Annotated in this window: 101 protein-coding genes, 1 tRNA gene and 7 pseudogenes (2 of these 109 only partly in view); 60 read left to right on the top strand and 49 right to left on the bottom strand. The window is 61.9% G+C overall.

From position 1 onward, the window contains the following. Positions 1-204, top strand: partial view of a nucleotidyltransferase domain-containing protein gene (locus ACZ5TH_RS07310; protein ID WP_464793443.1) — the 3' portion only. 828 nt of this gene lie to the left of the window's left edge; the window shows 204 of its 1032 coding nt (coding positions 829-1032); its start codon lies off the left edge, out of view; its stop codon occupies positions 202-204. Here the strand turns inward: ACZ5TH_RS07310 and ACZ5TH_RS07305 are convergent. The 5 genes and pseudogenes from ACZ5TH_RS07305 to ACZ5TH_RS07285 form a co-directional block, all read right to left on the bottom strand. Further along, the gene (locus tag ACZ5TH_RS07305; RefSeq protein WP_464793442.1) at positions 201-788 is read right to left on the bottom strand and encodes an arsinothricin resistance N-acetyltransferase ArsN1 family B; all 588 of its coding nucleotides are present in this window, start codon (positions 786-788) and stop codon (positions 201-203) included. The genes ACZ5TH_RS07310 and ACZ5TH_RS07305 overlap by 4 nt on opposite strands. Before the next feature lie 46 nt (positions 789-834). Further along, positions 835-2184, bottom strand: coding sequence for an amidohydrolase (locus ACZ5TH_RS07300; RefSeq protein WP_464793441.1), 1350 nt, complete (start codon positions 2182-2184; stop codon positions 835-837). Between the two features lie 132 nt (positions 2185-2316). Further along, positions 2317-2463: pseudogene (locus ACZ5TH_RS07295) on the bottom strand (opacity protein); the annotation flags it as partial. Positions 2464-2484: 21 nt separating this feature from the next. After that, positions 2485-3276 (bottom strand): 3-hydroxybutyrate dehydrogenase, encoded by a 792-nt coding sequence (locus ACZ5TH_RS07290; protein WP_464793440.1) that lies wholly within the window; start codon positions 3274-3276, stop codon positions 2485-2487. Continuing rightward, complete coding sequence (locus ACZ5TH_RS07285) at positions 3273-4451, bottom strand: DUF3734 domain-containing protein (RefSeq protein WP_464793439.1); 1179 nt, start codon at positions 4449-4451, stop codon at positions 3273-3275. The genes ACZ5TH_RS07290 and ACZ5TH_RS07285 overlap by 4 nt, the downstream gene beginning before the upstream one ends. Positions 4452-4596: 145 nt before the next feature. Between ACZ5TH_RS07285 and ypfJ the strand changes: the two genes are divergently transcribed. Continuing rightward, positions 4597-5472: a KPN_02809 family neutral zinc metallopeptidase gene (gene ypfJ, locus ACZ5TH_RS07280; protein WP_464793438.1), complete on the top strand. Its 876-nt coding sequence runs from the start codon at positions 4597-4599 to the stop codon at positions 5470-5472. Positions 5473-5488: 16 nt separating this feature from the next. On the opposite strand, the gene ACZ5TH_RS07275 is transcribed toward ypfJ, so the two are convergent. Continuing rightward, positions 5489-5833: a hypothetical protein gene (locus ACZ5TH_RS07275; RefSeq protein ID WP_464793437.1), complete on the bottom strand. Its 345-nt coding sequence runs from the start codon at positions 5831-5833 to the stop codon at positions 5489-5491. Positions 5834-5904: 71 nt separating this feature from the next. Next, entirely contained in the window at positions 5905-6135 is a 231-nt protein-coding gene (locus tag ACZ5TH_RS07270) for a hypothetical protein (RefSeq protein WP_464793436.1), read from the bottom strand. 29 nt (positions 6136-6164) lie between these two features. Between ACZ5TH_RS07270 and ACZ5TH_RS07265 the strand changes: the two genes are divergently transcribed. From ACZ5TH_RS07265 to xth, 6 genes are all read left to right on the top strand, one after another. Beyond that, positions 6165-8885, top strand: a complete 2721-nt coding sequence (locus ACZ5TH_RS07265) for a bifunctional [glutamine synthetase] adenylyltransferase/[glutamine synthetase]-adenylyl-L-tyrosine phosphorylase (RefSeq protein ID WP_464793435.1) — start codon at positions 6165-6167, stop codon at positions 8883-8885. Further along, entirely contained in the window at positions 8869-9330 is a 462-nt protein-coding gene (gene bcp, locus ACZ5TH_RS07260; protein ID WP_464793434.1) for a thioredoxin-dependent thiol peroxidase, read from the top strand. Before ACZ5TH_RS07265 ends, bcp begins: the two co-directional genes overlap by 17 nt. Positions 9331-9380: 50 nt before the next feature. Then, on the top strand, positions 9381-10136 hold the full coding sequence (locus tag ACZ5TH_RS07255) for a ferritin-like domain-containing protein (protein ID WP_464793433.1): 756 nt from the start codon (positions 9381-9383) through the stop codon (positions 10134-10136). Between the two features lie 109 nt (positions 10137-10245). Beyond that, entirely contained in the window at positions 10246-10971 is a 726-nt protein-coding gene (locus ACZ5TH_RS07250; RefSeq protein ID WP_464793432.1) for a M23 family metallopeptidase, read from the top strand. A gap of 81 nt (positions 10972-11052) precedes the next feature. After that, on the top strand, positions 11053-11379 hold the full coding sequence (erpA, locus tag ACZ5TH_RS07245) for an iron-sulfur cluster insertion protein ErpA (RefSeq protein ID WP_196224126.1): 327 nt from the start codon (positions 11053-11055) through the stop codon (positions 11377-11379). A 66-nt stretch (positions 11380-11445) separates the two neighbouring features. Further along, a complete protein-coding gene (xth, locus tag ACZ5TH_RS07240) occupies positions 11446-12219 on the top strand; it encodes an exodeoxyribonuclease III (RefSeq protein WP_464793431.1) in 774 nt (257 codons plus the stop codon). Here the strand turns inward: xth and ACZ5TH_RS07235 are convergent, their stop codons facing one another. Continuing rightward, a complete protein-coding gene (locus ACZ5TH_RS07235) occupies positions 12220-13101 on the bottom strand; it encodes a metallophosphoesterase family protein (protein ID WP_464793430.1) in 882 nt (293 codons plus the stop codon). A 72-nt stretch (positions 13102-13173) separates the two neighbouring features. On the opposite strand from ACZ5TH_RS07235, the gene ACZ5TH_RS07230 reads away from it, so the two are divergent. After that, on the top strand, positions 13174-14064 hold the full coding sequence (locus tag ACZ5TH_RS07230) for a diacylglycerol/lipid kinase family protein (protein WP_464793429.1): 891 nt from the start codon (positions 13174-13176) through the stop codon (positions 14062-14064). Between the two features lie 4 nt (positions 14065-14068). On the opposite strand, the gene ACZ5TH_RS07225 is transcribed toward ACZ5TH_RS07230, so the two are convergent. Beyond that, complete coding sequence (locus ACZ5TH_RS07225; RefSeq protein WP_464793428.1) at positions 14069-15229, bottom strand: GNAT family N-acetyltransferase; 1161 nt, start codon at positions 15227-15229, stop codon at positions 14069-14071. A 142-nt stretch (positions 15230-15371) separates the two neighbouring features. Here ACZ5TH_RS07225 and ACZ5TH_RS07220 point away from each other — a divergent pair, with 142 nt between their 5' ends. Further along, complete coding sequence (locus ACZ5TH_RS07220; protein WP_464793427.1) at positions 15372-16439, top strand: fatty acid desaturase family protein; 1068 nt, start codon at positions 15372-15374, stop codon at positions 16437-16439. A gap of 82 nt (positions 16440-16521) precedes the next feature. On the opposite strand, the gene lptG is transcribed toward ACZ5TH_RS07220, so the two are convergent. Further along, on the bottom strand, positions 16522-17622 hold the full coding sequence (gene lptG, locus ACZ5TH_RS07215; RefSeq protein ID WP_464793426.1) for an LPS export ABC transporter permease LptG: 1101 nt from the start codon (positions 17620-17622) through the stop codon (positions 16522-16524). Between the two features lie 3 nt (positions 17623-17625). Continuing rightward, positions 17626-18837 carry an LPS export ABC transporter permease LptF gene (gene lptF, locus ACZ5TH_RS07210; RefSeq protein ID WP_464793425.1) on the bottom strand — a complete coding sequence of 404 codons (1212 nt, stop codon included), beginning with the start codon at positions 18835-18837 and terminating at the stop codon, positions 17626-17628. Positions 18838-18973: 136 nt separating this feature from the next. On the opposite strand from lptF, the gene ACZ5TH_RS07205 reads away from it, so the two are divergent. Both ACZ5TH_RS07205 and ACZ5TH_RS07200 read left to right on the top strand, forming a co-directional pair. Continuing rightward, positions 18974-19468, top strand: coding sequence for a DUF2141 domain-containing protein (locus ACZ5TH_RS07205; protein ID WP_460986163.1), 495 nt, complete (start codon positions 18974-18976; stop codon positions 19466-19468). Between the two features lie 6 nt (positions 19469-19474). Continuing rightward, positions 19475-20443: an acylglycerol kinase family protein gene (locus ACZ5TH_RS07200; protein ID WP_449473449.1), complete on the top strand. Its 969-nt coding sequence runs from the start codon at positions 19475-19477 to the stop codon at positions 20441-20443. 39 nt (positions 20444-20482) lie between these two features. Here ACZ5TH_RS07200 and ACZ5TH_RS07195 read toward each other — a convergent pair whose 3' ends face one another. Next, positions 20483-21331 (bottom strand): class I SAM-dependent methyltransferase, encoded by an 849-nt coding sequence (locus ACZ5TH_RS07195; RefSeq protein WP_464793424.1) that lies wholly within the window; start codon positions 21329-21331, stop codon positions 20483-20485. 44 nt (positions 21332-21375) lie between these two features. Here ACZ5TH_RS07195 and ACZ5TH_RS07190 point away from each other — a divergent pair, with 44 nt between their 5' ends. The 5 genes from ACZ5TH_RS07190 to ACZ5TH_RS07170 all read left to right on the top strand — a co-directional run bounded on the left by ACZ5TH_RS07190 (position 21376) and on the right by ACZ5TH_RS07170 (position 23844). Beyond that, positions 21376-22125, top strand: a complete 750-nt coding sequence (locus tag ACZ5TH_RS07190) for a double zinc ribbon domain-containing protein (protein ID WP_464793423.1) — start codon at positions 21376-21378, stop codon at positions 22123-22125. Between the two features lie 44 nt (positions 22126-22169). After that, complete coding sequence (gene grxC / locus ACZ5TH_RS07185) at positions 22170-22427, top strand: glutaredoxin 3 (protein ID WP_449473447.1); 258 nt, start codon at positions 22170-22172, stop codon at positions 22425-22427. Between the two features lie 5 nt (positions 22428-22432). After that, positions 22433-23263, top strand: coding sequence for a carbon-nitrogen hydrolase family protein (locus ACZ5TH_RS07180; RefSeq protein WP_464793422.1), 831 nt, complete (start codon positions 22433-22435; stop codon positions 23261-23263). Continuing rightward, on the top strand, positions 23260-23733 hold the full coding sequence (locus tag ACZ5TH_RS07175) for a DUF1178 family protein (RefSeq protein ID WP_464793421.1): 474 nt from the start codon (positions 23260-23262) through the stop codon (positions 23731-23733). Before ACZ5TH_RS07180 ends, ACZ5TH_RS07175 begins: the two co-directional genes overlap by 4 nt. A 34-nt stretch (positions 23734-23767) precedes the next feature. Next, positions 23768-23844, top strand: a tRNA-Arg gene (locus ACZ5TH_RS07170). 191 nt (positions 23845-24035) lie between these two features. Here ACZ5TH_RS07170 and ACZ5TH_RS07165 read toward each other — a convergent pair. Both ACZ5TH_RS07165 and ACZ5TH_RS07160 read right to left on the bottom strand, forming a co-directional pair. After that, on the bottom strand, positions 24036-24830 hold the full coding sequence (locus tag ACZ5TH_RS07165) for a hypothetical protein (RefSeq protein ID WP_464793420.1): 795 nt from the start codon (positions 24828-24830) through the stop codon (positions 24036-24038). An 8-nt stretch (positions 24831-24838) separates the two neighbouring features. After that, positions 24839-25973 (bottom strand): annotated as a pseudogene (locus ACZ5TH_RS07160) (IS3 family transposase). Between the two features lie 882 nt (positions 25974-26855). Between ACZ5TH_RS07160 and ACZ5TH_RS07155 the strand changes: the two are divergent. The 3 genes from ACZ5TH_RS07155 to ACZ5TH_RS07145 are packed head-to-tail and all read left to right on the top strand — an operon-like array spanning position 26856 to position 30153. After that, positions 26856-28853 (top strand): TadE/TadG family type IV pilus assembly protein, encoded by a 1998-nt coding sequence (locus tag ACZ5TH_RS07155; RefSeq protein WP_464793419.1) that lies wholly within the window; start codon positions 26856-26858, stop codon positions 28851-28853. Continuing rightward, a complete protein-coding gene (locus ACZ5TH_RS07150; RefSeq protein WP_464793418.1) occupies positions 28853-29464 on the top strand; it encodes a TadE/TadG family type IV pilus assembly protein in 612 nt (203 codons plus the stop codon). Before ACZ5TH_RS07155 ends, ACZ5TH_RS07150 begins: the two co-directional genes overlap by 1 nt. Before the next feature lie 11 nt (positions 29465-29475). Continuing rightward, the gene (locus ACZ5TH_RS07145) at positions 29476-30153 is read left to right on the top strand and encodes a TadE/TadG family type IV pilus assembly protein (protein ID WP_464793417.1); all 678 of its coding nucleotides are present in this window, start codon (positions 29476-29478) and stop codon (positions 30151-30153) included. A 75-nt stretch (positions 30154-30228) separates the two neighbouring features. Here ACZ5TH_RS07145 and katE read toward each other — a convergent pair whose 3' ends face one another. The 5 genes from katE to ACZ5TH_RS07120 all read right to left on the bottom strand — a co-directional run bounded on the left by katE (position 30229) and on the right by ACZ5TH_RS07120 (position 40172). Beyond that, the gene (gene katE, locus ACZ5TH_RS07140; RefSeq protein ID WP_464793416.1) at positions 30229-32463 is read right to left on the bottom strand and encodes a catalase; all 2235 of its coding nucleotides are present in this window, start codon (positions 32461-32463) and stop codon (positions 30229-30231) included. Positions 32464-33115: 652 nt separating this feature from the next. Next, positions 33116-34045, bottom strand: coding sequence for a formylglycine-generating enzyme family protein (locus ACZ5TH_RS07135; protein WP_464795075.1), 930 nt, complete (start codon positions 34043-34045; stop codon positions 33116-33118). Between the two features lie 79 nt (positions 34046-34124). Then, positions 34125-35411: a TetR/AcrR family transcriptional regulator gene (locus tag ACZ5TH_RS07130; RefSeq protein ID WP_464793415.1), complete on the bottom strand. Its 1287-nt coding sequence runs from the start codon at positions 35409-35411 to the stop codon at positions 34125-34127. A 109-nt stretch (positions 35412-35520) separates the two neighbouring features. Beyond that, a complete protein-coding gene (locus ACZ5TH_RS07125; RefSeq protein ID WP_464793414.1) occupies positions 35521-37788 on the bottom strand; it encodes an arylsulfatase in 2268 nt (755 codons plus the stop codon). A gap of 59 nt (positions 37789-37847) precedes the next feature. Then, positions 37848-40172 (bottom strand): arylsulfatase, encoded by a 2325-nt coding sequence (locus tag ACZ5TH_RS07120; protein WP_464793413.1) that lies wholly within the window; start codon positions 40170-40172, stop codon positions 37848-37850. A gap of 189 nt (positions 40173-40361) precedes the next feature. Between ACZ5TH_RS07120 and ACZ5TH_RS07115 the strand changes: the two genes are divergently transcribed. Further along, a complete protein-coding gene (locus ACZ5TH_RS07115; RefSeq protein WP_464793412.1) occupies positions 40362-42128 on the top strand; it encodes an alkyl sulfatase dimerization domain-containing protein in 1767 nt (588 codons plus the stop codon). 39 nt (positions 42129-42167) lie between these two features. Then, entirely contained in the window at positions 42168-44312 is a 2145-nt protein-coding gene (locus ACZ5TH_RS07110) for a TonB-dependent receptor (RefSeq protein ID WP_464793411.1), read from the top strand. Between the two features lie 589 nt (positions 44313-44901). Here ACZ5TH_RS07110 and ACZ5TH_RS07105 read toward each other — a convergent pair. Continuing rightward, complete coding sequence (locus ACZ5TH_RS07105; protein WP_464793410.1) at positions 44902-45804, bottom strand: TauD/TfdA dioxygenase family protein; 903 nt, start codon at positions 45802-45804, stop codon at positions 44902-44904. Positions 45805-46081: 277 nt separating this feature from the next. On the opposite strand from ACZ5TH_RS07105, the gene ACZ5TH_RS07100 reads away from it, so the two are divergent. Further along, a complete protein-coding gene (locus ACZ5TH_RS07100; RefSeq protein WP_464793409.1) occupies positions 46082-47806 on the top strand; it encodes an N-acyl-D-amino-acid deacylase family protein in 1725 nt (574 codons plus the stop codon). Here the strand turns inward: ACZ5TH_RS07100 and ACZ5TH_RS07095 are convergent. From ACZ5TH_RS07095 to ACZ5TH_RS07075, 5 genes are all read right to left on the bottom strand, one after another. Further along, positions 47798-48835, bottom strand: a complete 1038-nt coding sequence (locus tag ACZ5TH_RS07095) for a helix-turn-helix transcriptional regulator (protein WP_464793408.1) — start codon at positions 48833-48835, stop codon at positions 47798-47800. The genes ACZ5TH_RS07100 and ACZ5TH_RS07095 overlap by 9 nt on opposite strands. 359 nt (positions 48836-49194) lie before the next feature. Next, a complete protein-coding gene (locus tag ACZ5TH_RS07090; RefSeq protein ID WP_464793407.1) occupies positions 49195-49689 on the bottom strand; it encodes a hypothetical protein in 495 nt (164 codons plus the stop codon). A 9-nt stretch (positions 49690-49698) separates the two neighbouring features. Further along, positions 49699-49833: an ATP-binding protein gene (locus ACZ5TH_RS07085; RefSeq protein ID WP_460986145.1), complete on the bottom strand. Its 135-nt coding sequence runs from the start codon at positions 49831-49833 to the stop codon at positions 49699-49701. Next, a complete protein-coding gene (locus tag ACZ5TH_RS07080) occupies positions 49814-50920 on the bottom strand; it encodes a PepSY-associated TM helix domain-containing protein (protein ID WP_464793406.1) in 1107 nt (368 codons plus the stop codon). Before ACZ5TH_RS07080 ends, ACZ5TH_RS07085 begins: the two co-directional genes overlap by 20 nt. Next, positions 50917-53118, bottom strand: a complete 2202-nt coding sequence (locus ACZ5TH_RS07075; protein ID WP_464793405.1) for a TonB-dependent receptor — start codon at positions 53116-53118, stop codon at positions 50917-50919. The genes ACZ5TH_RS07080 and ACZ5TH_RS07075 overlap by 4 nt, the downstream gene beginning before the upstream one ends. A gap of 236 nt (positions 53119-53354) precedes the next feature. Here ACZ5TH_RS07075 and ACZ5TH_RS07070 point away from each other — a divergent pair, with 236 nt between their 5' ends. Genes ACZ5TH_RS07070 through ACZ5TH_RS07060 form a run of 3 tightly spaced genes read left to right on the top strand, consistent with a single transcriptional unit; the run spans position 53355 to position 54713 of the window. Beyond that, a complete protein-coding gene (locus tag ACZ5TH_RS07070; protein WP_464793404.1) occupies positions 53355-53603 on the top strand; it encodes a glutathione S-transferase N-terminal domain-containing protein in 249 nt (82 codons plus the stop codon). 49 nt (positions 53604-53652) lie between these two features. Then, positions 53653-54054 carry a glutathione S-transferase C-terminal domain-containing protein gene (locus tag ACZ5TH_RS07065; protein WP_464793403.1) on the top strand — a complete coding sequence of 134 codons (402 nt, stop codon included), beginning with the start codon at positions 53653-53655 and terminating at the stop codon, positions 54052-54054. Further along, positions 54051-54713, top strand: a complete 663-nt coding sequence (locus ACZ5TH_RS07060; protein WP_464793402.1) for a glutathione S-transferase family protein — start codon at positions 54051-54053, stop codon at positions 54711-54713. The genes ACZ5TH_RS07065 and ACZ5TH_RS07060 overlap by 4 nt, the downstream gene beginning before the upstream one ends. 247 nt (positions 54714-54960) lie before the next feature. On the opposite strand, the pseudogene ACZ5TH_RS07055 reads toward ACZ5TH_RS07060, so the two are convergent. Next, positions 54961-55473, bottom strand: a pseudogene (locus tag ACZ5TH_RS07055) (SIMPL domain-containing protein). An 84-nt stretch (positions 55474-55557) separates the two neighbouring features. Beyond that, complete coding sequence (locus ACZ5TH_RS07050; protein WP_464793401.1) at positions 55558-56340, bottom strand: SIMPL domain-containing protein; 783 nt, start codon at positions 56338-56340, stop codon at positions 55558-55560. 193 nt (positions 56341-56533) lie between these two features. On the opposite strand from ACZ5TH_RS07050, the gene ACZ5TH_RS07045 reads away from it, so the two are divergent. The 7 genes and pseudogenes from ACZ5TH_RS07045 to ACZ5TH_RS07015 all read left to right on the top strand — a co-directional run. Then, entirely contained in the window at positions 56534-57352 is an 819-nt protein-coding gene (locus tag ACZ5TH_RS07045; protein WP_464793400.1) for a DUF1206 domain-containing protein, read from the top strand. A gap of 85 nt (positions 57353-57437) precedes the next feature. Further along, positions 57438-57734 carry a hypothetical protein gene (locus ACZ5TH_RS07040; protein WP_460986138.1) on the top strand — a complete coding sequence of 99 codons (297 nt, stop codon included), beginning with the start codon at positions 57438-57440 and terminating at the stop codon, positions 57732-57734. A 216-nt stretch (positions 57735-57950) separates the two neighbouring features. Continuing rightward, entirely contained in the window at positions 57951-58634 is a 684-nt protein-coding gene (locus tag ACZ5TH_RS07035; RefSeq protein WP_460986137.1) for a CDP-alcohol phosphatidyltransferase family protein, read from the top strand. 29 nt (positions 58635-58663) lie between these two features. Further along, on the top strand, positions 58664-59140 hold the full coding sequence (locus ACZ5TH_RS07030) for a YaiI/YqxD family protein (protein WP_464770965.1): 477 nt from the start codon (positions 58664-58666) through the stop codon (positions 59138-59140). A gap of 105 nt (positions 59141-59245) precedes the next feature. After that, a complete protein-coding gene (locus tag ACZ5TH_RS07025; protein ID WP_464770964.1) occupies positions 59246-60553 on the top strand; it encodes an Hsp70 family protein in 1308 nt (435 codons plus the stop codon). A gap of 3 nt (positions 60554-60556) precedes the next feature. Continuing rightward, a complete protein-coding gene (locus ACZ5TH_RS07020) occupies positions 60557-60694 on the top strand; it encodes a hypothetical protein (protein ID WP_464770963.1) in 138 nt (45 codons plus the stop codon). A 129-nt stretch (positions 60695-60823) separates the two neighbouring features. Beyond that, positions 60824-61243: pseudogene (locus ACZ5TH_RS07015) on the top strand (site-specific integrase); the annotation flags it as partial. Positions 61244-61355: 112 nt separating this feature from the next. Here ACZ5TH_RS07015 and ACZ5TH_RS07010 read toward each other — a convergent pair. Then, positions 61356-61487, bottom strand: a pseudogene (locus ACZ5TH_RS07010) (2-pyrone-4,6-dicarboxylate hydrolase); the annotation flags it as partial. Here ACZ5TH_RS07010 and ACZ5TH_RS07005 point away from each other — a divergent pair. Beyond that, positions 61473-61604 (top strand): annotated as a pseudogene (locus tag ACZ5TH_RS07005) (FAD-dependent monooxygenase); the annotation flags it as partial. The pseudogenes ACZ5TH_RS07010 and ACZ5TH_RS07005 overlap by 15 nt on opposite strands. Positions 61605-61685: 81 nt before the next feature. On the opposite strand, the gene ACZ5TH_RS07000 reads toward ACZ5TH_RS07005, so the two are convergent. The 16 genes and pseudogenes from ACZ5TH_RS07000 to ACZ5TH_RS06925 all read right to left on the bottom strand — a co-directional run bounded on the left by ACZ5TH_RS07000 (position 61686) and on the right by ACZ5TH_RS06925 (position 82355). Continuing rightward, positions 61686-62711, bottom strand: a complete 1026-nt coding sequence (locus tag ACZ5TH_RS07000; protein ID WP_464793399.1) for a nucleoside hydrolase — start codon at positions 62709-62711, stop codon at positions 61686-61688. Positions 62712-62728: 17 nt separating this feature from the next. Further along, positions 62729-66058 carry a glycosyl hydrolase gene (locus ACZ5TH_RS06995; RefSeq protein ID WP_464793398.1) on the bottom strand — a complete coding sequence of 1110 codons (3330 nt, stop codon included), beginning with the start codon at positions 66056-66058 and terminating at the stop codon, positions 62729-62731. Positions 66059-66074: 16 nt separating this feature from the next. Beyond that, positions 66075-67016 carry an alpha/beta hydrolase gene (locus ACZ5TH_RS06990; RefSeq protein ID WP_464793397.1) on the bottom strand — a complete coding sequence of 314 codons (942 nt, stop codon included), beginning with the start codon at positions 67014-67016 and terminating at the stop codon, positions 66075-66077. Between the two features lie 32 nt (positions 67017-67048). Continuing rightward, the gene (locus tag ACZ5TH_RS06985) at positions 67049-68359 is read right to left on the bottom strand and encodes a family 1 glycosylhydrolase (RefSeq protein ID WP_464793396.1); all 1311 of its coding nucleotides are present in this window, start codon (positions 68357-68359) and stop codon (positions 67049-67051) included. A 20-nt stretch (positions 68360-68379) separates the two neighbouring features. Next, positions 68380-69219 (bottom strand): alpha/beta hydrolase, encoded by an 840-nt coding sequence (locus ACZ5TH_RS06980; protein ID WP_464793395.1) that lies wholly within the window; start codon positions 69217-69219, stop codon positions 68380-68382. Positions 69220-69283: 64 nt separating this feature from the next. Continuing rightward, the gene (locus ACZ5TH_RS06975) at positions 69284-71629 is read right to left on the bottom strand and encodes a TonB-dependent receptor (protein ID WP_464793394.1); all 2346 of its coding nucleotides are present in this window, start codon (positions 71627-71629) and stop codon (positions 69284-69286) included. 25 nt (positions 71630-71654) lie between these two features. Beyond that, positions 71655-72479 carry a fumarylacetoacetate hydrolase family protein gene (locus tag ACZ5TH_RS06970; protein WP_464793393.1) on the bottom strand — a complete coding sequence of 275 codons (825 nt, stop codon included), beginning with the start codon at positions 72477-72479 and terminating at the stop codon, positions 71655-71657. Next, entirely contained in the window at positions 72479-73378 is a 900-nt protein-coding gene (locus tag ACZ5TH_RS06965; RefSeq protein WP_464793392.1) for a VOC family protein, read from the bottom strand. Before ACZ5TH_RS06965 ends, ACZ5TH_RS06970 begins: the two co-directional genes overlap by 1 nt. Next, positions 73375-73806 (bottom strand): GlcG/HbpS family heme-binding protein, encoded by a 432-nt coding sequence (locus ACZ5TH_RS06960; protein WP_460986125.1) that lies wholly within the window; start codon positions 73804-73806, stop codon positions 73375-73377. The genes ACZ5TH_RS06965 and ACZ5TH_RS06960 overlap by 4 nt, the downstream gene beginning before the upstream one ends. Beyond that, positions 73803-75266, bottom strand: a complete 1464-nt coding sequence (locus ACZ5TH_RS06955; RefSeq protein ID WP_464793391.1) for a bifunctional 3-(3-hydroxy-phenyl)propionate/3-hydroxycinnamic acid hydroxylase — start codon at positions 75264-75266, stop codon at positions 73803-73805. Before ACZ5TH_RS06955 ends, ACZ5TH_RS06960 begins: the two co-directional genes overlap by 4 nt. A gap of 18 nt (positions 75267-75284) precedes the next feature. Next, complete coding sequence (locus tag ACZ5TH_RS06950; RefSeq protein ID WP_464793390.1) at positions 75285-76514, bottom strand: amidohydrolase family protein; 1230 nt, start codon at positions 76512-76514, stop codon at positions 75285-75287. 90 nt (positions 76515-76604) lie between these two features. Next, a complete protein-coding gene (locus tag ACZ5TH_RS06945) occupies positions 76605-77495 on the bottom strand; it encodes a LysR family transcriptional regulator (protein WP_449473382.1) in 891 nt (296 codons plus the stop codon). 601 nt (positions 77496-78096) lie between these two features. Next, positions 78097-78513 (bottom strand): annotated as a pseudogene (locus ACZ5TH_RS06940) (IS630 family transposase); the annotation flags it as partial. Further along, positions 78467-78607: a ParB N-terminal domain-containing protein gene (locus ACZ5TH_RS06935; protein ID WP_464772610.1), complete on the bottom strand. Its 141-nt coding sequence runs from the start codon at positions 78605-78607 to the stop codon at positions 78467-78469. The gene ACZ5TH_RS06935 and the pseudogene ACZ5TH_RS06940, both read right to left, overlap by 47 nt. Before the next feature lie 417 nt (positions 78608-79024). Further along, positions 79025-81244: an amylo-alpha-1,6-glucosidase gene (locus ACZ5TH_RS06930; RefSeq protein ID WP_464795074.1), complete on the bottom strand. Its 2220-nt coding sequence runs from the start codon at positions 81242-81244 to the stop codon at positions 79025-79027. Positions 81245-81254: 10 nt separating this feature from the next. After that, positions 81255-82355, bottom strand: coding sequence for a glycosyltransferase family 4 protein (locus ACZ5TH_RS06925; protein ID WP_464793389.1), 1101 nt, complete (start codon positions 82353-82355; stop codon positions 81255-81257). Between the two features lie 251 nt (positions 82356-82606). Between ACZ5TH_RS06925 and ACZ5TH_RS06920 the strand changes: the two genes are divergently transcribed. The 8 genes from ACZ5TH_RS06920 to epsC all read left to right on the top strand — a co-directional run bounded on the left by ACZ5TH_RS06920 (position 82607) and on the right by epsC (position 90582). After that, complete coding sequence (locus ACZ5TH_RS06920) at positions 82607-83044, top strand: hypothetical protein (RefSeq protein ID WP_464793388.1); 438 nt, start codon at positions 82607-82609, stop codon at positions 83042-83044. Further along, complete coding sequence (locus ACZ5TH_RS06915) at positions 83041-83751, top strand: response regulator transcription factor (protein ID WP_460986117.1); 711 nt, start codon at positions 83041-83043, stop codon at positions 83749-83751. Before ACZ5TH_RS06920 ends, ACZ5TH_RS06915 begins: the two co-directional genes overlap by 4 nt. A gap of 130 nt (positions 83752-83881) precedes the next feature. Next, the gene (locus ACZ5TH_RS06910; RefSeq protein WP_460986116.1) at positions 83882-84580 is read left to right on the top strand and encodes a carbonic anhydrase; all 699 of its coding nucleotides are present in this window, start codon (positions 83882-83884) and stop codon (positions 84578-84580) included. 5 nt (positions 84581-84585) lie between these two features. Beyond that, complete coding sequence (locus ACZ5TH_RS06905; protein ID WP_464793387.1) at positions 84586-86082, top strand: SulP family inorganic anion transporter; 1497 nt, start codon at positions 84586-84588, stop codon at positions 86080-86082. A gap of 289 nt (positions 86083-86371) precedes the next feature. Then, positions 86372-87223 (top strand): TorF family putative porin, encoded by an 852-nt coding sequence (locus tag ACZ5TH_RS06900; RefSeq protein WP_464793386.1) that lies wholly within the window; start codon positions 86372-86374, stop codon positions 87221-87223. 195 nt (positions 87224-87418) lie between these two features. Beyond that, the gene (locus ACZ5TH_RS06895; protein ID WP_464793385.1) at positions 87419-88129 is read left to right on the top strand and encodes a response regulator; all 711 of its coding nucleotides are present in this window, start codon (positions 87419-87421) and stop codon (positions 88127-88129) included. 8 nt (positions 88130-88137) lie between these two features. Continuing rightward, positions 88138-89460 carry an ATP-binding protein gene (locus tag ACZ5TH_RS06890; RefSeq protein WP_464793384.1) on the top strand — a complete coding sequence of 441 codons (1323 nt, stop codon included), beginning with the start codon at positions 88138-88140 and terminating at the stop codon, positions 89458-89460. Between the two features lie 111 nt (positions 89461-89571). Further along, positions 89572-90582, top strand: a complete 1011-nt coding sequence (gene epsC / locus ACZ5TH_RS06885; protein ID WP_464793383.1) for a serine O-acetyltransferase EpsC — start codon at positions 89572-89574, stop codon at positions 90580-90582. Positions 90583-90585: 3 nt separating this feature from the next. On the opposite strand, the gene ACZ5TH_RS06880 is transcribed toward epsC, so the two are convergent. Beyond that, complete coding sequence (locus ACZ5TH_RS06880; protein ID WP_464795073.1) at positions 90586-92232, bottom strand: alkaline phosphatase family protein; 1647 nt, start codon at positions 92230-92232, stop codon at positions 90586-90588. A gap of 78 nt (positions 92233-92310) precedes the next feature. Here ACZ5TH_RS06880 and ACZ5TH_RS06875 point away from each other — a divergent pair, with 78 nt between their 5' ends. The 8 genes from ACZ5TH_RS06875 to ACZ5TH_RS06840 all read left to right on the top strand — a co-directional run bounded on the left by ACZ5TH_RS06875 (position 92311) and on the right by ACZ5TH_RS06840 (position 98791). Then, the gene (locus ACZ5TH_RS06875; RefSeq protein ID WP_464793382.1) at positions 92311-94332 is read left to right on the top strand and encodes a protein-disulfide reductase DsbD family protein; all 2022 of its coding nucleotides are present in this window, start codon (positions 92311-92313) and stop codon (positions 94330-94332) included. Beyond that, positions 94332-95069 carry a TlyA family RNA methyltransferase gene (locus ACZ5TH_RS06870; protein ID WP_464793381.1) on the top strand — a complete coding sequence of 246 codons (738 nt, stop codon included), beginning with the start codon at positions 94332-94334 and terminating at the stop codon, positions 95067-95069. Before ACZ5TH_RS06875 ends, ACZ5TH_RS06870 begins: the two co-directional genes overlap by 1 nt. A 178-nt stretch (positions 95070-95247) precedes the next feature. Then, positions 95248-95796: a TspO/MBR family protein gene (locus ACZ5TH_RS06865; RefSeq protein WP_464793380.1), complete on the top strand. Its 549-nt coding sequence runs from the start codon at positions 95248-95250 to the stop codon at positions 95794-95796. Between the two features lie 49 nt (positions 95797-95845). Then, positions 95846-96145: an accessory factor UbiK family protein gene (locus ACZ5TH_RS06860; protein WP_464793379.1), complete on the top strand. Its 300-nt coding sequence runs from the start codon at positions 95846-95848 to the stop codon at positions 96143-96145. 108 nt (positions 96146-96253) lie between these two features. After that, positions 96254-96760 (top strand): type III secretion system chaperone family protein, encoded by a 507-nt coding sequence (locus ACZ5TH_RS06855; protein WP_196224098.1) that lies wholly within the window; start codon positions 96254-96256, stop codon positions 96758-96760. 9 nt (positions 96761-96769) lie between these two features. After that, complete coding sequence (gene proC, locus ACZ5TH_RS06850; protein WP_464793378.1) at positions 96770-97582, top strand: pyrroline-5-carboxylate reductase; 813 nt, start codon at positions 96770-96772, stop codon at positions 97580-97582. Positions 97583-97648: 66 nt separating this feature from the next. Next, entirely contained in the window at positions 97649-98146 is a 498-nt protein-coding gene (locus ACZ5TH_RS06845; RefSeq protein ID WP_464793377.1) for an asparaginase domain-containing protein, read from the top strand. A gap of 405 nt (positions 98147-98551) precedes the next feature. Then, on the top strand, positions 98552-98791 hold the full coding sequence (locus ACZ5TH_RS06840; protein WP_460986105.1) for a hypothetical protein: 240 nt from the start codon (positions 98552-98554) through the stop codon (positions 98789-98791). A gap of 121 nt (positions 98792-98912) precedes the next feature. Here ACZ5TH_RS06840 and ACZ5TH_RS06835 read toward each other — a convergent pair whose 3' ends face one another. From ACZ5TH_RS06835 to ACZ5TH_RS06820, 4 genes are all read right to left on the bottom strand, one after another. Further along, positions 98913-99440 carry a CarD family transcriptional regulator gene (locus tag ACZ5TH_RS06835; RefSeq protein ID WP_097091261.1) on the bottom strand — a complete coding sequence of 176 codons (528 nt, stop codon included), beginning with the start codon at positions 99438-99440 and terminating at the stop codon, positions 98913-98915. 322 nt (positions 99441-99762) lie between these two features. Further along, positions 99763-100101, bottom strand: a complete 339-nt coding sequence (gene fdxA, locus ACZ5TH_RS06830) for a ferredoxin FdxA (RefSeq protein ID WP_375196194.1) — start codon at positions 100099-100101, stop codon at positions 99763-99765. A gap of 84 nt (positions 100102-100185) precedes the next feature. Further along, entirely contained in the window at positions 100186-100482 is a 297-nt protein-coding gene (locus ACZ5TH_RS06825; protein WP_449473352.1) for an RNA-binding S4 domain-containing protein, read from the bottom strand. Continuing rightward, on the bottom strand, positions 100475-103078 hold the full coding sequence (locus ACZ5TH_RS06820; RefSeq protein WP_464793376.1) for a helicase-related protein: 2604 nt from the start codon (positions 103076-103078) through the stop codon (positions 100475-100477). Before ACZ5TH_RS06820 ends, ACZ5TH_RS06825 begins: the two co-directional genes overlap by 8 nt. Positions 103079-103251: 173 nt before the next feature. On the opposite strand from ACZ5TH_RS06820, the gene ACZ5TH_RS06815 reads away from it, so the two are divergent. The 10 genes from ACZ5TH_RS06815 to lpdA form a co-directional block, all read left to right on the top strand. Next, positions 103252-104838 (top strand): peptidoglycan DD-metalloendopeptidase family protein, encoded by a 1587-nt coding sequence (locus tag ACZ5TH_RS06815; protein ID WP_464793375.1) that lies wholly within the window; start codon positions 103252-103254, stop codon positions 104836-104838. 48 nt (positions 104839-104886) lie between these two features. Further along, positions 104887-105669, top strand: coding sequence for a nucleotidyltransferase family protein (locus ACZ5TH_RS06810; RefSeq protein ID WP_464793374.1), 783 nt, complete (start codon positions 104887-104889; stop codon positions 105667-105669). Positions 105670-105939: 270 nt separating this feature from the next. After that, a complete protein-coding gene (locus ACZ5TH_RS06805; protein ID WP_460986101.1) occupies positions 105940-106728 on the top strand; it encodes a succinate dehydrogenase iron-sulfur subunit in 789 nt (262 codons plus the stop codon). A gap of 34 nt (positions 106729-106762) precedes the next feature. After that, positions 106763-107194 (top strand): PaaI family thioesterase, encoded by a 432-nt coding sequence (locus ACZ5TH_RS06800; protein WP_464793373.1) that lies wholly within the window; start codon positions 106763-106765, stop codon positions 107192-107194. Then, positions 107191-108303 (top strand): cell division protein ZapE, encoded by a 1113-nt coding sequence (gene zapE, locus ACZ5TH_RS06795; protein ID WP_464793372.1) that lies wholly within the window; start codon positions 107191-107193, stop codon positions 108301-108303. The genes ACZ5TH_RS06800 and zapE overlap by 4 nt, the downstream gene beginning before the upstream one ends. Before the next feature lie 271 nt (positions 108304-108574). Further along, complete coding sequence (gene mdh / locus ACZ5TH_RS06790; protein ID WP_449473341.1) at positions 108575-109537, top strand: malate dehydrogenase; 963 nt, start codon at positions 108575-108577, stop codon at positions 109535-109537. A gap of 98 nt (positions 109538-109635) precedes the next feature. Next, complete coding sequence (sucD, locus tag ACZ5TH_RS06785) at positions 109636-110520, top strand: succinate--CoA ligase subunit alpha (protein WP_464772547.1); 885 nt, start codon at positions 109636-109638, stop codon at positions 110518-110520. 89 nt (positions 110521-110609) lie between these two features. Further along, positions 110610-113405 carry a 2-oxoglutarate dehydrogenase E1 component gene (locus ACZ5TH_RS06780; protein WP_464793371.1) on the top strand — a complete coding sequence of 932 codons (2796 nt, stop codon included), beginning with the start codon at positions 110610-110612 and terminating at the stop codon, positions 113403-113405. 8 nt (positions 113406-113413) lie between these two features. Next, positions 113414-114661 (top strand): 2-oxoglutarate dehydrogenase complex dihydrolipoyllysine-residue succinyltransferase, encoded by a 1248-nt coding sequence (gene odhB, locus ACZ5TH_RS06775; RefSeq protein ID WP_464793370.1) that lies wholly within the window; start codon positions 113414-113416, stop codon positions 114659-114661. A gap of 133 nt (positions 114662-114794) precedes the next feature. Further along, positions 114795-115343: the 5' end (the start) of a dihydrolipoyl dehydrogenase gene (gene lpdA / locus ACZ5TH_RS06770; protein WP_464793369.1), read on the top strand. The gene runs 852 nt beyond the window's last position; only the first 549 of its 1401 coding nucleotides appear in the window; its start codon is at positions 114795-114797; the stop codon falls past the right edge of the window.

Here is a 115343-nt window from a genome sequence, read left to right as displayed (position 1 = left end):
TCGCCCATTACAGTGGACTATCGCCCGAGCTGGAGCGACCGCCTTTTCATCGCGCGTCTGTTGGCTAGGGACGGCTGGGGGCGTGAAAGGCGCAAGCTGCTGCGCTTTGCATTTTACGTTCGGTCACACTGGCTGCGCATGCCCCCGATGATGCTGGCCCGGCATTTGCTGACGAAGTGGCGCAAAGGGCACCGACCCGCCTAGCGTCTGTTTGTGACCTGTAAGTCGGGAACAATGTTCTGAAGATTGTCGAGTAAGGGAAAAGGCGTCGGCTTTCCGGAAGGTTTGGTAGAGGCGGAAATCGCCATCCCCATCCACATCACGTCATGCCATTGACCGAATTTGAAGCCGACTTCCCTGTAGATGCCTACTTCTTTCATACCCAACGCCGTGTGAATGGCCACGCTGGCGCTGTTCGGAAGGGTGATGCCCGCGAAGAGGCTGTGATAGCCCTGATGCCGCAATATCTGGATCAATATGTCGTAGAGACGCCTCCCGATCCCGCGACGATGATGATCAGCCCTCAGATAGACGGAGATATTCGCCGACCAATCATAAGCCGCCCGGCCGCTATGGGGTCCGGCATAGGCATATCCCACTATCCGACCATTCACCTCGGCGATCAGCCATGGGTAATATTTTAAGCAATCGGCCATCCGAAAGCTGAATTCCTCAGCGTCTGGAGGCACGCTTTCGAACGAAATTACGGTGTTCAAAACATAAGGGGCATAGATCGCCGCGAGGTGAGGCGCATCGTCCTCAAGAGCCGTCCTGATGATTGCCGTCATGCCATGAATCCTGTTGGGACAGGGGGAACAGTGGGATTGCTGCGGCTCACCGCTTCAATATGTTCAACGCGAGCACCGTTATGGCCTCGCTTGCCGTGGCGATGACCTTGTCGGCCTCTGGCGCCCAGAAGGGGCTGTGAAGAGAGGGAAGGGTGAGCTGACCAGCGGCGGCTTTTGCCATTTGATCGGCGGGAACCCCTCCGACCCAGAAGATGAAGCTTTTGATGCTTTTGTCAGCCCGGTAATAGCGGCCGAAATCCTCGCCGCCCATCGATGGCTTCGTCTCGATGACGCGTCCTTCGGGGAAATGCGCTTTGAGCAGTCCGGCCATTTCGTTGGCGAAGGCGGGCGGATTGTAGGCTGCGGGCGTGAATTCATCCTTTAGCGAGACAATCGGCATCCGATCGTCGGGAATGCCCGCCGCGATCGCCTCGCCGCGCGCGATGCGCTCGATGCCGTGGATCAGCCGTTCGCGGGTCTCGTCGGAATAGCTGCGGACGGTGAGAAGCAGCTTTGCCTCGTCAGGGATGATATTATGCTTCGCCCCCCCGATGAAGCTGCCGACCGTGAGAACTGCGGGGTCCAGAGGGTCCTGTTCACGGCTGATGAGGGTCTGAAGAGTTCCGACGATGCGGGCGCCCAGCACTATGGGGTCTTTTGTCGTTTGAGGATAGGCGCCATGACCGCCGGTGCCTCGAACGACTATGTCCACGCTGTCTACATTGGCGAGCGCATAGCCGGGGGTATAACCGATCGTGCCCGCCGGAAGATTAGCGGCGTCATGGAACGCGATGGCATGCGTGGGACGGGGAAAGCGGGTGTAGAGACCATCGTCCAGCATCATGCGCGCGCCGCGACCGACTTCCTCGGCGGGCTGAAGGATCATTATCAGCGTACCGCGCCAGCTGTCCTTGCTTGATGACAGCAAGTGGGCTGTTTCGATAAAGGCGGTCATGTGCGTGTCGTGGCCGCAGGCGTGCATGACGCCCGTTTCGATACCGTCCGGCGTCTTGGTGCGAACTTTCGAGGCGAAGGGGAGGCCGGTCTGCTCCGTGACCGGCAGGCCATCCATGTCCGCGCGGATGAGGAGGACCGGTCCCTCGCCATTTTTCATGACTGCGACGACGCCGGTGCCGCCCACCTTTTCGTTCACGTCGAACTTCATCGCCTTGAGGCGGCGGGCGAGCTTTGCAGCGGTCGCTGTTTCCTGCTCCGACAGTTCGGGATGGGCATGGAGATCGCGGTAAAGCGTCATGAGGTCGCTCATGTCGCGATCGATCTGGGCGGCTATCCCCTGTGCCTGTGGAACTGGAGATGCAGGAGCGGCACCAGTCTGTGCCGTGGCGGCGGACGAAAGAGTGGCGGCGGCCATGATGAGCTTGAACGCGTGACGCATCGGCTATTCTCCCTGTTGGATGGGAGCATAGGAAGATTTGGCGGCGCAAGGAAAGTGGCAGATATGAAAGGGCGCCCGTCCATTGAAGGACGAGCGCCTGTCATGGTCTGTCGCAACGAGATCAGAAGTGGAGATCACACCCGCGGTCGGACGGAAGCTGTCGAAATCATAGGTTTCAGTCTGGAAGCGCAGGCGGATGCCGCTGTTCCCGGTGATGCCGCCAAGGCCAATGTCCTTCGGGCCGACTTCGACGCCGACGCCGTACATCCAGTCCTTGCGTGGTAAAATTGCAACGCGCTCTTATTGGGCAGTCCAGCCGCCGTCGATACTCATATTGGCGCCCGTGATATTGGCCGCCGCATCACTGCACAGGAAGAGCGCCATGGCGGCAACCTGATCCACGGTCACGAATTGCTTGGTTGGCTGTCCGGCGAGCAGCACATCATTCATCACCTGCTCGCGCGTCATGTTCCGCGCTTTCATAGTGTCGGGAATCTGGTTCTCGACCAGCGGCGTCCAGACATAGCCCGGTGAGATGCAGTTGGCGGTGATTCCGAACGTGGCGAGTTCGAGGCCCAGCGTCTTGGTGAACCCGGCAAGGCCGTGCTTTGCGGTCACATAAGCGCTCTTGAACGGAGAGGCTGTAAGCGAATGGGCGCTGGCCGTCTGGATGATGCGCCCCCACTTTTTCGACTTCATGTAGGGAATGGCGAGGCGGGACGTGTGGAAGGCGCTGGTCAGATTGAGCGCGATGATGAGGTCCCATTTGTCGACCGGGAAATCCTCGACCGGGGCGACATGCTGCATACCGGCATTGTTGATGAGGATATCGACGCCGCCAAAGCTGCTGGCCGCTTCCTGCATCATCGCGTCGATCTCGGCAGCCTTGGTGAGATCGTGCCCGCTGTAGAGGGCCTTGGCGCCGCTCGCCTGCTCCAACGCCTGCCGTTCCTGTTCGATCGCGGCACTGTCGCCGAAACCGTTGATGACGATGTTCGCGCCCTCGGCCGCGAGGGTCTTCGCATAAGCAAGGCCGATGCCGGAGGTGGAGCCCGTGATCAGCGCTGTCTTTCCGGCGAGGGACTTGGTCATGCGTTTTTCTCCTTGAGAGTATCGGGGGCCTGGAGGTCGAAAGTGGCGCTTTTGCCGTTCGTGATGTTGCGGGCGATCAGGTCGCCCTTGTGCATCACTTCCTCGACGGCGTCGCGGCCCTGGCTCCAATGATCCAGCATGGTGGAACGGGAAAATTCAAAGTCGCGGGCGCCACTTTCCCAGGCGCGACTGCGGTAGATGAGGTGGACGATGTTGACCGAGCCACGGTCGAGATATTGCTTGAGGCGCAGGGCGTCGGCGTCGTCTTTGAGGTCCGGCGGCAATTTGTCGAGCAGCGCCTTGATCGCCTTATGCTCGCGGCGCAGGCGTAGATATTGATCAGTGACCTGACGCGTCCGGCTGGAATATTGAATGTCCTTGGCGCGGGAATAGACGTCCGTCATCTGGCGCGGCATCGGACCTTCGGCGGGGAAAAGGTCGACCTGAAAGACGAGCATGTCGTCATTTTGATGTTCCAGCACGTGAGCTAGGGGCGTGTTGGAGACGAGACCGCCGTCCCAATAATGCCGCCCATCGATTTCCACCGGGGGCAAGCCGGGGGGAAGCGCACCCGAAGCCATGATGTGGCGCGCGTCGATGCGGGTCCGCCCGTCAGGGCCTCGCGTGTCCCAATAAGCGAAGTTGCCGCTTTCCACATCCACCGCTCCGACAGAGAGGCGGACGGGGCCGTCGTTCAGAAGGTCCCAGTCCACACAGGCGTCGAGCGTTTCCTTGAGGGGCGCGCTGTCATAGAAGCTGATTGCCCCCGGCGTGCCTTCGGGCATCATCACGGATGGCCAGAGGCGAGGGCGGAACATGCCGGGCACGCCGAATGTCGCAACGGCTCCCGCTGCCATCAGATGAGCGGCTTCACGAATATGATCGATTTCGGGGAGGACGATATTGGGAAGGCCACCGGAAACTGTCAGCCAAAATTTCTTCATCCTGCTGATGCGGCGGTGCGGGGGATTGCCCGCTATGATCGCGGCATTGACAGCGCCGATCGAAATGCCCGCGACCCAGCTGACGTCGATGCCAAGTTCATCGAGGCGCTGATAAACCCCAGCCTGGAAAGACCCAAGGGCGCCACCACCCTGAAGCAGCAGCGCAACATCGTGGGGCAAGGGGAGCGGCGTGCTCGCCCGGCGCGGAATGGAAGGATCGATATCGGCCATGTCGCAGTGCAATATAACGACTAGCGCGCGGGTGCCAACTTAATGTGCTGCAACAATCCGATAAGCTGAAAGCAACCAACTCCATATCGCAGCCGTTCCAACCTTCACGCTGATCGGATAGGCATGGGATGAAAGAGAGGGCGTCATGCGGTTGGACGACGAACGGGAAAGCTCCAATTTCGAGGTGCAAAGCGGCCGTGGCGGCTTTGGTGGCGGGCTAGGCGGTGGCCTTGGCATGCTGTTGCCATTCATCGGCAGCCGTTTTGGTTGCGGGGGGATCGTCGTCGCGCTCATCATCCTGATGGTGATGGGCGTCAATCCGCTGAGCTTGGTTGGAGGCGGCGGCGGCGTGCAGCAGGATGCGTCCGTCAGTCGCGATCCGCAGAAATTGTCGGAAATTCAGCATTGGTCGTTGAAGGTCCTGGGATCGACGGAGAAGGTTTGGGGCCAGATTTTCCAGCAATCGGGGCAGCAATATCAGCCGACAGTCCTGTCCTTTTACTCGCAGGCTGGCGCGTCGGGCTGCGGCGCCGCGCAAAGTGCAATGGGTCCATTCTACTGCCCCAATGACAAAAAGGTGTATCTGGACACCGATTTTTTCAATGAACTACGCCAGCGCTTCGGCGCGCCGGGTGACTTTGCCCAGGCCTATGTGATTGCCCATGAGGTCGGGCATCATGTGCAGGATCTGGAAGGCACTTTGGGGCAGGTGCAACAGCGTCAGCGCAGCGTGGGCGAAGAGCAAGGCAATGATCTGCAAGTGCGCGTAGAGTTGCAGGCGGATTGCTATGCAGGCGTGTGGGCGAAACGCACGGGGCTGATGGAAGCGGGCGATCTGGAGGAAGGCATGACCGCCGCGCAATCCATTGGCGATGATACATTGCAAAAGGCGGCGGGACGGCGTCCCGTGCCGGAAAGCTTCACCCATGGTTCAAGCGAGCAGCGGGTGACCTGGCTGCGCAAGGGGCTGGACAGCGGTGACCCGGCGCAATGCGATACTTTTGCCGGGGCGGCGCGTTAAAAAGCGCTCTAAACTATCAGAGGGGGTGGGCTTCCGAACTTGTTGCCGTGTCGCTGTTACCGGCTTCGCCCGCGCCGGTCGGCGGTTCACCGGGCAGGCCGTTGCCTGGCGCGAGGAATGGCTTGCCCGCTTCCGGCATCGGCTGGCCAAAGGGTACGGCAGGAGGTGCCTGCTCCATCGGCACTGGCGCTACGACAGATTGTTGGGTGGGCAATGGCTGTTGAACCGGGGGCTGCGGAACCATGGGTTGAACCACCGGAGCTGAGGGTGTCGCCGAAGGGTGCGGCGTGATGCCCTGAACCAGCAGAACGATTATTGGGGCGCTGACCAATGTGATGGCGGCGAAAGCCTTGTAGAGCATGCAGGCACATCCTGAACCAAAGACGCGCTGTTTCTAGTGGCTTTCGGTAAATAAAATCCTGCGCAGCCGGTCTAATTTCGGTCCAGTTTTTTCAGCAGGTCCATCATGTCCGATGGCAAGCTATCACGCTTGGCGCGGAAGGTAGACTGCAACGCGTTGCCGATGCCTTCATAGGGCTGAGGAACGCCAACCGTCAGGAATTTGCGATCAGTGGTCTTCCGCCCGTTGCCAGATCGGCTCACCGATTTACGCTGCATTTCCATGTTTCTACAACGGGCGGCACCGGGAAAAGTTTCTGGCATTCATTTAAGGCTCGGGCGATAGCAACGGTATGACAGGAGAGATTGCGGTGGCGGACTGGACGGCGGCAATGGCGCGGATGCGTGCGCATTCGCCTTTCCTCGCCAGACAGATGGACAGGTTTCCCGAAGTGGTTGACCTGTTGGCGGCCGGAGATGTTGAGGCTGCGCTCAAGGCAGCACATGACGTGTCGGGAGCGGAAGAGGGGATCGCCAGATCGCTGCGGCGGCGGAAGGGCGCATTGTCGCTGGTCACGGCGGCGGCGGATTTGTCGGGCGCCTGGGATCTGGACCGGGTGACGCGCACCTTGTCTGATTTTGCTGATCAGGCTTTGGAAGAAGCACTGCGTGCCACCTTTGCCGAGCGGTATCCGGGCGTGGAGCCGAAGGGATTTGTCGTGCTGGCATTGGGCAAGCATGGCAGCCGCGAGCTGAATTACTCATCCGACATCGACCCCATCCTGCTTTATGACCCGGCGACCCTGCCGCATGGGGAGCGGGAAGACCCGGCTGATGCGGCAGTGCGGATCGGCAGGCGGGTGAGCGAGCTTTTGAATGCGCGGGACGGTGATGGCTACGTCTTTCGTGTGGATTTACGGCTGCGTCCCTCTCCCGAAGCCACGCCCATTGCGCTGCCGGTCGAGGCGGCGATCGGCTATTATGAATCGACGGCGATGGGATGGGAGCAGGCCGCTTTTGTCCGCGCGCGCCCTGCGGCAGGCGACCTTGGTCTGGGCGATTATTTCATGCAGCAGATTCGTCCTTTCGTCTGGCGGCGGAGCCTGGATTTCGGTGCGATCGACGCGATCACCGACATATCGCGACGAATCCGCGACCATTATGCGCAGGGTCAGGCTTTCGGGCCGGGCTATGATCTGAAACGGGGACGCGGCGGCATTCGGGAAGTCGAGTTTTTCGCGCAGACCCATCAATTGATACATGGTGGGCGCGATCCGGCGCTAAGATCGGGCAATACGCGCGAAGCGCTTCGAGCGCTGGCGGCGGCAGGGGTCTTCGATCCGGAAGTCTCGCGCAAGCTGGACGAAGCCTATGTGCTGTTCCGCACGATCGAGCATCGGTTGCAGATGGTCGAGGATCGGCAAACGCATGAGCTGCCCAAGACCGCAGACGCCATGGACAATGTCGCGCGGCTGCATGGACTGGAGAATGGCGCGGAACTGATCGAGCTGCTGCGCCCGAAGGTGGAATGGGTGGGGGCCAATTACGACCAGTTGACGCCTGCCGAAAAATCAGAGTCGCTTTCGCATGACGAGGACCGGTTGGCGGCGCAGCTGGCGGAAATGGGCTTTGTTGATCCGCAGGCTCCGGTTGCGCGGATCGCTCGCTGGCGCACGGGCAGCATCAGGGCGTTGCGCAGCACGGCTTCGCGGGAGGCGCTGGAAGATTTGCTGCCGGGGTTGATGCGCACATTGGCGGCGGCGCCCGATCCGGTACGGGCGCTGAACCGCCTTGATGATCTGATTGGCAGGCTGCCGAGCGCCATCAACTTCTTCAAGCTGCTTGCAGCGCGGCCAGGGCTTGCAGAGCTGATGGCGGAGTTGCTCAGTCATGCGCCGACGCTGGCGGATGCGCTGGGACGGCGGGCCGAGCTGCTCGATGGGCTTATCGATACGTCCGCTTTTGATCCGCCGCCTGCCGTGGAGCAACTTGCGGAACAGTTCGCGCAATTGGAAGCGGGGGAGGATTATCAGGCGCTGCTGGACCGGGTGCGGCAGCGGGTTAATGATCGGCGCTTTGCGCTGGGTGCGCAGATCATTCGCGGTGGCGATCCGCTGGAAGCAGGGCGTGGTTATTCGCGGGTGGCTGAGGCGGCGATCGAGGCGTTGGCGAGTGCGACCGTTCGGGAATTCGAAACGGTGCATGGACGGGTGCAGGGTGGCGAGATGCTTATTCTTGCGCTTGGCCGACTGGGCGGCGGCGTTTTGACGCATGCTTCGGATCTGGATCTGGTTTTTCTTTTTTCCGGCGATTTCATGAAGGAATCCGATGGAAGAAAGCCTTTGGGGGCTACGCAATATTTCAACCGGCTGGGGCAACGCATAACCAATGCGTTATCGGTGCAGACGGCGGCGGGGCCGCTTTATGAAGTGGATACGCGGTTGCGGCCGTCGGGCGCGCAGGGGTTGCTGGCGGTCAGTCTGGACAGCTTTGCCAAATATCAGCGCGAGGAGGCGTGGACCTGGGAACATCTGGCGCTGACGCGCGCGCGGCCGGTTTTCGGGTCGGATAGCGGCCGGGCGGCGTTGAGCGCGATATTGGCCGAGACTTTGGAACGGCCGCGCGATTTCCCGGAGCTGGCGCGTCAGGCGGTGAAGATGCGCCGGGATATCGCCGCGCACAAGCCACCTGCCAGCGAGCTGGACGTCAAGCTGGTGCCGGGGGGCTTGGTCGATCTGGAGTTCCTGATCCATGTGAGCCAGTTCAAGCATAATATGGCGTTCAGTCCTGATTTGCGCGCCGCTTTGGATGAGCTGGTCGAGGCGGGTCATCTTCCAGCCGACCTGATTGATGCGCATGACCTGATCACGCGTTTCCTGATCGTGTCGCGGCTGGTTTCGCCCAAATCGACCGAGCCGCCGGAGGCCACCCGGCCGGTCGTTGCACGGGCATGTGGTGTCGAAAGCTGGGACGCGCTGCTTGAAAGCTATGCGCAGGCCCGGCAAAGGGTGAGCGATGCCTGGGCAGAGCTGTCCGCGCCCTATTCGGAGGAAGAAGATGCTGGAAGCCGGTGATGCCCTGCCGAGCGTGACGTTGAAGGATGCCGATGGCGTCGACTTCGCATTGGATCGGTTCAAGGGGAAGCCGGTCGTCGTCTATTTCTACCCCAAGGCGGATACGCCGGGCTGCACCAATGAGGCCAAGGACTTCACCGAACTGGCGGGTGAGTATGCGGCATTGGGTGTGCCGGTGGTCGGCATTTCCAAGGACAAGCCTGCGAAGCTCAAGAAGTTCGCGGACAAATACGGCCTGAACGTGACGCTCGCATCCGACGAACCGGGGGAGGCGTGCGAGGCGTTCGGCACCTGGGTCGAAAAGTCGCTCTATGGCCGGAAATATATGGGGATCGAGCGGGCGACCTTTCTTGTCGATGGAACGGGCAAGATTGTGCGCGTCTGGCCCAAGGTGAAGGTGAAGGGCCATGCTGCCGAAGTTCTGGAGGCCGTGAAGGCGCTTTGAATTTGCCGGTCGAGATTGAGAGCGTGGGGCAGGCCTGCGCTCATGTGTTGATGATGCCGGAGCCACGGGACAAGCTGATGGCGGCGCGCGCGGTGGCCCGTGCCTGGAGGCAGGGCCGGTTGGCGCATCGGTTCGATACCGCGATGCCCGACACGCCCGCGCGGCCCGACGCTCCCGCCCTGCTTCCCGCCAATCAGATGCCCAAGCGCGGCAAGATCGGTTCTGACCGGGCGCGGATCGCCATGCTGCATGCCTTGGCGCATATCGAGTTCGTCGCGATCGACCTTGCCTTCGACCTGATCGGCCGGTTCGGGAACGAGTTTCCGCAAGCCTTCGTCGATGACTGGATGCAGGTCGGCGCCGAAGAGGCGATGCATTTCGCGCTGCTGGACCGGCGTCTGCGGCAAATGGGAAGCTTTTATGGCCAACTGCCTGCCCATGACGGGCTGTGGCAGGCCGCTACCGAAACCGCAGGGGATGCCATGGCGCGGCTAGCCATCGTTCCGATGGTGCTTGAAGCGCGGGCGCTGGACATCACGCCTGCCACGATCGCGCGTTTCGAAGGCGTGGGGGACAAGGCATCCGCGCGCATGTTGCGCCGCATTATGACAGATGAGATTCGCCACGTTAGAGCCGGGACAAGTTGGTTTGGTCATGCGGCGAACCGAGAGGGGCTGACCCCCGCAAATCATTACCAAATCCTTGTCAAACGCCATTTTCGCGGGTCGCTGAAACCGCCGTTCAACGACTCGGCGCGTCGACAAGCCGGTTTAACGCTGGATTTTTACGGCGCGCTTGCACAATGAAGCGGGAAATGTCCTTTTGATGACGCGGGTGGCGATTTAGGTCGCATTTGGTCAACACGGGGAGCGCCGAGAGGCTCAAAAAGCCTCCGGAGGATAAGTCGGGGTCGGCATGTTGTTTCTTCGTTCGAATAATGCGCGTAGCGCGCGATGGTTCCTGTCTGCGTGTAAATCCATTGGGGCTATAGGCGTAGTGAGCGCATTGTGCGCCGCGATGCCTGCGCAGGCCAAGGCTATCGCCGACGATCCTTATGGCGATGCAACGGAAATCAATACCAGCGCGCTTGGCCCGGCAGATATCGGCTTTTCCAATCTTTTCTCCAGCCTTCAGCGGCTGGACGGCGGCGTAAAGGCGGCCAGCAACAATATTCCGACCGGTCGGCCTGTCGAAAGACTGTCGCTGACCTCCAACTTTGGCGTTCGTTCCGACCCGTTCAACGGCGGCGCGCGGATGCACAAGGGTATCGATATTCCCGGACCCGTCGGCACCCCGGTTTACGCCACGGCAGACGGCATCGTCAGCCGCGCCGGTTGGGCAAGCGGTTACGGCAATCTGGTGCAGATTTCCCATGGCGGCGGTCTTGAGACCCGTTACGGCCATATGTCGAAGCTGATCGCGGCCCCCAACAGCTATGTGCATCGTGGCCAGTTGATCGGCCTGATGGGATCGACCGGGCGTTCGACCGGCAGCCACCTTCATTATGAAGTCCGCGTGGACGGCCAGGCGATCAACCCCATGCCGTTCGTCGTCGGTCCCGATGTCCTCGTGGCGATGAACACGAAACCGCCGATCGCCATGGGCGGCCCGACGAAAGCGCAGGAGCATGACGCGGAATAATCCGCGCTACGCCGCTTATCCTTTGCAAAGGCTCGGCACCAATGGGTTGCCGGGCCTTTTGCTTGATCTTATCTAGGCGCCATGGCTGACATTGACCTTACCCCTTCCGCCGCTGCCCGCGTGGCTGCGATTGCCGCCAAGCAAGGCAAGCCCGCGATCCTGCGACTGGCCGTGGAGGGTGGCGGATGTTCGGGCTTTCAGTACCGCTTTGGCCTCGCCGATGCGGTGGAGGCGGAGGATGTGGCCGTCGAACGGGACGGCGTGACGCTGGTCGTCGATGATGTGAGCCTGGATCTGGTGCGGGGCGCGGCGGTGGATTTTGTGTCCGATCTTGGCGGATCGGCGTTCAAGGTGACGAACCCCAATGCCACTGCTGGCTGCGGTTGCGGGTCGAGCTTTTCGATTTAAGCACGGGCCGTCCCTTGTCTAAGGGCCGTCATCTTCTTTAGGGATGCGCGGGAGGAGAAAAGCCCCATGCGCATCGCGACCTTCAACATCAACGGCATCAAGGCGCGATTGCCGCGCCTGCTGGAATGGCTGAGCGAGACGCAGCCAGATGTCGCCTGCCTTCAGGAAATCAAGACTTCGGACGAGACATTCCCGCTGAAGGACATCGAGGATGTCGGCTATGGGGCGATCTGGCACGGGCAGAAGGGCTTTAACGGCGTTGCCATCCTGGCGCGCGGCGAGACGCCGGTCGAGGTTCGTCGGGGGCTGGAGGGCGAGCCCGAGGATGAACATAGCCGCTATATCGAAGCCGATGTGAAGGGCGTTCGGGTCGCCAGCATCTACTTGCCCAATGGCAATCCGCAGCCGGGGCCGAAATTCGACTACAAGCTGCGCTGGATGAAGCGTCTGCGCGACCGGGCGGCGGAGATTTGGGCAGAGGAAGTGCCCGCCATTCTTGCTGGCGATTATAATGTCATCCCGCGCGACCGGGACGTCTATTCGGTCAAGGCCATGGCGGACGACGCGCTGATGCAGCCGGAAAGCCGGGCCGCTTACCGCCGCCTGCTGGGCGACGGGTGGACCGATGCGATTGCGAGCCGACACCCGGCTGGTGGGGTGTGGACCTATTGGGACTATCAGATGAACGCCTGGCCGCGTGACGCCGGTTTCCGGATCGATCATCTGCTGCTGAGCCCGGCGGCGGCCGATCGCCTGATCGACGCACAGGTGGACAAGGATTTTCGCGGACGGGAGAAGGCGAGCGACCATGCGCCGACATGGGTTGAACTGAGCGAATAATCAGGCGCGGGCGGCTTGCGCCACGCGGATGCCTGGGCGAGCCGATGGGTCGTCCAGTTCATGCGCCTGCCATCCGGCGGCGTCCCGGCTATATTCGACATGGTGGCCGCGCTGGAAGCTCGCGCCGTCCCAGACAATGACTTGCAACTCGATCCGGTCATTGCGGTGGACGTGGAGCCAGTTGAAGCTTTGCGGTTCGGCGTTGCGCAGGCGGGTCGATGTCGCGGTGCCTGCCTGAATTACTAGCGCGCCGCCTGCGTCGGCGACCATCTTCTGCGCTGCTTCGGCATAGGTGCGGTGGAAATGGCCTGCGAGGGCGATGTGGATTCCGGCTGCGGCTGCGGCTTCGACCGCGTCATCATGGCGGCCGACCGCTTCGCTCAGCTCTCCGCCCTTGCCGATGGGCATGGCGAACAGGGGGTGGTGAGTGACGAGGATGCGCGTCTTTTCCGGTGCGACCGGGGCGAAGCGCTCTTCGATCATCTTCATCTGGTCATGGTTGATGCGCCCGTCCTTGATCGTCAGCGAACGGGCGGTGTTGATGCCGAGGATCGCGACCTTTTCATCCTCATACCAAGGGCAAAGCTCATTGCTGATATAGCGTTTGTAGCGGTCCAGGGGTGCGGCGAAACGGCGGACCACGTCATAGAGCGGCATGTCATGGTTGCCCGGAATGACGAGCAGGCGCATGCCCGCCGCGCGTAGCCGATTGAGCCAGGCGGAGGCGGCGCGGAACTGATCGACGCGGGCGCGCTGGGTGAAATCGCCGCTGATGATGACCAAGTCGGGCTGGCTGCGTTCCAGCCAAGCTTCGGTCGCGGATACTATTTTGGGATCGTTGGCGCCGAAATGGATGTCGGACAGGTGAGCGATGCGAGCCATGGCTTTCCAACGACTGTTCACGCGGATTTGTTGCGGTGAGGAGCCGATGGGGTTCTGGCGAGTTGTTGGGGCATGGAAACGAACTCCCTGCCGCGCGATGCGGCGCTGATCGTCAATGTTCACAGCCGGAAGGGAGAGGCGCTTTTCCAACAGGCGCGGGAGAAGCTGGAGGCGGCGGGGGTGCGCCTGATTGCGGCCCATGCGGTGCGCGATCCCGAACGATTGCAGGAGACGGTGCGAGAGGCGGTGGGCAGTGGTGCGCCGATGGTCATCGTGGGCGGCGGTGATGGGTCATTGTCCGGGACGGTGGATGAGCTGGTGGGGAAGGATTGCGTGTTTGGCGTGTTGCCGCTTGGCACGGCCAACAGCTTTGCGCGGACGCTTGGTATACCGCTGGACCTCGACGGGGCCGTGCAGGTGATTGCGCAGGGCAGGCGGCGGCGCATTGACCTGGGGATGATTGATCACGATTATTTCGTCAACGCGGCGTCGCTGGGGCTGTCGCCGATGATCGGGAAAACGGTGCCGCACAAGCTGAAGCGATATCTGGGGCGGATCGGTTATCTGATCTGGGCGGTGAAATGTTCGGTCGGGTTTCGGGCGTTCCGGTTGATGATCGATGACGGCCAGGCCGAGCGGCGCATGTGGTCGACGGAAGTGCGGATATTGAACGGGCCCTATCATGGCGGGGTCGAACTGTCCGATCGTGCTGACGTCGATAGCGGCGAGATCGTGGTTCAGGCGGTAGTGGGGCGTAGCCATGCGCGGCTGGCGTGGGACTGGTACGCCAAATTCTTCAAGCTACGCGACAGGGATGCGCAGACGGAGGAGTTTCGGGGCCAGTCTTTTCGGATCGAGACGCAGCCTAGGCAGCGCATTTCGATCGATGGCGAGGTGGTCGCGAGGACGCCCGCAACGGTCAAGGTTGCCGCGGGCGCTATTGATGTGGCGGTGCCGGGTTAGGCTTTCAGGCGAGGTTCTTTTCGTAGATCTGGTAGATCTTGTTCACCTTGCCATCGATGGCATCTGCGATGGCGTTCATCCCCTGATTGTCGTCGAGCACCCAGCCGAGCTCACCCCGCGTCGCGCCATAGCGGCTGACGGCATTGCGGCGGATATATTCGATCATCATGAAGGCGAGCTGGCTGGCGAGGCGGGACGATTGCAGCCGCTGGACCACGCCCATCAGGGGCACGCGCATGGTGCGGACCTGGGGCTTGCGCAGCCACCAGAGGAGCTTGGCCCAGCCGAAGGGGAGCAGGGAGCCGTTCAAGGGCGCGGTCGCTTCGTTGAGGTCGGGCAGGGTCATCATGAAGGCGACCGGCTCGCCGTCGAGTTCGGCGATCATGATCAGGTCTTCGAACACAATGGGCTTCAGCTTCTTGCCGGTATGCGCGACTTCGGCGTCGGTGATCGGGACGAAACCCCAATTCCTGCCCCAGGCGTCGTTGAGGATGCCGAGCAGGATGGCCGCCTCGGCATCGAATTTTGACTTGTCGACCTGGCGGATGCGGATGCGGTCGCTCTTTTCGCCGGAGGAGACGATCCGCTGGATGAGCGGCGGGAAGGGGTTGGTGATGTCGAGTTCGTATGTCTTGAGCTGCTTGACGGGCTGGTAGCCGGCGCCCTCGATCATCGCCTGATAAGCGGGGCTGTTGTGGCCCATCATCACTGTGGGGGGATGGTCATGGCCTTCGATCAGGAGGCCCGGTTCTTCCCAGATCGAGAGCGAAATGGGGCCTAGCACGCGGGTCATGCCCTTTGCGCGGAGCCAGCTTTCCGCCGCTTCGATCAGCGCCTTGCCGGTTTCGGCGTCCTCCGCTTCGAAAAAGCCGAAATTGCCGGTGCCCGGACCCATGCCCTGTTCGACCGGCTGGGCAAGCGCGAGATGATCGATATGGGCGGAGATGCGGCCGACGACCTGACCATCGCGGCGGGCCAGGAAATATTGCGCCTCGGCATGGCCGAAATAGGGGTTCTTGCTGGGCTCTATGACCCCGTAGACTTCGCTCTTGAGAGGCGGCACCCAGTTGGGGTCATTGGCGTACAGGCGCCATGGCAAGTCCACGAACGCCTTTTTGTCAGCCTTGGAAGTGACGGGGGTTATTACCAGATTCGGAGTAGCCACGGCAGAGCTTTCGCTAAAGGACCGCAGCAGTTCGGCGCTTGTTACGGGATTGTCAATCCGGTGCGCGCCTGATGACGTACCAAGGCGAAGCTGTCATGCCGCTGCCACGATTTCAGCGCATTTACCATTTAGGAGCGCCTGCATGACTGTGCATGATCCCATCATAGCGGGCGCGGCCGTCAAGCGCGCCTCGATTCCGGATGACGCCGCGATGCTGCGCGCCGCGGCGGAACTGTCGCGCGAATTTGCGGTGGCGAACCCGAGGATTTACTGGCCGGACCTGCTGGCATCGGTGCTGATCGGCTATGCGGCGCTTGCTGGAGCGATCGTGGCGAACAATGTCGCATTGGCGCTGTTGTGCGGATTGGTGGCGATGCTGGCGCTTTATCGCGCGGCGAGCTTCATCCATGAGCTGACCCATATTCGCAAGGACGCGCTTCCCGGTTTCCGGTTGGGGTGGAACCTGCTGGTTGGCATTCCGCTGATGATCCCGTCCTTCATGTATGAGGATGTGCATACGCAGCATCATGCGCGCACCCGCTACGGGACGGCGAACGATCCGGAATATCTGCCGCTGGCCCTGATGAAGCCGTGGTCGCTGCCTTTGTTCATCCTGATCGCGTCGCTGGCGCCCGTGGGTCTGATCCTGCGCTATGGCGTGTTGGCGCCGCTCAGCCTCTTAGTGCCCCCGCTGCGGCGCAAGGTCGTCGCCGAATTTTCGGCGCTGTCGATCAACCCGGCCTATCGCCGTCGCGCGCCGGAAGGGGAGTTTCGCCGCCGCTGGCTTTGGCAGGAGGCGGGCGCTTCGCTGTTTGCGCTTGCCCTGGTCGGCAGCGTGTTCGCCTTCGGATGGAAGCCTTTGCTCGTCTATATGGCCGTGCATTCGGGCATGACCGTCATCAACCAGCTTCGCACGCTGGTCGCGCATCTTTGGGAGAATGAGGGCGATGCGATGACTGTGACGGCGCAATATCTGGATTCGGTGAATGTGCCGCCGCCTTCGCCGCTGGCCGCGATCTGGGCGCCGGTGGGGCTGCGCTATCATGCGCTGCATCACCTGCTGCCTAGCGTGCCTTATCACGCGCTGGGCAAGGCGCATGCGCGGTTGATCGCGGCCTTGGGTGAGGATTCGCCTTATCATCGCGGCAATTATGCGGGCATGTGGCCGCTGGTGGGGAAGATTGCGCGGAGTACTATGGTTCGGCGTTAAGCCGTCTCGTTGGGCCTGAGATCCCAGTTGAAATGAATCACGCGCCTCATTTCAACGCTGGGATGACGGACTGAAAAGAGGCTTATTCCTCCGTTCTGAACAGGACCGTTTCGCCCACGAGCAGGAAGAGGAAGAAAGGCGCCCAAGCCGCGAGGATGGGCGGGTAGGCGCCGAGATTGCCCATGGCGAGCGAGAAATTGTCAGCGACGAAATAGGCAAAGCCGAGGGCCATCCCCAGCACGGCGCGCACGAACAACTGGCCCGAGCGTGCCAGGCCGAAGGCGGCGACGGACCCAAGGATCGGCATCAGCAAGGCCGAAAGCGGGCCGGACAGCTTGTGCCACAGGCTGCCTTCCAGTTCGGCGGTCGGACGTCCGGCATCGCGCAGATCACCAATGGCTGCGCGCAGTTCCGAGAAAGTCAGAGCGTCAGGATCGACCTTTGCCAGGGTAAACTGGTCGGGCCGGATCGCATGGCCGAAGCGGACGGTGCCAACCTGCCGTTCCGTGCCGCGCGCAACGTCGAACTGGCGCGCATCCTCCAGCAACCAACTCTTGCTCGCCGCGTCATAATGGCCGCGCGGAGCTTGGACGATGGTCGTCAGGCTGTTGTTCAGGCGGTTGAAAATCTCGACCTTGCGCAGCTGCACATTATTGCCCCGACCCGCGACGATCGCGGCGGTGACGAGGTTGTTGCCGTCACGGACCCAAGGGTTCGACTTTACGCCGCTGTCGGTGGGAATGGGGCCATAATCGACGGCCTGCCAAGCGCTGAGCGAAGCGGTTGCGCGGGCTACCACGCGTTCGTTGAAAGCATAGCTTATGATGGCGACGCCGAGTGCGGAGGCGATCAGCGGCGCCAATATCTGATGCGCGGACAGGCCCGCCGCCTTCATCGACACGATCTCGCTATTCTGGTTCATGCCCGCGAGCATGATGAGCGTGCCCAGAAGCACCGAGAAAGGGAGGAAGCGCGCTATGATCTGCGGTATGCGAAGGCCGACATAATGCCACAGCTGCGCATCGCCGTTACCGGCATAGGCCAGGATGTCCCCTGACTCGCCCAGCAGGTCGAGCGTTTGCAGCACGACGACCAGCAGCGCCAGCACGGCGAAGGTCCGCGTCAGGAACAGGCGCGCCATGTACCAGCTGATCTGGGGCGAGGGGAAGAAGTCGAACTGCATGGGTCAGGCTGCTCCCTGCGCGGTGGTCACCCGCTTTCGCCCGAAGCGAAGCAGTTTCGCGATCTGCTTGCCGAGCTTTGCAAAGGCATATTCGAGGGCGCCGATCGGCTGGCCGCCGGGGCGGTGCGCCACGACATGATACATCCACATGATCAGTACGGCCGTCAGCAGGAATGGCGTCCAGAGCGCTATGATCGGATCAACTTTGCCCAGTGAGCCGACGCCTTGGCCATATTCGTTGATCTTGTGATAGGTCACGATGAAGATGATCGAGAGGAAGACGCCGAGTGCGGATGTCGATCGCTTCGGCGGGATGGCGAAGGCGAGGGCCGCGAGCGGCAGAAGCATCATCATCGCCACCTCCACCAGGCGGAAGTGGAAGTTGGCGCGAATTTCATAGCGCAGCTTTTCGGGTGTCGTGGGGTCATGACCCATCACCGCAAGTTCAGGGATGGTCTTTTCCCGGTCCACGCTGCGGCCACGGAAACGCTCTATCTGCGGCAGGTCGATCGGCAGATCGTGGCTGGAGAAGGAAAGGATGCGCGGGGACTTATATTTGGGCGCGTCGTTGACCAGCACCCCATCGCGCAAGCGGAAGATGATGGTATCGGGATCGTCCGTCGCCAGGAAGCTGCCCTGTGCGGCTGTGACGGCGACGGTCTGGCCGTCCTTTCCAATGGCGCGCACGAAGATGCCTTGAAGGTTGCGGCCCTCATCCAGGCTGCGTTCGATGCGCAGGGTCATGCGCTTGCCGAGGCTGGTGAACTCGCCGACCTTGATCGACGCGCCTAGAGCACCCGAGCGCAGTTCGAAGCGCAGCGCTTCATAGGCGTGGCGGGAGAGTGGCTGAACGAAGCCGACGATGCCGAAATTGAGGAGGGCGAGCGCGATCGCGTACATATAGGGGACACGCAGCAGGCGGCCGTAGGACAGGCCGACGCCGCGCATGACGTCCAGTTCCGATGACAGGGCAAGTTTGCGGAACGCCAGCAATATGCCCAGCATCAGGCCGATCGGAATGCCAAGCGACAGATATTCCGGCATCATGTTGGCGAGCATGCGCCACACGACGCTGACGGGGCCGCCCTCCGCCGCCACGAAGTCGAACAGGCTGAGCATCTTGTCGAGCACTAGCAGCATCGCGGAAATGACCAGCGTGCCGAGCATCGGCAGCGCAATCAGACGGGCGAGATATCGGTCGGTGGCGGTCAGCATTCTCTATGTGGTCGTCCCATCACCATGATTTGGCCGCAAACCCCGCCCATAGCAGAGTCAAGGAAATGAAGTTCGCGGGGGCGAACAGGGGCTCGCCGTCCGGTTTCATCGGGCGGCTATAGCTTCACGGAGTTGGATGGTCATGTTCAAAGTTGCGATGGGCCTTTTGTCGGCTGGGGCAGTGTTTGCCTCTATCCCGGCCTTGGCTCACGGGCAGGAAATCGGAAACGAGCTGGATCGTTGTGGTCCGTCCGCGAAGGGTCCGGCGCTGCTGATCGACGTTCGGGGTTTTGCCGCCGCGACGGGCAAGGTCCGCGTGCAATCCTATCCCGCGACCAAAAGTGCCTGGCTGGCGAAGGGTGCGTGGTTGAACCGGATCGACACGGCGGTTCGCTCCGGCAGCGACGGGATGCGATTCTGCATGCCGGTGCCCGAACCGGGTAGATACGCGATTGCGGTCCGGCACGACCGGGACGGCAATGGCAAGACGAGCATTTCGCGCGACGGCGGTGGTTTTTCCAACAATCCGTCGATCAGCATCTTCAACCTGGGCAAGCCGTCGGTCGAAAAGGCTGCGGTGAAGGTTGGTCCGGGTGTGACGCGGATCACCATTAAACTTCAATATATGTGAGTTCTGATGGTCCGGGTCGCGCTTCTGTCCAATCCCAAGTCGACGGGCAACCGGCAGACGCTGCCGCGCGTGCGCAGTTACTGCGCGAGCAATCCCGACATCTTCCATTATGAGGTGGAGCATGTCGATCAGATCGGCCGCGCGTTGCAAACCATCGCGCGCGTCGATCCGGTGGTCATCGTCATCAATGGTGGCGACGGGACGGTGCAGGCGGCGCTGACGGAACTGTATCAGGGCGAACATTTCAAGGGCCGCGTGCCGCCGATCGCGGTGCTGCCCAATGGCAAGACCAATTTGATCGCGCTCGACCTTGGCATCCATGGCGATCCGATCAAGGCGCTGGAGCGCATCGTTCAGATCGCCAAGGCGGGCGTGGACGATCATGTCGTGGCGCGTGAGCTGATCGCCCTTTCCGACGGAGGGGCGGAATCGCGGCCGGTGCTGGGCATGTTCCTGGGCGGCGCGGGGCTTGCCGATTACATGCTTTACTGCCGTAACCAGATTTATCCGCTTGGCCTGTCCAATGGGCTTAGCCATTTCCTGACCGTGATAGCGGTGCTGGTGTCGTTGGTTTTCGGCATTCGCGCGCGGTTCCTGCCGCAATCCAGCCATCCCGTGCGCATCTCGCTGATCCGGGAAGGGCAGCTTGCGGGGCGCTTTGCCGTGCTGATCGTGACAACGCTCGACCGGCTGCTGCTGGGTGTGCAGGCAGGGGACAGCCGTCGCGGGAACATGAAGCTGATGGCGGTGGACCAGAGTCTGGCCGCGCTTTTGCGGCTGGCCTGGGCGAGCATCACCCGGCGGGTCGGCAAGTCGCAGGTGCAGGGCGTGCATCTGGAACAGGGCGATATCATCCGGATCGAGGGCGACCGTAGCAGTGTCATCTTGGACGGTGAGCTGTTTGAGGCTTCGGAGGGCAAGCCGATTGTGTTGCGATCGACGGAGCCGGTGCCTTTCCTGCGGCTGGCGGCTTAGAGCGAACGGAGTTGAGTGACCCTGTAAAGGGACGAGCGGCTATTCCTTCCGCTTGAGCGCTTCTGCCAGCGACATGGTCGCGCTGCCTCGCCGGGCTGGCTTGGCTTGGCTGGAATCGGGCTTCCACCCGCTCAGATACAGGATCGCCATATCCTCCGCAGTGCGCCCATCAGCATCTGCGGCGGCCGAGAAGTGCTGGCTCGCGCCGATCAATGTCTCGCGGCGCAGCGCCGGGGGATGGGACGCCAACACATTGCCTGCGCCCATACCGCGCAGGTCATGCATCAGGCGCAATATGTCGCCATAGCGTACAGTCAGCGTCTCGCTGTCCGCCACAGGCATGGCGAAACCGGCTCGGCTCAGCAGGTCGCCCGCCGCGCGCACGTCGATTTGCGGATGGATGTGCTGGGCGGGGCGATCGCCTTCTCCGGCCATCAGAGCAGTTCGTAAGCGGGGCAGGGTGCCCGCGCCGGTAAAGGCCGCGAGCAGCAGGCCGTCGGGCCGCAGGATGCGCCGCATGAGGATGAGCGCGCCGGGGAGGTCATTGACGCTGTCGAGCGTGCCGCAGGCGATGATCAGGTCGAAACTGTCGTCGGCGAAGGGGAGCGCGTCTTCTTCCGCCTGCACGCCGCCCTGCGCGCTCGCGGCTGCGAAGCCGGGGTCGGTGCATATTACCGTCTTCCCCATGGTTTCAAGCGCGGCGCGAGCGCTGCCGTCGGGGCAGCCGATGACGAGAACTTCGGACAAGTCACGCTGAACATCCGCCAACCGGTCGAGCAATTCGTCCAGCATCGCGCGATAGAGAAAGTCATGCTCGGCGAAGTGCGGCATCATCCGGTCCCGCCGCCTGGCGCGCAATGTGCGGTCGAAGATGTCGGGCTGGCTCATGGCGGGCCTTGTGCATCGGTGCCGGAGCGGGAACAAGGGCGATCATGCATCTCGCCTCTCTTCTCAAGAGCGCTGTTCGCCCGGCGCTCGACTATGCGCTGCCGCCGCGTTGCCCCGGATGCGGCGTAATCGTTGATGCCGATGATGCCTTTTGCCTCACATGCTGGAGCGGGATGCGCTTTCTGGGCGAACCATGCTGCGCGCGATGTGGCGTGCCGTTCGAACATGACAGGGGCGGGGACGCGGCGTGCGGCGCCTGCCTTGCCGATCCGCCGCCATTCGACAGCGCGCGGGCGGTGCTGGCCTATGGCGATGTCGCGCGGACGGTGGCGTTGCGGCTGAAATATGGGCGACGCATCGGTCTGGCGCGCCTGATCGCTCGGCATATGGCGCGGCGGTTGCCTGCCTTTGACGCGTCGCCGTTGATCGTGCCGGTGCCGTTGCATCGCTGGCGGCTGTGGTGGCGAGGCTTCAATCAGGCGGCGCTGATCGCGGATCATCTTGGCAGGGCTTCGGGGCTGGCGGTGGACAAGCATGCGCTGCTTCGAGTCCGTGTCACGCAGCCGCTGCGGAGTATGCATGCGCGACAGCGGGCAAAGGCTGTCGCGGGCGCTTTTGCACTGGATAAGGATCATGGCGTCAAAGGCAGGGCGGTGCTGCTGATCGACGATGTTCATACCAGCGGCGCGACTGCGGCTGCTTGCGCGCGGGTGCTGAAACGGGGCGGGGCGTCCAGCGTTCATCTGTTGTGCTGGGCGCGGGCTTTGCCGGAAGGCGCGGAAGGCACTGATTGACAAAGCTCCGTTCAGCCACAATTTCAGCGCGCAAGGAGTATCGAATGGCGAAGGTGGAAATCTACACAAAGGCATGGTGCGGATATTGCGCGCGGGCAAAGGCGCTGCTGGAAGGCAAGGGCGTGGCCTTTGACGAATATGACATCACGATGGGCGGCCCGAAGCGCGGCGAAATGTTGGATCGCGCCAATGGCGGGACCACGGTGCCGCAGATATTCATCGACGGCAGGCATATTGGCGGCAGCGACGACATGGCGGCGCTGGATCGTCAGGGCAAGCTGAACCCGTTGCTGGGACTATAAGCGTCATGCGGGCCGCGATCTTCCAGATGACGAGCGGGATTGATCCCTCCGCGAATGCGGCCGCCATCGTCGAGATGGCGGGACGCGCGGCCGAACAGGGCGCGGACATGCTGTTCACGCCGGAAATGGCGGGATATCTGGATCGGAACCGTGCGCGGGCTGCGGATACCCTGCGCAGTGAGGCTGACGATCCGGTGCTAAACGCCGTTCGCGAGGCGGCCGCTCGGCATGGCCTGTGGGTGCATCTTGGTTCCTTGCCGCTCAAGGAAGAAGGTGGCGATGGCCGCTGGGTCAACCGCAGCTTCATGATCGATGACAAGGGTGGCATTCGGGCGCGTTACGACAAAATCCATCTGTTCGATGTCGATCTGGCAACTGGGGAAAGCTGGCGGGAATCGTCGGTCTATCGGCCGGGGGAAGAGGTGGTGGCGGTCGATACGCCTTGGGCAAGGATGGGATTGTCGGTGTGTTACGACATGCGCTTTCCCGACCTTTATCGCGCCTTGACCAATGCGGGGGCCACGATGTTGCTGATGCCTGCCGCCTTTACTGTGCCGACCGGGCAGGCGCACTGGCATGTCCTGCTGCGCGCCCGTGCGATCGAGGCGGGATGTTTCGTGATAGCGGCCGCGCAGACCGGCCGCCACGAGGACGGACGGGAAACTTACGGACATAGTCTGGTCATCGATCCTTGGGGTGAGGTCTTGCTCGACATGGGAGAGGCGGCGGGACTATCCCTTGCCGAGATCGACCTGTCGCGCGTAGAGGAGGTGCGCGGGCGCGTGCCTGCGATTGCCAACCGGCGTAACCTTCCAGCGGACGTGACCATTTCGTGATTGTTTTCGACCTCAAATGCGGCGCCCACGGCCATGTGTTCGAAGCCTGGTTCGGATCGAGCGCGGACTATGAGGATCAGGTGGCGCGCGGCCTGCTGGCCTGCCCCATGTGCGGCGATGCGGAGGTGTCGAAGGCATTGATGGCGCCCGCTGTCGCCGCCAAAGGAAACAGCCGCCGGGCGGAAGCGCCGGTTGCTACCTCGACCGCGCCGGTGGCCATGGCGGGCGACGAAGGTCGGATGCGTGAGATGATGCAGGCGCTGGCGCAGGCGCAGTCAAAGGTTCTGGAAGATTCGACCTGGGTCGGCAGGGGCTTTGCCGAACATGCCCGCGCCATGCATTATGGTGAGAAGGACCGGGCAAGCATCCACGGCGAAGTGGCGCCCGAGGAAGCCCGCGCCCTGATATCGGAAGGCGTGGAGGTTGCTCCGTTGCTGTTTCCGGTCGTGCCGCCCGAAGCGAAGAATTGACCGCGCCTGCGACGCAGCATAGAGCCGTCACCGGGCACCCGTAGCTCAGCAGGATAGAGCATCAGATTCCTAATCTGAGGGCCATGGGTTCGAATCCCGTCGGGTGCACCACGCATTCTCGCCTTGCGCGGCGTTTAAAGGCCTGGTCCTGTCGTGGCCTTAGAATGGCGCAGTTCCGCGCCATTTTGCCGACGCGCTAGCGAATCGGGTGCCACAGAGACTCAATTTTAGACCTCAGGACCGCAAAAAAGGCCCCGTGTCTCACGGGGCCTTCCGAGTGGCACACGGTTTAGATTATAGGCCTATCCACCAAACCCAAGTGCCTTGCGCTGACCGTTCCAGTCGAGCGGGATGGCAGCATGCTTCATAAGGCGCCGCGGCGTCAGCGATGGCGGTTGTCGACCTTCCAGGATGACGCTGATGATGTTGGGAGCGAGAAATGCCAGGCGCGCGACCCGTTCGGCCGTCCGATCGTTCGTGACGGAAGCTTGCCCGAAAAGCTGCTGTCGAGCAGCTTCGGCTTTGCGGATGAGAGCGATCAGTTCGGGATCGACGTTTGGTTTTTGTTCCCCGCCTGTCCGCAGCACGAGCTTGAGATTGCGCCCGCGCTGATCAGGCGCTGTGTTGATGATGAGCGGCATGCGGACGCCATCATCTTCCGCAACGGGTGCTGTGCCATCCAGCAGTGCGACAAGCCGGCGTCGGCTGATCGATGCGTTAATACCGTCAGAGTGAACCACCATCGCAAAATCGAGGGACTGGAGCTTCCGGCGAACCTCGCTCTTCCGTTCGATACGCATTGCTGACCCCAGCGCCTGAGCGGTGTCGATGCGTCGGCGTGTGCTTTGCGCATCGACTTGCGATAGTGCCATGACGGTCCGGTTATCGGCAAGAAGGGTGGTCGCTGCTTCGATCACTGCCTGCTCCAGTTCCACCGCGGGCAGCCGCAGGGCCGCGGCCTTAAGTGTCGTGTCATCAACCGCCGCCACCATGCTGGAGCCATAATAGCGATAGCGCCGCTTCTGCTTCACCGCATGGCTCGGCGACATGGGTCGATCGACATGATCGTGGACATGTAACGGTTTTGTGCCTGTCACTTATCTCATTATGCCACCTTGGCTTCGAAGGCGAGCGGGCTAATGCCGCCCAGATATGAATGGCGACGACGGGCGTTGTAGAAGCCGTTGATGTATTGGAAGATGGCAGCTTCTGCCTGCCGTCGCGTTGGCCAGCGCTGCCGCCAGATGAGTTCCGCCTTCAGGGATTTGAAGAACGTCTCGACGGAGGCATTGTCGTAACAATTACCCTTGCCGCTCATTGATGGACGCAGGCCATAGGCCTGCAGCTTTTTCTGATAATCGTAAGAACAATATTGGCTGCCGCGATCCGAATGGAAAAGGCAGCCCTCTGGTGGCTGGCGCAGGCGTACCGCCATATCCAGTGCCCTGATCGCCAAATCCTTCTTCATCCTGTCGCTGACAGCCCAGCCCACGACGCGGCGGCTATGCAGATCGAGGATGACAGCGAGGTAGAGCCATCCCTCCGACGTCCAGATATAGGTGATGTCGCCGGCCCATTTACGGTTGGGCGCATCGGCGGCGAAATCGCCGTCCAGCCAGTTTGCCGCGACACCCAGGCGATGGTGGCTGTCTGTCGTAACCTTGTGTTTGCGCGTGCGGACCGGCCTGATCCCGTTGATGTTGGCTACGCCGCCCTTCGGGTCATAAGGCGCTCACCCACATCGAGCCCCACCTCTTTTAACTCCATCGTCATGCGAGGACGGCCGTAGCTGCCAAGGCTCAGCCTGTATTGTTCGCGGATATGAGCCAACACCTTCATGTCCGTCCGGCCCCGGCAACTGATCGGGCGCGAGCGCCAGGAACGATAGCCGCGTTCACTGACAAGCATGACACGGCAGAGCAGTGCAACGGGCCAGCGATGCCGCCAGCTATGCACGAAAGCGAACTTCACGGCCTTTGGCTCGCGAAGAACTGCGTGGCCTTTTTTAGGATTTGCCTCTCCTCCCGCAGCACGCGGTTCTCAAGGCGAAGCCGTTCATTCTCGCGCGCCAGATCTGCTTGCGGCGCTGAAACCAGATCACTGGGCCGATACTGCGACACCCACTTGTTCAGCGTCGATTTGCCAACCCCCAAATCCAACGCGACCCGCTCCCGCGGCAACCCACTGGTCAGCGCAATCCGTACCGCCTCCTGCTTGAACTCCTCGCTATGTTTGATCATCTCGTCGGTCTCCTTGAACGAGCTTTAAACTCTCAAGTGACCGGCACAAAACCGTTACATGTCCAGTACAACCTAAATGACCAAACTGGCGCTTTGCCGATCGTCCACTTCGACAGCATGATCGATCACTTTGGCGGGATCGGACGTTTACCAACGCGGACAGGAACGATTGGATCTGGTCGTTAGCCGACGTAAGCCGACGGCATCTATCCCAACATCCAGCGCGGCGCCGGCCAGTCGCCTGTCGGCCAGCGTTGAGGTGCGTAGATTGGATAGCTGCCCTTCCGGACCTGGAGATCGAAAATGGATCCCTGTACGGCAAAGAAGGGTCGGAACGCGGCTTCGGCCAGATGCTCATGCTGCTCTAGCGTCGGACGTCGCGACGCGGCGGTTTGCAAACTCACAAACACCCCGTCCCCGCTTCAGCAAGAACGTGGGGTTACCATTCTTTGTTGTCATCTTCGTGGATGCCCCATTCGTTCGGAACGGGGACATAGACTTCAGCGGCGTCTTATATCTGTCTGTGGCATAGCGACTGGCGAGCCCTCTGTTGTCATCTTAGCCAGCGCGTCGATCCTGAACCCACAGGCGATGCATTGGAGATGGATCGGCAGGTACTCTTGCTTCTCTGCGATCACGTCGTCCTCAAACCTGCGTGTCGTATCGACGGGCCCGGATATGAACGCAACTGATTGCAGAGGAGGGCCGGGCACCGTCTATGCTCCTATATCTTACGATCCATTGCGGCGCGACGATGCTGCTTAAGCAACATCTTTTTTGAAGAAAGTAAATCTAGATCAATCAGAACGTAAAATTCCAGAAATTTGTTCTTAACGATCTCCTCCTAATTGAAAGAAAGTATAAAAATCGGGGAGGAAAATTTTGTTCGAAGAACAACATTCCTTTTTAAGACGCTTTCGACGGAATGAGGCGGGCAACACACTGGCAATCACTGCCGCGGCGTTTTTCCCCTTAGCGGGCCTAATTGGAGGCGGAGTAGACATCAGCCGTCTCTACTTGACGAAGACTCGGCTTCAGCAAGCTTGCGATGCTGGCGCTCTTGCCGGACGGCGGGCGATGACGGGTCTGACTTGGACGACTGGCGCGGGCAGTACAGAAGACACTGCAGTCAAGTTCTTCAATGTCAACTTTCCAGCGCACAAATATGGGACCAGCTTGGCGACGGGGGTCTATTCTGCAAGCGCCACAGGCGCTGTCACGGGCACAGCTTCCGTAGTGGTGCCGATGACCTTGATGTCGCTATTTAATATTCCAGACAAAACCATAACGGCGAACTGTACGGCGGATCTTCAATTGCCGAATACGGACGTCATGTTCGTCCTCGACACAACTCGGTCGATGCTAGATACAAACAGCGGCGATAGTTCAAGCAAGATCGTCGGACTGCGCAGCGCGGTGACGAACTTCTACAACTTGCTGGAGCAGGTGAAGCCCGTCGGCAGCGCCATCCGCTATGGGTTCGTGCCATATTCGTCGACAGTGAATGTCGGCATGTTGCTGAAGCGCGAGTGGGTCCAGGACAATCCGTGGTATGACTCCAGGCAACCGGCGCCTCAGACAACCAATACTGTGACCACCACCACGACGCAACCGGCGACGAATTCGTCTTCCAGCACGGTATTTAACAGCGGAAGCATCACGACTTCGACTTCCCCAGGGCAGGCAGAGAGCTGCGCCGCACCAGCCAATTCCAACTATACGAATGTCTACAGCAACTGGTCCGCCTACAGCCCTTCCGCCACAGCTTCGCCCCGGACGCGGACCCGGACACGGACACGGAATGGAACGACCTATTCGGCATCATCAAACGCCAGTGGCTGCACCATAACCGCCACGACCTACAATAACTATGTCCAGACGGTTACCGAAACCGTCACAAACAATCCCAACGCTGGCCAGACAACAACGACCACCACAACAACGCCAGTGTACAATTGGTACTACCAGCCCGTCCAATATTCGACGGCCGCGCTTAAGGGCAACGCTGCGAACGGCCTGATGGCCGGCGGCAGCTTCACTGCGACCGTCGCCAACAACAACACCAGCCGTACGATCAACTGGACCGCAGCAAATGCGTGCATTGAAGAACGCTCGACGCGTCGTTCCAATGAGGGCTCCACCGTCCCGCGCAATGATATGGACGTGGACCTGGTCCCCGATGCTGCCAATCCCGACACCCAGTGGAAGCCCTATATCCCAGGCATCGTCTATGGACGCAACGCGACCAGCGCGACGGCGGCCAGTGGCTGGGTCTGGAGCGGCTCTGCTGCGACTTTGACTAACGCAAATTATTATACCCCTTCCGGCGACACAAGCTTTTACGGTGCCTGTCCATCACCGGCGCGTAAGCTAGGTTCGATAACCTCGTCTGCGCTGACGACCTATCTTAACGCCCTGTCGCCAGCTGGTTTTACCTATCATGACATCGGCATGTTGTGGGGTCTTCGCCTGATGTCGCGTGATGGCATCTTCAGCGCTGAAAACCAGGCGGCCGAAGCGACCGGCAAGATAGCGCGGCACATTATCTTCATGACCGACGGCCAGACCGAAACGCATATTGGTGCCTATGATGCGTGGGGCTTGTCTGCAACAGCCAGACGGCGCACCGCTTCTGCATCCATCCCGACCGATACTGAACAAAATGGGCTCACGGAAAGCCGACTTCTGGAACTCTGCTCGATCGCGAAGGATCAAAAGAATATCACTGTCTGGGTGATCGCCTTTGGAACGACCCTGACGCAGTTGCTCAGCGATTGCGGATCGCCGGGCAAGTCTTATCAGGCAAATAATGCTGCGGAACTCAACGCGACATTCAGTCAAATTGCGTCGCAGATCGCCTCTCTGCGGATCACACGATAATGTGCGGAGGCAAGAAATTTGCCAAGGGGCGTCGGAAAGCAGCGGCGTTGGATGAGACTGGTGCCACTCTGGTCGAATTCGCCATTGTCGCGCCGATCCTTGTCCTTATCCTGATGTTCCTGTTTGACGCGGGCTATTATTTTTATGCCCGAGCGGTTTTGAGCGGAGAGGTTCAGGCCGCGGGACGAGCGTCGGCACTGGAGACTGCCACCGACACCAATCGTGCCTTGCTGGATGCGGGCGTTGAAGGGGCCGTAAAGAAATTGGTGAGCGGAGGTATGCTCAGTTTTGAACGGCTCGCATTCAAATCCTATGGCCGAGCGCAATCCCGGGTTGAATCCTTTATTGATTCTAATGGAGACGGCATCTGCAACAACAATGAGGGCTTCGACGACGCCAACCGCAACGGTGTCAGGGATGCAGATTCCGGGGTACAGGGTCAAGGCGGCGCCAAGGATGTCACCATCTATTCGGTAACCCTGCAATATGATCGCGTTTTCCCGATGGCCACACTTTTGGGATGGAGCCCCAGGGTCAGTATGACCTCTCGCACCATATTGCACAACCAGCCCTTTGATAAGCAGGCAGAGCCGCTGATCGGAAAATGTTGAGGATCTTGTTGATGAATATTCTTCTCTCGCGGGCACAAAGCGTGATTGATGGGATCGCTCATCGACTAGGTGGTCTGGTCCGTTGTAAATACGGAATAGCCTTGACGGAGTTTGCAATAGCGTTTCCTTTGCTACTGATACTTGCCACTTCAGGCCTTGAACTCATCAACTATGCTCTGACGGTCAAGAAGATAGGCGAAATCTCCGGAATGGTGGCGGACAATGCATCGCGCATGGGCTCTCAAAGCGCTATCAATAACAAGCCGGTCAGCGAGGCAGAAATTAATGACGTTTTTATCGGTGCCGACTTACAGGCGTCTGAACTAGGCCTCGGCCAAAATGGTAAGATCGTGCTTTCCAGCCTGCAGACCAACCCCGATGGTGGTCAGACCATCAAATGGCAACGGTGCTTTGGCGGCGATGCATATCACTCCGCTTATGGGCCACAAGGCACGGGGGCTACGGGTACGAGCTTTGCGGGCATGGGGCCGACGGGTGAGGAGATCAAGGCAGCTGCGGGAACCGCTGTGATGGTGGTGGAAATCCATTATACCTACAAGCGCTTGATGCCGATTGTTTCTTTACCACTTCACGATATTACAGAGCTTTCAGCCTTTAATGTTCGTGACAGTCGCGATATTACCCAAGTTTATAATAGCGAAAACGTGACGCCTTCAACCTGCACCTGACTCTGCGTCCTTCCCGGCATAACGGCGTGTGAAAGTGGGCGCTGAGCGCTAAGACTGTGCAGGCTGCGCTTTGGGCTATGGGTTCGCGTCAAGGTCGACATTTAGTTCACGTGGCCAGTAGCGAAGCGGGCGGCACGCCGCGATGAACGTGCGGGCGTCGTCGGTCTTGCCGAGCGGCAGACAGGCCTCGTCCAGATCGCTGGCGATGCCAGCCTTGGCGAAGATTGCCTCTGCCTCGGCGCTGATCCCTATGAATTTGCAATGGGCAAAAGCGTCGGTCACGAAATCCTTGGCTGCCGCGTCGAGCGACAGCAGCGCTGCCCCCTCAGCGGACACGATGATGGCGACTGCATCGAACAGCACCGACGGCCCACCGTCAATCTTGTGCTTGGCAGCTGCCCGCGTCCCATCGGACAGGGTTACCCCGCCGATCTTCGGGGCGATGATCTCGAACATGGCGCCTTCTGCATCCACTGCATCGATCAGCGCCTCGAGCAATTTTGCGTCCGCTCCGTCGCTCAGCAGGATGCCCAGCTTTCGACCGCGAAAACTACCCGGACCGTTTTTGACGATGCTGAGCTTGTCGGAAGGCGGCAGGTCCGTGATAGGCTTGCGTGCGGCCACGGCCGGATCGGGCAGAGGCAGGCCAAGGCCATCGGACACCTTCACCGCCAGTGTCTCGTCGACATTGAGCAGGTGGGACACCGTCCTCGACCGAATGTCGGGACGTTCGACCTTGGACAGTTCGAAGACGAGCGCATCGGCAATATGTTTCTGTTCGACAGGGGTCTGGCTGATAAAGAATTGCCGCGCCTGGCTGTAATGGTCGGCGAAACTTTCCGATCGCGCGCGCTGCTTGGGGCCGTCCGCAGTTTCAGCAAAGCTGCTGAATCCACGAACTGGGTTTTCGCGCGGCCCGCCTTGTGTGGGCCCCCAGCTGTTGGGCTCATAGTTCACGCGTCCCTTCGGATTACGCATGGCCATGTGGCCATCCTGCTGGAAATGGGCCATCGGGCATTTGGGCGCGTTGATCGGAATATGCGTGAAGTTTGGTCCGCCCAGACGCTTGATCTGGGTGTCGAGATAGGAAAAGTTGCGTCCTTGCAGCAGCGGGTCGTTGGAAAAATCGATGCCGGGCGGGACGTTTTGAGTGCAAAAAGCGACTTGCTCCGTCTCGGCAAAGAAATTGTCGACGACCCGGTCGAGCACCAGCCGACCGATCACCCGGATGGGCACCAGTTCTTCCGGTATGATTTTCGTAGCGTCGAGAATATCGAAGTCGAAGCTGTCGGCGAAGGCATCGTCGAACAGTTGAACGCCCAATTCCCATTCGGGAAAATCGCCGGCGTTGATCGCGTCCCAGAGGTCGCGGCGATGAAAGTCGGGGTCAGCGCCATTGATCTTGACCGCCTCGTTCCAGACCACCGACTGCAGGCCCTGCTTGGGCTTCCAATGGAATTTAACGAAGGTGGACCGGCCCTCCGCATCGAGCAGCCGGAAAGTATGAACGCCAAAGCCCTCCATCGTGCGGAAGGACCGCGGAATTGCCCGATCCGACATGGCCCACATGATCATGTGGAAACTTTCGGGCGTCAGGCTGATAAAGTCCCAGAAATTGTCATGAGCGGTTTGCGCTTGAGGGAAGTTGCGATCCGGCTCGGGCTTGGCCGCATGAACCAGGTCGGGGAATTTCATCGCATCCTGAATGAAAAAGACAGGGATGTTGTTGCCCACCAGGTCCCAATTGCCCTCCTGCGTGTAGATCTTGACCGCGAAGCCGCGCACGTCGCGTGCGAGATCGAATGATCCCTTCGAACCGGCGACGGTCGAAAAGCGGACGAAGGCAGGCGTACGCTCTCCAACGCGCTGGAAAATGTCGGCCCGGCTGACATCGGCCAGACTGTCGGTCAGTTCGAAGAAGCCGTGCGCACCGTAGCCCCGCGCATGAACGACCCGTTCGGGGATGCGCTCATGGTCGAAATGGAAGATCTTCTCGCGGAAATGGAAGTCTTCCAGCAGCGTTGGCCCGCGTGCTCCTTGCTTCAAACTGTTCTGGTCATCTGCGACCGGGATGCCCTGCTGCGTGGTGAGCGTCGCTACGTCGCTCCCTGCAGTCTGATGCGTTTCGCCACCTTCGGACTGTTTCTCGGCATAGGAGAGGGAGATGGCGGCGTCAGCGGGGACGGGTGCCGCTTTTTGTGGCGACTCTCCACCCAGATCGGCGCCCGCGAGACCCGAGGGTGTCAGCTTCCCAGCCGATTTGGGAGATGCTTTCGAGGAGGCTTTCGACGGTGCAGACTTCTTCGCCATGACGGCTCCTTGTCAATCGTGGAGATGGTGAGCCGACGAGACACAGCAGCCGGCCGCACATATCCCGACATGAACCCGGAAGACTGGTCGGAGTTGCCGACCGTGAAAAATTAAGAGAGACGTCTTGGTCACTCGCGTCCGAAGCGTCGGAGCATAACGCCGGGAGGAAAGCCAAAGCCGCTGAAGAGTTCTCCGCTGACAAACTCATGGCCTTGTGTCAGGTCGCTGACAGCCCAAGACTGTTTGGACAGCCATGTTTCCCCCAGCCCGACATCGGCGACGAACGGATAGGGAATGGCAACAGCGGCTCCGATCGGAGCTTCGCGATGCGGCCCAACGGCCGTTGAGGATGCGAAGCCGGGCAGGAGCGGGATTTCCGGTACGCGCAGAGGCATAGCGCGCGGTTGTGTGGAAAGCCGACATGGAGGATCGGCGCAACCGGCGGACCAATCGGCAAACTTGGGTATACAAAAATTGGGGAAGTGGACGGTCGACAGCTGGAATGGAGAAGTTGGCGGTTGAACGACTATAAAGGGTCGAAGCTGATCGCGCCATGCCACCTTTCCCGCGGGGTCGAAGACTGCCGCCGCATAGCAGTGGTGGACATAGCCCAGCTCCGCGATGCCGAAAGCCTGTAGCCCGTCGCGGACGGTTAGGTTGTCGGTGGCGTCACCCCTTTCGCCCGCACCACGCAGCGAAAACCTACATGGCTGGTCGATGAATCGATTGCCTGCGCATGTCTCGCCGCCGGGCGGTAGCGCTGGCAGTAATTGGATGCGCAAAGGTGCGAACCGCCTTTCACGACCTTTCGCGGGATCGCATTCACTGCGTCCATGCTCTCGCGCCGCGTCGGACCGCGTGGATTTGCGGGTATGCAGCAGCTACCGCGCGCCTTGCTTTCAATCTTTGGCTGGGCATACCAGTCGATGGTCCATTCCCAGACATTGCCGATCATGTCGTAAAGGCCAAAACCGTTCGCCGGATAGCTGCGGACGGGGGAAGTCCTTTCCCATCCATCGTCCAGAGTATTCGCGAATGGAAAAGCGCCCTGCCAATAATTGGCCAGCATTGCTCCATCGGGCGCCAGTTGATCGCCCCAGGCATAATCCTGCCCGTCCAACCCACCGCGCGCCGCATATTCCCATTCGGCCTCGGTCGGCAGCGACTTGCCTGCCCATTTCGCATAGGCACGCACATCCTCTAATGCGACATGCACGACGGGGTGATCCTCCAGCCCGTCCAGATTGCTGTCCGGGCCATGCGGATGCCGCCAGTCCACGCCGAACGCGAAGTCCCACCACTGGCTGGGATCGTGCAGGTCAACCGGCCCGGACGTACGGTGGAACAGCAAAGATCCCGGCCGCGCCATGTCGATCGGCATGCCCGGATAGTCTTTGGGATCAGGCGCGATTTCAGCCAGCGTCTTGTGGTTCGTGGCGTCGACGAAGCGGGCGAATTCGCGATTGGTGACAGGAGTCTCGTCGATCCAGAAGCCATCGACGCGCACGGGCCGCACCGGCGCTTCTTCGGGGTAGAAATTCTCAGACCCCATCGCGAACACGCCCCCTTCCACCCAGCGCATGCCGCTGGTGTCGGGTTGAGCTGCCCGTGACGATCGCATCGCCTTTTGCTTGGAAAACTGACGCATCAATGCTCCGGATTCAATCTGCTTGCGCGATCGCCTTTTGCTTATTGCCTGCGCGCAGCCCATTCAGGAACAGCCTGGCGCACTCTCTGGCATACATGTCGCGGTCCGTTTCCGAGGGCGGCGTCATGGCGGTGAAGAAGCGAACGGCGAAGGTCGCGAGCGTATAGAACATGCGTGTCGCGGACTGGCTGGGACGAGCCAGGCCCAGCGCTTCCAGTTGCTGCTCCAGCGCATCGCCCAGGCGGCGCACCCGGCCTTCATAGAAAAGCTGCGCGAGGTCGGGGATGAAATCGGCTTCCACGATCAGCAGCCGGTGAATGCGGATATTTGCCGGTTCCAGATGACGGTCCAGCGCCTGACGCGCCAGAGCGACAATCGCGATTTCCGCGTCCGTACTCGCGGGCAGCAGCTCGAACGGCTGCTGATTGGCTGCGAAAATTTCGCGTTGAACGATGTAGCGCAGCAGATTTTCCTTGTTGCCGAACTGCCGGTAGATGGTCGCCTTGCTGACCCTTACCGCCGCCGAGATGCGGTCGATGCTGGCGCGGCGATAGCCATGTTCCAGAAATTCGCTCGTCGCTGCATCCAGCAGCGCCAACAGCTTTTCCGCAGGCAGCCGCAGCGCGGTGACGCCTTCGCGGACAGGCGGCTCGATCGGCGTAGAAAGGGCATTGTCCCCGGCCGTGTCCTGCACGCTGCGATATCCGTTCAGGAACATTCGCACGGCCTGATCCACAATGCGCTTCTGCGTGGCCTTGCCCGGCAACTGCTTGCCCAGAAAATAGCGCGCGCCTTCCACCGCCACGCCGCCGAAGCGGATAGCCATGGCGAGTGGATCGCACGGCACGATCACCGCGCCCTCGATCAACGCTTCAAGGTAAAAGGCAAGGGGTTGAGACGATGCCAGTCGCCTTTCGTGCAATTCCGCCGCCAATTCCGGCACATGGTTCGCCGCCTCGATATTGGCGCGGAACAGTCCGAAATTCACCGGTTCGGCGAAACCTTCGAACAGGCGCATGGCGTACCGGGTCAGCGTGTCCTCGGCATCCGTGCCGTTGTCGATATTGGTCATGCTGAGCCACGCGCCGTTCAACTTGTTACGGACGGCGGCCTCGAACAGGGCGAGCTTGTTGGGATAAAGCTCGTAAATGCTTTGCTTGCTCATGTGCGCGACGGCAGCAATCCGGTCGACGCTCGCGCGTTCGAAGCCCTCGGACAGAAAGACTTCGCCGGCTGCGTCAAGGATTTGCGTCCTGCCGTCGCGCTCGGCGCTATCGGGATGAAGAGTGATTTCGACCATGCGGGATCATCTTAACGGCGGGAAAGGGCGCGACGTCAACGGGCAAAGCCGAAAAGCGGCTCCTGACGCCTGCGGTCGCGCGGGACTGCAGGCGTCAGGGGCTCGCCGTTCAGGGCGCTTCACCGCCAGCGCCCGGCTTGCCCACGGCGATGTCCACCTTCCCGATCCGGCCGGGGAAATGCCCGCCCGCCGCATAGCCGGACGTGACCGGCGTGTCGGCGTCAAAGCCGATGTCCAGCGTGTCGCTCATCTCCGGCAGTTTCGAGATGGTGCGCGCGATGCGGCCCCGTCCGATAATGTCGCCATTGGCGCTGATCGTCATCTCGCCCCCGGCATTGACGCCACCATCATAGCGGAAGTCGAACACCAGCCGCTGTTGCCCGGCCGCAAGCGGTTGCGCCGCAGCCACCTGCGACTGGTCGTCCGCCAGCTGCGATGCCGCCATCAGGGCAATGGGGAGACCGTCCTTCAGATAGAAGCTCCAACCGCCGAATTTGCTGCCCAGCGCCACGAGCGCGCCGGTTGCAGGTTCATTCGGCACGTCGATATCGGCCGTGATGCGGAAGCTGCGCGCCAACAACGGCGCGGCGCTGACCGAGGGGATGCTGATGCCCGCCCCCCAATAGCTGTAGGTCGATCGATGCGGCCGCTGGCTCTCCGCCGCCTGGAACCGCGCGAGCGTCAGCCGGTCGTCAAGCGGGAGAACCTGGTTCCGTTCCGCCTCCTTCTGAAAAAGCGCCTGCATTTCCTTCAGCTTCGCGCCCTGGCTCCCCGCCAGATCATGCGCCTGGGAGAAATCCTTGCGCAGATCGTACAGCTCCCACTTATATTGGTTCGGCAGGACCGAACCGTCGCCGCGCTGCCACGGCAGATTGATGGGCGTGCTGCTCGCCAGCCAGCCTTGATGGTAAATGGCGTGGTTGCCCATCATCTCGAAATATTGGGTGTCGTGCCGCTCAGGCGCTTTGGGCGCGGCGAAGCTATAGGCGAAACTGACGCCGTCGATCCGCTGCTGATCCACGCCATTGACGACATCAGGCGTCTTCAGGCCCGCGACTTCCAATATCGTCGGCATCACATCGGTCACATGCGTGAATTGCGACCGGATTCCGCGCGCCTTGATATGATCGGGCCAGGACACGACCAGCCCGTTGCGGGTGCCGCCAAGATGAGAGGCATATTGCTTGAACCAGCGAAACGGCGCGTCCGTCGCCCAGGCCCAGCCATAACCCCAGTTGGCGACGGCATCCGGACCGCCGATCTTGTCCAGATTGGCGAGCAGCAGCCTATCATCCTCCTGCATGGCGTTGGCGAAGGCGGACATGGGGTTTGAACTGCCATTGTCTCCCCCTTCGGCGGCAGCGCCATTGTCGCCTTCGATGAACATCACCAGCGTGTTGTTGCTTTCCCCCATGCGATCGAGTTCATCGAGGACGCGGCCAATCTGCGCATCCTGATAAGCGAGCATCGCCGCATAGACCTCCATGAAGCGCGCGTTGATCCGACGCTGGTCGGGGGTCAGTTCGCTCCACGCCTTCAGGCCGTCGGGCCGCGCGGTGTCCTGCGTGGCGGAGGGTATGATGCCGAGCCGTTTCTGGCGGCGGACGGTTTCCGCCCGCACGGCGTCCCATCCCTTGTCGAACTGGCCCTTGAACTTCGCGATCCAATCCGCGGGGGCCTGAAGCGGCGCGTGGGCGGAGCCCGTCGCATAATAGAGGAAGAAGGGCTTGTCTGGCGCGGACGCCTTCTGATTGTGGATCCATTGGATCGCCTCGTCGGCGAGCGCCTTGTCCAGCACCCCTTCCTTCAGCGTAGGTATGGGCGTGATGCCGCGATACAGGGCGGGGGTGAACTGATTGGTCTCCGCCGACATGAAGCCGTAGAAATGTTCAAAACCAAGCCCTGTCGGCCACATGTCGAACGGCCCTGCTGGCGACACATCAGCTTCCGGCGCATTATGATGCTTGCCGACCATGGCGGTATTATAGCCATTCTGCCGCAGCACCTCGGCCACCGTCGCCGCGCTTTTCGGTAATATGTTGGTATAGCCCGGGAAGCCCGTGGACAGATTGGCGACGATGCCGTTGCCCACCGCATGATGGTTGCGCCCGGTCAGCAGCGAAGCGCGTGTGGGCGAACACATGGCGGTGGTATGAAAGCGGTTATAGACTAGGCCCCGGGCCGCCAGCCGATCCAGATTGGGCGTAGGTATCGGCCCGCCAAAGGTCGACGCCGCACCAAAGCCCACATCATCTGTCAGGATTAGCAGCACGTTGGGCGCTCCGGCGGGCGCGGTAACGGGCTTGGGAAAGGCGGGAGTGGAATCGGCATAGGTCTGCCCGATCTTCCCCGCGAACGGAGCAGCCGGGGCCGGCAATACCGTTTGCGCGGCAAGCGGCGACGCGCTCGCAAGCAAAGCTGCGGCAAGCATTTTTCTCATTTCAGAAATACCTCGATCTTGCGGACTTCGCCGTTGAATGAATGGCCGTTCGGGTAGTCGATCACCGTCGCCCCCGTGTCGTCGCCAATGTCGAAGGTCTCGCCGAGCCCGGCGGGGATCAGGAAGGTCCGCTCGATCCGCCCGCGCGCGACTTCGCTGCCGTTGACGCTGATGCGCATCAGCCCGCCGCGCCCGAAGCCGCCGCCATCATAGTCGAACGCATAGCTGATTTTGGCCGGACCCGCCGGGATCGGTGTGGCCGCCGCGACGTCCCATTGATGGCTTGGCTGCTGCGTCAACGCCACGTGCGCTGCTGGTTTCCCATCCTTCAGGTAAAAGCTCCAGCCGCCGAACTTGCTGCCCTGCGCGACCAGCGGGCCGTTGCCGCCGCCCGAGGGCATGTCGATATCGGCGACGATCTCGAAGGAACGCCCCCGGATCATGGGGGCCGCGCCTTCAGCTACGCTGATCCCCTTGCCCCAATAGGTGAAGCTCTTGCGGCGCGGCGCGAAGGCGATCTTCGAAGCGGAGGAACGGTCGAGCGATTGCCGCCCATCGAGCGGGAACACGTTGTTCTTTTGCGCCTCTGCCGTCCAGAGCGCCTGCAACTCCTTCAGCTTCTCCGGATAGCGCGCCGCCAGATCGCGGGACTGCGCATCGTCCTTGTTCAGGTCATAAAGTTCCCATTTATAATCGAGGGGAGAACTGAGAACTTCGCCCATCTTCCATGGCATGCGGGCGGGCGTGGTGCTGGCCATCCAGCCCTTGTGATAGATGGCCCGCGTGCCGATCATCTCGAAATATTGGGTATCATGCCGCTCCGCAGCCTTGGGCGCATCGAAGCTATAGGCAAAGCTGACGCCGTCGATCCGCTGCTGCGCGATGCCATTGACGCTCTCGGGCGCCTTGATCCCCGCCACTTCCAAAATCGTCGGCATCACATCATTCACATGGGTGAATTGCGAACGGATGCCCCGCGCCTTGATATGATCGGGCCAGGACACGACCATGCCGTTGCGTGTTCCACCAAGGTGAGAGGCGATCTGCTTCATCCATGGGAAGGGCCCATTGGTCGCCCAGGCCCAGCCGACCGGAAAATGACCGTAACTGTCCTTGCCGCCTAGCTTGTCGATCATGCTGTTGAGCCAGGCCATGTCCTCCGTCGCGCCGTTGGCGAAGGTGCCCAGCTCATTGGTGCTGCCCGCCATTCCGCCTTCGGATGACGCGCCATTGTCGCCTTCGATGAACATGACGAGCGTGTTGCCGCTCTCGCCCATGCGGTCCAACTCGTCCAGCAGGCGGCCGATCTGCGCGTCCTGGTAGGCGAGCATGCCTGCATAGACTTCCATCATCCGCGCATAGACGCGCTTTTGGTCGGCGTTCAGCCTGTCCCAGGCGGGAATATCACCGATGCGCGGCGTGGCCTTGGTGCCTGGCGGAGCGATCTTCATCGCGATCTGCCGCTTCAGGGTTTCGGCGCGAACCGCGTCCCATTCCTGGTCGAATTGGCCCTTGAACTTCGCGATCCAGTCGGCTGGCGCCTGATGCGGGGCGTGCGCCGTGCCGGGAGCATAATAGAGGAAGAAGGGCTTGTCGGGCGCCGCCGCCTTCTGCGCGTGGACATAGCCGATCGCCTCGTCCGCCAGATCACGGTCCAGGATGTAGGTCGGGTCCTTGTCATATTTCTGCTCGGCGGGCGCATTGCCGCGATAGAGCTTGGGCGTCCATTGTTCCGTGTCGCCGCCCAGGAAGCCGTAAAACTGCTCGAAGCCTAGCCCCGTCGGCCATTGATCGAAGGGGCCTGCGATGGAGCCCTCCTGCGCCGGGATATTATGATGCTTGCCGAACATCGCCGTGTTGTAGCCATTCTGGCGCAGCACCTCGGCGACCGTGGCTGCGCTGCGGGGGATCATCGACCAATAGCCGGGATATCCCGTGGCGATATCGCTGACCACGGCATTGCCCACCGCATGATGGTTACGTCCCGTCAACAGAGAGGCGCGCGTCGGTGAACACATGGCCGTCGTGTGAAAGCGGTTATAGACCAGGCCGCGCGCCGCCAGCTGGTCGAGATTGGGTGTAGGTATCGGCCCGCCAAAGGTGGATGCCGCGCCAAAGCCCACATCGTCTGTCAGGATCAGCAGAACATTGGGTGCTCCCGCAGGCGCGGTCACCGGCTTGGGGAAGGCGGCGACCGAATCGGCATAGGTCTGCCCGATCTTGCCCGCAAATGGTTCGGGTGCGCGTGGTAGCACGGTTTGCGCCGCGATAGGCGCTGCACTAGCCAGCAGAACCGCCAGAAATCCTGCGCCAACTTTCATTGCCGAACGCCTTGGCATCGCTCATCCACTCCATCTTGTTTGTATCTTGTACGGAGGAGTTTCGTACAGTACAAGCCGGCAAACGACAAAATGAACGATAGGAGAGTATATGACCCGCAGGGTTTCGACCTGCTGCGTCGACCGACGTCGCATTCGCCAGTTACCGCATGCGCCGGGAGCGTCGATCTGATGCGCATCCTGACAGCCCTGCTGCTGGCCGGCGCAGCCACCCCTGCGCTCGCTCATGCGCCAGACCTGAACGTGCCCTTTTCCGCGCCGTCCAATTACACCGCGCATGCCCGCCTGTTTCAGGAGCGCGTTACGCATGTAGGAAAGACGCCGGTCTGGCAGATCGAATTTCAGGGCATGAACATCGTCGTCGTCGAAGGCAGCGACGGGCTGATCCTCCTTGACACCGGCATGAACCGCGATGTCGCGACCGCCGCCCTTGCAAAGATAAGGGCGCAGATCTCGACCAAGCCGATCAAGGCGATCATCTACACGCACCATCATCCCGATCATGTGAATGGAGCAGGGGTCTTCGCAACCCCGGCCGACGTCGCCAGCGGCAAGGTGCCGATCTATGCCGCCTCCAATTTCCTGAAGGAATTGTCGGATGAAGGCGTTGCGACGCTGCCGACCGTCGCCACCCGCGCCGCTTATATGTTCGGCTTCAGCCTGACCGGGAAGGAGGCTGAGGATTTCCATGTCGGCTGCTGTGGCGGCTTGGGCGCGGCTGGAAAGAATGAGTCCGCCTATATCCCACCCACGCAGTTCGTCGATATGGACGGGGCGCGCGACATCGAAATCGCTGGGGTTAAGCTGCACCTGTTCCACACTGGCGGGGAGGCTGCCTCGCATATCGCGGCATGGCTCCCCGATTATCAGGTGCTGATTTCGGGCGACGAGGTGCAGGGGCCGACTTTCCCTAACCTCCATTCGATGCGCGGCACCAAGATGCGCGACGCCAACCGCTGGATCGAGGCGCTGCGCCGGATGGAGCGTTATGACGCCGCCTGGATAGTGCCGATGCATGGGCCGGTCGTGGAGGGCGCGCCGCAGATCAAGGCGCTGCTGACCCGCTATGAGGATGCGATCCAATATACGCATGACCAGACGATCCGCCTGATCAACAAGGGCGTCACGCAGGATGAACTGCCCGATGCATTGGGACCGTTGCCGCAATGGCTGCGTTCGGAACCCTATACGACCGAATATTATGGCACCGCCGCCGATGCCGCGCGCAGCTATTATGTCGGCTATATCAGCTGGTTCTCCGGCGATGCGACCGATCTTACACCCACGCCGCGCGTGGAACGCGCGCGGCGGGAGGTGGCGTTGATGGGCGGGCGAGCGCCGGTCCTTGCCACTGCTAACCGCGCCTTTGCACAGGGCGACGCGCAATGGGCTGCGGAGCTGACGACGCTGCTCATCGCCATCGACCATCAGGATATGGACGCGCGTCGCCTGAAGGCCGCTGCTTTCCGCAAGCTGGGCTACGCCACCTATAACAGCAACCGGCGCGGCTTCTACCTGATGGGCGCGCTGGAGCTGGAAGGAAAGCTGCAGCAGGCGGGCCTCACCGCGCGCTACATGAACCCGGACAATATCCGTAAGATGCCGGTGGCGCTGATGCTCGAGCAGATCCGCTACAAGGTCGATCCGAAGCGGGCCGGGGCTGGCGACCATGCCGTCGCCTTGGCCATCGCTGGAGAAAGCGACCCATGGCTTCTCGAACTGCGTAACAGCACCTTGAAGTTTCGGCGGGGCCAGGCGGGGACCATGCCCGTCGTGAATCTGGAGCGCACTGCGCTGGGAGATCTAGTCTCCGGCAGCCAGTCCGTCGACGCGTTGGTGAAAACAGGCGCAATCTCCGGCGCAGGGTCGTCCGCGCTCGGGCAGATATTCGCCGCGCTCGACCTCACCGTCACCCCGATCAATCTCGTCATACGCTAACCAGTACGAAACAACATCGTACAACAGGGAGGAACTATCATGAACAACGCTATTTCACGCCACGCCCTGGCACTGTGCCTTTTCGCCTGCGCCTCACCCGCGCTCGCCCAGGAAGAGGATGGCGGGGGCATCCAGGAGATCGTCGTCACCGCCCAAAAGCGATCTGAATCCCTTCAGAAAACGCCCATATCGATGATGGCCATGACCGGCGCCGACATTGAAAAGAAGGGCATTGCCGACATCACCGACCTGCGCACGCTGGTCCCCAGCCTTGCCGTGACTCCCCATCCGAACAGCGCGACAACGGCTCGCGTTTTCATTCGCGGGATCGGCAATAATGACGACCAGATCACCGTGGACCCCAGCGTCGCAGTCTATCTGGACGGCATCTACATCGCCCGCAACCAGGGCCTCTCTGCCGAAGTTGCGGAGGTCGAGCGGATTGAAGTGCTGCGCGGGCCGCAGGGTTCGCTCTATGGCCGCAATGCGACGGGCGGCGCGATCAACTACATTACTCGCGCGCCTGAACTGGGCGAGTTTTCCGCGAAGCAAACCCTCGCCGTCGGCAACTACAACCAGTTTCGGTCGCGCACCCGCGTAAACATCCCGGTGGGTGACAAGCTGGCGGTCGAACTGGGCTATCTGCACAGCCAGAAGGATGGCTTTGTCGATAATCCGGGCACCGGCGTCGATCGCTGGGGGGATCAGCGCCGCGACGCCTATCGCGCGGCCATTCTGTTCCAGCCGACCGATGCTCTGCAACTGCGCTACACCTATGACCGTTCCGACATCAACGACACACCCGTCTTCATGGCCGCGGCGCCTTTCTACCCGCGCACGGCCGACCGGCCGACGGCGGGGTCATCCTTTGTGCGCAACCTCATGCCGAACGATGCCACGTCTCAAGGTCATAACCTCACCATCAACTGGGAAGTGGCTGACGACGTCACCTTGAAATCGCTCACCGGCTATCGGAAGCTCTCCAGCGTCACCAATCAGAATTATCTGACCGGCGTCGTCGGCCCATTCCCGTTGATCCTGACTGGCTTTGATCAGCAGCAGGATCAATGGAGCGAGGAAGTGCAACTTGTCGGCTCCGCTCTCGATCGCCGGCTGGATTATGTTCTTGGCGCTTATTATTTCGACGAAAATGGCGAAAGCGCTGATTATTCGGCGATAACCGGCCGTCCCCGCGTGGATCGCGTCGCGACGATTCACAACCGCGCCTATGCCCTCTACGGCCAGGCGACCTTGCGTCCCGCCTTCCTGGAAGGCTTGTACCTGACCGGTGGCCTACGCTGGTCGCGTGACGAGCGTGAAGCAACGCTGGCTCAGACGATCGTTCCCGCGACAGGCGCGCCGACCGTGCTACCTCATGGCGAGGGCAAAAATCATTTCTCCAACCTCAGCCCCAGCTTCGTCATCGGCTATAACGCCACCCCCAACCTCAACATCTACGCCAAATATGCGCGTGGCTATAAGACCGGCGGTTACAATATCCGCGCCAGCAGCATCACGCGCTTCAATGAAGGCTTCGGTCCCGAAACGCTGGACTCCTTCGAACTCGGCGTAAAAGCGAGCTGGCTCGACAATCATCTCCAGACAAACTTCGCCCTGTTCCGGTCGAACTACAAGGATATCCAGACCAATCTTCAGTCCGACCCGACCAATGTCGCGATCACCGATGTGTTCAATGCAGGCAAGGCCCGGATACAGGGTTTCGAACTGGACCTGATCGCCAAGCCGGTCGATGCGCTGACGCTTTCAGTCAACTATGCCTATCTGGACGCCAAGTTCGAGCAGATCCTCGATCAAACAGGCAACGACATCACGTCTCGCTATACTTTTGTCGAAGCGCCAAAACATACGCTGACGACTTCGCTGGAATATCGCTTCCCCGATACGCCCATCGGCGTCCTCACGGCGAATGTCGACTATTTCCTCAAAAGTAAGGTTTCGACGTCCACAGCCGATCCGCGTTATGTGATCGGAGACTATGGACTGCTCAACGCCCGCCTCACCCTTTCCGATATTCCGGTGGGCTTCGGCAACTGGCGTCTGTCGGCCTTTGGCAAGAATTTGACCGACAAGGAATATTATATCGCCCATTTTAACGGCGGCCTGCCAAGCGCGATCTTCGGCGATCCGCGCACTTATGGGCTTGAACTTACGTTTGAGTATTGAACGATGCCGCGGTGTCGAGACTGATTTTTTGGCTCGGCACCCGCAATCGTCGGATTATCGCTTCGGTCGATACTTACCACAAGCACTCAGATGATCAGGTGTCCGGCACCCAGCACCAGGTGTGACCTGATAACATTTGACGCAAGTTGTTTCTCTTTTACGCCGAACTCGCCTAGATCGCCCCCGAACGCAGCCGCGATGGTTGGCGATGGTCGCCACTGGAACTGCAGTCTTCACGAGGCGAGGGTGAGAGCCTATTTGCTCGTAAGCCAGTGCGATCGTGCCACGAGTGACTTGCACTGAAACCGTCTAAGCATCGAACGCGTGTAAGAGGTCCCTTGATGGGCCATCATCATGAAGGGACGGCGCAAGGTTGCTGCCGGTAGCAGCTCGTAAACATGCAGGCTGCAAGTTTTAACAGCCTACGAGGCGGTTTCTGCTTCCGCTAACCGCGGAACTTCCGACCTTTTGCCACGATTTTCCAAGGAGGATCTGTGCTTCATCTTCGTTCCTTTGTCGCTGCGGCGAAGCCTACGCCCTTGATCACGGTGTCAAATTTCTGTTGTCAGGGCAGGCGGCGCGCACCGCCTCAAGCGACGAGCGCGGCGTGTGGAGCGATCGTTCGCCCGACCTTCGCCGATCCACGCAATGTCGTCCGGTACACGACCCGGATGACGTCCAGCGGATGTCCTTCGGCGCGATGCATCAGCCGGTAATTGTCCCACAGGATGATGTCACCCTGGGCCCAATCATGTTCGTAGATGAACCGCGGTTGGCATAGCTGGCCGATCAGAGTCTGGAGCAGTTCATCACTTTCCGCCTGATCCATGCCAACAATGGCTTGCAGGTTCAGCGGGCAGATATTCATGATCGTGCGGCCGGTTTGCGGATGCTTCCAGACGAGCGGCCTTGCCTGTGGCGGATAATCGGGAAAGTTCATCTTCATTTCGCCGACGCGCGTGCCATTTTCATTGCCGAAGCGAACGCGGCTGAGGTCGGTGCAAAATTCGAAGCGTACTTCGAGGCCCTCAATACGGCGCTTGAGCGACTCATCGAGCGCGTCATAGGCCGCTGCGGTGTCGAGCCAGGCGGTGTGGCCGCCGATCGTCGCCTTCTCCACCATGTTGAGCAGCGCCCCGGCATTGGGCACTTCCTGAAAGGCAAGATCAGTATGCCAGGGTATCCGGCCATAGGTCGGTACGCCGTCAAACGCATAGACCGGCCCGCGCGGCCCACCCTTGTTGGTGAGGAGGATCAATTCGGGATGTTCGGGCAGGCGCAGGTCGGGAACGGGATGCGGTTCCAGTTCGCCAAAGCACCGGCTGAGGTTGAGCAGAAGTTCAGGCGCGACGCCGACGCCCCGGAACAGCAGAACGCCTTCTTCCCGCCACAGCGCAACAAGTTGCCGGGCTATATCCTCATTGATCGCTCTGGAAGGATCTACGCCGATGACTTCCACCCCGATCGCGCCGAGTTTTTTTGTTTCGATCATTGCAAGCACCTCTTCTGATTCAGTCTGATCCTGTTTTGGCGACTGCCTGATGCAGGCCGGTGACCGCCGAACTGTTGTGATGGTGCTATTCTCAATCGGCGCTTCACGACTGTCATCATGCAAATGAATGATCGGCAGGAAAGCGCGAAAAAGCGGCGTGACGACTAGCGATCATCCGTTTGGATGAAGGCGGGCACGCCCTCTGTTGCTACCGTCAGCGCATAGAACGAGCAGTAATGATCGCGCCGCAAAGACGGCGACGGCGAGGAGCAATGAAATGAGCGGCTTCGATATATTGATACGCAATGGCCTGGTGGTCGATGGCACGGGCAACGAAGCCCGGCGGGCCGATGTCGGGATCATCGGCGATCGCATCGCTGCGGTGGGCATGGATCTGGGCGATGCGGTCGAAGAGATTGACGCTACGGACATGATCGTGACGCCCGGCTTCGTCGATATTCATACCCATTATGATGGCCAGGTAACCTGGGATTCCCGGCTGCGCCCATCTACCGAGCATGGGGTGACCACGGTACTGATGGGCAATTGCGGCGTTGGCTTTGCCCCGTGCCGCGCGGAGCAGCGCGAGGGGCTCGTCCGGCTGATGGAGGGCGTGGAGGATATTCCGAACCCCGTGCTGACCGAGGGCCTGCCCTGGAATTGGGAGACATTCCCCGAATATCTCGACAGCATTGGCGACAAGGCATTCGACGCGGATGTCGCCGCGCTTATCCCGCACGCAGCGCTGCGCGTCTATGTGATGGGCAAGCGGGGCGAAGCGCGCGAGCCAGCTACGGCGGAGGACCGCTCCCGCATGGCCGCGCTTGTGAAGGAGGGTGTCGCGGCGGGCGCGATGGGCATCGGCACATCCCGCACGATGTTCCACCGTTCGATCGACGGCAATCTGATCCCCACCCTGACCGCCGGGGAAGCCGAGCTCCAGGCGCTGGCGGACGCCATGACGGCGGCGGGTGGCGGCACCTTCCAGTTCGTCAGCGATTTCGCCGATGAAGAGGCGGAATTCGACATGCTGACCCGCATTGCCGAAAAATCGGGTCGGCCGATCACTTTTCCCGTCAGCGGCACGGCGCAAGACCCGGAACGCAGCAGGTTGATGTCGCGCATCAGCGCCGCCAACGCAGCCGGTTGTCGCATCGGCGTACAGGTTCTGGGCCGGGCGACGGGCGCGGTAATGGGGCACCAACTCACCCTGCACCCCTTCTGTACCAGCCCTACCTACCGATCGCTCGCCAAGCTGCCCTTCGAAGCCAAGATAGCGGAGCTGCGGCGGCCGGAGGTGAGGGCCGCGATCCTCTCGGACCCGCTGACTCCCGATCCGGGCAATGCCTTGACCAACTTCGTCCATGACTTTGGCCGTATCTTCCCGCTTGCCGACACGCCGAATTACGAACCATCGCTGGATGAAAGCATGGCGGGGCGGGCAGAGGCGATGGGCATCACGTCAGCCGAGCTTGCTTACGACATGCTGTTGGAGCGGGATGGCAAGCGGCAACTGTACCTCACCATCTCCAACTATGCCGAAGGCAATCTGGATGGGATGGGGAAGATATTGATGCACCCTGACGCGGTGATGGGGTTGGGCGACGGGGGCGCGCATTATGGCGCGATCTGCGACGCGAGCTACTCGACGCACCTGCTGACCCACTGGGTGCGGGACCGCGCCTACGGGCGGGTGCCGCTGGAGCGCGCGGTCGTTGCGCTGACGCGCGGCCCGGCCTCGCTCATCGGCCTCAACGATCGCGGCGTGCTTGCGCCCGGATACCGGGCGGACATCAACGTCATCGATCTGAAATCGCTTCGCCTGCACGCGCCAGAGGTGACGTTCGATCTTCCGGCGGGGGGACGGCGGCTGACGCAGCGGGCCGATGGTTATCATGTCACCATGCTGGCGGGCGAGATCGTGCTGCGCGATGGACAGCCCACCGGCGTGCTGCCGGGCCGCCTCGTGCGCGGGGGCCGTGCTGAGCCTGACTTAGGCTGAGGTCGCGGCCGAGTTCAGCAGTGCCCGGATCAGGTCACTTTGGCGATTGATGCCGGTCTTGAGGAAGATGCTTTGCAGCTGCGACCGCACGGTGTTGCGGCTGATGCCGAGTTCCATCGCCGCTTCCTCAAGGCTCGCCCCCTTGGCTAGTTTGCTCGCGAGCAGCGCTTCGGCAGCACTGAGGCCAAAGAGGCGGGCGAGTGTTTCTGCTGGCCAGGCAGCTTGCGCTGCCGGATCACGCAGCACCAGGATGGCCGTCCGCCGGTTGGGCTGGCGCAGCGGGAAATAGCCGGGACCTGGCCGGACGATGATCGTCAGCGGCAAGTCATGGTCGCGGCGGGAAAAGGCCATGGGCACATAATTCTGCAGATCGGGCTCGGGCGCCTGGGCCAGCGCGCAACGCCTGATTTCGGCAAGCAGCGCGCGGGTTTCCTCTCCGCTTTCCGCCTGCAAGCGGCCGCCCACGACACGCAAGCCGCCGCCGGTCGCAAGCAGATGGTCCGCCACATCATTGGCCAGCATCAACTCCGCATCACTGCTTACGAGTGCAGCGCCGATGCGGCTGGTGTTGAGCGCAAGATCACTCAACATGCCGCGCCGCGCCAGATCCATGATCCGGTAGTAAATCTGCAAGCTGCGGCGCAAAGGTTCCGACAGGGACGCAAGCAGCTGTTCCTGCGGCGCGGAAAGGGGCGCACTTTCACTCTGCCGCCACAATATGATCGTTGCACTTCGCTTCTGACTATCGGCGACGGGCAGGAGCGTGACATGCGCACCGCCAAGGGCCGGGAGGCTGTGCACGCCGCTGTTTGGTTCCAGCATTGTGGTTGCGAAGAACGCTTCGATCTCCGCTGCCACCGCGTCCTCTGAATAGGCGCCGACAGCGACCTCAACGCCGCATGCGCCCACCATTACCGCTGCATGTTCACAGCCGAAAACTTCGCGCGCAGCATGCGTAAAGCTGACCCAGGCGGGGACCTCCGACGCACTAGCGTATAGCGCGTTCAGCAGCGTTTCGCGGGACTGCAATGTGCCAGCATCGGCAACTGGGAGGCGGCTGTTCGAGATAGCTTTGATCCTGGGACTGCGATTACGCCTATGGGATCGGAGACCGGCTGATCCAAGGTTTAGCATCCTCATCATCCGGTGCAAGGGTAGGCGCGCGACAGGCTAGCCTGATTGTTCGAGAGCAGCTTTGGCGAGTCCCTCGTCGCTAACGGTCCATCCTGTGATCGACCAGTCACAGCTAATTACGGCCTAGGCGGCGTTGGCAATGTGGACTTCCACACTTTGCAAAGCACATCAGATTAATGACGAGCGGCACTGTTGCCTGCGTTGCGAGCGGCGGAACGAGCCTGACCGCCAGCGAGTGGCCAGTTTCGGGGTGCTCAGCATGGACAAGCGGACAGTCCGCACCGGAGCAGCGAAATTTTTCTCCTAAACGGCAAAGAAGGGTCGAGTTTCCCATCACCATCACGACCGCGCTCGGCAAGACTTGCCCTCATATTCGAAATGATGTCGGCTGTATGCTCGACCATTCCACCGCAACACAGGGAAGCAAAAGCCAGGCCCGCCGACCAGCAGATCTGGATAGCCGGAAGCCCCCTTGGTGCGCAGGAACTTGGGTATGCCCAGAGACTCGATCGGGATCTTCCCGCGTCTTCCAGGACCTCCACGATCAGCATGCGAACGGTCAGTTCGTCATCAATCACAAGCACTGTTTCGCCAGCACCGACCTCAGGAATTTCTTCCTGCATCTCGGCGACATCATCGACTAGCTCACCCAAGAAGCGCGGAAGGTACAGGCACATTGCGGTGCCATCCCCGGGTTCGCTGTACACCCGAACCTGCCCGCCAGACTGCGGCACGAAGCCGTGGGTCATGGAAAGACCCTAGCCTGTGCCCTGGCCGATTGCCTTGGTCGTAAAGAAGGGATCGAAGATGCGAGCGGCGATGTCTTTTGGAATTCCAGTACCAGTATCCGTGACGCAGACCGAGATACGTGGCTTACCTGGCGTTGGTAACAAGAGGTTTGGGATTGTCGGCGGATCGCGGAAGCATGTTTGGGGTTCGGCCTCGAGCGAACCAGAAGGACCAGAGGGTCAGACTTCCCAACAGTGTGAGAGCCAGACCGGCGAAGGTCATCACCAGCCGATAGGCCAAACCACCCACTTTAGCCGCGTGGAGTGGATAGAGCATATTATAGATTTTCACGACTACAGGCAGACGCGATGCGTCTCGCGCCGCAATCAGCCGGCCGCTGTCCGCCGTGAACCACACGGTGGTGCGGCCGTTGGGTAGCCATTCTTCCGGCTTCTTCATGCGCAGGGTGATAAGGCCGCTCTTTTTGCGAGGCAGCGACAGGCTGCGCAGCTCCGCATCGGGGAATCGCGCATGCGCCGTGGCGATCATTGCGCGCCAGTCGAGGTTTGAGCCTAGCGGTACAGCAGTGGCCTTGGGTGGCTTCAGGCTGGCATCGATCTGCGCGGGCGCGGAGGGGCCAAGGATCAGCGCCGCCATGGGACGGAAAACCAATATGGAGCCCGTCAGAAACGCCAATACCAGCAAGGGCGCAGCAATCACGCCCAGATCGCGATGCTGGCGCACGATTGCGGGGCGGGTGAGCCGCCTGGGGAAAAGGCGAAATTCGAAGGTCTTGCGCGTCCGGATCCACAGGATGACGCCCGATATCACGAAGAACATCCCCAGCAGCGCGGCGATGCCGATGACCGTCTCGCCCACGTCGCCAGCGAAGAGATGGTGATGGAGGTCAAACAGCCAAAGTTCCGGCCGCTCCCACTGGCTGTCCCAGCGCGTCACCAAATCCCCTGTCTGAGTGACATATGCGCCCGAATCGTCCGCGAAACGTAGCCGGTCGAGGCCGAAATTCGGCCCGGCAAAGCTTATCATCTCCGGTCGGTGGGCGGGATCGGCCATGACCCGCTCGACCGTCCGTGCGATGACCGCGCCGTCCTGCACCAGTACATCGGATGCATGGGGGAGCATCACCCAGGCATCCTTGTGCACCAGCAGCGCGCCCGACAGTCCCAGCACCGCCAGTACCAGGCCGATCAACCCGCCGATCCAGCGGTGCAGGATGTCGAGGATCTTCAAAAATTATAATCCCAGCTCAGCGTGAAGCTGCGCCCGCGTCCCGCGAAATAAGTGAGATTGTCGGACGGCAGCCGCGTGTCGCTGCTGTAATCGATGTAGAATTTATCGAACAGGTTCTGCACACTCAACCGGACGCCGCCGAAACCGGTCTGGTAACGAATGCTGGCATCGGTAACGGCGTAGCCGCCGAAGTTGTTGCGCGGATCGGGCTGCGTCACACCAGCGTCGGCATGGAAGCTGCGCGAGAGATAATATTGCGTCTGGAGGATCGCTGAAACTGGACCACGATTATAGGTCGCGAACAGGTTTACGCGATCAGGTGAGATATTGACGCCGTCCAGATCGGTATCGACCGCACCATCGGCATTGCTGTCATAGCGGCCCTCGATATGGGCATAGCCGATGCCGAGCTTCAGGCCCGAGATCGGTGTTTGGCTGCGCAGATTGACCTCAATCCCTTCGATCTCGATGCGCTGCCGCTGGACGTCGAAATTGCGGCCGGTGCCAGGCACGAGCAATTGGCCCTTATCGCTGGATGACCAGAAATAGGTGGCGGACCCGTCGAACGGTCCGCGCTTCACTTCAACACCGATCTCGCGATTGTTGGAGACGATTGGCTCGATCGCAAGATAGCTGTCGATGTCGATGCCGGTCAGATTGATCGAGCGCGTGATCCGCCCGACATCAGGTGCTGTGTAGCCCTCGGCATAGCTGGCGTAGGCGCGGATTCCGTCCCACGGTTCGAGGATGACACCCCCGTTCAGCAGCAGGTCGTCGAACTTGGGCTTGCCGCCTGCGACATCGACGCCGCCCCAATAGCGCTGCCCGGCGGGGAGCGTCTGGGTGGTCTGGGCGAGGGTGTGGAAATCATCGATCTTGATCTGCACATTTTCCCAGCGCGCGCCGCCCGCGATGCGGACCAGTCCGTCGAACAGCTTGAGGTTGGTCTGCACGAAGGGGGCGAGACTGCGGAACTCGGCGGGCGGCACCCAGACGCGGTTGGTAGCGATCAATTGCTGCTGGGTCTTGTCCCACAGCGCATCGAAGCCGAGGGTAGCGGTCAGAGCCTCTAACCCCGGCACGGCGCGCTCATAGCTGAACTTGGCGCCCATTTTGCGGGAGCGGTTCTGCGACTGATCGAACAGATCGCCGACCGGCGCGATGCTCGGGTCCTGGAAGGAGGCGATATATTTGCCGGTGGCATCGCGGTTTTCGCCGCCAAAGGTATCGCGGGAGCGGTTGAAGAAAAGCTGGCTGATGAAATTGCCGCCCCAAAGCGCGCTGTCGGTGTAGGACAAGGCGATGCTTTCGGTGCGGTTGGCCGCTGGATCGCCGGGAGAAGCGCCCCGTGTGGCGCTGGTCGGCAAGCCCACCGGGCGGTTGCCGAGGACCGCAATGTAATCGCCGTCGCTCTTCAGCTCGAAGCGGCTGGCGATGAGGTCGATGCGGCCGGTCGCCGAAACGGCGTAGCCCAGCCGTGCGAAGACATTCGTCGCCTGCGAATCCTGCGTTTCGCCCTGCGTCAGGTTTAGGCCGACGCGGCGGTCCTGCCCGTCATAGAAGACGCCACGCTTTTCGTAGGTCGCGCCGACTGTCGCGTCGAAATCGCCCGCCTTATACTGGAACAGGCCGCCCGCTTTGCCGCCCATGCCGTTGGAGTGGAACCTGTTGTCCGCCGTCCCTTGCAGCAGCACCCGGCTGCTGAGGCCTTCCTGTTTGGGCGCGCCGACGGTGACCTGATTGACGATACCGCCGGTGCCGCCAATCCCCTGCAGCGCGTTGGAGCCGTAGATCAGCTCGACGCGATCCACGAAGAAACCGTCGATGGTGAAGCCATCGCGCCCGCCGTCGCGTAGCGGCGTCGATTGCGGGATGCCGTTGATCGCGTAAAGCGGCGATCGACCGCGCAATGTCTCGCCTGCGCCAGACAGCTTCTGGCGCGTGGGGGAGAAGGAAGGAGTGAGCGTCGCCACAGCATCGGTGACCGAACCGGAAATGGCGATCTGCTGGTCGAGCATTTCTTTATCGATCACGTCGATGGTCAGCGGCAGGGCGTTGACAGGCAGGATGCTGCGCGCGGCGGTGACGATAATCGGGGCAGCCGCCTCGCCGTCCGACCCGGCTGGCGATTGCGCGAATGCCGAGCCCGTGACCACAAGCCCACAGGTTGTCAGAAGAGCGTGAATGGTCTTTTGCATCGAGTTCCCCGTTTTCCTGAGGCTCGCTACTGAATGTTTGATACTAATGCAAGTCAGTCGCATTTAGTGAGGTAGGTTGGGCGCGATGCGCCGATCCGTGCGCGATGCTTGATATGCGCCGAACTCTGAATATTTATGCCGACTCAAATCATATTTGTGTGTCATTGTTTGTCGCGATGACAGCGGCATCCCGCTAAAGCCCGGCGGCCGAGCGGCGGATTCCGAGAGAGGACGATATGGCGGTTACCATCACTGCGTTCGACTGGGTGCCCGATTTCGCGAAAGGGCAAGTCCGCGACCTGCGTGTACGGTGGGCGCTGGATGAAGTCGGCGAGGAATATCATGTCCGCTATCTGCGCCAGGGCGAACAGAAGGAAGCCGGGCACCGCAGACGTCAACCTTATGGACAGGTTCCGACCCTGGAGGAGGGTGACCTCACGCTGTTCGAGAGCGGCGCGATCGTCCACCACATTGCGAGCACGTGATGGCCTTTTTCCCGCCGACGCCGCCGGCCGAGCCCGGGCAACGGAATGGATGTTTGCTGCGCTCAATACGGTCGAGCCGTTGATCATGGACCTGTCCATCATCGACCTGTTCGAAGCCGACAAACCCTGGTCCAGGCCGCGCCGCCCGGCCGTCGAGACCCGCATCCGGGAGCGGTTGCAGGAAACCGCTGACCGACTGGGCGATGAAGAATGGTTTGACGGGGCTTTCACGGCAGGCGACCTGATGATGATCTCGGTGCTTCGTATCATCGAGCATGATCCGCTGCTGACCGAACAGGCAAAGCTGGTGGATTATGTGAAGCGCGGCACGGCGCGCCCGGCGTTTCAGCGAGCGCTCGCGAGCCAGTTGGAGGGCTTCACCGGCTCTCCCCCTGCGGCCTATGACGAATGGAGGGAAAATATGAAAAACATGCCGGACCAATCGGCATGACCCGACCTGTACTCACCGCCTACAATTGGGCGCCCGACGAAGGGCGCGGTCTTGTACGCGACATGCGGGTCCGCTGGGCTTTGGAGGAAGTCGGCCAGGCCTATGACGTGCGCTATCTGAACTGGGGTGAGCAAAAGGATCCGGAGCATCGTGCCCGCAACCCGTTCGGACAGGTGCCCGCCTATGAAGAGGGCGACGTCGTTCAGTTCGAATCTGGTGCAATCGTTCTGCACATCGCGCAGCGCTGGCCGGGCCTGCTGCCCGACGATCCGGCCGATCGGGCACGCGCGATTGACTGGATTTTCGCAGCGCTCAATACCGTCGAGCCAGTAGTATGGGATCAGGTGATCGCTCGCATTATAGACGCGAAGCAAAGCTGGGCTGAAGATCGCTGGCCAAGCGTGCTGCAACGGTTGAAGGTGCGTCTTGGCGAACTCGCTGCCGCGCTGGGTGATCGGGACTGGCTGTATGGCGATTTTAGCGCGGGCGATCTGCTCATGGTTCAGGTCCTGCGTCATGTCGATGGCGCGATCCTCGCAAATTATCCTACGCTCGGAGCCTATGTGGCGCGGGGCATGGCACGCCCGGCATTCAAGCGAGCGCTGGATGCCCTGCAAGCGGGCCAGACCGGCAAGAAACCAGCCGATTGGCCGCATTGATCATCTACAAGGTGCCAGTGACAGGCGGTCCTGACGAAACTTGCCTGTTTAACTTATCATCGCGGAATGAGGGGCGACTTTCCTGTGAGGGAAGCCGAGATTTTATCACGGTGGGCGTTCAACATCGGAAGCCTCCTGCTACCTAAACGGGATAGCTGGGCGTCTGCATCCGGGATGTAAAATTTGGCTTCCGAACGGTCGCAAAGCGTCGCCACCCGAACTAATCGTTTTTACGAGACGCGGCTCGTTAGAGGGCGGCTTTTGGCACCAGCGCGAAATCGACCTGAACTGAAAGGGTGCTCGCTGTCTGCCCCGGCATGAGCAGAACTGTCGAGGCGTTGGCGGCGGATTGCTCGACAGCGACAGGCGGCGCCGCGACGGGTACGGCGCCGGGCAGGTAGCGATTGCCTTGCGTCCCGCCCGCATCGCGGATGGTCAGGACACGGGCGATCGTCATGCCCGCTGCATCGGTGTAGGCCTGCGCCCGCGCATGGGCTGCCTCTTACGCCACTGTGTAGGCTGAGTTGGCTGCCTTTTCCGGGTCCGCGAGGCGCAGGTCGGGACCGCTCGGGATGTTGGCTCCAGCAGCCGTAGCCGCCGTGATGGCAGCGGAGGCGCGATCCACATCCCGAACCGTGACATTGATGACGTTACTCGCCTGATACTGACCCTTGCGATCGCCCCAATCAATTCGCTGCACGTTCAGAGATCGGGTTTGAATGTTCTTCTCCACGATGCCCGCCTGGGCGAGAGCATCCATGATCGTCGCGATCATCTGCCGGTTCGCAGCGCTGCAAGCAGGAGCGACCCGGCGATCATCGCGGGCCAGGCCGTCAGCTCACGCCTAGGGTCGAAGCGCGAACTGGATGGAGACGGTTGCGCCGAGCATCAACTCGCCCGGTGCCACTGGACTTGGCGGCGGCGGCGCGGGGGGCGCTCCTGCCATGCGGCCCCTGACAATGATCGGCTGGGGATAATAGCCTCCGCCCTCGCTGATCGACAGGATGCGGGAAATGCGCAACCCCGCCGCCCGCGCGTAAAGCTCGGCGCGAGACCGGGCCTCGCGCACCGCCGCCGTCCGCGCTTCGTCGAGCGCGGCCTTGGGCTCGTCCAGCGTGAAGGACGGGCCGTCTACCTGATTGGCGCCAGCCTGGACCAGAGTGTCGATGATCCGCCCCATTTGACCCAGCTTGCGGACGCGCACCTGCACATTGTTGCGCGCTTCATAGCCGATGATCCGGGGCGCCTGGGGCTGTGCCGGCGCGACATAGGGCTCACGCGTAATCCTTGCCCGAATCTGGGCCTCCTGTTCCGGATTGGAATATTGCGGCTGCAGGGAAAGCGCCGATGTCTGGATGTCGCGATCCGCAATGCTGGCACGTTTCAAGGCTTTGACCACCTCATCCATCCGCATTGCGTTGACACTGAGCGCGTCGCCGCCCGTCTTGCCCTGTGTAACAACGCCAGCTGAGAAGACGGCCACATCAGGCACTCGGCGGCTCTGTCCTTCTCCGCTCACCACCAGCAAGGTTTCCTCAGGGGCGAGCACCGGGTTTGCAGCAGGCAACTGCGCCTGCCCGGCGGATGTGGCGCTCGCTGCGATCGCCAGAAAGACGCACCATTTCATCAGCCTCTCTCCTTGTTGTGTCAGCGTAACGTTGCCACGCTGCTCTGGTTTCATCGCAGCAGGAACGATCTTGCTGGCGCCTTTGGATGATCGGCATACATTGCCTGGCCGACCTGCTGCCGTGCGCCGACGGTGTCGCAATCAGCCTCGGCAACTTCGTCGGCTCCCCGGCGTTCCATGACCAGGAGGCGCGATGAGAACAAAGTACGACGGTTCCGGGAGTTGGTTCACCTTGTTTGCCCGGCTGGGTTTTGCGGCGCGCGGCCTCGTTTATCTTCTGATTGGCATATTCGCCATCGACGTCGCATTCGATGGGGGGCAGCCAAGTGACAATCAGGGCGTCCTGGGCACGCTCGCCGATGCGCCGTTTGGCCGCTTGCTCCTCGCTCTTTGCGCTCTTGGCTTTGCTGGCTATGCCTTCTGGCGTCTGACCGAGGCCATTCTCGATCCCGAAATGCGATCGCGCGATTTCAAGGGGAAGTTCGAAAGACTTGGCTATGCCTTGAGCGGCACTGTCCACGCTGGTCTTGCGGTGACGGCAGCACGCCTGGCGTTGCGAAAAGCCGCATCCTTGGGCAGCCCGGGCGACGAAGCCGCTCAAAGCTGGTCCGGCTGGCTGTTGGAGCAGCCCGCAGGTCCGCTGCTGGTGGCCTTCGTGGCACTTTCCCTCCTTGCCGTCGCGGTGGCTCAGGGCGTCAAGGCATATCAGGCGAATTTCGACGAACTGGACGGCGATGTGCCTGCCCCCCGTCAGGTTCGTTGGATCGGACAAGCAGGTTATGCCGCGCGGGCGCTGGTCTTTGCCATGATCGCATGGTTCCTGATTAACGTACTGCTCAACCGCGATCCACAAGAGGCAGGCGGTCTTGGCGCGGCGCTCCGGGAACTGCGTGAGCAGGATCATGGGCCATCACTCTTGCTGATAGTTGCGACCGGCCTAGCGCTGTTCGGCATCTTCAGCTTCGTGGAGGCGAGATATCGCCGTCTCAAGGTCGTTACGCCGAATTTGTAAGGATTGTTCACGCCTCCCGATCTGCCTCTGGGATCCGACATTGGGTTGAGGGGTTATGGCCTGGATGGAAAATGAGAGAGACGACATGCATCGCACAATTATCTTCGCCTGCGCCGCGAGCCTCAGCCTGGCTTTGGCAGCCTGTGGCGGCAAAGGAGACGACAAGTTGGGCGAACAGGCGCAGGAGGCGATGGAAAACAGGGCGGACAGGATGGACGCCATGGCCGACAATATGAGCGGAACGGCCGAGGACATGATGCAGGCCAAGGCTGATGCCACGCGGGAACAAGGCGAAGCCAAGGAAGAAGCGATCGACGAGTCCGACATCAACGCGGACGCGCTCTCCGCTGACCAGCGCGACAAGATTGTGAACGGAAATTGAGCTGAACTACCGGGCAGCTTCCCGATCGCGTCTGCCAAGCGCTGATCCTCGGCGGTCGAGCAGGAAAACCCGACCGTCCGCAGCTGGGTGCCAGAAATTAGCTGCTGAGCGGCTACAAAGGGGCGTGCTCTGCCGAGATTTGCCGCTCATGCCGCTGCCTTCAGGTCGGAAATATTCGCACGTTGCTCATAGAAGCGTACGGCCTCATAAGGCCGTATGACAATCCCATTACAGACCGCGCCTTCCCTATCGAGAATACAGAAAAATTGGTTAGCCGCCAGGGAACGCCGATTGCTGAATTGGCTGTGCAGCCAGATGCCGCCGTGGGTCACGCCTGATCGGCTGACTTTGCTGGGTATGGTTGGTGCCTTCATGATCTTCGTGGGTTATGTCGCCAGTGGTCTGGCAGCTTCTTGGCTGCTACTCGCCATCGTCGGCTATGTAGTCCAATGGTTCGGGGATTCGATGGATGGCAGCATTGCGCGCTATCGCCATATTGAGCGTCCCTCCTACGGTTACTTCATCGACCATAGCTGCGATGGGTTGGCAACACTGCTGATCCTTGCAGGCATTGGCCTTAGTCCCTTCGTAACCATGAACGTCGCGCTGGTGGCCCTGGCCGGTTATCTGTTGCTGTCGATCCATGCCTATCTTTCCGCCCGTGTTCTGGGGGAGTTCAAGCTGTCCTATCTGGCCGCTGGACCCACAGAATTGCGACTGATGCTGATCGCACTGACGGTGATGATGATGGTGCTCGGGTCAGGTCCCGGTATCTTTGGAGCGCTGTCCGGCTTTGATGTTTTTGTGGGAGCAGCTGGCCTGATCCTGATCCTGCTATTCATCATTCAGACGATCACCACCGGACGGCGCCTCGCCCGGGCCGAGCGTGGTGGAAGATGATGCGCCATGCAGCATGAGTGTGGTGTTCGATGATCCAAATTCTAATTGATGCCGACGCCTGCCCGGTAAAGGATGAAATCTACAAGGTTGCCCTTCGCCATGCCGTGCCTGTCACGGTCGTGAGCAACAGTCCCTTGCGGATACCCCGTCATCCCCTGATCAGCCGCACAGTGGTCAGCGACGGGTTCGACGCGGCGGACGACTGGATCGCCGAGCGGGTGACGGCCGGAACGGTAGTCATCACGGCTGATATTCTGCTGGCTGACCGCTGCCTGAAAATGGGTGGGGCGGTAATTTCTCCCACCGGCAAGCCCTTTACGAACGCGTCCATCGGCAATGCCATAGCGGTTCGCGCGATCATGGCTGATTTGAGAGCTGGCAGCGATCATGTTGGTGGGCCCGCCGCTTTCAGCAAAGTTGACCGGTCGCGGTTCCTCTCCGCACTGGATGAAACGCTGGTTCGCTTGCTCGCTATACAGCGCCGTGCGGTGGCCCGCCCGCTCTAATGTCCGCGATATCGTAAAGGTTGCGTCGGGCGATTGTGCCTGCGATAGGCCCCGCCCCACCGGTCGGGCCGGTGTTGCCCTTTCCCCAATTGCATTGGCGATAACATGATTTCGTCTCCTCGTTCGATTGGCATCGACTTTGGAACCACCAATTCGGTTGTCGCGCTAGGCTGCGCGGATGGCGAGGCGATGTTGGTGAATTATCCAGCCTCTGGTAATGCCGGTCCCATCTTCCGCTCCGCGCTTTGCTTCTGGGAGGATAGCGGCGTGCCGGGCGGCATCGCGCGGGAAGCTGGGCCATGGGCCATCTCCGAGTTTCTGGATTTTCCTCCGGGCAGCCGCTTTCTGCAATCCTTCAAATCCGTCGCTGCCAGCAAGGCGTTCGAACACGCAACCATCTTCGAAAAGCGATTGCGCTTCGAGGAACTCGGCCATATTTTTCTGGAGCGGCTGCGGGCACATGCGGCCGATGAGCTCAAACTGTTGCCACCGCGGGTCGTCGTTGGCCGCCCGGTCCGTTATGCAGGGCAACGGCCAGACGATATGCTGGCTCGCCAGCGCTACGACCTCATGTTCGCCGCTTTGGAGCGCGAAGTGCATTATGTCTACGAACCGCTGGGCGCTGCCTTCAGCTTCGCCGCGCGGCTGACCAAACCCGCCACCTTGCTGGTCGCCGACTTCGGAGGCGGCACGAGCGACTTTTCCGTGGTGCGGATCGAGGCGCCGGGTGCGGCGAAACGCTGTATACCGCTTGGCTCCGCGGGCATTGGTATAGCGGGTGATCGCTTCGACTATCGTATCATGGACAAGCTGGTGCTGCCCATGCTGGGCAAAGGCGGTACCTATGCATCGATGGGCAAGTCGCTGGAGATCCCTGCGGGCCATTTCGCCGATTTTGGCGACTGGGCTCGCCTTGCGCTGATGCATAATCGCCGCACACTGGCCGAATTGCAGAAGCTGAAGCGGGCCGCGGCCGATCCCGCAGCGATAGGCCGTATGATCGCTGTCGTGGAAAATGAGCTGGGTTACCCACTGTATGACGCGGTCGCCCGATTGAAGCGCACGCTCTCCAGCGAAGAGCATGCGCATTTTCATTTCGATCGTGCTGGCGTGCGTGTGGAGGCAGATGTCAGCCGTGCGGATTTTGCACAGTGGATCGCACCGGACCTCGACCGCATCGGCGCGACAGTAGACGCGGCGCTTGCCGAAGCGGGGATCGGGCCCCAGGCGATAGATCAGGTCTTTCTTACCGGAGGCTCCTCTCTGATCCCTGCCGTCCGGCGCCTTTTTGAAGAGCGTTTCGCGGCCGACCGCATCGCGGGTGGCGATGAACTGACGTCGATCGCTCATGGCTTGGCGCTGATCGGTCAGGAAACAAACATTGCCGAATGGGCCGCGGTCAGCGCGCATTAAAACGTGGCATGGGTGCGTGTATGGCCGATCAGGATCATGGATGCAGCCGTCGCTGATGAAAAACGTCAACTCAGCAGTGGTCCTGGCAAGGCAGAAGGTCCGCTGACTGCTCAGTTTCCTTATCAGACCGTCATTGGCTGAGCCTACAGGATCAAAAAAAGCAGACCGACCGCCCCGAAGGTCGGGAAGTTAGTGGCTGAATGACCGCAAAGGGTCGGTCTCGCGTTGACGCGTTTTGCCTGTGGCCATCGTGGCCACAGGAGAAGTGTCATTGGATTATCAGAATTTGATCCCGCCGCTCGCGAGCGAGTGTCATGAAACGCGGGACGAAAAGTTGGCGCCAAGCGAGCCCTCAAGCCCCGCCAGATTTGGGCAGTCCGTTTCTTCCTTGATCGACACCGACGACTTCGAGACCGAGCGCTTTTCGATCTGGCTATCGATAGCAAGCTGCGCGGCTGCGACCTGGTGAAAATCCGGATCAGTGACATTGTTTGTGATCGCAAAATCCGGACCAGGACCACCGTTGTTCAGCAAAAGACCGGCCGCCCAGTTCAGTTTGAACTGATGGACGATGTTCGCGCCAGTCTGCTCAAGTGGCTCGAACTTCGCTGCGGTTCTCTCGATGACTTTGCCTTTCCAAGGCGCGCGGATCACGCAAATCACATATCGCCGACGTTATCGCCAAGATTGCGGGCGAATGGCCTGCTGCCCGCTGGGATGAATTCATGCCGTGGAACTGGCGTCCAGATCAGCAACCCATCGCCGAAGCCGCCTGATCCGCGGCCTCCAGCCCACGCTTACCCAATATGTCGGCTTCGAAATAGACGATGACATGCCAGCCCAAGGGTTGGATGCTGCGGGCGACTTCCAGGAACTTGTCCTTGGGCGCGTTATCGACCAAGTGCTCGCGACCACTTAGGAGAAAATCTATCCGTTCGGATGGCTGGGCATATTGGCCGATGTGCCGCCATCCGAGCATGAGCTGATCTACGCCAATCATGAACATGGCTTTGCGCTGACGTCGATGCGGTCGGAGAGGCGCAGCCGCTATAATCGAGGCGCAAGGGGCCTTCACGCGCCCCTTGTCTCACTTTCGACTGCTCTGGCACAGCATCAAAGCGGCTCGCCCCCATCAATGCTCCCGGTGAACCTGTAGCCGCATGACCTTGTGGACCATGTCGCGAATGGTAAGGCCTGCGTCGATCGAGGTGTAAACACGCATCGGTCGGCCGGTCGGCCTGGCGATGTAGGTGCCATCGGAAGTCAAACGAGGGGTTGGCTGGAGAATGTACCGGCTCGACGATGGATCGGGCTGGATCGGCGTCACCAGCGCGGTGAGCGTCACCAGCGCACTGTCGCCGAGCACATGGACTTCTGACGAGGGCATGGCGGAAAATGTAGGGATCGCCGAGAGTTTGGATGCCATGTCGTCCACTTGCAGCTTGAGAAAGCGGCCGAGCGGGCCTGAGGCGGCGAGATCCTGCATTTCCGCCGAACTGAACAGCAGCTGCCGATAGGCGTCGCGAGGGACTTGCCAGATTTCAATGTCGGATTCGTTGAAGATCAGTTGCGCTGCCAGGGGATCGATCGAGAAATTGAATTCGGCCTCATCCGGACCCGGAGGCGGATAGGCGACGCCAGGATGTTCGCGTCCGCCGATCCACACAAGCTTCAGTCGGCGGCCGATGCGTGGCTCTACGAGCCATGCGAGGGCAAGTTCGGTCAGCCCCGCGCCCGCAGCGTAGACGAGGGGCTCATTTGTGTCCTCGCGCATGGCTTCCCGAACGATCGCGGCGGTGGCGGGACTGGGCTTCCAGGCGTCACGCGAGGCGATCGAGCTTTCCGATCCGGTCAGCATATGCGGCGTTCTGGCCGCTTTCAGTACAGCGATAAGCTGTTTTACTTTTGCCAGGCCGTCCGCTGCAGACGAAGCACCGCCGAGCGCCGGGGGCAGGTGGGAGCTGACGACGATCGGGATATTCACGGAGGGGGAAAGAAGATGATGGGCGAGCTGAAACAAGCCATCGGAATCTCCGGCAAAGTCATTGTCGATGATGACTCGCGCCAGAGAAGGCCGGTGCGATGGAGCAGCCCGCAGCGAACAGGGGAGCGCCGCCAATACGGCGGCGACCGACCCTAGAAATCCCCTGCGGTCCACGCGATGAGCCTGAGATTTCACTTGGTCCACAGCGTCACCGGGCCGATCAGACCGCCCGGACGTAGGGGCGCGTTCGGTTTATAGGTGGGAGCGGCGGTGAAGGTTATGGGTTTGGCGCCGGGTTGCTTGTCACCGATGAGGCGGTTGACCCAGAGATTGGCGACTTTCACCTCCAGCTGGTTGCTGCCGGATTTGACGAAGCGGCCGATGTCGAGGCGATAGGGTGCGAACCAGCTGGTCCCGGCAAGCTGGCCGTTTACGCGGACTTCGGCGAGGTCGCCTACCTTCCCAAGATCGAGCCAGAGTGGCTGGCCGCGTTTTGCGGCTTTGGGCAGAGTGAAGCGGCTGGTGTAGGCGGCGATGCCGGAGAAGTAGCGGACGCCTTCTTGCCTCGCTTCGTTGAGTGGCGTGAGTTGGGGCATCGGCAGGGTGGCGGGCGCACCCCGGCCGGGCTGGAAGCTGATCTGCCATGGCTGGTCGAGGGTTGCGATCTGGCGCGGGTTGGGCGCGGTGATCGTCGCGGCGGGGGCGCTGGCGGGCTTGCGGAAGAGGATGAAGAAGGCATCTTCCGCGCCGACGTCCAGCGGGATGACGGTTTCCTGACCTTCGGTGCGGTAGGAGACAGGTGCTGCCGTGCCGTCGATCGCGCGCCAGATTTCGGGCTGGCGGCCGGTCACGCGGAAGCGGGCTTCGATCTTTTCCGCGCGGTTCTGGCGGTTGTTGACGAAATAGAGTTCGCCGTCCTGCAGCGTGCGATGGACAAAGCGATACTCGCTGTCGGGCGCGCCGCCGGTGACACGGAAATCAGGGGCGATGCCGATGCGGGCAAGGGCGGCGTCCGGGTCTTGAGCGGGGATGATGCGCGGCTTGGCGGTGGTGGTGCCTTTCCACAAGCGATCGACAAGCGCGGCGAAGGCGGCGGGATCATCCTTCATAGCGGGGTCGCGCTCGGGCGCTTCGCCGATGATGGGGACGCCTGCGTCGGCGAGCGCGGCGATGCGGCGCAGGGTGGGCAGGGTCATGACGCGGCTCGATCCGCCGAGATAAAGGGCGCGGTAGCGGGCGCCGCCGGGCGCGACCAGCTGGCCATCCTCGACCTTCAGGACATTGGCGAGGATGTCGGCGTTGACGAAGTCATAACCATAGCCCTTGGGCAATCCCGCCGGTTCTGCGGTCGCGAACAGGGCGGTGATCGGCGCGTCCTCTCCATGGAACCAGGCGATGTCGGCATGGTCGCGGCCCTGCTGAAGCAGGTAGCTGGTGCGGGCCATATAATCGACCCAGGGGCGCGCCATTTCCGCCCAGCTTTCATGCCGGTTGAAATATTGGCCGAAGATCATGAGGCTGAGGCCCGGAACCTTGTCATCGACCGGCTGATGGACGGAGGTGTGGACGATCGGCCGGTTGATGCCGGACGCGAATTCCAGGTCGATGATGCGCTTCAGGTCCGAAGGCGCGAAGGCCCAGGGCGACATGGCGGATGTCATGGATTCGGCGGCGACGATATTCTGGCCGTAGATATGGGCGACCGATGCCGCGCCCTTCATGTCGCCGAGCAAGGTCGGACGGGGCTTTGCATCGCGGTTCCAGGTCCAGAGCGCGGCCATCGGCACATCGGCATGGCTGCGCATGGTGAGGTCGTCGCCCAGGACCGGGCGCACATCCTCAAGCGCTTCGCCATAGAGGATGAGGCCATTTTCATGCGCGACCTTCGCGATGGTGCCATAATGCGCGTCGGCGAGAAGATCGGCCAGCGTCTGGCGATAGTCGTGGAGGAAGGCGTCGCTGCGCGCGGGCGAGCCGACGATCGCGCCGGTGAGGACGGGCAGATAGGGCAGGGGATCATAGCCGCGCCGGGCCGTGAATTCCTCGACCATGCGCGGCGTCCAGTTGGAGGGGCCGACCTCTATGCTGTCGGTCAGGAGCGCGCGGATGCCTTTTGCGCCGATCCAGCCGGGGCCGACCGCGTCGCGATACATGGAAAGATAGGTTTCCATGTAGCGGCGCACGGCGGCGGGATCATATTTGTCGACTTCAAGGCCGGTGGCTTCGGCGGTGGCGGGATGGTTGGTCTTGCCGAGTAGCGAATAGCCGAGGCGGAGGATGCGCCAGTCGCTGTCCGCAGGCGGGGTCCAGTCGAGCGTGCCGTCAGGACGGAGATGGCTGCTGATGTCGATGACCTTCGATGGGTCTACGGCGCCAGCGGTGGAGGATGATCCGGCGGGGAGGGCGGCGTAGTCGCGCAGGATGGTGAAGCCCGCCTTGGCCTCGAACCGGTCGAGGCGTGGTTCGGCGGATAGCTGGAGCGCGCCGATGGCCAGCTTTGGTTTGGACGGCTCAGCGAAGAAGTCGATGGTGACGGCTCCCGGCACGCCGTCGCCAAGGCCGGGCGCGCGGGGCGTGTCGTTGCGCCGCAGGACGATGCGGAAGCGGCTGGCGGTGACGGCGGGGAAGGCTATCGTGGTAGCGGCTTCGGAGAGGGGGAAGTCGCCAACCTGTCGCCAGCTGCCGCCTTGTTCCGCCTCTAGCACCGGACGGTAGGCCGGGTCGCGAAAGGGGGGCTTGGCATTGGGGACGAAGAGGCTGGCGGAGCGGACCGTGACGGGCTTGCCATAGTCGAGGATCAGTGTGCCGGGCTGATCGGGGGTGCCGGTGGTGATTTGGGCGGTGGTGTTGAGGTCGGCATCATCTAGCGCGGCGGCATCGATAGCCGTGCCGTCGCCTTGACGCATTTGCGGGCGGGGCAGGCTGGCGCGCTTTACCGGAAAGGCGAGCAGGCGGACGTCGCGATAGAGTGGGGCGAGCGTTTTCGAGCCACCCATGCCTTCGAAGGCGGGAGGGAGGGACGCGCTCTGGAAGGGGCCGACCGTGGCGGGTGGTTGGGGCAGTGCGCCGGTCACGCGGCGGCCGCCGCGCACGGTGGTTTCCGCCCAGACGAGCTTTTTCATCGCATCTTCGGGCTTGACCCAGGGGCCGCCCGTCTCGCTCCAGCCGGGGGAGGAGGCAATGGCGAATTCCAGGCCCTTGGCATCAGCGGTGCGGACGGCGTGGGCGAAGGCGTCTTTCCAGTCCGGCGTCATGTAAACAAGCCGCTTGGGCACGATCTGCGGCGTTTCCAGGCTGGCGTCGAAATTCTGGACGCCGCCGATTCCCATGCGCGCCATCCAATCGAGATCCTTGTCGATCCCTTCCTTTGTGATGTTGCCGTTCATCCAGTGCCACCAGACGCGCGGCCGGGCGCTTTGTGGCGGATTGTGGAAACCGTCCGCCAGATCGTCGGCGAGCAGCGGACTGGCGAAGGCGGTGCAGGCGAGCAGCAGCGCTAGACGAAGGGCGCGGGTCTTCATGCCGGTATCCTTTGGATCAACGGGCGGTAGCGGGGGCGTCGGCCAGCCAGCCGTGCATCCGCAGCCAGTCGGCGAATTGCGGCAGAACGCCGGTCGAGGTGGTGCCGGGGCGGCCAGCGCCGAAACCGTGGTCGCCGCGTTCATAGGCGTGCAGCTCGACCGGGCGGCGGGCCTGGCGCCAGGCTTCGGCGATGGCGAAGCCCTGCTTCTTGAACAGCCCGTCGTCCATGGCGATGGCGGCGAACATCGGTGGGGCGTCGGTAGGGACCGTGACGGCGGTCATGGGGCCGTAGATATAGCCGATGAAGGCGGGGCGGGCGTCGCCCTGGCCCTCCAGCGCGGCGCTGAGCGCGGTCATGGCTCCGGCGGAAAATCCGATCATACCGACGCGGGCGGGATCGACGCGGAACTCCTTGGCGCGGCTGCGGATCATCGCGAGGGCGGTCAGCGCGTCCTGCGTCGCGCGGGGTTCCTTGATTTGGTCCACCGCGCCGGGCTTGGTTGCCTGCGCCATGCGCTGGCCCATGAATGTGCCGTAGGCCTTCGCGTCGCGGGGGGATTCGTTTAGGCGGTATTTGAGGACGAACGCGGCGATGCCTTGGGCAGCGAGCCAGCGGGCGATTTCCTCGCCTTCGCTGACCATGGAAAGTTGAAGGAAAGCGCCGCCGGGCGCGACCACGACGCCTGCGCCAGTGGCCTTTGCAGGGTTGGGGAGATAGGGCGTTATCGTCGGGCGCGTGACATTGCGGACAATGTCATTTTCCATGTGCAGCTGACCATAACGGACGCTGTAATGCTCCCATTGTTCGTTGTCGGCATCCTTGGCGGAGGGATAGAGCGGGATTTCGGCGAGCTTTGGCTTGGCGATCGGCGTGAGCTGCATTTGCGCGGCTGCGGGGGCGGCGATCGCCAAGGTGAGCGTGGTCAGGACGAGGGTGGTCAGGGCCGGGCGCTTCATCGAACGGGTCTCCTCTCTATCTGTTCTGTGCATTAAATCGCATTGGAGCGTGCGATTGCACCATATACGGTCGCGCTGGGCTTGGGAACGCGGACAAAGGTGGTGGGATCGAAGCTGTGGAGGCCGAATTTCGGGCGATAGCCGAAGATCCATTCGAAGTTGTCGATGAGCGACCAATGGCTGTAGCCGATGACGGGCACGCCCGACGCGATGGTCTTTTGCAGCTCCGCAAGGGCGGCGGGGATGAAGCGGGCGCGGATGCTGTCGTCATCGGCGCCCACGCCATGTTCGGTGACGAAGATGGGGACGCCGGTCGCTTCATGGGCGTAGCGGACGGCCCCGGCGAGGGAGGGGGCATAGACTTCCGCACCGGAATAGTTGAGTTGCGCGCCCTTGGGCGGGGGAAGCTTGCCCTTGTCGCTCCACATATTGCGTTCGTAATTCTGGACGCCGAGGAAGTCGTCGGCCCGCGCGGTTTCCAGCCATGCGCCGTAGAGCTCCCGCCGCTTGGCATCGCGGAGGCTGTTGCGGCCGATGGCTTGGTCATCGAACATGGAGAGGGAGAGGCCGACGGGTAGGTCGCCGCGCACGGCCTTGATCGCAGCCTTTGCAACCTTGTGTGCGGGGACGAGGTTTGCCTGCATGGCGTCGAGATCGTCCATGTTGGCGGCGTTGAGCGCGGTGAATTTGGGCGTGCCCATGCGGCGGGCTGCTTCGGCGAGCATCGCCTTTTGCGCCTCCATGACCTGAGGCGGCAGGACCACGGCGCGCAGGACGAGGAGGATGTTCGGTTCATTGAAGGTGATGGCGTGGCTGATGCCGCCTGCCAGATGCCGGGCGGCGCGGTCGCAGAAGCGGCCGAAGAGCTGGATGCCTTCGCTGTTGGTCCAGCCGGCCATGGCGCTGAACCAGCGCGGCGCGGTGAAATGGTTGAAGGTGACGACCGGGTTCAGGCCGCGTTCCCGTGCGCCTTCGATCATGCGCTTGTAATGATCGAGCATGGCGATGGAGAAGAGGCCGGGTTCGGGCTCTATCCGCGCCCATTCGAGGGAGAAGCGATAGCTGTTGAGGCCCATGCCCTTGGCGAGGTCCATGTCTTGGGGCCACAGGGCGAAGCTGTTGGCGGCGTCGCCCGAGGGCGTGGAATAGATGGTGGGCTTGATATTTTCGAGCAACCACTGGTCGCTGGCGACATTATTGCCCTCCACCTGATGCCCGGCGGTGGAGGCGCCCCAGAGGAAGCCCTGCGGGAAACGGCGGCCGCTCAGCCGGTCTGCGGCTGTGAGCGCGGGACTGGCGGCGAGAGCCGCGCCGGTGGCGATCAGGGTCCGGCGGTCGATCATGTCTCTCTCCCTTTTTCGGGTTAGTTTGTTGTGTCTTTGATGAAGGCGCAGATTTCGTCGGCGAGGCGGCGGTCGCTGGTGCCGAGGTGCATGGGCAGGCTGTAATGATTGTGGCCGCTGACGATCGTCGCTCGCGGCATGGCGCCGTGGCGGTTGAGCCGGTCCTGCATCAGCCCGAGAAATTCCTGTTGGAAGCGGGCGGGGTCATGCTGGGCGCAGGCGATGAAGAGCGGGAGGGTGGTCGAGGCCACGGCTTCGAGCGGCATGCGGTCGGGGTAGAGTGCTGGGTCGCCATAATAGAGCGTGTCGCGTTCATCGAGCGGGGTGTAGCCATAGAGGCCGGAGAGCAGGATGGCGGCGCGGATATCGGCCGTGCCGTGGCGCTGCATATAGCCTGCGACATGGACCGCGCCTGCCGAGGTGCCCATGAGGACGATGCGGCTGGGGTCGCCGCCATGCTGGGCGGCGTTGCTCTTCGTCCAGGCGATGATGGAGGCAACGTCTTCGGGACCGGCGGGCCACGGGTGGTCGGGCGCGAGGCGGTAGTTGGGGACGATGCCCATGAAACCCGCCTGCGCCGCCAGGCGGCCGACATTGGCGTTGGGCCAACTTTGATCGCCACCCTTGTCGCCCTTCAGAAAGCCGCCGCCGTGGAGGAAGATGAGGATGGGAGCGGAGGATGTGGATTGCGGGCGGTAGAGGTCGAGGCGGTGGCGCTCGTGGGGGCCATAGGGGATGTCCGTCGCGGTGGCGGGGATGCGAGCGGCGAGGGTGCTCTGTTCCGCATCGAATAACGCGGTGCAGCGGGCTAGAATGTCAGGGCCGAGGGCTTGGCCCATGGCGGCGATATCGTGCCTCATCCGTTTCGTCCTTAGCTGGCAACAGAGGCGGGCGATCTCATTTGGACCGCCCGCCAGCTTTTGATCAGAAACGCGCTTCGAACGACACGCCGAAGGTGCGCTCGGCTTCCCGCGTGCGCCAGTTCACGTAGCCGCCGTCCGAGAAGGGGAGGCCAAGGATTGCCGAGTTGAAATCGACGTCGAACAGGTTGCGCACGAAACCGCCCACGCGCCATGCGCCGTCCGCATCGCCTATGCCAAGGTTGAGGTTCACCACTTCATAGGCGGGCTGAATTGTATTCTTGTCACCCACCGCATTTTGCGTCTTGGACCGGAAGGACAGGTTGCCGGATGCGTCGAAGGTCAAGCGGTCGGTGACCGGATATTCCCAGTTCGCGCCCAGCACGACACTATATTTGGGTGAGCCGGGCAGAACTTCCCCGCTGGCGTCAAACAACTGACCCGGCGTTGCCGAGGCGTTGCAGACCGTCGCTGCGGTGCCCGAAACGACGAACACGGTCGGGCAGGCCGTCACATAATCGGTGAACTTCGCGTCCGAATAGGTGAGGGACGCGTTGACCGAGAAGGTCTTGGAAGGACGGGCGACCAGCTCGACTTCAAACCCCTTCACTTCCGCGCCACCGGCATTTTCGGTGAGGAATTCCTGACCATCGAAGACTGACGTCTGAAGATCCTTATATTTGTCCCAGAAGGCGTTGAGGTTGACGGTCAGTGTGCGGTCGAGGAACTGCATCTTCGCGCCCGCCGTGATGTCGTCCACCGTCTGCGGCGCGACCGTGCTGCGGGTGCCGGTGAGGCCCGAGAAGGTGACCGTCGGCCCCAGATAACCGCGTGCGTAGGTGGCGTAGAAGAGGAGATCGCGGTTGGGCTTATATTCGAGGCCCGCGCGGCCCGAAATGTCGGTCTTCTTTGCCCGGCCGGTCTGCGGCGCGCGCACGTCGTAAGGCACGGTGCCCGATGGCGTGAAATTGTTCGCGGGAGATGGCGGATCGAACGGCGCCAGTTCCGGATCGGCATAGGAGTAGTTCAGCGCCTTCACCTTGTCCCGCGTGAGGCGCGCGCCGCCGATCAGGCTGAGCGTGTCAGTGATATGATATTTGCCGTCGAAGAACAACGCGGCGCTGTCCGATGTGGTGCGCGTGACGTTATAGCCTGCGGTGATCGAGACGGTCGGGAAGGTCGAATAGGGCAGCGCCGGACGCAAGATCGCGCTCTGGCCGCCGCCAAGGCCGGTCTTTTGCCGGGAGAAGAACAGGCCCGCAATATATTCGAGCGGTTGGCCCTGCGGTGAAGTCAGGCGCAGTTCCTGCGAAAAGAAGCGCTTGGTTTCGCCTTTCGACTTGGCGAAGAACTTCTCATAAGGCAGGCCATCGATTGCATAGGTGAAGGGCGCTTCGTTGAATTCGCGCCAGGCCGAAACGGACGTGAGGGTATGATCACCCAGTTCAAGGTCCACCTGAAGCGAGGCACCGTAATTTTCGACGTCGTAGAAGCCCGCGCCGTCTTCGATGGACTCTTCATTGTGCAGGCCGGGCGTGACGCCCAGCGCCGCGAGATTGACGAAGGGCACGCCAGCGATGCCGCCCGGAGCGGTCTGAGCGGCTGAGAGCTTGTTGAGGGTCCAGGTCTGGCCGGGTCCCTTCTGCTTCTGGCGCGAATAGTCGCCGATCAGGGTGACCGAGAGACCATCGGTGGGCTCGACCAGCAGCTTGGCGCGTGTGCCATAATAATGCTGGCCGCCCCATGTCTCATCGCGGACGACATTTTTGATGAAGCCGTCATAGGCGCGGTCGAAGGCGTAGATGTTGACCGCGGCTTTGCTGCCGATCGGAATGTTGACCGCGCCATGAATGTCGCGCTCGTCGAACGAGCCATAGGAGGCGAAAACATTGCCGCTGAATTCGCCGAGTTCGGGCTTTTTGGTCGTGATGTTGATGACGCCCGAAGAGGCGTTCTTGCCAAACTGGGTGCCCTGCGGTCCCTTCAGCACTTCGATCCGTTCCAGATCGCCAAGGCTGTTGACCGGGCTACCGAAGCCGATGACGACATTATCGACCACCAGGCCGACCGGGGCTTCGGACGCGCTGGTGAAGCCGCCGAGCGTGCCGACGCCGCGAACGCGGAAGCCAGCGTCGTTGGGGGTGGTGCCGAACTGCACGCCCGAAAAGGTGTAGGCGATGTTGGTGAGGTCCTTGAAGCCGGTCGCGGCAAGCTGGTCACCGCTAAGAGCCGACACGGCGAGTGGGACGTCCTGCAGGCGTTCGGCGCGCCGGGTGGCGGTGACGATGATGTCCGTCGAGGCGACGGGCTCGGCCGCTTGCGGCGCGGTTGTTTCCTGCGCCCATGCAGGCGTCGCGATGGCGAGCAGGCTGGCGCTGCCCAAGGCTATGTGCGTGGTGAACTTTCTCATGACGTTGATCCTCTCCCCTTGTTGATTACTGTTCGTCGATGATGCGGTTGGTGAGCGTGCCGATGACGCCGATGCTGATTTCGACCTTGTCGCCGGCCTTCATGTAGAGCGGCGGGGTGCGTTTATCGCCGACGCCGCCGGGGGTGCCGGTGGCGATGACGTCGCCGGGGGCAAGGGGCGTGAAGGCGGAGATATATTCGATGACGGTGGCGATATCCCAGATCATGTCGCTGACCGGCTGATCCTGGAGAAGTTCGCCGTTGAGGCGGGTCTGGACGCGCTGGGCGGCAAGGTCGCCCGCCTCGTCCGGCGTCACCAGCGCGGGGCCGAAGCCGCCGGTGCCGGGGAAGGTCTTGCCGGGCGTGAACTGGATATTGTGCCGCTGCCAGTCGCGGGCGGAGCCGTCATTGAAGCAGGCGTAACCGGCGACATGGGCCATGGCGTCGGCGCGGGCGACCTTGTGCGCGGGCTTGCCGATGATGACGGCCAGTTCGCCTTCATAGTCGTAGCGGCTGGTGACGGACGGCTTCACCATGGGCTGGCCGTCGGCGACTAGGCTGTCGGCATAGCGGACGAAGATTGCGGGGTGCTCCTTCTGCTCGCGGCCGGTTTCCTTGACATGTTCGGCATAGTTAAGGCCGACGCAAAGGATCTTGGCCGGGTCGGGGATGACCGGGAGCAGGACGATGTCGTTGCGGTTGTAGCTGGCGCACTCGGTTAGCGAGGCGAGGTTGCCCGCGGCGAGCGCGGCCTTGAGGCTCGGCGCGCCGGTCAGTTCGACGATCGCTTCGCCGTCGAGGCGGCCGAAGCTGGGGGTGCCGTCAGGGCGGCGGAAACTCACGTAGCGCATCAGACTTGTTCCTCGTTCAGGGGTTGCGGAGCCCAGTCGCGGCGGTGGCGGAATTTCTCCTCGGCGGCGCGGAGGCCGGTGAGATCCTTGTCGGACATGCCCCACTGATCGATGCGGCCTTCGGGCCAGGTCCAGTCTTCGGGGGCTCCGGCTTTGTAGTCGTCGGGCACCTTTTCGACGGCGGTGGAAAATTCGATCACGGGACCGAAGGGAGCGATGAAATAGGCGAAGACGTTGGCGCCGGGGCCGTGGCGGCCGGGACCCCAGGCGGGGGCCATGCCATGATCGCGCAGGCGGCCGATGCCGCGCATGACTGCGTCCATATCGGCCATCTCGAAGGCGATATGGTTGAGGGAGGAAAAGCCCGCGCGGGCGAAGGCGGTCGAGTGGTGGGACTCGTTGCAGCGGACGAAGACCATGCCCTTCGTCCGGTCGGAGACGCGGAAGCGTAGTGCTTCCTCGATCAAGTGGCCGGTGGCTTCGGCGTCGGTGGCGTTGAACACCACATGGGTGAGCTTGACGGGGAGATCCTTGCCTTCGATCGGCGCGACTTCGCTTGTATCGGTGAGGAAGCGGAGCAGCTCGCCCTCGGCCAGTTCGACGATGATGCCGTGGCCATTGCCGGGATCGTTCGAAGTGACAGGGCTGGCGGGAAGGTTCGCCTTCGTGACGCTGGCCTTCAGTTCTTCGAGCCGTTCGGGCGAGCAGGTGAAGGTGGTGGAGCGGACATGGGGTTCCGCCGACTCTTCAAGCGCGACGAGATAGGGGAAGCTGCCCGATCCGCGCAGATAATGGGTGCCGCCTCGCACTTCGGCGGGGGCCATGCCCCAGATGTCGGTGAGGAAGGCGGCGGCCTCTGCGGCGTGGGGCAGCGCCAGTTCGATGCTGCGCAGTTTCATTTTGCGTCTCCGTGAGTGAGGCCAGCGGCGGCGATGCCAGCGATGGCGCAGGCTTCGTCCATGTCGCCGGTATCGCCGCTGGTCCCGACGGCGCCGATCATCCGCCCTTCCAAGTCACGGATGATGACGCCGCCGGGTGACAGAGCGAGCTGGCCGCCAGTGACGGCCACCACGCTCTGAAAGAAGGTGGGGTTGGAAGCGGCGCGGGTCGCAATGATTCGTGTGTCCGCCCCCAACCCCAACGCGCCCGAGGCTTTTGCCCTGGCTATGTCGAAACGGAACAGGCTCGCGCCATCCTCTCGCGCGAAGGCGATGGGGTGCGCGCCTGCGTCGAGGATGATGATGGCGAGCGGCTGCGCCTGCTGCGCGCGGGCGTGGGCGAGCGCGGCGTCGAGGATAGTGCGGGCTTGGGCGAGGGTGAGGGTCATGGCCGGAGCTTTGCTTCGAGTAGGGTGATAAGGTCGGCGGGTGTGCCGGTGCCAAAGACATAATGGTCTGGGCGAACGAGGACGGCTTGCGCCTTGTGAACGGTGAGCCAGTCGGCAATGGCGCCGTTGGCAGGGACGAGGGCGATTTCGGCGGGGGCGTCAATGGGCGCGGTGGTGAAGAGGCGCCAGCCGCTGCCGGTAATGTCGTCGAGAAGCTGGCCGTCCACGCTCGGCTGGATGAAGCGTTCGCCTGCGCCGGGGGTGCCGGTGGCGACGATGCCTTGAGCGATGGCGGGGATGAGGTCGGCGGCGGTGCCATGGCTCGCGCCCTTGGCGGCTTCGCGCATTTGGGCGTCGCGGGTGGCGGCTTGGGCGGGGTCAAGCATGCAGATGTAACGGCCTGCGGTTACGGCGGCGGAGATGACGGCGCGGACATGGGGGTCGCGCTCGGTCTGGTAGCTGTCGAGCAGGGTTTCAGGGGCGCGATCCGCCAGCACCAATTCGAGCTTCCAGGCGACGTTCGCTATGTCGCGCAGGCCGTGGCACATGCCTTGGCCGAAAAAGGGCGGTGTCTGGTGCGCGGCGTCCCCGGCGAGGAAGACGCGGCCCTGACGCCATTGCTCCGCGATCAGCCCGTGGAAGCGGTAGGTGGCGGCGCGGACGATCCTGTGCGGGACGCCGGTGAGGTAGGGGGCGACGAGGGCGGCGACATTGCCCGGCTGCATCATGACGGCGTCATCCTCGCCGGGGAGGAGCATGAACTCCCAGCGGCGGTGATTGCCACGGCCCGGCACAATGGTCGCGGGGCGTTTGGGGTCGCACATCATGACAGAGAGCTTTTGCAGGTCGGCGGCTTCCGGTACGCCCCACAGGTCGGGGAAGCGGACCGGGCCGTCGACTTCGGCATCGACGACGAGCCAGGGTTCCTCGAAATCCAGATCGTCGAGGGCTATGCCGAGCGCCTTGCGGACGGCGCTGCGTGAACCGTCGCAGGCGATGACATAGCGGGCGCTTTCGGTGCGGTTGCCGGACAGGTGGAGGGTGACGGCTTGAGCGTCCTGCTCCAGCCCTTCGAACGCCGTCCCGAGCAGGAGGGTGACATTGGGATAGGCGGCGAGGGCTTCGCGCAGATGCTCTTCCAGTTCGGGCTGGTAGAAGAAATAGTCGTTGGACCAGCTGAAGGGGCGGGGGCGGCCGACCGTGCCCATGTAGCGGATGACGCCATGATCCGCGCCGACATGAAGATGGCCCTCCGTTTCGCGCATATCGCCCGCTACGCGATCAATGACGCCTGCGGACTGGAACAGGCGCATCATCTCATGGTCGAGATGGACGGCGCGGGGCAGGGGATAGGGGTGCGCCTCCTGCTCCACGACAAGGACGGACAGGCCGGCCTTGCCAAGGAGATTGGCTGCGAAAGCCCCTACCGGGCCACAACCGATGATCGCTACGTCGAACATCTTACTGGGTCAGTTCTTTCAGGCGGAAACGGGCTGGACGGACTTGTGGAGACGGCCACCCTGCATGATCATGAGGAGGCGCGCGGGGTCCTGAAGGATGGCGACATCCTGCGTGGGGTCGCCATCGACCAGAAGAAGGTCGGCGAGATAGCCTTGCTTGATGAGGCCGGTCTGCTCGCCCATGAGCTGGCCGCCGAGCATGGTTGCTGCGCTCAGGACCTCGGCGAGCGTGAAGCCGAAATAATCGACGAAATGCTGGAGGTCGCGGGCGTTGCGGCCATGGGGATTGAAGGGGAAACCATAGTCGCCGCCGATCAGGATGCGCACGCCGCGTCGCTTGAGTTCGGGGACGAGGCTTGCTTCCAGTTGCATGCGCTGGGTGGCGCTGGCCTTCATCGCGCTCATGTCGATATGGGGTGGGGGCGTTGCTTCCAGCGCTGCGACTGAGACGCCGGGGCCGGGGGCGTAGAAAATCTCGTCCTTGTGCGCGGCGAGCGCATCGATCGCGGCTTCGTCGGCGAAGGAGCAATGGTAGAGGATGCGCGCGCCTGCTTCGAGCGCAAGGTCGATGGCGCGCGGGGTGTAGGCGTGGGTGGCGATCCAGAGGCCGTTCGCCTTGGCCGCTTCGCCAGCCGCCTGCATTTCCTCATCGGTGTAGAGGATGTCCTGCGCCGAGCCGGGCTTCAGCGCATCTTCGCCGGAAATGACGAGCTTTACCGATTTGACGCCCGTGTCGCGGCAATGGTCCATGAAGGCGCGCATCGCTTCAGGGCCGCGGCCGTTGAAGACGTCGCCCGTCTCCACGCCTTCTTCGCCTTCGGGGCTGCGTTCTAGGGTCGAGGGGATCAGGCGCGGGCCGGGAGTCTCGCCTGCTGCGATGGCGCGGGCGAGTTCGGGCTCTATGCCTTCGCCCAGCGCGCCTGCGGAATAGACGCTGGTGAAGCCATGATCGAGGAGGACACGGGCGTTGCGCCACGCGGCGGTCTTGAGCTCTTCGGGCGGCAGGATGAACTGGTGGTAGATATGTTCGACCGAGCTGCCCCAGGTGAGGTGGCAATGCGCATCGATCAGGCCGGGCATGAGCGTGTTGCCATGGCCATCGATGCGGGTGTCGGCGGCGATGGACTGCAGGTCAGCGTCGGCGGGGAAGATGGCGGCGATGCGATCCTGATCGATCAGGACGGCGCCCGGTGCGCTGGCAGCGCCGCTGCCATCGAAGATGCGCACGTTGTGGATCAGCTGCCGCATGTTGTCCTCTCCCGGCATATTTTGTTTGCCGGGGCTTACATGCGCCTTATTCGTCCGTAGGAAAAATAATCATTTTTACTAATACCATAGTCAGGGCCTATGGATGAAATAGTCGAGTAGGCGTTGTCCCAGACCGGACAGGCGGGTGCCCTTCAACTTGCGGATGCCAATGCTGCGGGGGAAAGCAGCCTCACGAATGGCGATGGCGCGGAGTACGCCGATGGACAGTTCCGCGGCGGCGACCTGCATGGGCAGGATGGTGACACGGCTGCTGCTGCGCACGATAGCCTTCGTCGTCAGCAGGGAGTCGCAGCGGATGCTGCTGTTGGGCACCGGCGCGTCGGCGGCGAGGAACAGGGCATCGACCTGCCTGCGGAATGCGCCGCGTGCTTCGGGCAACACCCAGCGCAGATCGGCTAGGTCCTTCAACGACACTTCGCTCGGCAGATGCTCGTTGGCCCGCCCGACGATCAGGGAAAAGGGATCCTGGGAAAAGGTGAGTTCGTCCAGATCGTCTGGCGGCGTATCCATGCCGGTGGTGACGAAAGCGAGTTCGATGTCGCCCTGGCGGAGGAGCGTGGCGAGGTCGGGATCGGGCCGTTCGATGACATGAAGCGCGAAGCTGCCAACATCCTCCTCAAGAAAGCGGACGGCCCCGGGCAGAAGGCTGACCAACGCGCCCGGCGTGCCGCCGACGCGCAGCGGCCCAGCAATGCCCTGGCGGGAGAGGCGTAATTCTTCCTCGGCGTCCTTGAGCAACCCCTCCATCGCCTGCGCGCGGCGAAGAAGCACGCGGCCTTCCGCCGTCAGCGCGATGCCTGCGCGCGACCGTTCCAGCAGCGTGGCGCCGATCGATTGTTCCAGTTGGGCGATGGTGATCGATACGGATGGTTGTGAAATGTTGAGCAGCCGGGCGCCTCCGCTGATCGAATTGGCCCGGCATACGGCCAGGAAGGTGCGAAGGGCGCGAGGATCAATCATGCTTAGCGTCTAGCCCTCCAATACAGCAACGACTTGGATTAACTCGGCCTCCGAAAAGAGTACGGATCACGGATCGAGCGTATTCGATCTATCTAGATGAAGTGAAGGCAAATATTGGACGGCAGATATCACGCGGTACCTAAAAATCATACACCAGAGGCATCTGCGAACGCCTGGTGGCGTTTGGCGGGCTATTTGCTACCTACAATTTCGATGTAGCGCCGATCGAGCCCCCCGGACCGATGTTGTCGATTACCGACAACTGCTAGATCCGCGCTTTGGACGACTCCACTTGCGGCCGACGCTCGTCATTAAAATAAATCATTTCTTTCAATCCGCTAGTCCATCAAAGCCGACGCTTCGGTACGTATCAAACCATCATACGGCTTCTCGGGCAGCGCCCCGTCTCTCTCTCTCTCTCTCTCTCTCTCTCTCTCTCTCGCAATATTCCCATCAGATCTTGGTGGGACGACCCGTACATTCACATCGCGGCAGAAATTAAGTTAAGGGCCTGAAAGCCGATTTCGTCAGCGGTCACCCCGTGGCAAATCGGCGAGGTTCGGGCGGTTCCTCCTGTGAGGCTAATACCAAGGCGCATTGATCAGAACCCATGCGCCCACTGACGCAGGCCGATCGACATGATGCGCCATGGCTGGTCAGCAAGCTTGTTCCAGGCGTGGCAGCAGTGCTCGACGATGTCGTCGTAGGATTTATAGATGCGGTTCGACAGCCAGTTATCGCGCATGAACTGCCACAGGTTCTCGACGGGGTTCAGCTCGGGGCAGCGGGGTGGTAGCGGCAGCAGCGTGATGTTGGAGGGGATGATCAGATCATTCGAGCCGTGCCATCCGGCCTGGTCGAGCAGGATTACGGCGTGCGCGCCAGGCGCGACATGGAAGGCGATCTCTTCTAGGTGCAAGCCCATCGCCTCGCTGTTGCAGTGGGGCATGACAATGCCGGCCGCCTTTCCTTCAGCCGGGCAGATGGCGCCAAAGATCCAGGCCGAGGCCCGGCGTTCCGAGGCTCTTTGCCGCCTCGACGCGGCCGTGCCCGGCGATGATCCGATCCTCCTCGTCGATCAGTATCGGGTTGGTGAATCCGAACTTCCTGATACTCCTGGCGATCTGGCCGATCTGCTTCTTGGAGTGGGTACGCGCGTTGCGCGCTGCATCATAATCGTTCTCCTTTGGTAGAGAGCGTCAGAACCACGTCCTGACCTTTCGCGCCTACCAACGTTTGACACCGGCACGATTTTTTTCAGATCATGCCGGGCGATATCAGCTTCCCTGCTGACTTGCCGCTTTTCCCTGCAATCGAAGGAGAGAATCCCTGCTGGCGAGACTAGGGAAATCTCTCTTCAGAATGGCAGATTTCCGCCATTTTCTTCGCATGAATGGCGACAATTTCCAGACGAAAATGCAGTTCACGGCAACATCAGGGAAATGCAGGGAAGAGACGGGTTCGCTCTGGAATGCGTCCTGCACCATTTTTAGCAGCCTGTGATGACGCGGAGCCGTCAGGCATAAGCCTCAAGCGATCGTCACCACCCGCGCCGAGCCTGTTCGGTCGAGCGGCTTTACCACGACCTTGTCTCCCATCCGGTCAAAGGCGATGTCGATCGATGCTTCGCCAATGCGCAGGCCATAGAGCCGCAGTTCGTCGAGGAATCGCGGCAGGGCTGGTTCGCGCAGGGAGATTTCAGGGCCTGCTACGTCGAAGCCGATACCCAGGCTCGACTGGATCAGTGACAGAGGCGCTGCGGCGGACCATGCCTGGGGGCTACAGGCCACGGGATAGAAGGTCGGTCCTTGCGCGCGGCGGCGGGGAAATCCGCAGAAAAGTTCCGGCAAGCGCATGAGGTCCACATATGTCGCGGCCGCGAAGAGGCCTTCGAATATCTGCGCTGCCTCACGCTTGTAGCCGTAGCGGGAGAAGCCCGCCGCGATGAGGGCATTGTCATGAGGCCAGATCGAGCCATTATGATAGCTCATTGGATTGTAGCGCGCTTCCGTCGATGCGATGGTGCGGACGCCCCATCCGGAAAAGGAGGCTGGCGCCATCAGCGTGCGCACCACCGATTCCACGCGCTCTTCCCGCGCGAGGCCGGTAAACAGCACATGCCCGGCATTGGAAGAACGAACGCGGCAGGGCTTTTTTTCTCCATCCAGCGCCAGCACATAGGTGCCAAGTTGCGGGTCGAAGAAGGCCGCATCGAAATGGTCGCGCAAATGGTCGGCGCGTAGTCCGTAGTCCGCCCCCCGTTGAGCATCGCCGATCGCCCGATGGATGGCTTCGGCGGCTCTCCAGGCGCCGTAGACATAGGCCTGGACCTCCGCGAGCGCGATGGGGCCGCGCGCGATCGAGCCATCCTCGTGGAAGATCGAGTCATGACTGTCCTTCCAGCCCTGATTGGTCAGGCCCTGATCGGTGAGCCGCCCATATTCCACGAAGCCGTCCCCATCGCGGTCGCCATACTGATCGACCCATTCGAGGGCTGCATCCAGATGCGGCAGCAGGCTGGTGATGAAGGGCTGGTCGCCTGTTCGTTCCAGATAAGCGCCAGCCAGCATGATGAACAATGGCGTTGAATCGATGCTGCCGTAATAATGGCGGAACGGCACTTCGCCCAGTTCCGCCATTTCGCCATGGCGGACTTCGTGCAGTATCTTCCCCGGCTCCGCGTCCGCTGCCGGGTCGAACGCGGTGGCCTGATGCTTCGCCAGATAGCCGAGCACGCCACGGCTGAGCGCTGGATCATACCAAAGTGTTTCGAGCGCGGTGATGATGGCGTCGCGGCCGAACACGGTGCTGAACCAGGGAATGCCCGCATAGGGATAGGGACCAAATTCGGTGTCCGTGGACAGCATGGTGATATCCGCAACGGACCTGCGCGTAACCTCATCGAACAGAGCATTTGATGAACGGACGGTCGCGCCGCGCGCCCTTGCCTGTTTCAGCGACTTCATGGATTCGCGAAGGGTTTTGAGGAACTGGCGTGAGAAGGGTTCTTGCGTCAATTCGACCCGTTCGCATGCAATGCGCATGTACAAGGTGCGCCGTTCGCCGGGCGGGACCATGACCTCGAACATGGCATGGCTTTCGGTGAGCTCTTGAGGCGCCGGATCAAAGCAGAGGTGGGTTTCGCGGGTCTTGGCGTCGCGGCCTTCATAGACGAGGAGAACGTCGGCGCTTCCCACGACAGGGGGCTTCATGATCCCCTTACGCAAGCGCGTCATGCCGCGGATCTCGAACAGATCGGCAAAATCGGCAGCGAAGCTCATCTCCACCTTCACCGTTCGAGCTTCGGTGTCGAAGTTGCGGATCGTGATCCGCTCATGGACGGCGGAGTCCCACAGGAACCTTGTGCGGCGCAGGTGGATAAGGTCATGTTCCACCGCGACCCTGCCATCGTCGCCTGAAAAATCGGGATTTGTGAGGTCGCAGGTCAGCATGGCGTTGTCGTCACGCAATGCGGAACTCAGCAATATGGGCCGGAGTCCGTTGATCGTCATATAGAGGTGCGACAGGTGCCGGGTGTCGCGGTGGTAAAGCCCTTCGGGACTCCCCGGTCCGGCAATCGCATCGCCGCTATGGTCGAAGACCGCGAAGCTGTCCCCATGCTTCAGCGTTCGGGGACGCCTTTCGTGGAGCGAAGCGGTGGCCGGGATAAAGAACTGGGTCTGCTGCTGGGACAGGGACTTCGCCGGTTCCGTGGCCAAGGCTTCTGGCTGCAACTGGCTCGCCGTCATGCGACTCTCCTTATCCGACGACCTGAAGGTGAAGCTCCGCTTCATCGCCGCGCTCGCGACGAAGCCGGGCGGCATCGGTGCGCGCGCCAGGCAGGCCGTGATAAAGCGAGACATAGTCGGCCGCCATCCGGTCTGCCGTGAAACGTGCGTCAAAGGCGGCGCGTACCCCGCGACGGTTGAGTTCGCCGAGCCGGGAAACGGCTTCGACGGCCTGATCCTCTGTATCGACGATGAAGCCCGACACGCCATGGTCGATAATTTCGGGAACCGATCCGCAGCGGAAGGCGATGACCGGGGTCGCGCAGGCCATTGCCTCGATCATCACGAGGCCAAATGGTTCGGGCCAGTCGATCGGGAAGAGGAGGGCGCTGGCGCCGCCGAGGAAATCAGCCTTCTGCGCTTCATTGATTTCGCCGACGAAATGAATGTTGGGATGAAGGTTGATAAGCGGCGCGATCTCCGCCTCCCAATATGCTTTGTCCACATTGTCGATCTTGGCGGCGATCTTGAGCGGCCTCCCGGAACGGGCGGCTATGCGAATGGCGCGGTCGGGCCGCTTTTCCGGCGATATTCGGCCGAGAAACGCAAGATAACCGTCATCGCTGTCGATTTTCGGCGGTAGAAGGTTCGCGGGAAGACCGTGATAGACAGTGCCTGCCCAGTTCACCGGGGGCATAGGCAGCCGTTGGTGGTCGGAAATGGAAACCAGGCTGTGATCACGGAAGGTCTGGTAGAAAGGGCGCAGGTCCGGCAGGTCCAGACGGCCGTGCAGCGTCGTGACGCATCGGCCGACGATGTCCTGCACCAGCGGCATGTGAACAAGGTCGATGTGGAAATGTAGCGCATCGAACTCATGGGCGCGCTGGCGCACCGCTTCCAGCAGCATCATGTGATAGGGAATGGCGTCGCGAACATGGGGGTTGAGGCGAAGCGCCATGTCCGTGACGGGCACCAGTTCCGCGCGCGTGACGGAATCGCCGCTGGCGAACAATGTCACGTCATGTCCTTGATCGACCAATGCTTCGGTTAGGTAGGAAACGATGCGCTCGGTTCCGCCGTACAGCTTCGGCGGTACGCTTTCGGCCAAGGGAGCGATTTGAGCGATTTTCATTCAGCAATCCTCATCATTGGCCATGAAGGCGCCAAAGGCGCGGGCGGCCGTTGACGAGGGTTAAAAGCCTGAGCGCCGGGCGAGTTGCATGCGCTGTTCAAACCATGATGGATTTTGGCGCGTAAAAATGCCTTGCCGCGCCGAAGCGTTTCCGCGTGTGCAGCAACAATTTGTAACATTCGGAAAATTTCAGAGACATTTGCCCCGCCTATGCCTTGGCAAGCGCTTCCTATGCCAAGGAGTTTCTTCGCATGCTTTCCATTTTCGCTTCCGCTGCCGTCATGGCCGTCGTCGCTCCGGTCCACAGTGCGGACATCAGCCATGCGTCCACAGCCTATCGGACGAGCTACGAAACGGTATCGACGGTTCATGTCCGACAGGTCGAATCGCGTTTCGCCAACCGTCCGACCACGCCCGTCTGCCGCTGGCAGGCCGAACTGGGCGTCAACCGCTCGGTGACGGCAGAAGGCAATGCGATTGCCGCGATGGGTAAGGCCATCCATCGCTTCACCCCGCTATCGGGTAGCTACGCCGGGAACTGTGCAAGCGCGCGGGGCCAGATCGACGCGGCAATCGGGCGCTACGCACGGGCGCGCGCTGGCGAGGCGCTGGCGGCGGCGCAGGGCGACAGCGCAGTTATCCAGGGTGAGCTTGATGGCCTTCGCAGCCTGTCAGTGAAGGGCGGATGAGTTCACCGCTGATCCTGATTGCCGAGGAAAAGCCCGAACAGCGCCAGCAGGTGCGCGAATATCTGGAGCAGAGCGGTTTTCGCGCGCTGCCCGCGGCGTCGGCATCCGACATCTGGAACGCGATCAAGACCGCGCCTGTGGGCGTGCTGGTGCTGGATGCGGCGCTGCGCGGTCCCGATGGCATGGACCTATGCCGTGACGTCCGGGAACGGAGCGACGTGCCGATCATATTGGTCGGCGCGGGCGGCAGCGAGGTCGACCGGGTGGTGGGGTTGGAACTGGGCGCCGACGATTATATGTCCAAGCCCTATTCGACCCGTGAACTGGCCGCCCGGCTTCGCGCGGTGCTGCGTCGCAGCAAAAAGGAGCGGCTGATCGGCCTGCGCGCCAGTACGCTCGCCCGGTTCGACGGGTGGCAGGTCGATTTCGCGCGGCGTGAAGTGAAGGACGAGGCCGACCAGCCGATTGAGCTTACCGCCGCCGAATTCGCACTGCTCCAGGTCATGCTGGAAAATCCGCAGACGGTGATCCCGCGCGCCAGGCTCATGGAATTGGCCGGTGTGCGCGATGCGCCATCGTCCGATCGCAGCATCGACGTGCTGGTCAGCCGGGTCCGGCGGAAGCTGAGCGTTGGTGGCAGGGCCGCGCCGATCGTCACCGTTCGGGGGGCGGGATATATGCTGAGCGCTGCTGTCGAGAGGCAGTGACGGCAGAAAAACCAGTCAGACACACTATTTAACAAAGCCGCTGCGACGCAGCAAAAGCGCATGCCTATCCTTCAAATAGCGCCGATCCGCCCCCCCCCCCGATCGGCAACCAAAAAGAAGGATAGAAGCCATGAACGAGCTTATCGGTCGCGTCTTCAGTTTCGAAAGCAAAGTCTTTCCCGACAAGAGCACGCTTTACAACCAGCTTGCCAATCACGGACAAAGCCCCAAGGCGCTGATGATTTCCTGCGCCGACTCCCGCATCGTGCCGGAACATATCATGCAGGCTGATCCGGGCGATCTGTTCGTATGCCGCAATGCGGGCAACATCGTGCCCCCGCACGCCAGCCAGCTGGGCGGCGTCACGGCGACGGTGGAATATGCCGTCATGGTTCTGGGCGTGCGCGACATTATCGTGTGCGGGCACAGCGATTGCGGCGCGATGAAGGCGCTGGCAACGGATGCCGACCTGACGTCGATGCCCAATGTTGCCGCATGGCTGCGTCACTCGCATGCCGCGCAGAAGGTGTGCCGTGAAAATTACCCGTCCGATCTGAGCGACGCGGAAAAGCTGCGCAACATGGCGCTGGAAAATGTCGTGGTGCAGTTGAACCACCTGCGCACCCATCCGTCGGTGGCGGCGGGCGTGGCGCGTGGGGAAATCGCGCTGCACGGCTGGTATGTCGATATTCATGCGGGCCAGGTTCTTGGGCTCGACGGGGAAACCGGCCGCTTCATGCCCATGCGCGAAGGTGATCCGCTTCCTGTCGCACAGGCGCAGGCGCGGCGCCTTGCTGGTGAAACCAGCATCGCAATGGCTGCGGAGTAAGCCTCATGCTGAAGGCTCTTTCCGGCGGCACGTTCAGCCGCGACTTCACCGCATCCATCGTCGTGTTCCTGGTCGCGATGCCCCTCTGCATGGGCATCGCGGTAGCCTCCGGCGTGCCGCCGGAGAAGGGGCTGATCACCGGTATCATCGGCGGCATCGTCGTCGGCCTGCTGGCCGGTTCTCCCTTGCAGGTCAGCGGCCCGGCGGCGGGCCTTGCGGTCATCGTCTTTGAAATCGTGCGCGAGCAGGGCCTGTCCGCATTGGGACCGATCCTGATTCTTGCCGGTGCGATTCAGGTCATTGCCGGATTGATGAGGGTCGGGGGCTGGTTTCGCGCCATTTCGCCCGCCGTCGTCCACGGCATGCTTGCGGGTATCGGCGTGCTGATCGTCGTAGGGCAGTTCCATGTCCTGTTCGATGACAAGCCGCTGTCCAGCGGCCTTGCGAACCTGATCGCGATGCCGGGCCAGCTTTTCGGCCTAAGCAATCAGGACGCAGCAACCGCCTTTGCCGTGGGTCTGGTCACGATCGGCGGCATGCTGGGTTGGGAAAAGATCCGCCCGGCCTCGATGAAGCTGCTGCCCGGCGCCCTTGTCGGCGTGGTTCTGGCGACGCTGGTGGCGTTTCTGTTCAGCCTGCCGGTGGCCCGCGTGGTGGTGCCGGAATCGATCGTCGCAGCGGTGACATTGCCGGGCGAAGGGCTGTTTCAGCAGTTGATGAACCCGACGGTCATCACGACGGCGATCGCGATCGCCTTCATCGCCAGTGCTGAAACATTGCTGTCGGCCGCTGCGGTGGACCGGATGCATGATGGCGTGCGGACCAACTATAATCGCGAATTGAGCGCGCAGGGCGTAGGCAATCTGCTGTGCGGCGTTGCGGGTGCTTTGCCGATGACCGGCGTTATCGTCCGCAGTTCCGCGAACGTCCAGGCGGGTGCCAAGACCCGCATGTCCGCTGTCTTGCACGGCATCTGGATACTCGGCTTCGTCGCGCTGCTGCCCTGGTTGCTGCGTGAGATTCCGATGGCGGCGCTGGCAGGCATCCTGGTCGTGACCGGCGTTCGATTGGTCAGCCTGGACCATGTGAAGCACCTGCTTCACCGTTATGGCCCGCTGCCTGCCGTGGTGTGGGCGGTGACGCTGATCATGGTGGTCACGATGGATCTGCTGACGGGCGTGCTGGTGGGTATTAGTCTGTCGCTGCTTGAACTGCTGCCCCATGCGCGCCGTCTGCGTCTGGGTCTGGACGAGGACCAGCGGGATGATGCGCATGAATTGGCACTGCATGGTACGGCCACATTCCTGACGCTTCCCAAATTGTCGGCAAAGCTGGAGTCGGTTCCCGCCGAACGTCCAGTCATCCTGAACGTCGAGCGGCTGCTCCATATCGACCATACCTGCGCCGAGATGGTGCGGGAATGGATAGACCGCCGCCGTGGCACCGGAGCCAGCGTCGAACTGGCGGGCGCAACCGGACGCCTGCGTAACCTCGCCGCCTGAACCTCCCCCCTCCATCAGGCGTCGTTAGCCGCCGCACCCCTTCCAGGTGCGGCGGCTTTTTCATGTCTGGATGTGATCAGGAAATCAAATAGACATGTTTGGAACGCCATCAGCAAATAACCGTGCCTTTGATGGCACGGCCTGAATGTCACCTTCGCACTTGCGGTAAAAGTCCATTCCCCTTCATCCGGACGCGCCCTAGCCTACTGTCAATCCGCCGGGATCCAGGGCATTCAGACCTTTGGGCCGGAGCGGACGCAGGACGGAACATTCTTACCGAAAAAGGGGAATGTTCATGAAAATCGCTAAGTTGCAGATGGCCTGTGCGGCTCTTGCCCTGTTGTCGAGCGCTCCGGCCTTCGCTCAGGAAGAGGCCGAAGGTCCCGTCACCGTTTCGGGCAGCGTTGCGCTGGTTTCCGATTATCGCTTCCGTGGCGTGTCGCAGAGCGACAAGGGCATGGCCATTCAGGGCGGCATCACAGCCACCCATGAAAGCGGCGCCTATGTCGGCACCTGGGCTTCGAACCTTTCCGGCTGGGGCCAGTTCGGCGGTTCCAACATGGAACTCGATCTGTTCGCTGGCTATGCCATCCCGCTGGGCAGCGCGACGCTGGACGTCGGCCTGACCTGGTACATGTATCCGTCGGGCGCGGACAAGACCGACTTCGCTGAGCCTTATGTGAAGCTTTCGAGCCAGCTTGGCCCGGTCAAGGGTCTGCTGGGCGTCGCCTATGCGCCCAAGCAGCAGGCGCTGGGCAATTGGTGCAGCGACGCGGCATGCACGGTCGCTGATCCGGGCGACAAGGAAGACAATCTGTACATCTGGGGCGACGTTAGCGGCGCAGTGCCGGGCACGCCGGTTACGCTGAAGGCGCATCTGGGCTATTCGGACGGCAACCCCGGCCTTGGTCCGAACGGCACGTCGATCGCGCCCACGGGCAAGTATCTCGACTGGCTGGTCGGCGCGGACGTCGCGATCCCCGGCACGCCGCTGACGCTCGGCGTCGCCTATGTCGATACCGACATCAAGCGTTCGGAAGAAAATTACATCCGCCCGAACTTCATGGTTCAGGACGGTGACAATTTCGGCAAGTCGATCGCGCGCAGCCAGGTGGTATTCTCCCTGTCGGCCGCTTTCTGACGCAAATCATGCCGGGCCTTTCACGAGGCCCGGCATGGCATTCTTGCTCGTAATGGGGGCGAAATTGTCCCTGTCATGACAAATTGTTGCTGGACCTGTTTCCGAGGGTTTCTGCGGTAACGTCCGGTTGACCCTGTTGGCAGCCGCCCCTACTTCAGGCGCTATGAGCCGTTTTAGTCGCGCAACATTTCCGGCATGACCGCCCCCACGATCATACTTGTCGAGGACGATCCGCCGCTGCGCACGCTGACCGCGCGCGCTCTTCAGGAACATGGCTATCAGGTGCGGCCTGCTTCTTCGGGGCCGGAAATGTGGGTGGCCTTTGACGGTGGGCCGGTTGATCTGGTCGTGCTGGACGTGATGCTGCCGGGCACCAATGGCATCGACCTGTGTCGCCAGATCCGCCGCAAGAGCGACGTCCCGATCATCTTCATCAGCGCGAAGGGCAGCGAGACCGATCGGATCGTGGGTCTGGAGCTGGGCGCGGACGATTATCTGCCCAAGCCGTTTGGCACGCGCGAACTGATCGCGCGGATACGGGCTATCCTGCGCCGTGTGGGCGTGGAGCGGGGGCCGGACGAACATCGGGAGAATGAGGCGCGTTTCGACGGCTGGGTCGTCAACTTCCCGCGTCGGGAGCTGCGGTCGCCCACCGGCGCGATCGTCGATCTGACGGGTGCGGAGTTCGACCTGCTCGGCTCCTTCCTCAGCCACCCGCAGCGGGTCATCGCACGCGAGCGGCTGATCGAATTGTCGCGCACGCGCATGGGTGACAGCTCTGATCGCAGCATCGATGTGCTGGTCAGCCGGTTGCGGCGCAAGCTGTCGACCGAAGGCGCGGCGGCGCCGATCACGACCGTGCGCGGCGTGGGGTATATGTTCAACGCGGAAGTCAGCCGGGCTTGAGCTTGCATATGAGCCGGTCGCTGGGTCTGGTCGGCCGGCTGCTGGCGATCCTGCTGCTGGCGCTCACGCTGGAATTTGCGGTGGGCACGCTGATTTATGAGCGGGCTGGCCATCTTTCCTTGCAGGATGACGAGGCGCGGCGGTTGGCCGAGCATCTGGTGATCGCGCGCAAGCTGGTGACGGAGCAGCCGCCGAACGACCGGCATGCGATGGCGATCCAGCTTACCACCGACCGCTATGACATTCATTGGACGCCTGCATCGCCACCGCCGCCCACGTTGGCACCGGAATTGCAGCGGATGCGGCGGCAGATCATTGCCTGGGAGCCGAGCCTGGAACAGTCCGGTCTCTGGCTGCGCCTTGCGTCGCCCGGCGGGCGGGGGTCGCAGATCAATGGCGGCTTGCAGTTGCCCGATCGCAGCTGGCTCTATTTCGGGATGCGGCATAGCGGGGGGCAGTGGACCTTTACCATCGGGCGGATGGGGCTGGCGCTCATTCCGCTGGTGGCGCTGATGGTGGCTGGGGGCATGCTGATCCGGCGGACGCTGGCGCCGCTCAAGGACCTGACCAAGGCGACCGAGCATATTGGCCTGAGCGATGAGGTCGTCGTCGCGGAAAGCGGGACCAGCGATGTGCGGGACCTGATCCGTGCGTTCAATGCGATGCAGACGCGTATACATCGCCTGATCACCGAGCGCACCGAAACGCTGGCCGCCGTCGGGCATGACTTGCGCACGCCACTGGCCCGCTTGCAGCTTCGGCTGGAGGGAATTCGCGATGCGGAAGCGCGTGATGCGATGGCCGGCGACCTTGGCGAAATGGGGGCGATGATCGACTCGCTGCTCGCCTTCCTGGGCGGCGAAAAAAATGGCGAGCCGCCTGTGCGCGCGGACGTGGCGGTCGCGGTCGCGACGGTGGTGGATAGCTTTCAGGATCAAGGGGCCGATGTAAGCTATGAGGGGCCGGATCATCTGGAAATGGATGTGCGGCCGATGCTGTTGCGCCGCGCGGTCATCAATCTGGTCGAAAACGCGCTCCATTATGGCCAGCGGGCCTATGTCAGCGTCGAGCGCCGTGACGGGGAGGCGCTGATCCGGGTGGAGGATGATGGTCCGGGCATCCCGGAGGACAAGCTGGAGGAGGTGTTGAAGCCCTTTTTCAGACTCGATGAGGCGCGGGGGCGTTATACTCGGGGCTTGGGACTTGGCCTCGCGATCGTGGCGAAGGCGGTCGATCAGGAAGGCGGTAGGCTAGTTCTGGAAAACCGGCTCGAAGGCGGGTTGAGTGTGGAAATCCGCCTGCATATAGCTGGTGCAGGCCCTATCCGCTGAAACCGGGCCGAGGCTTCCGGTTAAAAAGAAACATCGCGAGGCCAAGCAAAACTCGTTTACCGGATCGGCTGGTGGCGGTCTATGCCAGCTGCTGTTGAACAAGAGGCGCATATGACCGCAGAAGGCGAAAGCGAAGATCAGCTTCTGGAAGGCTATTGGGACCTGGATCGGCTGGTGAGCGATCTTGGGAAGGTTCGCACAGGCTGGCGCGCGGCGCAGCAGCATCATGCCGAATATGGCGCGGAGGGTTTTCCGTCACGGGCCAATCTCACCAAGATCATGACGTCGCTATGCGGCGCGCTGTTTCCGTTGCGCCTTGGTCCGAGCTTCATTCGCACCCATAATGAAGACGCCTTTGTAGCGCAGACGTTGCAGACGGCGCTCAGCCGCCTCTACGGCCAGATACGCCTTGAGCTTCTCTACAATATGCACGGCAGACCGCCCGCCGAAATCGATGGCGAAGCCGCGCGCATCATCGGCAACTTTGCCCAAAGCCTGCCTGGCTTGCGCGACATGCTCGATTCCGATGTCGAAGCGGCATTTCTGGGCGATCCCGCCGCGCGTAGCGTGGACGAGGTGCTGATCTGCTATCCATCGATGCTGGCGATCATCCACCATCGGCTTGCCCATCGCCTCTATGATCTGGGCGCGCCGCTGGTCGCCCGTATCATCTCCGAGATTGCCCATTCGCGCACGGGTATCGACATTCATCCGGGTGCAACGATCGGGCGCAGTTTCTTCGTCGATCATGGCACCGGCGTCGTAATCGGCGAAACGGCCATAGTGGGTGACAGGGTGCGGCTGTATCAGGGTGTGACGCTGGGCGCGCGCAGCTTTCCTGCCGATGAGAGGGGCGCTTTGGCCAAGGCGATCCCCCGGCACCCGATCATCGAGGATGACGTGGTGATTTATGCGGGCGCTACCATTCTGGGCCGCATCATCATCGGCAGCCGGTCAGTGATCGGCGGCAATGTCTGGCTGACCGACAGTGTTCCGGCGAACAGCAATGTGCGTCAGGCAAAGGCGCAATATGAGGTCACGAGCCGGGTCGAAGTGTCCGCGCCGCACCGCGTTCACTCCCTGATGGACGCGGAACGGGACGGCTTTGCGGAGAATATTTGACCCTTAATTCGCCGCGCAGCTGTCGCCTTGGCCTGCGATCAGGTCGAGGCACCTGCCGTCTATCTCATTGCGGGCAACGGGCAGACGAATGAGCGCCGCCAGCGTCGGCATGATGTCAGCCGTTTCGACGCCGAGCGGCTGTTCGAAATGCTGCATGCCCTTGCGCCAGAAGAGGATCGGTACGCGTCGATCCGTGTCCCAGGGGGAGCCATGCGTTGCGACTGCGCCGTACGCAGGATTAGCGATGGGCGTTACGCATGGTTTCAGCAGCAGGACGAGGTCGCCCGAGCGTTCGGGATCGAAGCTGGCCCGAACTTCCTGAAGCAGGCTCCAGCTTTCCGGCGGACCTGAAGGAGACGGCGCGGCGGCGATCTGCGTCTTGGTAAAGACGGTTTCGACCTGCGGATGGGCGCGCAACAGCGCGAGCGTGGCGGCTTCCACCTTGGCGCGTTGGGCGCGGGTGAGATTGCGGTCGAAATAAAGGTCGCCGGACGGGCCATCGCCCTGGATCAAGCCCTTGCCGTTTACGCCGGTGCGGGAGGCCACGGCTTCTGAAAGCGCGCGGGGCATGAGCGCCGGATCGACGCGCTGCTCCATTGGCATCGCATTTTGCTGATGGCGTTCCGGTAGGTCGTGGCCGCCATGATCCGCGGTGAGCATCACGACATAATCGATGCCCTGCTTGTCGAGCCGGTCGAAGAAAGCGCCCAGTTCGCGGTCTAGCCGATCGATCTGGATGCAGCTTTCGGTTCCTTCTGTTCCATAGGCGTGGCCGATGACGTCGGTCGCCGACAGGCCGATGGAAATGAGGTCGGTTTGAGCCTGCTTGCCAAGGCTCATGCTTTCGATGGCGGCAGCGGCGAACGCCAGGGTCATGGCATCCTGCTCCGGCGACGCACGGAATGCGCCGAATTGACCGGCGGGCCTTGCGAAGCGGCCGGTGCCTACGACCCGCGTGCCAGCGTTCACGGGAAAATCCTTGGCGGCGCATTGCGGGGGCAGGTCAAAACCGGCATTGGGCTGGGCGAGCCGCTGTTCGAACACTGCGTTCACCCGTGCGACCAGCGGAGGCGTTGGCGTGCCGGGATAGCTGACATAGCCCTTCGGCCCCAGCCACCAGACTTGATCCGCCTTTGCGCCGCCCATCATGATGGCCGCGCGATCCTTTCCGGCGATGGCCACGTTGCGGACGGCGGGATTGGTTGCCTTCATGCGTTCGCCGAGTGTGGGCACGCGCAGATGGACGGGGGAGGGGATATATTTGGAGCTGCTGCTATCCGGCTGCTTCTCATCCTCCGCGCAGTAGATTGTTTTATCGGGTCGGGCGGCGTTCTGATCGATCCAGCTATTGGCGATGATGCCGGTGCGTGATGGTCGGCTGCCGGTCAGGATGGTGCTGTGGCCCGGACAGGTTTCGGTTGCGGCGTGGCTTTGATATCCGCGCGGAAACACGGCGCCTTCGCCCAGGCGCTTGAGGCCGCCGCTATAATAGGGGCGATACTCGCTGAAGAGATCGGCTGAAAACTGATCGACCGAGATAGAGACGATCAGCTTTGGCGGCGCGTCGGTGGGGGTAGGCGTTGCGGTAGGTTGAGCCAGCGCGGGCAAGGGCGCCAGTAACAGGAGGGTATGAAGCGTTTTCCTGAACATCTTTTCCGATCCCTTCTGTGCCTTGACGGCGCAACCATGCCGACCTAGCCCGCTGTAATCCACGCGAACAGAGGCCCGATGCGGATTTTCCATGTCCTCCTGATGACGCTGGCGCTGTTTATCGCGCCTGTTGCCAGCGCCCAGGGCGCATTCGGATCGGGTGCGCCGCATATCGCCGTGCAGTTGGTCGCCGAAAGCGACGCGCCTGCTCCGGGACGGACCAGCAACATCGCCTTTGCGATGGCGCCGGAGCCCGGCTGGCATGGCTATTGGCAGAATCCAGGTGATGCGGGGCTGGGCATGACCGTGAAATGGGTGCTGCCCAAGGGCGTGAGCATTGGGGCGTTGCGCTATCCGGTGCCCGAGACGCTGCTCATTTCCGGCCTCATGAACCATGTCTATGAGGGGCCTTATGCGCTTCTCGCGCCCTTGAATGTCGCGCCTGAGGTGGCGAAGGGAACGCGCCTGCCGATCCGTGGGAAGGCGGAGTGGCTGGCTTGCACAGACAAGATTTGCGTGCCTGAAAGTGCCGATATCGCACTGGATCTGGTCGCGGGCGATGGTCTGGTGTCGCCCGCCATTCAGGCTCGGTTCGACGGCTGGCGGGCGCATTTGCCGCGCCCGCTTGGGAGTGAGGCGAGTTACGCAATTGCTGATGGCAAGCTGCGGATGTCGATCCCTTTTCCCGGTGAAGCTGCGGCGTCTGACGTGCATCTCTTTCCACTGGAAGAAGGGGTTGTCCGTTATGCCGCGCCTCAATCGGTCCATCGTCAGGGGGACCGGCTACTGATCGAAACCGATGCCGGGCAGGGATTTAAAGGGAATGCCGTTCAGGCGGTCCTGCGCACCGGCAACCATGTCGGCTTTCTGCTGACTGCTCGTCCCGGCGCGGTTGTTGGGGCGAGTTCAAGCCTGCTGCGCACGGCGTTGATCGCGCTTGGCGGGGCGATATTGGGCGGGCTGTTGCTCAACATCATGCCGTGCGTCTTTCCGATATTGGGGCTGAAGGCGCTCAAGCTGGCGCACGCGGGCGGTGATGAGGCTACGGTGCGGCGGGAGGCGCTTGCCTATGGCGCTGGCGTTATCCTCACCTGTTTGGTGCTGGGCGGGTTGCTGCTGGCGATCCGGTCAGCGGGGGTGGCGGTGGGTTGGGCGTTTCAGTTGCAGGACCCGCGCGTCATTTTGCTGCTGCTGCTGCTGGTGACGGCGGTCGCCTTCAACCTTGCGGGGTTGTTTGAACTGAGCGCTTTTGGTGGTGGGGAGAAGCTTGCGGGGAAGGCGGGCATTGCGGGTTCCTTCTGGACCGGCGCTTTGGTTGCTTTCGTCGCTACGCCTTGCACGGGGCCGTTCATGGGCGTGGCGATGGGGGCGGCGCTGGTGCTGCCGGTCGCGGCGGCTCTTGCGGTCTTTGCCGGGTTGGGTTTGGGCCTTGCTCTGCCCTTTCTGTTGCTCGCTTATATACCGGCTCTTCGCGGGCGTTTGCCACGGCCGGGGGCGTGGATGGGAACTTTCCAGCGAATATTGTCGATCCCGATGTTCCTGACCGCGCTGGGGCTGGGTTGGCTGCTGGGGCAACAGCGCGGCGTGCCGGGGATGACGATCGGTCTGGGCGCGGCGTTGCTGCTGGCGCTGCTGCTATGGTGGCTGGGGGAGCGTCAGCATCGCGGCAAGCGGGGCGGGCTGATCGTTGTGCTGGGTGCTGCGCTGCTGCTCGGCGCCGGGATGGTGATGCTGCCTGCGCGTAGGGCTGGTGCTGCGCAGGTTCAGGATGGCGTTGTGGCTTTTGACGAGGCGCGGCTTGCCGGGCTGCGCGCCGCTGGAAAGCCGGTATTCCTCTATTTCACCGCCGACTGGTGCCTGACCTGCAAGGCCAATGAGGCTGCCGCCATCGACCGTGCCGAAACGCGGGACGCTTTCGCCAAGGCTGGCGTGACGGTGATGGTGGGTGATTGGACGAGTGCGGACCCGGCCATCACCCGCTTTCTGGAAGCGCAGGGACGATCGGGCGTGCCGCTCTACCTCTGGTATGCTCCGGGAAAGTCGGCTGAAGTGCTGCCGCAGTTGCTGACGGTGTCCACGCTGACGGCGCTGGTGCGCTGATGGCGAAGCTGCGTGCGGATCAGTTGCTGGTCGATTGCGGGCTGGCCGAGAGCCGGGCGCGCGCGCAGGCGCTCATCCTCGCGGGCCTTGTCTTTCTGGGCGACAGGAAGATCGAGAAGGCGGGGCAGCAGGTCGCGGAGGATGCCGCGCTGGAGGTGAAGGGTCGCGATCATCCGTGGGTGTCGCGTGGGGGCATAAAGCTGGCCCACGGCATTGATCATTTCGCGCTGGACGTGACTGGCATGACCGCGATCGATGTCGGGAGTTCGACCGGCGGCTTTACCGATGTGCTGCTGACCAACGGCGCGGCGCGGGTCTATGCGGTGGACAGCGGGACGAACCAGCTTGCCTGGAAGCTGCGATCCGACCCGCGCGTGATCGTGCATGAGCAAACGAGCGCGCGCATATTGACCGCCGAACATGTGCCGGAGCCGGTCGATATCATCGTGTGCGATGCCAGCTTCATATCGCTGGCGAAGGTGCTGGACCGGCCGCTGAGTTTTGCTCGGCCGGGCGCGCATCTCGTTGCCCTCATCAAGCCGCAGTTCGAGGCTGGTCGGGAAGAGGTCGGGAAGGGCGGCGTGGTGCGCGATCCCACCATCCATGCCCGCGTCTGCGAGGAAGTCAGCCAGTGGCTGACGGTGAAGGGCTGGACAGTACTGGGCGTGACGCCAAGCCCCATCACCGGCCCCCAAGGCAATGTCGAGTTTCTCATCGGCGCGCGGCTGGACGGCTAGGCGCGGGCTTGCTCATAGCCCGGCAGGCGTTTGATTTTGTGACAGATGCCGGTCTTCCACCTCTATTCGCGGTTGCGGGATGAAGTGTTTCACCGCAAACCGGTCACTGGCGGCTTGACAAGGCCCGGACTGATTCGCCCGAGGCCGCCGAGTGAGGATTAGTGGAGCTGCGCCGACGATGAACGAAATCGCGTCCCCCGGTCAGTTGCGTCTGGCCTATCTGCGCTGGGCGCTGGTCACGGTTCCGGCGATCGTGTTCCTGGGCTTCCTGTCGGGCAAGCTGGCCAATAGCGGATATGGCAATCGCTGGTTCGACGCGCTGGTGAAGCCCGACTTCATGCCGCCCGGCTGGGCTTTTGGCGTCGCCTGGACGATCCTTTACATCCTGATGGGGCTTGCCCTGGCCATCGTCATTCATGCGCGGGGAGCGCGGGGCAGGGGGGTGGCCATCATCCTGTTCCTGATCCAGCTGGCGCTAAACCTCGTCTGGTCGCCGCTTTTCTTCCGCGCGCATCAGGTCGATAATGCGCTTGGGTTGATCATTGTCCTTTTCGTCGCCGTGGCTGTGACCGCATGGCTGTTCTGGCGCATCAGGCGGGTCGCGGGGCTGCTGCTGCTGCCTTATCTGGCATGGCTGGGCTTTGCATCGGCGCTGAATTATGAGATCGGGCGCCTCAACCCGGATGCTGAGACCCTTGTCGCGCCCGCGCTCAAGACCCAGATATGACATCATCGTGGCGCACATTCGCGCGCCAGCAAACAAGGACATTCAGACCATGCAGAGCGAAAACCGCTTTTTCGACGACCTTGCCAAGCTGGTGAACGGCGCTGCGGGAACAGTCGCTGGCATGAGCCGGGAATTTGAAACCAACGCCCGCGAAAAGGCCAAGCAGTGGATCGGCGGCGTGGATTTCGTGAGCCGCGAAGAATTCGATGCCGTGAAGGCGCTGGCGGCGGCGGCCCGTGAAGAGGTTGAATTGCTGAAGGCCCGGATCGACGCGCTGGAAGGCCGGTCGGGTGAACCGGTGACAAAGACCGTCCGCTCACCAAAGCCCAAGGCAGGCGACGCGGAATAAGCAGGCTTTGCCGCCTGTCCGTTGGTTTTCTGCAACGATCGCCTATTTTGATGCGTTTCCCTCAGTCGGTGGTTTCCTTGCCGCCGGGAAATGCTCTATGGCCAGCCAATGATGGACAGCGACGAATTTGAAAATGGCGGCCAGGAGGCCGCGCCGATCGATATGCTGGCCGCCTATTTCGAAGCGAATGGGTGGAGTTTCGATCAGGTCGGCGAAGATGAAATCGTCGCCAGCACGCAGGGTAGCTGGGCGCAATATGAGCTGCGCGGCATCTGGCGCGATGAAGATCAGGTGCTGCAACTGCTCGCCCTGCCCGACATCCGCGTGACGGAGGAGAAGCGGGCGACGATTTACGAAACGCTGGGCCTGATCAATGAGCAGCTTTGGCTCGGACATTTCGAGCTTTGGTCTTCCAGTGGCATTGTGTTGTTCCGGCACGGCGCTTTGCTGGGCGCGGGAGGCGTGTTGACGCTGGATCAGGCGCAGATACTGGTTGAGACCGCGATTGACGAATGCGAGCGCTTCTACCCGGTGTTCCAGTTCGTCCTGTGGGGCGGCAAGAGTCCGACGGAGGCGATTTCAGCCAGCCTGATCGAGACGCGCGGCGAAGCCTGAGGATTGTCCATGACGGAACCTTGGCCCGCGCACCTGTTCATGGTCGGCTGCGGCAATATGGCTGGGCAAATGCTCGCCCGATGGTTGGCATGCGGCATTGATCCGGCGAGCGTCACCGTGTTGCGCCCGAGCGGCCGTGCTGTCGCGGACGGGGTGCGGGTGGTGACGGGCTATCCTGCATCGCTGCCCGCTCACGCGACAGTACTGTTGGGCATGAAGCCCTATCAGCTTGACGATGTAGCAGCGTCGCTTGCGCCTCTTTGCGCGGCTGATACGCGCATTGTCTCTATATTGGCCGGGACGCCGGTTGCGGATCTGCGTAAGCGTTTCCCGGTGGCCCAGGACATCGTCCGGGCGATGCCTAACCTGCCTGTCGCCTTGGGGCAGGGCGTCACTGGACTGTATGCCGACGACAAGGTGTCTCACTCAGCCCGCAGCGAAGTGGACGCGCTCATTACGCCATTAGGTGCCGCCGAGTGGATCGAAGACGAAGGCCAGTTCAACGCGCTGACGGCCCTGTCAGGCTGTGGACCCGCCTTCTTGTTCCGCTTCATCGATGCGTTCGCGCGCGCAGGGGAGGCGATCGGGCTTTCGGCCGATCAGGCTGCGAGGATGGCGCTCGCCACCGTCCAAGGTTCTGCGAGCCTTGCTGCCCAAGCAAGCGAAAGCCCCGCGATATTGGCCGACCGCGTGGCTAGCCCCGGCGGGATGACGCGCGAAGGGCTGAACGTCCTCGACGCGGACGACCGGCTGTTGAAACTCCTTACCGACACCTTGGCTGCCGCCCGCGACCGTGGCGAGGAAATCGCCCGCGCGCGCTGATCCACGGTTCCGATCCGATGGCGGCGCGTTTAGACTGAATGCACGTGCCTAAGTTGGGAGTTCGCCATGCTGGCTGTGAATACGCCGATCCTGGTTCTCACCACGGGCGGGACAATCGACAAAATCTATTTCGATGCCTTGTCGGATTATAAGGTCGGTGAAAGCGTCGTCGCGAAACTGTTGCAGATAGGCGGGGTGAAGCGTCCCTTTCGCATAGAAGAGGTGACGCGCAAGGATAGTCTGGAACTGGATGACGCTGATCGGGCGCTGATCCGCGAGCGGGTTCTTTCAGCGGCGGAAAGCCATATTGTCATCACCCATGGCACGGATACCATGACGGACACGGCCAAGGCGCTTGAGGGCGTGCAGGGCAAGACGATCGTGCTTGTCGGCGCGCTCGCCCCCGCACGCTTTGGTGAAAGCGACGCGAGCTTCAACCTCGGCATGGCGTTCGCGACGGCTCAGATTGCCGACCCCGGTATTTACATCAGCATGAGCGGATCGGTGTTTCGGGCGGATCAGGTCGTCAAGGATCGAGCAAAAGGGGCCTTCGTCTCGCGATAAGCATCGACATCCGCATCAGCTTTGCGGTGCCTTCTGCCAGTGTCGTGGAAGCGATCCGATGTTGGTTCCATGGTTTGAGCAGCGACGGCAGAGTGATTGGCTTTTTCACGCGAAGGCGCAGAGACGCGGAGGATTGCTGCGGACGCTTACCGTATCAGGCGGGATGGGCGCTGGAGTGAAGCCGTTGTTTTAATTTCATCTTCGCGTCTCCGCGTGAATATCATTCGCGCAGAGCCGCGGAGCCCGCAGAGGCTCAGAGCGCGCGCGGGAATGCAGATTTCTCTGCGCCTTCTGCGGCCTCTGCGCGAGAATAGACTGTCGTCGCGCCGGCTGAGGATGATGCAGGAACCGCCTCCGCCATTGCGCATTATTCGTGCGGGTGGCGTAACGATGAGGAGGATATCCATGGCTGATTATCAGGAGCGTCCAGCGACGACGACGATAGTTGAACGGCGCAGCGGTGGCGGCACGGCGATTGCGGTGCTGTTGCTGGTAGTGGTGGTGGCGATTGCCGCCTTTTTCCTGATCAGTAGCCAGACGCGCAAGGATAGCGCGGTTGAGAGCGCTGCCACGCAGGTCGGCCAAGCGGCGAGCGATGTTGGAAGCGCTGCAAAGGACGCAGCCGACAGCGCGAAGGGTGAATAAGCAGGAACGGCTTTCGCAAAAGCTGTCGCCCGGACGTGGCATGCATAAAAAAGGGCGCTCCCAATCGGAGCGCCCTTTCTAAATCCATTTACCTGCCGTTGTCGGCTCGGTTGAATTCAGATCAGCCTTCCACCTTGGCATATTTCGGTGCGGCTTCATTCAGGATGCGCAGGATCTTCTTGAGAGCGCTGGGCTCATCCGTTTCTTCCATTGCGGCGAGTTCGCGAGCGAGGCGGCTGGAAGCGGCCTCGAAAATCTGCCGTTCGGAATAGCTCTGCTCCGGCTGGTCGTCGGCGCGGAACAGATCGCGGGTCACCTCGGCGATCGACACCAGGTCGCCCGAATTGATCTTCGCTTCATATTCCTGCGCGCGGCGCGACCACATGGTGCGCTTGACCTTCGGCTTGCCCTTGAGCGTTTCGATGGCCTCTTCCAGGGTCTTGTTCGACGACAGCTTGCGCATGCCGACGCCTTCGGCCTTGTTGGTCGGCACGCGGAGCGTCATGCGCTCCTTTTCGAACCGGAGCACGTAAAGCTCCAATTCCATGCCCGCGATCTGCTCCTTTTGCAGCTCGACCACCCGGCCAACACCGTGCTTGGGGTAAACAACATAATCACCAACGTCAAAGGACAGCGCCTTGGCAGCCATTTGAAACCTTTCTAATTCTACCGGAGACGGATATCGCCGCGTCACAGATACGCAGAGTAGCACAAGCCGAGGATTCCACGGCGCCACCGTCAGGACATGAGCAAATACTCCAGGACGGAATGCGACCGTTTCCGCCTCTTGACCCTTATTTAGCAGATTCGTAACAAAATTGCCACCCCCAGACGCAAAATCCGGGAGTGAGCCTCATGCCGAAACGCTAGGGGTAGTTCGTCAGCAACGATCTGGCATCAATATGATGATCGGAAACGATGGACCTTCAGCATCTGGACGCGCCGTCCTGCTCGTCGGTCGAAGGGTGCGATCAGCTGCCAGAGCCGGGCTCGGGCGAGAAGAACTTCTCCAGCTTGTTCTCGACGCCCTTCATATCATCGGCGTCGGCAGGGGCGTCGCCCTTGACGGTGATGTTGGGCCATTCAGCCGAGAATTTGGTGTTGAGTTCCAGCCACTTCTCCAGGCCATTCTCCGTATCGGGCAGAATGGCTTCGGCAGGGCATTCAGGTTCGCACACGCCGCAATCGATGCATTCGTTGGGATTGATGACCAACATGTTCTCGCCCTCGTAGAAACAATCGACGGGGCAGACCTCGACGCAATCCATATATTTGCAGCGGATGCAGTTGTCGGTCACGACATAGGTCATGGATCAGCACTCTATAGGGGTTCGACAGCGGCGGCCCTGCTATGCTCGGCGCGCGCGAAGGTCAATGAGGATATTTTTGTCTCCCTAATCGCCCAGCTTCAGTTCCTCATAACATGTCTGAGCTTCTGGCGCTGGTCCCCTGCGTCCCGGAAGCTCCACGACACGGACCACGCGTACCCCGCTGGGGTGGGGAAATGTGATGAGATCGCCCGCGCGCACGGGCGAATGGGCGCGCTCGATGCGGCGGCCATTCAGGCGGATATGACCCTCTTCGGCCAACTTCTGCGCCACCGACCGGCTTTTGGCGAGCCGGGCGAACCACAGGAATTTGTCGATGCGCAGGCTCGGTCCATGATTACCGAGGGGCGCGCCTTCAGCCATTGCGGCCAAGAAGCTCCGCCAGGCCCGCAAAGGCATTGTTGCTCACTGGAGCCGCCGCGCCGGTCGAAGCGGGGCGGGAAGGCGCGCCACGCGCAGGAGCGCTGCGCCGGTTAGGCCCACGGGCGTGCTGTTGATCGGGCCGCGCCTTCTGCCGGCCACGGAAGGTCCAGTTCGCGCCGCCTTCCGTGGCTGCCTCGACAGGGCGGAACCCAGCCAGGCGCATCAGTTGCAGGAAAGCGGGTTCGTTGAGGCCCAGCGAGACGATCTGCGGGCTTTGCGCGGTGAAGGCCTCGCCCTTCGCGATCGCTTCATGGGCGGCGCGGGCCATGCGTTCCGCCATGTCGATTCGCAGCATCTGATCGTCGAAGCCGCGGAAGCCAGCGATGCGGGCACCCATCTGTTCCGCCTTTTCACCCGTCGGGATGAGCGTCAGGCCGGGCAGGGGCAGGGGAAGGCATGGTTTGGCGATGCGTGCCGCCAGCAGCGCCGCGCGCCATCGTGCCGCTCCGGGTTTCAGAAGGCCCGGATGATAGATGTCGAGCACCCCGATATCGATGCCCGCACGACGCAGAAGGTGACGTTGGTCCTTGTCCAGATGGTCAAGCGCCGAATCGAGATCGATCCTCGCCATGACGCCGCCAGCGTCGGCCAGTTGGGCGAACACCGCCCGTACCACCGCAGGAACCGCCGGATCGGCCGCGCTGGCCGCCATCTTCACGAGGGGCAGAAGATGCTTTTCCTTTTGCGCCTCCATCCAGCTTGTGAGGCGCGTGAGCACCTGCTTCTGCACATCCTGGCCAAGCGCCAGAAGGCCGCGATCAAGCCGGATTTCCGGCGCCTGCAGCGACGGGCCAACGAGCAGCGCCGCCACGGCATTGCCCTGCCAACCGATACCCGGCGCCTGTCCCGGCTCGTCCATCAGCACGAAATCAGTGTCGGGCGCGCCCAGCAATTCGTCAGCCTTCACTCGTAATATCCTTCCAAGACGGCGTTCCGCCGCCGCCAGCAGCATCTTTCTATCCTGATGCCGCGTAGCCGGATCGACCGAGAAACGAAATCCGTCAAGTCGCCCGATCGTCTCACCATCGACGCAGACCGTCCCGTCCTGCTCCACATCGACGGGCAAATTGCTGGCGTCCTGCCCCATGTCGCGCAACAGTATAGCGGTGCGGCGGTCGACAAAACGCTGTGTCAGCGCCGTATGCAAGGCGTCGGAAAGCCTTTCCTCCAGAGCGCGCGTCCGCTCTGCCATCTCTGCCGGATGGGCCAGCCAGTCGGGGCGATGAGCGATATAGGACCAGGTGCGGGCGGCGGCGATCCGCCCTGACAGCGTGTCGATGTCGCCCTGCACCGAATCGAGGCGCGCCAGCTGCTGGGCGAACCAGTCGCGTGGGATGTGGCCGTGGCCTTCGGACAGGAAACGCCAGATGCGGCTCACGGTGCGCGTATGATGTTCCGCACCCAGTTTCTGGAAATCGGGCAGTCCGCATGCGGCCCACAGCCTTTCGACGGCCTTCTTCCCCTTGACCCGGTCGATGACCAGCGGATCGTCGGACAGTCGCCGCAGCACCGCCAGGTCCACCGCTTCGGGCGCCGCCCGCAACTCGTCACGATCAGGCCGCGTCTCCAACTCCATGATGAGGCGGCTGACGCTGTCCATGCGCGGCTGCCCTTCGCGCCAGAAGAGCTGCTCCACAGGTGGAAAGCGATGCGCTTCGATCGCCTCTATCTCTTCGGGCGTGAAGGCTGCGTCGCCATCTTCATGGCCAAGGCTACCGAAGGTGCCGTCCTTATGATGACGCCCAGCCCGACCCGCGATCTGGGCCATTTCCGATACGGTCAGCCGCCGCGTCCGCCGCCCGTCGAACTTTCGCAACGAAGCGAAGGCGACATGCGCCACGTCCAGATTGAGCCCCATGCCGATCGCGTCGGTCGCGACCAGATAATCGACCTCGCCATTCAGGAACATCTGCACCTGAGCATTGCGGGTGCGGGGAGACAGCGCCCCCATCACGACGGCAGCGCCGCCACGAAAACGCCGCAGCATCTCTGCCACGGCATAGACTTCCTCCGCCGAGAAGGCGACGACGGCCGATCGCTTCGGCAGGCGCGACAGCTTCTTCGCCCCGCCATAGGACAGCGTGGAAAAGCGCGGGCGGCTGACGATCTCCACACCCGGCACCAGTGATTTCACCACCCGGCCGATGCTGGCCGATCCCAGGATCATCGTTTCTTCCCGACCACGCGCCCGCAGCAGTCGGTCGGTGAAGATGTGCCCACGCTCCGGATCTGAGCCGAGCTGCGCCTCGTCCAGCGCGACAAAGGCATAGTCACCATCCAGCGGCATCGATTCGGCCGTGCAGAGATAATAAAGCGCGCCCGGAGGGACGATCTTCTCTTCCCCCGTGATCAGCGCGACCTGACCGGGGCCTTTGATGGCGACAACCCGGTCATAAACTTCACGCGCCAGTAATCGAAGCGGAAAGCCAATCATCCCGCTGGAATGACCGCACATGCGCTCGACGGCCAAATGCGTCTTGCCGGTATTGGTGGGACCCAGCACGGCTGTGACGGGCGATCGGGCAAATTGAGCCATGATCCTCTCTATGTCGGGGATGAGTGCAGCGAGAGCAAGGGGAAGGGCGCGATTCTCCTTTGGGCTATGCAGCTTGCGTTGTTCAACGGCTGAAGGGCACGTTTCGTCGCTTGAATATGGTTAAAAAATCCGTCTTTATTTGACTTTAACCCTATGCATTCACAACAATGCCCATGAACGCGCGGCGGGGGTCGGGCGAAATTTCAGCCCGTGGGGGGCTTTTTCAAGTGTTTCACGGTAGCCAGTTCAGTCCTCAGCAGGGGGGCGCATCCGCTTCCCTTTGGGTGACTGACGCCATCGGCAAGGGGGCGTTTACGACCGCCGATGCGCGTGACTGGCGCACCCGCCTGCGCGACTGGGCTGATGAGGTCGAACTGGTCCCCGATCTTGGCCAGCGAGTGGGCAGCCGTACGTGGTTTCGCGGGCTTGCTACCTGCTTTGGGCTTTGCGCATCGGCGCTCTACCTCTCCCCCGGCTTTCAACCTCTGCCCGGCGAGCCTGAGCCACTGCTCGCTCAGCCGCAGTTCGAGGAAGTGCGCAGCCAGATGATCACGCCGCTCGCCATGGGCGCGGACAGCGGACGGCGCATGGGGCCGACCGACGCCGTCCAACCTCTGCGCGAAACGCCCGAACGTCCGCAGATCGAATTGCGCGCGCAGATAGGTGGAAGTGATTCGCTTAGCCGGGCCTTGGCGAGGGCAGGGGTCAGCAATGCGGACGCCGCTCAGGTCATGGCGCTCGCCAGCGGCGATATAGCCAAGGGGCTGAAGCCGGGTACGCCGCTCGACATCGTGCTTGGCCGCCGCGCCAGCCGCGACATGCCCCGGCCGCTGGACCATCTCGCCTTCCGCGCCCGGCTCGACCTGGCGCTGGAGATCAATCGCGTGGGCGGGCTGCTGCAAGTGAAGCGCACGGCCATTCATGTCGATGACACGCCGCTGCGCATTCAGGGCGTGATCGGCGACAGCATCTATCAATCCGCGCGCGCGGCTGGCGCGCCGCCCAAGGCGATTCAGAGCTTCCTGCGTGTCATTGCGCAACAGGTCGATCTGGGGTCGATCCACAGCGGCGACCGCTACGACATCATCACCGAATATCGCCGGGCGGCAACCGGGGATGTCGAAGTAGGCGACCTGTTGTTCGCTGGCCTGCACCGAGCCAGCGGCCGGGGCATCGACATGCTCAAATGGACCACCGACGGCCGCAGCCAATGGTTCGAAGCGTCCGGCGTCGGGGAACGGCGCGGCGTGCTGTCCGCGCCGGTGCAAGGCCGCATGTCCTCTGGCTTTGGCATGCGCCGCCATCCCATCCTTGGCTATACGCGCATGCATGCGGGTATCGACTTCGCCGCCGCCTATGGCTCGCCCATCTATGCCGCGACCGATGGCGTCGTGTCCTATTCAGGACGCCATGGTGGCCATGGCAATTATGTCCGGCTGGAACATGGCAACGGCCTTGCCACCGGATATGCCCATATGAGCCGCATCGCCGCGCGCTATGGTCAGCGCGTCCGTCAGGGGCAGGTGATCGGCTATGTTGGTTCAAGCGGTCTTTCGACCGGCCCGCATCTCCATTACGAACTGTATCGTAGCGGCCGAACGGTGAACCCGCTTTCAGTCAAATTCACCACCACTGCTCAGCTTGCCGGGGGAGAACTGGCGGCTTTCCGGAACCGGCTGAGGCAGTTGAAGAGCCTACGCGTCGGCGTGCCGGTCACTATCGCGCAAAACAAGCCGCAGGCTGCTGCGCCCACCCTGTAGAGCATTTAGCCGCTTCCCGTAATTGGGCCGCTTCGCTAACCCGCCTCCATGATCAAGATCACCGCCCTGCTGCTCGCCGGATCGCGCCCCGGTTCCGATCCTCTGGCGCAGGCAGCCGGGGTCGCGGTAAAGCCTCTCGCGCCTGTGGCGGGCGAGCCGATGATCAATTACCCCGCGCGGGCGCTGCTCGCGCATCCATCGGTCGGACAGGTCGTCATTCTCACGCAGACGCCGGAGCTATATCGCGCCGATCCCGCCACAGCCTGGCTTGGCGAAGACCCGCGCGTCCGCTTCGAACAAAGCGGCAGCGGTATAGCGGCCACATTGCTGGGCCTCCTGCAACGGCCAGACCTCCCTTTTCCGCTGCTCGTCACCACGGCGGATCATGTTCTGCTCGACGCCGACATGCTCGACCAATTTGTGGCCGAGGCAGAAGGGGCCGACATCGCGGTGGCGATGGTCGAACGGGCGACCTTGCTTGCTCGCCACCCCTCGTCGCGGCGGACCTGGCTCAAATTCAGGGACGGCTGGTGGTCTGGCGCCAACCTCTTCTGGTTCGGCAGCGCCAAGGCGCGCGCCGTCATCTCGCTCTGGCAAGAGGTCGAGCAGGACCGCAAAAAGGGTTGGAAGATCCTGGCCGCATTCGGGCCGATCGCCCTGCTTGGTGCCGTTTTGCGCCTCTCGACGCTGCGCGGGGGTGTGGCGCGCATCGGCCGCCGCTTTGGCCTCGTCGCCCGACTGGTGCCCATGCGCAAGGCGGAAGCCTGCATCGACGCGGACAAGGTTGAGGATGTGGTGCTGATCGAACAGATATTGAGCGGCCGCGCGTAAAGCTTCGCTCTGCAATCTGCACTACTCCCAATACCGTTCGCCCTGAGCCTGTCGAAGGGCTCTACTTTTTCAGATAGCAAGAAAGAGGCTTCGACAGGCTCAGTCCGAACGGATCGAGAGATTCAGATTGAACGCTCTCTAATCTAACTACCAAAAATCGCTTCATGCTTTTGCTGCTTTGATGGGTAGCAAATGGCGGAACGAGGCGCTAAGGGCCTCTGGCGCGCGCCCCCATATAATTATCGGCGCGGACGGAGGACATCTTAAACCATGGCCGAATTCACCCTGCCCAAGAACAGCAAGATTTCCGGTAAGGGCGTGACCCACAAGGCGCCTGACGGTGCAAGCAACGTCAAGAGCTTCAAGGTTTATCGCTACGATCCCGACTCGGGTCAGAATCCGCGCTATGACACGTTCGAGATCGACCTCGACAATTGCGGTCCGATGGTCCTCGACGCGCTGCTGAAGATCAAGAATGAATATGATCCGACGCTGACCTTCCGCCGTTCGTGCCGCGAAGGCATTTGCGGTTCCTGTTCGATGAACATGAACGGCAAGAACGGCCTTGCCTGCACCACCTCGATCGAGGAGTGCGCGGGCAAGGAAGTGCGCGTCACGCCGCTGCCGCACATGGATGTGATCAAGGACCTCGTCCCCGATTTCACGCATTTCTATGCGCAGTACAATTCGATCAAGCCTTGGCTGCAAACCGTCAGCCCCGCGCCCAGCGGCAAGGAACGTCTCCAGTCGCCCGCAGACCGCGAAAAGCTCGACGGCCTGTATGAGTGCATTCTGTGCGCCTGCTGCTCGACCAGCTGCCCCAGCTACTGGTGGAACTCCGACAAGTTTCTCGGCCCCGCCATCCTGCTTCAGGCCTATCGCTGGCTGGCTGACAGCCGTGACGAATTTACCGGCGAGCGCCTCGATGAGCTGGAAGATCCCTTCCGCCTCTATCGCTGCCACACCATCATGAACTGCGCGAATGTCTGCCCCAAGGGTCTCAGCCCTGCCAAGGCGATCGCGGAGACCAAGAAGATGATGGTCGAACGGCAGCTTTAATCCAGTGGGCGATAATGCTGGTCCTGTAAGCCTGGTGCTGGAAGGTCCGTGGGCTGACTGGCTGCGCTGGAGCGATCCGGTTCCGGAGACGTTCCTCAGCACATCCGTCGGCCCCAGCTATTCGCAAGGTGCCGGTGATCGCCGCGCCACGGTGATGCTGGAAACCCGTCCATCGCACGCCAATCGCAACGGCGCGCTGCATGGCGGCTTTCTCGCGGCCTTTGCCGACCATGCTTATTTCGCGGCGCTGGCGGCCATGGGGCGTCCCGAGCAGGCTGCTGCCGTCACTGTCGATCTTTCCATGCAATATTGCGGCTCCGGTAAAGTCGGCCAGCCGCTGCGCGCCGATGTCGAGGTTTTGCAGGAAACCGGGCGATTATTCTTCATGCGGCTGACCCTGCATCAGGATGACGGGCTGGTCGCGTCCTCGACCGCCACGGTGCGAAAGGTGCCGGTTCCCAAATGAGCAGCGTTATCGAGCGTTATCGCGCGCTCGTCGCGGCCGGGGAATTGCGTCCTGATCCGGATCAGCAGGCCGCCGCAGCACGGCTGAACGCGCTTCAGCAGGAATTGGAAGCGGCACCGCCACGCGGGTCGACCTTGTGGAAATTGCTGCGAAAGGCGCCTGAGCCGCCACGCGGTCTCTACATGTGGGGTGGCGTCGGCCGGGGCAAGTCGATGCTGATGGACCTGTTCTTCGACACCGTGCAGATCAAGCGCAAGAAACGCGCCCATTTCCATGAATTCATGCTCGACGTCCATGCACGGCTTGCCGAGGTTCGCAAGGCGGAAAAGGGCGATCCCATCCCGCCGGTCGTGGACTCGCTCGCCGAAGAGGCGCGGCTGCTCTGCTTTGACGAGATGGTCGTGAACAACATGGCCGACGCCGCCATCATGTCGCGCCTGTTCACCGGGCTGCTGGACAAGCGGGTGACGGTCGTCACGACTTCCAACCGCGCGCCGGATGAACTTTATAAGGACGGCCTCAATCGTCAGCTTTTCCTGCCGTTCATCGACCTCATCAAGGATCGTCTGGACGTCCTGACCCTCGATGGACCGACTGATTACCGGCTCGACCGTTTGGGCGACGCGCAGCTTTGGCATTCGCCCAACGGGCCGGAGGCGACCAAGGCGCTGTCCGAGGCGTTCTTCCGCCTTACCGACTATCCGGTGGAGGATCGGGCAAAGGTTCCTGTGGAGGACGTAAAGGTGCAGGGTGGGCGCACCTTGCACGTGCCAAAGAGCCTGAAGGGCGTGGCAGTCTTTTCCTTCAAGCGCCTATGTGCTGAGGCGCGCGGCGCGCCGGACTATCTGGCGATCGCGCGGCGCTTTCATACCGTCATCCTCGTCGGCATCCCGGTGCTGGGGCCTGAGAACCGCAACGAAGCCGCCCGCTTCGTCACGCTGATCGACGCATTGTACGAATATAAGGTCAAGCTGCTCGCATCGGCCGATGCGGAACCCGCGCAGCTCTATCCTCGTGGCGACGGAGCGTTCGAATTCGAACGCACGGTTTCGCGCCTGATGGAAATGCAGTCGGACGACTATCTCGCCCTCGGGCACGGCCCGAAATAGTGCCGGTCGGCGCTGCGGGGCACTCATTCATCACATTGAAAATGGCCCGGACGCTTCCTTATGAGAGGAAGCGCCCGGTAGGTGGCCGCTGCGGGACAAGTCAGCGCCAGGGTAGAAGCGCGTAACGAACAGGGGCAAAAAGCTCTTAATGAAACTGCGAATGAATTGCAAAGATAAATGTCTCAAACCCCGTTTAGTTGGTTGAATCATTAATGAGATCGGCTTAAGCGGGCGGGCAATCCCAATTTCCGTGCTTGGAGGATGATTGCATATGGCCCGTAAGAAGATCGCGCTGATCGGCGCTGGCAATATCGGTGGTACGCTCGCGCATCTCGCCGCTCTCAAGGGTCTGGGCGACATCGTCCTCTTCGACGTGGTCGAAGGCGTTCCTCAGGGCAAGGCGCTCGACCTGTCGCAGTGCGGCCCGGTCGAAGGTTTCGACTCGAAGATCATCGGCACGAACGACTATGCCGACATCAAGGACGCCGACGTGATCATCGTTACCGCCGGTGTCGCCCGCAAGCCGGGCATGAGCCGCGACGATCTTCTGGGCATCAACCTAAAGGTCATGAAGTCCGTGGGCGAGGGCATCAAGAACAACGCCCCCAACGCCTTCGTCATCTGCATCACCAACCCGCTCGACGCGATGGTGTGGGCGCTGCGCGAATTCTCCGGTCTGCCGCACAACAAGGTCGTCGGCATGGCTGGCGTTCTGGACTCCGCGCGCTTCAGCCACTTCCTGGCCGAAGAATTCCAGGTATCGGTGAAGGAAGTGACCAGCTTCGTGCTCGGCGGTCATGGCGACACCATGGTTCCGGTCGTCGAATATTCGACCGTCGCCGGCATCCCCATCCCCGACCTCATCAAGCAGGGCCGCTCCACCAAGGAGCGCATCGATGCTATCGTTCAGCGCACCCGTTCGGGCGGCGGCGAGATCGTCGGTCTGCTCAAGACCGGTTCCGCTTTCTACGCGCCCGCCACGAGCGGCATCGCGATGGCGGAAGCCTATCTGTTCGACCAGAAGCGCCTGCTGCCTTGCGCCGCGAACCTGACTGGTCAGTACGGCGTCGACAACCTCTATGTCGGCGTGCCCGTGATCATCGGCAAGGACGGTGTCGAGCAGGTCATCGAGATCGAACTTGATGACGAGGCCAAGGCGAACCTTCAGGTGTCCGTCGATGCCGTCAAGGAACTGCTGGAAGCCTGCAAGGGCATCGACCCTTCGCTCGCCTGAGCCAAAAAGCTGCACCGACATACCCCAGGTGAGTGAGCAGCCTGGGGTGTGCCGCCTTCACCTGAAGTGCCACCTCCACAGAATGCAAAGGGACTGACATGTCCATTCTGGTGAACAAGAACACCAAGGTCATTACGCAGGGTATGACCGGCGCGACCGGCACCTTCCACACTGAACAGGCGCTGGCCTATGGCACGCAGATGGTCGGCGGCGTTACGCCGGGCAAGGGTGGTACGACCCATATCGGCCTGCCCATGTTCGACACGGTTGCCGAAGCCAAGACGAAGACCGGCGCCGATGCATCCGTCATCTATGTGCCGCCGCCGTTCGCAGCCGATTCGATCCTGGAAGCGATCGATGCGGAAATCCCGCTGATCGTCTGCATCACGGAAGGTATTCCGGTGCTGGACATGGTTCGCGTGAAGCGTGCCCTGTCGGGTTCGAAGTCGCGTCTGATCGGTCCGAACTGCCCCGGCGTCCTGACCCCCAATGAATGCAAGATCGGCATCATGCCCGGTTCGATCTTCTCCAAGGGTTCGGTCGGCGTCGTATCGCGTTCCGGCACGCTGACCTATGAAGCCGTGTTCCAGACCACCAATGCGGGCCTGGGCCAGACCACGGCCGTCGGCATTGGCGGCGATCCGGTCAACGGCACCAACTTCATCGACGTGCTGGAGCTCTTCCTGGCCGACGACGCGACCGAATCGATCATCATGATCGGTGAAATCGGCGGCGACGCGGAAGAACAGGCTGCCCAGTTCCTGATCGACGAAGCCAAGAAGGGCCGCAAGAAGCCGATGGCTGGTTTCATCGCGGGCCGCACGGCGCCTCCGGGCCGCCGCATGGGCCATGCCGGTGCGATCGTGTCGGGCGGCAAGGGCGACGCGGAAAGCAAGATCGCGGCGATGGAAGCCGCCGGGATCAAGGTCGCCGCCAGCCCGTCCGAACTGGGCTCGACGCTTGTCGAAGTCCTGAAGGGCTAAGCAAAGGCAGACAAGGTGGCCGGGCTGCACCCCGGCCGTCTTTGATACCCCGCTTCGCGACTGCACGCGGTCGGCATGGGACTTAAGGCATGGGTTACGAGAACCAGGACTTTGAAACGGAACGCGGGCCGAGCTGGGCACGCCCCAATTGGCCTCTGGCGGACACTGATGATCTGACCGGTGCGCTCGATCCGACGCAGATGCAGGTGGCGGTGAAGGCTGCCGCCAAGGCTGCGGGCAAGTCAGTCTCTGACGCCGACGCAGTCAGCGCCGCTGACGATGCGATCCGTGCGCAGTTGCTGATCCGCACCTATCGCGTGCGCGGCCATTTGGCGGCCAATCTCGATCCCTTGGGGCTTACCCAGCGCGAACTGCCCGCAGACCTGACCCCGGAATATCATGGTCTCACCGACCTTGAGCGGAAGATCTATCTGGGCGGCACATTGGGTCTGCAATATGCCACAGTGCGCGAGATCGTCGCGATCCTGCGTGCCAATTATTGCGGCAATGTCGGCCTGGAATATATGCACATTGCCGATGTCGAGGAACGCGTGTTCCTCCAGGACCGGTTGGAGGGCAAGGACAAGGAGATTCACTTCACGCCTGAAGGCAAGAAGGCGATCCTGTCCAAGGTGATCCAGGGCGAGCAGTACGAAAAGTTCCTGGGCCGCAAATATGTCGGCACCAAGCGCTTTGGTCTGGATGGTGGCGAGTCCATGATCCCCGCGCTCGAAGCCATCATCAAACATGGCGGTGCGCTGGGCGTGCGCGAGATCGTTTACGGCATGGCCCATCGCGGCCGCCTGAACGTACTCGCCAATGTGATGGCCAAGGGCTTCCGCGTCATCTTCCACGAATTTTCGGGCGGCACTGCGAACCCCGAGGATGTCGGCGGATCGGGGGACGTGAAATATCATCTCGGCACCTCCACCGACCGCGAATTTGACGGCATCAAGGTGCACATGTCGCTGGTGCCCAACCCGTCGCACCTCGAAACCGTCGATCCCGTGGTTCTGGGCAAGGTCCGCGCGCAGCAGACTTTCCGCGATGATCTGGAGAAGCATGAGCAGGTCCTGCCTGTGCTGATCCACGGCGACGCGGCCTTTGCTGGTCAGGGCATCGTCTGGGAATGCCTCGGCTTCTCCGGCGTTTCCGGTTACAATACTGGCGGCTGCATCCACTTCATCGTCAACAACCAGATCGGCTTCACGACGAGCCCGCAATTCTCGCGCGGTTCGCCCTATCCGAGCGATGTGGCTAAGGGTGTTCAGGCGCCGATCCTGCACGTCAATGGCGACGATCCGGAAGCTGTGACCTTCGCGTGCAAGCTGGCGATCGAATATCGTCAGACCTTCCATCGCGACATCGTGATCGACATGTGGTGCTATCGCCGCTTCGGCCACAATGAGGGCGACGAGCCGAGCTTTACGCAGCCGCAGATGTACGCGAAGATTCGCCAGCATCCCCCCGTCAGCGACGTCTATTCGGCGCGACTGAAGGCTGAAGGCGTGGTTGACGATGATTTCGTCAACAAGGTGACGGGCGACTTCGTCAATCATCTGGAAGAAGAGTTTGAGGCAGCAAAGAGCTACAAGGCCAACAAGGCTGACTGGTTCGCTGGCCGCTGGTCGGGCTTGCACAAGCCGGCCGATGCCGAAACATCGCGCCAGAATGTCGAAAGCGCGATCAGCCAGAAGCTGTTCGATAGCCTGGGCAAAACGCTCAGCACCGTTCCGGAAGGTTTGAACGTCCACAAGACGCTCAAGCGCGTGATCGACGCCAAGGCGGAAATGTTCAAGTCAGGCCAGAATTTCGACTGGGCTACTGGTGAGGCGCTCGCTTTCGGATCGCTCCTGTCCGAAGGCTATGGTGTCCGCTTGTCGGGCCAGGATTCGGGGCGCGGCACGTTCAGCCAGCGTCACGCTGTCTGGGTCGATCAGGATAGCGAGAGGAAATATGTCCCGCTTTCGACCGTGCCGCATGGCCGGTTCGAGGTGCTGGATTCGCCGTTGTCCGAATATGGTGTGCTTGGCTTTGAATATGGCTTCGCATTGGCTGACCCTAAGAGTCTGGTGCTGTGGGAAGCGCAATTCGGCGACTTTGCTAACGGCGCACAAATCGTGTTCGACCAATATATCGCCTCTTCCGAGACGAAGTGGCTGCGTTCCAACGGTCTGGTCTGCCTGCTGCCCCACGGCTATGAGGGGCAGGGACCAGAGCATAGCTCGGCGCGTCTGGAACGCTTCCTTCAGCTGTGTGCGGAAGGGAATATTCAGGTCGCCAACATCACGACGCCGGCCAATTATTTCCACGTCCTGCGCCGTCAGATGCTGCGCCCCTTCCGCAAGCCGCTCATCATCATGGCGCCGAAGTCGCTGCTGCGGCACAAGCTGGCGGTGAGCAAGGCCGAGGATTTTGTGGGGGAGACGCATTTCAAGCGCATCCTGTCCGATCCGCATGCAGCGGCGGACGCTGACACGAAGCGGCTGGTCCTGTGCTCCGGCAAGGTCTTCTATGATCTGCTCGAAGCGCGCGACGCGGCGGGTGACAAGGATGTTCAGATCGTTCGTATCGAGCAGATCTATCCTTTCGCCACCGAAGCGTTGGCCACGCGCATCAAGCGCATGACCAACCTGGAAGAGGTGGTCTGGTGCCAGGAAGAGCCGCGTAACAATGGCGCATGGTTCTTCGTCGAACCTTATGTCGAGGAAGCGCTGGGCCTTGCCGGCAAGGCGCCGATGCGTGCGCGATACGCGGGCCGCAAGGCTGCTGCTTCGCCTGCGACGGGCCTCGCCAAGCGCCATGTCGCCGAACAGGGCGCCCTTGTAGCCGATGCGCTGGGTCACAGCGTTCGTGAAGAAATCCGCCGCCAGAAGAAAGGCTGACACAGCTCATGGCAACTGAAGTCAAAGTCCCCACGCTGGGCGAATCCGTTACCGAAGCGACCGTTGGTCAGTGGCTGAAGAAGCCCGGCGAGGCGGTGAAGGCCGATGAGCCGATCGTCAGCCTGGAAACCGACAAGGTGGCGGTGGATGTGCCCGCACCGGTCGCGGGAACCTTGGGCGACATCATCGCCAAGGAAGGCGACACGGTGAACGTCGGCGCGCTGTTGGCGATGATCAACGAGGGCGCGGCTGCTGCTGCGGCGCCCGCAGCTGCCCCGGCTTCCGCTCCGGCTGCCAAGGCAGAGGCTGCCACGCCTGCTCCTGCGGCTTCGGCGCCGGTCGATGAGGATGAGGGCGGCAACCTGACGCTGTCTCCAGCCGTTCGCCGCTTGGTGCTGGAGCATGGACTCGACCCAAGCAAGATCAAGGGCACCGGCAAGGACGGCCGCCTAACGAAGGATGACGTGATGGCCGCCGTGGCTGCGGGCACGGCCAAGGCGACGGCGTCTGCACCGGCTGCCGCGCCTGCTGCCGAGGCGCCTGCTGCTGGCCCGAGCCGTCGTCAGGAGCGCGTCAAGATGACGCGCCTGCGCCAGACGGTCGCCAAACGCCTGAAGGAAGCGCAGAATAACGCGGCGCTGCTCACCACCTATAACGACGTCGACATGACAAATGTCATCGAAGCGCGGGCGAAGTATAAGGACCTGTTCGAAAAGAAGCATGGTGTCCGTTTGGGCTTCATGGGCTTCTTCACCAAAGCCGTCTGCATGGCGCTGCGCGACATTCCGGGCGTCAACGCGCAGATCGAAGGCGATGAGATCGTCTATAACGACTTCGCCGATATTTCGGTGGCCGTGTCGGCCCCGAACGGCCTGGTCGTGCCGGTGATCCGCAACGCGGAAAGCCTTAGCGTCGCCGACATCGAAAAGACGATTGGCGGCTTTGGCAAGAAGGCCAAGGAAGGCACGCTGACCATGGAAGATATGAAGGGCGGAACCTTCACCATCTCCAATGGCGGCGTCTTTGGTTCTCTCCTGTCGAGCCCCATTATCAACCCGCCGCAGTCGGCTGTTCTGGGTCTGCATCGTATCGAGGACCGTCCGGTCGTCCGCGACGGCCAGATCGTCATCCGTCCGATGATGTATCTGGCGCTCAGCTACGACCATCGCCTGATCGATGGCCGTGAAGCGGTGACCTTCCTGGTCGCGGTCAAGAACGCGATCGAAGATCCGACCCGTCTGCTGATCGACCTGTAAGATCAACCTTTCATTCCGTTCGGGCTGAGCCTGTCGAAGCCCTGTCCTTTCTGGGGGACGAAAGAAAAAGTAATGCCCTTTGACAGGTTGGGACGAGACAAGCGGCTCGGAACAAGGGCGAACGGAGATTGAGATGGCTGACTTCGATTATGACGTCCTGGTGATCGGCGCGGGTCCGGGGGGCTATGTCGCTGCCATCCGCGCGGCTCAACTGGGTCTCAAGACTGCGTGCGCCGAGAGCCGTGAGACACTGGGCGGCACCTGCTTGAATGTCGGCTGCATTCCGTCGAAGGCGCTGCTGCACGCGTCGGAGCTTTATGAGGAGGCCGCAGGCGGCGCGCTCGCAAAGCTGGGCGTCAAGATCGACAAGATGAGCCTTGATCTGGATACCATGCAGGGCCAGCGCAAGGACGCCGTGAAGGGCCTGACGGGCGGCATCGAGTACCTGTTCAAGAAGAACAAGGTCGACTGGTTGAAGGGGCGCGCGAGCTTTACCGGCGCGAACACGGTCGATGTCGCGGGCAAGGCCGTGACCGCGAAGAATATCATCATCGCGACCGGTTCCTCCGTGACGCCGCTGCCGGGCGTCGAAGTGGAAAATGACAAGGGCCTGATCGTCGATTCAACTGGCGCTCTGGAGCTGGACAAGGTTCCGGATCACCTCGTCGTCATCGGCGGGGGC

This window comes from Sphingobium sp. TomTYG73, from assembly GCF_055394245.1.
The sequence above is the reverse complement of the archived record's forward strand: the minus strand, read 5'-3'. Positions and strand labels throughout refer to the sequence as shown.

Coding starts and splice junctions, on each gene's coding strand:
- ACZ5TH_RS07305 (WP_464793442.1), bottom strand. CDS start 788: ATGACGGCAATCATCAGGACGGCTCTTGAGGACGATGCGCCTCACCTC.
- ACZ5TH_RS07300 (WP_464793441.1), bottom strand. CDS start 2,184: ATGCGTCACGCGTTCAAGCTCATCATGGCCGCCGCCACTCTTTCGTCC.
- ACZ5TH_RS07290 (WP_464793440.1), bottom strand. CDS start 3,276: ATGACCAAGTCCCTCGCCGGAAAGACAGCGCTGATCACGGGCTCCACC.
- ACZ5TH_RS07285 (WP_464793439.1), bottom strand. CDS start 4,451: ATGGCCGATATCGATCCTTCCATTCCGCGCCGGGCGAGCACGCCGCTC.
- ypfJ (WP_464793438.1), top strand. CDS start 4,597: ATGCGGTTGGACGACGAACGGGAAAGCTCCAATTTCGAGGTGCAAAGC.
- ACZ5TH_RS07275 (WP_464793437.1), bottom strand. CDS start 5,833: ATGCTCTACAAGGCTTTCGCCGCCATCACATTGGTCAGCGCCCCAATA.
- ACZ5TH_RS07270 (WP_464793436.1), bottom strand. CDS start 6,135: ATGCCAGAAACTTTTCCCGGTGCCGCCCGTTGTAGAAACATGGAAATG.
- ACZ5TH_RS07265 (WP_464793435.1), top strand. CDS start 6,165: ATGACAGGAGAGATTGCGGTGGCGGACTGGACGGCGGCAATGGCGCGG.
- bcp (WP_464793434.1), top strand. CDS start 8,869: ATGCTGGAAGCCGGTGATGCCCTGCCGAGCGTGACGTTGAAGGATGCC.
- ACZ5TH_RS07255 (WP_464793433.1), top strand. CDS start 9,381: ATGATGCCGGAGCCACGGGACAAGCTGATGGCGGCGCGCGCGGTGGCC.
- ACZ5TH_RS07250 (WP_464793432.1), top strand. CDS start 10,246: ATGTTGTTTCTTCGTTCGAATAATGCGCGTAGCGCGCGATGGTTCCTG.
- erpA (WP_196224126.1), top strand. CDS start 11,053: ATGGCTGACATTGACCTTACCCCTTCCGCCGCTGCCCGCGTGGCTGCG.
- xth (WP_464793431.1), top strand. CDS start 11,446: ATGCGCATCGCGACCTTCAACATCAACGGCATCAAGGCGCGATTGCCG.
- ACZ5TH_RS07235 (WP_464793430.1), bottom strand. CDS start 13,101: ATGGCTCGCATCGCTCACCTGTCCGACATCCATTTCGGCGCCAACGAT.
- ACZ5TH_RS07230 (WP_464793429.1), top strand. CDS start 13,174: ATGGAAACGAACTCCCTGCCGCGCGATGCGGCGCTGATCGTCAATGTT.
- ACZ5TH_RS07220 (WP_464793427.1), top strand. CDS start 15,372: ATGACTGTGCATGATCCCATCATAGCGGGCGCGGCCGTCAAGCGCGCC.
- lptG (WP_464793426.1), bottom strand. CDS start 17,622: ATGCAGTTCGACTTCTTCCCCTCGCCCCAGATCAGCTGGTACATGGCG.
- lptF (WP_464793425.1), bottom strand. CDS start 18,837: ATGCTGACCGCCACCGACCGATATCTCGCCCGTCTGATTGCGCTGCCG.
- ACZ5TH_RS07205 (WP_460986163.1), top strand. CDS start 18,974: ATGGTCATGTTCAAAGTTGCGATGGGCCTTTTGTCGGCTGGGGCAGTG.
- ACZ5TH_RS07200 (WP_449473449.1), top strand. CDS start 19,475: ATGGTCCGGGTCGCGCTTCTGTCCAATCCCAAGTCGACGGGCAACCGG.
- ACZ5TH_RS07195 (WP_464793424.1), bottom strand. CDS start 21,331: ATGAGCCAGCCCGACATCTTCGACCGCACATTGCGCGCCAGGCGGCGG.
- ACZ5TH_RS07190 (WP_464793423.1), top strand. CDS start 21,376: ATGCATCTCGCCTCTCTTCTCAAGAGCGCTGTTCGCCCGGCGCTCGAC.
- grxC (WP_449473447.1), top strand. CDS start 22,170: ATGGCGAAGGTGGAAATCTACACAAAGGCATGGTGCGGATATTGCGCG.
- ACZ5TH_RS07180 (WP_464793422.1), top strand. CDS start 22,433: ATGCGGGCCGCGATCTTCCAGATGACGAGCGGGATTGATCCCTCCGCG.
- ACZ5TH_RS07150 (WP_464793418.1), top strand. CDS start 28,853: ATGTGCGGAGGCAAGAAATTTGCCAAGGGGCGTCGGAAAGCAGCGGCG.
- ACZ5TH_RS07145 (WP_464793417.1), top strand. CDS start 29,476: ATGAATATTCTTCTCTCGCGGGCACAAAGCGTGATTGATGGGATCGCT.
- katE (WP_464793416.1), bottom strand. CDS start 32,463: ATGGCGAAGAAGTCTGCACCGTCGAAAGCCTCCTCGAAAGCATCTCCC.
- ACZ5TH_RS07135 (WP_464795075.1), bottom strand. CDS start 34,045: ATGCGCTGGGTGGAAGGGGGCGTGTTCGCGATGGGGTCTGAGAATTTC.
- ACZ5TH_RS07130 (WP_464793415.1), bottom strand. CDS start 35,411: ATGGTCGAAATCACTCTTCATCCCGATAGCGCCGAGCGCGACGGCAGG.
- ACZ5TH_RS07120 (WP_464793413.1), bottom strand. CDS start 40,172: ATGAAAGTTGGCGCAGGATTTCTGGCGGTTCTGCTGGCTAGTGCAGCG.
- ACZ5TH_RS07115 (WP_464793412.1), top strand. CDS start 40,362: ATGCGCATCCTGACAGCCCTGCTGCTGGCCGGCGCAGCCACCCCTGCG.
- ACZ5TH_RS07110 (WP_464793411.1), top strand. CDS start 42,168: ATGAACAACGCTATTTCACGCCACGCCCTGGCACTGTGCCTTTTCGCC.
- ACZ5TH_RS07105 (WP_464793410.1), bottom strand. CDS start 45,804: ATGATCGAAACAAAAAAACTCGGCGCGATCGGGGTGGAAGTCATCGGC.
- ACZ5TH_RS07100 (WP_464793409.1), top strand. CDS start 46,082: ATGAGCGGCTTCGATATATTGATACGCAATGGCCTGGTGGTCGATGGC.
- ACZ5TH_RS07090 (WP_464793407.1), bottom strand. CDS start 49,689: ATGACCCACGGCTTCGTGCCGCAGTCTGGCGGGCAGGTTCGGGTGTAC.
- ACZ5TH_RS07075 (WP_464793405.1), bottom strand. CDS start 53,118: ATGCAAAAGACCATTCACGCTCTTCTGACAACCTGTGGGCTTGTGGTC.
- ACZ5TH_RS07070 (WP_464793404.1), top strand. CDS start 53,355: ATGGCGGTTACCATCACTGCGTTCGACTGGGTGCCCGATTTCGCGAAA.
- ACZ5TH_RS07065 (WP_464793403.1), top strand. CDS start 53,653: ATGTTTGCTGCGCTCAATACGGTCGAGCCGTTGATCATGGACCTGTCC.
- ACZ5TH_RS07060 (WP_464793402.1), top strand. CDS start 54,051: ATGACCCGACCTGTACTCACCGCCTACAATTGGGCGCCCGACGAAGGG.
- ACZ5TH_RS07050 (WP_464793401.1), bottom strand. CDS start 56,340: ATGAAATGGTGCGTCTTTCTGGCGATCGCAGCGAGCGCCACATCCGCC.
- ACZ5TH_RS07045 (WP_464793400.1), top strand. CDS start 56,534: ATGAGAACAAAGTACGACGGTTCCGGGAGTTGGTTCACCTTGTTTGCC.
- ACZ5TH_RS07040 (WP_460986138.1), top strand. CDS start 57,438: ATGCATCGCACAATTATCTTCGCCTGCGCCGCGAGCCTCAGCCTGGCT.
- ACZ5TH_RS07035 (WP_460986137.1), top strand. CDS start 57,951: ATGACAATCCCATTACAGACCGCGCCTTCCCTATCGAGAATACAGAAA.
- ACZ5TH_RS07030 (WP_464770965.1), top strand. CDS start 58,664: ATGATCCAAATTCTAATTGATGCCGACGCCTGCCCGGTAAAGGATGAA.
- ACZ5TH_RS07025 (WP_464770964.1), top strand. CDS start 59,246: ATGATTTCGTCTCCTCGTTCGATTGGCATCGACTTTGGAACCACCAAT.
- ACZ5TH_RS06995 (WP_464793398.1), bottom strand. CDS start 66,058: ATGAAGACCCGCGCCCTTCGTCTAGCGCTGCTGCTCGCCTGCACCGCC.
- ACZ5TH_RS06990 (WP_464793397.1), bottom strand. CDS start 67,016: ATGAAGCGCCCGGCCCTGACCACCCTCGTCCTGACCACGCTCACCTTG.
- ACZ5TH_RS06985 (WP_464793396.1), bottom strand. CDS start 68,359: ATGATCGACCGCCGGACCCTGATCGCCACCGGCGCGGCTCTCGCCGCC.
- ACZ5TH_RS06980 (WP_464793395.1), bottom strand. CDS start 69,219: ATGAGGCACGATATCGCCGCCATGGGCCAAGCCCTCGGCCCTGACATT.
- ACZ5TH_RS06975 (WP_464793394.1), bottom strand. CDS start 71,629: ATGAGAAAGTTCACCACGCACATAGCCTTGGGCAGCGCCAGCCTGCTC.
- ACZ5TH_RS06970 (WP_464793393.1), bottom strand. CDS start 72,479: ATGCGCTACGTGAGTTTCCGCCGCCCTGACGGCACCCCCAGCTTCGGC.
- ACZ5TH_RS06965 (WP_464793392.1), bottom strand. CDS start 73,378: ATGAAACTGCGCAGCATCGAACTGGCGCTGCCCCACGCCGCAGAGGCC.
- ACZ5TH_RS06960 (WP_460986125.1), bottom strand. CDS start 73,806: ATGACCCTCACCCTCGCCCAAGCCCGCACTATCCTCGACGCCGCGCTC.
- ACZ5TH_RS06955 (WP_464793391.1), bottom strand. CDS start 75,266: ATGTTCGACGTAGCGATCATCGGTTGTGGCCCGGTAGGGGCTTTCGCA.
- ACZ5TH_RS06950 (WP_464793390.1), bottom strand. CDS start 76,514: ATGCGGCAGCTGATCCACAACGTGCGCATCTTCGATGGCAGCGGCGCT.
- ACZ5TH_RS06945 (WP_449473382.1), bottom strand. CDS start 77,495: ATGATTGATCCTCGCGCCCTTCGCACCTTCCTGGCCGTATGCCGGGCC.
- ACZ5TH_RS06930 (WP_464795074.1), bottom strand. CDS start 81,244: ATGACGGCGAGCCAGTTGCAGCCAGAAGCCTTGGCCACGGAACCGGCG.
- ACZ5TH_RS06925 (WP_464793389.1), bottom strand. CDS start 82,355: ATGAAAATCGCTCAAATCGCTCCCTTGGCCGAAAGCGTACCGCCGAAG.
- ACZ5TH_RS06920 (WP_464793388.1), top strand. CDS start 82,607: ATGCTTTCCATTTTCGCTTCCGCTGCCGTCATGGCCGTCGTCGCTCCG.
- ACZ5TH_RS06915 (WP_460986117.1), top strand. CDS start 83,041: ATGAGTTCACCGCTGATCCTGATTGCCGAGGAAAAGCCCGAACAGCGC.
- ACZ5TH_RS06910 (WP_460986116.1), top strand. CDS start 83,882: ATGAACGAGCTTATCGGTCGCGTCTTCAGTTTCGAAAGCAAAGTCTTT.
- ACZ5TH_RS06905 (WP_464793387.1), top strand. CDS start 84,586: ATGCTGAAGGCTCTTTCCGGCGGCACGTTCAGCCGCGACTTCACCGCA.
- ACZ5TH_RS06900 (WP_464793386.1), top strand. CDS start 86,372: ATGTTCATGAAAATCGCTAAGTTGCAGATGGCCTGTGCGGCTCTTGCC.
- ACZ5TH_RS06895 (WP_464793385.1), top strand. CDS start 87,419: ATGACCGCCCCCACGATCATACTTGTCGAGGACGATCCGCCGCTGCGC.
- ACZ5TH_RS06890 (WP_464793384.1), top strand. CDS start 88,138: ATGAGCCGGTCGCTGGGTCTGGTCGGCCGGCTGCTGGCGATCCTGCTG.
- epsC (WP_464793383.1), top strand. CDS start 89,572: ATGACCGCAGAAGGCGAAAGCGAAGATCAGCTTCTGGAAGGCTATTGG.
- ACZ5TH_RS06880 (WP_464795073.1), bottom strand. CDS start 92,232: ATGTTCAGGAAAACGCTTCATACCCTCCTGTTACTGGCGCCCTTGCCC.
- ACZ5TH_RS06875 (WP_464793382.1), top strand. CDS start 92,311: ATGCGGATTTTCCATGTCCTCCTGATGACGCTGGCGCTGTTTATCGCG.
- ACZ5TH_RS06870 (WP_464793381.1), top strand. CDS start 94,332: ATGGCGAAGCTGCGTGCGGATCAGTTGCTGGTCGATTGCGGGCTGGCC.
- ACZ5TH_RS06865 (WP_464793380.1), top strand. CDS start 95,248: ATGAACGAAATCGCGTCCCCCGGTCAGTTGCGTCTGGCCTATCTGCGC.
- ACZ5TH_RS06860 (WP_464793379.1), top strand. CDS start 95,846: ATGCAGAGCGAAAACCGCTTTTTCGACGACCTTGCCAAGCTGGTGAAC.
- ACZ5TH_RS06855 (WP_196224098.1), top strand. CDS start 96,254: ATGATGGACAGCGACGAATTTGAAAATGGCGGCCAGGAGGCCGCGCCG.
- proC (WP_464793378.1), top strand. CDS start 96,770: ATGACGGAACCTTGGCCCGCGCACCTGTTCATGGTCGGCTGCGGCAAT.
- ACZ5TH_RS06845 (WP_464793377.1), top strand. CDS start 97,649: ATGCTGGCTGTGAATACGCCGATCCTGGTTCTCACCACGGGCGGGACA.
- ACZ5TH_RS06840 (WP_460986105.1), top strand. CDS start 98,552: ATGGCTGATTATCAGGAGCGTCCAGCGACGACGACGATAGTTGAACGG.
- ACZ5TH_RS06835 (WP_097091261.1), bottom strand. CDS start 99,440: ATGGCTGCCAAGGCGCTGTCCTTTGACGTTGGTGATTATGTTGTTTAC.
- fdxA (WP_375196194.1), bottom strand. CDS start 100,101: ATGACCTATGTCGTGACCGACAACTGCATCCGCTGCAAATATATGGAT.
- ACZ5TH_RS06825 (WP_449473352.1), bottom strand. CDS start 100,482: ATGGCTGAAGGCGCGCCCCTCGGTAATCATGGACCGAGCCTGCGCATC.
- ACZ5TH_RS06820 (WP_464793376.1), bottom strand. CDS start 103,078: ATGGCTCAATTTGCCCGATCGCCCGTCACAGCCGTGCTGGGTCCCACC.
- ACZ5TH_RS06815 (WP_464793375.1), top strand. CDS start 103,252: ATGAACGCGCGGCGGGGGTCGGGCGAAATTTCAGCCCGTGGGGGGCTT.
- ACZ5TH_RS06810 (WP_464793374.1), top strand. CDS start 104,887: ATGATCAAGATCACCGCCCTGCTGCTCGCCGGATCGCGCCCCGGTTCC.
- ACZ5TH_RS06805 (WP_460986101.1), top strand. CDS start 105,940: ATGGCCGAATTCACCCTGCCCAAGAACAGCAAGATTTCCGGTAAGGGC.
- zapE (WP_464793372.1), top strand. CDS start 107,191: ATGAGCAGCGTTATCGAGCGTTATCGCGCGCTCGTCGCGGCCGGGGAA.
- mdh (WP_449473341.1), top strand. CDS start 108,575: ATGGCCCGTAAGAAGATCGCGCTGATCGGCGCTGGCAATATCGGTGGT.
- sucD (WP_464772547.1), top strand. CDS start 109,636: ATGTCCATTCTGGTGAACAAGAACACCAAGGTCATTACGCAGGGTATG.
- ACZ5TH_RS06780 (WP_464793371.1), top strand. CDS start 110,610: ATGGGTTACGAGAACCAGGACTTTGAAACGGAACGCGGGCCGAGCTGG.
- odhB (WP_464793370.1), top strand. CDS start 113,414: ATGGCAACTGAAGTCAAAGTCCCCACGCTGGGCGAATCCGTTACCGAA.